Genomic DNA, 115343 nt, shown 5'->3' with positions numbered 1-115343 from the left:
TGGTTTGAACGTACTGGCCGCCCAAGCCTAAAAACTGAATCTGTTTGGCACCCGTAACGGCATCGCTATACGAAACGCTGACGGATGCATTGGTCTCGAAACTTTCGGACAGGTTGCAGCAGGCCGCTTTAGCCAGTGTTCGCTGGTTGATAAACTCGGTTTGGATAGGGTTGATACGGTCGATCTGTCCCGGTGCGCCGGATACCGTAACCTCCTGAAGCGTTCGCTCGGAGCGTAACGTTATGGTCAACTCTTCGGAAGGGTACGTAACCGTAAGGGTATCTGGCTGGTAGCCGACATAACTGACGATTAATTGCCTGGAAGCAGTTGAAAAAGGCACCTGAAATCGACCTTCAGCATCGGTTACCGTACCTGTTGTGGTACCAGCCCACAGCACAGTTGCCCCTACGAGTGGCACACGCTTATCATGGACGGTTTCGGCAACGCTACCCCGAACGGTTGGTTTTGGAAGTAGTGTTGAATCGGATTGTGCTACGACGGAGTCGCACAGAAACAGCCCACCTAAAAGCAGGACAATCCGTACAAAATGGAATTGCATAATGTTGTTGATTAGAGCAAGAAATCACTATACACCCGCATCGGGAAGACACGGGTAAACATGAACTCAATCAACAAATCAAATGAGGAGACTACGAACGAGGGTCACAATTTCGCGCCCGGAGAGGGAGGGCGGAGACGTAAAGGAAGCAACGGACGTACTGCGTTCGGCAAAAACAACGTCAATAACCCACACCAGAACGGCGGCAACACCAGCCACAACGGCTTCGGCAACAATTTTTACGAACTTGGCAACAAACTGGCTCAGCGACGACGAAACGTCGATGTTCTCGAACCGCTGATCATCCTGGCAGCACTCCGTTTTTTTGAGAACCGTTTGCTGCGACGGCATCGGTTGTTTGTCGATAGCGCAGCCGGGCTGGGTTTTCATCTCGCTAAACGCAACGACTACCGTCTTCTTCTTGCCACGCATCTGGCACGAATGTTCGACCAGACCAAAGCCGGTACTGCTGAGCAGTACGACACAGGCCATGAGGAGGTTGAACAATTGGAACAGCGTGCGTTTCATACAGTAGCAAATATCTATACCGGACAGATTCAACGCAAGTATTTGACGCTGAAAGTCAATAATTTCGCACAAAAAGAAGGCCATTCTGTAAAGAGTGGCCTTCTGTCGGGTATATTATACGGATTCGGGTTCGGGGCTTAGCACTTCGCTGAGCGGACGCAGATTCCGTTTCTCTTCCTCATTATACGGGAATATCTCCAGAATCTTCGTGGTGTTGACATCCGTGATCTCAAATGGATCAAGGGCCGACTTCAGGCTTTCCTCCACACGCTCGTAAGCCTGTTTGGGGTTTTCGCCGTTAACGAGCATCACGCTGGGCGTTTTCTTCTGCTTACCCGTTTTTTCATCGTCCGTAATAAACATGGCTTTCACCTTATACCAGACTTCGCCACCGTCTTCGATGTGAAAAACATCGGCCAGTTTCATGCGCGAGATATTGGTAATTTCAAAGTCGGGCGTGTTGGCGGCAATCTCCTGATACAGCCTGCCTTCGGCATCCGTATAACTAACGGCATCCACCAGATAAGCCTCCGTTACCGTTTTTTGCTTGATAAACTCCTCATTTCGACTACCGACGTTCGAGTCGTCGATGGGCTGCTGATAGCGGATTTTCCCGAGAAACCAGTTAGGCATTTTAACGAATTTTAGTACAACCTTATAACTGAAAAATGGGCACAAAGGTGCCGAAAATCAGTGAAGAATGAAGCGAAAATTAATGAATAATGGAGAGTGAATAATGAATAATAGTAGGCTTGTCGAGTGTTTATCCGTCATTATGCATTCTTCATTATTCATTTCTTATTCACTCTTTTTACTCGCCCGATTGGCTTGTTTGATGGTTTGCTCAATCATGTCCCACTGGTCGGTCGTGACCTTTTCCAGGTGACTGAATTCACCCGCCATGAGCACTTCGCCCCCGTCAATCGTAATGCTTTCGCCGGTGATATAGCCCGAAAAATCCGACAACAGAAACGCAGCCAGATTCGCCAGTTCGCCATGTTCGCCAACTCGGTGGAGCGGAATGCGGCTGGTAGGGTCCATCATGCTAGCCAGTGGCTCGGGAAAGAGCCGGTCCCAGGCGCCTTTGGTAGGGAACGGACCGGGCGCAATGGCGTTCAGACGGATACCGTACTTACCCCACTCAGCGGCCAGCGATTTGGTCATGATGAGCGCACCGCCCTTGGCCACCGCCGACGGCACCACGTAACCTGAACCCGTAGTGGCGTAGGTCGTGGATATGTTCAGGACCGTACCGGGAATCTTGTTCTCGATCCAGTACTTACCCACGGCCAGCGTGAAGTAATAGGTACCGCGCAGCACAATGTCCACAATGGTATCGAACGCCTTATACGACAACCGCTCGGTAGGGCTGATAAAGTTACCGGCCGAGTTGTTGAGCAGCCCGTCGATCCGGCCAAACGTGTCAATTGTCCGGGCAATCACGTTCTCAATCTCGGTGGTGTTCCGCACGTCGCAGGCTACGGCCAGCACCTGACCGCCGGTCTCGGCCATCAACTCCTTCGCCGTCTCGTCAATCACGTTTTGACGCCGACTGCAAATGGTTACGTTGGCCCCCAACTGAAGCAGATACCGGCTGATGGATTTACCAAGGCCCGTACCGCCCCCGGTTACAATAATCGTCTTTCCTTTCAGCGCATCGTCGCGCAGCATCCCGCTTACATTCATGGTTTTGTGTTTGGTACTCACTAATACCCTTTGTTTATTTTCTTGTTAAACTCGGCCTTGCGCTTTTCTACTGTTGCCTGCATGGCTTCGCTGAAATCGCTGGACTGTAACTGGCTTGAATTCCAGACGGCTACGTATTGTAAACCGTCTTCAATAGATTTGTTCAGGCTGTAATTCAGCACTCGCTTGGCCCCCTGAACGGCGGTGGCCGGGTTATCGGCAATTTGCCGGGCCAGCGTGGCAGCCGCTTCGAAAAGCTGGTCGGGTGTGTCGTACACATGGTTGACAAGGCCAATGCGTTCGGCAAAAGCCGCGTCGTAATCGGCTCCGGTAAAGGCCATTTCGCGGGTGAACCCCTGCCCAATGATGGTCGGCAGGAATTGCAGACCGCCAATATCCGGCGTGATGGCGAGTTTGGCCTCCCGCAAACTAAACCGGGCGTCCCGTGAGCAAAGCCGAATGTCGGCAGCGGCAATCATGTTGACTCCACCCCCAATACACCAGCCGTGAACGGCCGCAATGACCGGTTTTGAGGATTCGTGCATTTTTTGGAAGCCCAGCTGCATCTGCCGGATTTGCGCCATCAGATCAACCCGTTGGTGGGCCAGTACCGTGCCCGTTGTCATGGAACCCAGTCGGGGCATCATTTGGGCAATATTGAGGCCGTAGCTGAAATGATCGCCACTCCCCCGAAAAACAATACACCGAACGTCGGACATCCGATTAATTTCATCCATCGCCAGGGGTAGTTCTTCCCAAAACTCCGGCCCCATCGCATTTCCTTTGCCGGGACCGAGCAGCGAAACGGTCATCACGCCATCGACCTGCTCGAATGATAAAGACTCATACGTTTTATTCATGGAGATTAGTATGCTTGCATACGATTTTCGTAAAGTAACGGAATTACTAAATGCAACGCAATCTGATTGACAGAAGGGTAAGCAACACGAAAAAATTAGGCACAGGAATCAGCCAGTCATCCGAATGGAATAAGGCCCGGTGAAGTTTAATTTACCGGCCAGCCGGATGTTCTTAACGGTAATCGTCCGGTCGACGGTGAGGGTGTGTCCTGCGTTTATTTTGACGTATTCAGAGGCCATTGGTACCCGCCCGATGGTCCACACGCTCCGATCCTGCCAGTTGCCCGACGCAATTGTTTCTATCGTGTTCGAAAACAACGATACGGTCGGAAACTCCCGGAAGAGCAGCGAACCCGTGGTGGTCCTATCCACCCCAAACCAATCCGTTAGTATGTCGCTATACACGCGCCGGAAGTCGATCTGCATCCCGATATCCTTGTTCCCGTACATCCCTGTCAGGTTGGACAAGTCTGGGTTGGTGCCAATTGTCTGGTGCTTAACGCCTGTTCCAAAGACAAACATAGGTGCGGCCACGCCATGATCGGTTCCCGCCGAAGCGTTGGCATTGGCCCTGCGCCCAAACTCCGAAAATGTCATACCAATAACCCGATTGGCCGTCTCCTGCATCTCCAGATCCCGCTGGAACGAAGCCAGCGCAGCCGACAGCTTACTCAGCAGAGTAGCGTGCTCACCCTTCGTGGTATCGGTGGGGTCTACCTGCGCCGAGTGCGTATCAAATCCATTCATGGATACATAATAGACCTTGGTTTTCAATCCGCCATGAATCAACCGGGCCACAATTTTCAGTTGTTCGGCCAGTGAATTACCCGCATTGGGTTCTGGATAAGCGGCCAGATTCTTCCCCGCATCGGCGGCCGCCTTGATTTTTTCGGCATAGCCAACGGCGAGATTCTGCTGTTTCCGGATAAACGAAAGCAGGGCTCCGGCATCCCCCGGCACGGTTTCCGGGGGCGAAACCGGATCATTGATACCAACCAGCGCGTAAAAGTTATCGGGGTCGTTGAGCGCAATGGCCATCGACTGCTGGCTGCCGAGCAAAGCGGTAGAGGTAACATACCCAATCTGAATAGCCAACGGATCGTCCATGAGCGGATTTGGGTAGCCGTTCGGATAATCCGGAAAGCGGTTGTCCAGGTACCGGCCCGCCCAGCCGGAGGTCGAGGTTTGGCTGGCGTCAACCCCCGTCATCCAGATATCCGTGGAGCGAGCATGCGACAAATCCGGGTTCGGGTACGAAACAGAATGCACGATCGTCAGTTTGCCCTCATTGTACAGGTTTCGCATCCCGCTCATGGCCGGATGAAAACCAGTGGCCGGGTTACCATCCAGCGCCAGAATCCGGTTTTGCGGAAGAGCGATGTTGCTTCTGAGCCCATTGTAAACCGACAGTTGATCGAGCGGAAGTACCGTATTCAACCCGTCGTTCCCGCCGTTGAGGTACACCATAACCAGCACACGGTCTGTACTCAGAGCCGACGTTTGCAGCAGTGACTGAACGAGAGCCGACTGCCGACTCATGGCTTTCAGGCCAAATCCATCGAGCATAACGGGAAGCATACTGGCCGATGCTGCCGAAAGAAAGTCCCTTCGATTCATTTGAAGCGGGGGTTAGTAACTGATTTTATCATACAACTGCCAGCGTCAGTTAAAAAACGTGGTACTCCGCCATGCGAAGCATGTACCGCATCAGATTCTGCAAGCGCCACAACACACCAAACCGACTCACGGCATCAGCTGGCTGTCGCCGGTAGGCGTTCCACTCGTAGAGCCAATCGGCGCGGGGCACTCCCTGCATCATGATGGTATCAATTAAAAAGCTGGTTTGAGCCGGGTTGAGATCAAACGAAAACAGGTTTTTCTGTAAACTGGCCAGTACATCCCCACAGGTGATGGCCGGCGTTCCGGTAACGTCAGAAAAATTGGGCTGTATAGCCGTTATCCAGGCCAGTAAGTCGATTCCCAGTGTGTATCCCGGCTTAATTTCCAGCCACCGCCAGACATAGGCATCGGTTAGGTTGCCCCGCAAACCAATGGTCGTGGTATTGATCCAGAGCCGGGTAAGGCCCGTTTGGTAATAGGCATCGTACCCCTGCACAGCTGGCTGATCGATAAGCCCCATTTGCATGTCGTTCATCTGATAAAACACAAATTCGAAGTATTTCCGAAATGCCACCGAGTCCGTCACCATGTCCGGAATCGGCTGGTTGAAAAACCGCATGCTCCCCAGGATCAGCTCGGCCGGTGATTTAACCAACGTGCCGATGTTGGCCGGATCAAAAAAGACCTGGCTCGTCAGCAGTTTCTCGACAACCGGCTGAATGGCAAAATTATTGGCCGGGCTGGCAAAGAAGTCGGCGAGGGGGCCGATGACGTTGGCTTCGACGGTGGGCGTGACGGTCGGGTTTACGTACCAGCGGTACAGTTTCCGGCAAATAAATCGGGGGCATTGCGGATGCCGCAGCAGCATGGTAACGAGGTCGTTCAGCTCGGCATCACCCGCCGACGCTGATGTTGTCCGGCCCCGTATCACAGTATTATTATAATGGGCCGAAAAGGTTTTGTCGGTTGCGTCGTGAAGACTGTTGGTAAACGTAGTCGAAATACCCGTTGAGCCGGTCGCATTTTGGTTGGTATGCCCCCAGCCCGTCAGCACTCTGGCAGTCGCTTTTACGTCATCTTCGCTATAATTCTTCGCTCCATTGGCATCTACGGTACCTACGGTAAACAGCTCCTGAAGTTCGCGGGCGTAGTTTTCATTGGGATTGCCAACCCGATTCTGGTCGCCGTTCAGGTACGCCAGCATAGCGGGCTCTTTGGTCATCCCGGTTACCAGCGCATGAAAATTGCCCAGGGCATTGGCCCGGATAAACTGAATATACTGGTAGATGAATCGGTAATCGCCCACGACGGTTCGGGTGATAACGAAATGATTTTGCCAGAACAGGGCCAGTTTTTCGAGCAAGCCCGGTGCTGTACCCGATGAAGTCATCAACGCCAGCCACCAGTATCGCACGCACTGGCCGAGTTCGTAATTACGGTCTGAATCAAAAGGCAATGCCATAAACGGCTGTCCGACCGTTGCTTTCGTTTCGTCGAGGTCAACTGGTGGCGGGGTGGCATAACGGCTATTCCCAATAAGACGTGCAACCGCTTCCTGGGCAGTTATTCCCGTAAAATTCCCTATTTCAGCCGGTGTTGGACCGAAGGTAGCCCGACGCAGCAGGTGGGCGGCTGTTGTGGCGGTAAGTACCGCCGTGTATGGGGATAGGAATGCCATTCCAGCCTGTTAATTCCAAGGGAGATGAAAAAGAAGAACACCGCAACGAACTATTTGAGTAACCTATGGCGTAATGGCCACAGGAACCATTGAATTTCCGTATACAAAAAATGGGCCGCTTTTCGGTTCTCCCCGCTTATGCACTTCGATACCCTTGCCCTCCGCGCCACGCATCAGTCCGACCCGGCAACCGGAGCAGTAGCTCCGTCGATCCATCTTTCAACCACGTTTGCCCGCAATGAGGCCAATGAGCTGGCGGGCGAGTACACTTACACCCGGCCGAATAACCCCACCCGCGAAGCACTGGAAAAAGCGGTGGCGCAACTCGAAGGCGGGGCGGTGGGTATGGCGTTTGGGTCCGGTCAGGCGGCTACCATGACGCTCTTCCAGGCACTTCGCCCCGGCGACCACGTACTGCTTTCAACCGATGCGTACTACGGCACGCCCGCCCTGCTCGAACAGGTGTTTCACCCCTGGGGACTGACTTACACCCGCGTCGACATGAGCGACCTCGATGCCGTTGAATCATCTATTCACGAAAATACCCGGATTGTGTGGTGCGAAACGCCTTCCAACCCGATGCTGACCATTACGGATTTGTTGACGGTGAGTCGGCTGGCTCACGAAGCGGGGGCGCTTTGCGTGTGCGATAACACCTGGGCAACGCCGGTACTCCAACGCCCCCTCGACCTCAACTGCGATATTGTGATGCACTCGACCACCAAGTATTTCAGTGGTCATTCCGACGTGCTGGGCGGGGCGCTGGTCTTCAAACGAAATGATGAATTTGCGCAGCGGGTGCGCCTGTTGCAGGGCCTTTCGGGGGCGGTTCCCTCACCGTTCGACTGCTGGCTGGTAAGCCGGGGACTCAAAACTTTAGGCGTTCGGGTCAGGGCACAAAGTCTGACGGCTCAGGCCGTAGCCGATTTTCTGGATGGGCACCCGGCGGTGGAGAAAGTCCATTATCCCGGCTTGCCCAACCATCCGGATCGGGCGCTGATTCAACAGCAGATGAACGGGCCGGGCGCTATGCTGTCCGTTCAGGTGAAGGGCGGAACCGATGAAGCCATTGCGTTCATTGGCAGGCTGAAACTATTCACCCGTGCCACCAGTCTCGGCGGTGTTGAAAGTTTGATTGAACACCGGGCCAGTGTGGAAGGGCCGACGTCTGCCACACCCAAAAATCTGCTCCGTCTTTCCATCGGCCTCGAACATCCTGAGGACTTGATTAACGATCTCGCGCAGGCGTTGTCGCATTAAAAGTCAGTTGGTTTGGAGGCTTGTCAAACGCCACATCCTGGAGATATGGCGTTTGACAAGCCTCCAAACCAACTGACTTTTCCAAAAGAAATGCCACTCCTCAATGCTTTTTCAGCAGGTCCGGCAGCAGCATTTTTTGCAATGAACCAGGTGGCTCAACCAGCCTATACGGCTGACCGAATGACCGAAGCATGGTGTAATAGGTGGACGAATCCGGTACTTTCACGGGCATGTTATCCAGTGTGGCGCGTACTAGGTTGGGCGGGTCTGTCGGATATCGATAAAATGAATTTCTTGGCCGGGTAGTAGGCATCATACCGGGCGAACGTCTGAATGGCGTATGAACCTCCGGCGGAAAAACCTTGTGAGACCCCACTTCTGGTAATGAGTCCAGCCGAATAGACGCCATCGGCGATTGCCCGTAGGCGAACCCGGCAAATAGTAACAGAACCGGCAATAATTTAATCATCGTACATGTTCGCTAAAGGTATGTATCAATAGACCCATTCTTCACGCTGTTCGTTGCAATGGCGTTCAGGTTTTATCGGCTGAAACTAAAGCCTTAACACATCGGTTTCCTATCAAATTGACTGAATTGAAAAAATGAAAATTACGCTGATTTCTACTTCATCACGCAAAAACAGCAACTCCCTGCGATTTGTCAGCTATATCCGGAATCTATTGATCAACGACGGGCAGCACGAGGTTTCGATTGTGTCGTTTGAAGAGTATGATATACCGTATGTTGGTCAGGGTTCGGTAAAAAAAGACGCCCTTACGCCCTTCCAGTCCGAACTCATCAGCGCCTGGGAATCGGCCGATCTGGTGCTGTTTGCCATGCCCGAATACAACTGGACGGCTCCCCCACAAGCCACCAATGCCATTCATCAGCTGGGCGGTCCGGGTTTCAAGCACCTGTTCGACAACAAAGTGTTTGCCATGGTGGGTATCTCCAACGGCCGGGGCGGTCGCCAGCCCGCGCTGGACATGAGCACGGTGGTGAATAAAATTATCAGCTTCACCAACAGCTACTCCATCATTTCGCCGAAGCTGTACGAGTCGCACGAGACGGACAAGAACATCGACGAAAACGGCCATTTCTACGGCCATGAAGTGTATGAGCGGACAGCGAAAGCGTTTTTAGAGTATACCCTGAACGTAGCACAGCGGTGGGTTGGCAGTGAGCAGCTAGCCGCCAAATAAAGAGCTGACGGACTGTACGATAACAAAAAGAGCACGGAGCGAAAACTCCGTGCTCTTTTTGCTTATTTACTTCTCTAAACCTCTCCTGCTCATGAAAACGATAAGCCTCTTTCTTTTCCTGATTTTAGGTTTCCTCTGTAGCTGCCAGCAGGTGGAACAGGCTACCCCGGCAACACTACCGCTTACACTCGTTGACGGCTATGGGCCGTTTAATCCGGGCTTTTCGAAATTAGGTAGTGAGCGTCGAAATAAGACCGATGACAGGGAGCCGTGGCGTAAAATGTGTTTGAACGTTACAGGAATTCCAGCGAACTGGACCAATGTCGACAAGGCAATGGTTTGGCTGAATACGAACCAACTCGTTTATCAGAATTTCAGTCAGGGAACGTTTACAAAATCGCAATATAACGAATTTCGGAAATATTGGAAATTGTCGGCGGATACTAGCCAACTTTCCCGTAAACCAATCAAGTGCTACGTCTACACGCTGAGAGGGTTCGATGAGCAGACCGGCAAATGGGCTGTAATGATTGACACGAATAATAATCTTGACTTCAGCGACGAAACAGCTTTCTATCCTGAAGTCATTCAGGGCAACAACCCATACGCCTATAAGAAGCCCACGATTATTAATTACGAAGTTTACCGAAAAGGGAAGATCCTAAAGGCATCACTACCTATGGTGGTGAAAACATTCGGAAGTAACTTCTTTTACAACTTCCCACAGTATGCTCAGGCTACACTTACGCGTGGTGGCAAGACCCATGAACTGGCGGTTAGTTTTGGTTTTACAAGGCCCGACTTTGACATCATTGACCTTGTTGACTTATCAGCTTTATCCAAAAACGAGCGGATTCCAGAAGACAAATTAATCGAGATCAGCGAAAATATACGCCTGGATGGAATTACGTACAAGAACAAAGGCGTTGACTTTTACAACAATGTGTTACGATTAGACCCCGTCGTTGACGGCAAGAAGGAGTACGCTCTACAGGTCGGCTATCCGTTCAAACCCTTTGCCGAGCAGGAGTTTACCTCCAAACGACCCATTGCTCTGGCAGATTATAAAGGTAAATACGTGTACGTCGATTTCTGGGGAACCTGGTGCCAGGGCTGCGTTGAGGATATTCCGAACTTAAAAAAGCTGTATGCGGGCCTTGACAAAAACCGGTTCGAGTTTATTGGCATTGTTCAGGACTCGCCGGAACGACTCACGAAGTTTATCCAAAAACGGGATGTACAATGGCCGCAAATCCTGTCCGACAAAGCCAACAAACTCGTTGAATCCTACCCATTTACAAGTTATCCTACATCGGTGCTGCTCGATAGGAACGGTATCGTTCTTGCCAGAGACCTGCGGGGAAATGAACTGAGAGACAAACTAAAGGAGTTGAGTACGCAGTAAACCGCTCTGTTAATTAGTATCTGTCTCATTCTCCATGAAACAACACATTGCCCATATTGCCCTGGTCGTTGACGATTACGACGAAGCCATCGAGTTTTATACCCAAAAGCTCAATTTTACCTTACTGGAAGACACCGTTTTGAGCAATACCAAACGGTGGGTACGGGTAGCCCCTCCCGGCTCCAGCGGCACGGGTCTGTTACTGGCGAAAGCCGCCGGTGATGAGCAAAAGAGCCGGGTAGGCAATCAGACGGGCGGGCGGGTTTTTCTGTTTCTCTACACCGACGATTTCTGGCGTGATCATGCCAACATGGTTGCCCAGAACATCCGCTTCGTGCGTGGCCCCGTCGAAGAAGCGTACGGCACGGTAGCGGTGTTCGAAGATTTGTACGGCAACCTGTGGGATTTTATCGAGCCCAAAGTGCATTGAACCGTTTGGCGCTACAAGCGAGTTTACCTGATCTATCCCCGCTCCTCGCTACCTTGCTGCTTCAATTGCTTCCTGTAAGCAGAATCAATAGTTAAAACGAATGACCAACGGTAGCCACAATCACCCGGACGCAACGCACCATCACGAACAACACCTCCACAGTTCAGACTTCATTTCAGACATAGTCATTGGTATGGCAGACGGCCTGACGGTGCCTTTTGCGCTGGCCGCCGGACTAAGCGGTGCAGTGGCCAGTTCCACGCTGGTCGTAACGGCGGGCATTGCCGAAATCGTGGCCGGTTCCATTGCCATGGGTCTGGGTGGGTATCTGGCGGGACGCACCGAAGCCGACCATTACGAATCGGAACGCCGACGTGAGGTACTCGAAGTGGAAACGGTGCCGGAGCGCGAAAAAGAGGAAGTGCGGGAGGTATTTGCCGACATGGGTTTACCACTCAACCTACAAATTGCCATTGCCGATGAGTTGTCGAAAGACAAAACAAAGTGGGTCGATTTCATGATGAAATACGAACTGGGCCTCGATGAACCCGATCCTAACCGAGCTACGAAAAGTGCTCTGACCATTGGGCTATCGTACGTAGTGGGCGGGCTGGTTCCCCTGGCTCCTTATTTTTTCAACAGCGTACCTCAGGAGGCTCTGCTATACTCCTGCGTGTTAACGTTGATTTGTTTGTTTGTCTTTGGTTACTTCAAAAGCAAAGTTACCGGACAGCCGCCCGTTGGCGGTGCGTTTAAAGTGATGTTTATCGGCGCACTGGCCGCAGCAGCCGCCTTTGGTGTAGCCAGGCTATTTTAGTTGAGTGGTTGAGTGGTGAAGCAAGAAATAGTGACTGGTCAGTGTTCTAATCCACTATTTCCTACTTCACCACTCAACCATTCCACCACTCCACTACTTAATATCCTTCATCCGTGACGAGGTAATAGCTTTCGTTTTGCGTCGACTGGTCTTTCTGTTCGACGATGACCGTCAGCCATTCCACATGCGTGTATTCGTTATAAGGGGAGCTTTGAGTATCCAGAACGGCCAATCCCTGGTCGGCGACCTGCTGGTTGATGTATGCAATGGCGTCTTCCCGCGACGAAAAAGTCCCCAGTAAATCCCCGAAGTCCAGGCTCGGTTCATCATCGGGAAGCTCCCCCGCTATGTTGGATACGGGCGAATCAGGATGTTCGGTCGGGTTGTTGGCGTTTAGGGCTTTATATAATTCGATGGTCATGAGTTGAGTTGGTTTGCATCAGGCATAGCGACCGTTCAGGCCGCACTCCTGTAGTCAATCAACTCAATAAATCCGTAAGTGTTCCTGAATCCGTAATACCAGCCGTTACGGACAGTGTTACTAAATTCGCTTGAAACTGATGGCTCGAATCACCTGTTGGCCACTAAGCGGAAATGAGTACTGATAGTTGAAGACGTTTTCTGCACTGCATGTCATCGTCAACTCATCATTCGTCCGTACCGGCGATAGCTTGATTCGATAAGCGACACAATTGTATTGAAATTCCTGATTCACCAAAGCGTTTCCGAGCGAGACACTGTCGCCGGGCTGTCCATTCGAAAAGGCCCGCAACGTGATGGCTACCGAATCGGCAGTAACCCGTTTCAGAGATAAACGAATCGTTTCGCCATTGACCAGAAAAGGTCCGAACAGCGATTTTGCTTCATAAACACCCTCCAGCGAGGTTGCCGGTTCGGGGAGGTTCAGCGTATTTTTGTGGCACGACACACCACCAATGGCAACGCTAAGAATACCGATTATACTGAGTAGTACACTACGTTTCATGACCGTTCGAGCATTTTTCACAGAACGATCAATCTTTCATTTGTAGTATAGCTGTATAGTAGGTAAAAAGCCAAAAAATAGAAGTAAGTAAGCGGGTAGCTGTCCGGTCAGGGACCGGATAACGCCAGGACATAGTCAAAGACTATGCCCAACGGCCAGCACCCGTCCCGAACGTTATTTCACCAGCTCTTTCTGATACAAGCCAACCAGCGTATCAACGGCGTAGTCGATCTCTTCGGCGGTGTTGTATTTCCCAAACGAGAACCGGACATAGCCCCGTTCGGAATCGAATCCGGGCAAAGCCGCCAGCACGTGCGAGCCTACGTTGGAGCCACTCGAACAGGCCGACCCGCCCGATGCTGAAATCCGGGCAATGTCGAGGCTGAACAACAACATGTCGCTCATGTCCGATGCAGGCAAGCTGACATTCAGCACGGTATACAAACTATTGTCTACATCGGCGGAGTCGCCGTTAAACCGTACATCGGGCATTTTGGCCTGGAGCTGGTCGATCATCCGGCGTTTCAGGGAGGTGATCTGCTGCCGGTGGGCGTCCATGTCGCGGTAGGCAATTTCGAGTGCTTTCGCCAGCCCCACAATGCCGTACACGTTTTCGGTACCGCCCCGCATGTTGCGTTCCTGAGCACCACCGTACACAAAGGGATGAATTTTTACCCGCTCGGCATTGGAGTACAGGAAGCCAACGCCTTTGGGACCATGAAATTTATGCCCGGCACCCACGATGAAATCGACCGGAAGTTGTTGCAGATTATGTCGAAAATGGCCCATGGTCTGCACCGTATCGGAATGAAAAATGGCGTCGTGCGCCCGGCAGATCTCCCCTACCCGATTCAGGTCCAGCAGATTACCAATTTCATTATTTCCGTGCATGAGCGACACCAGCGAACGCCCCTGATGCGCTTTCAGTAACTCGTCCAGATGCCCCAGGTCAACATGGCCTTTTTCATCGATAGTCACCAGACTTAACTTGATAGTCCCCTGTTTTGCCAGATGCTCCAGCGTGTGCAGCACGGCATGGTGTTCCAGGGGCGAGGTGATGGCGTGGGTAAGGCCATAGGTTTCGATACTGCTCCGAATGGCGGTATTGTCCGCTTCGGTACCGCCCGAGGTGAAGAAGATTTCGGCGGGCGATGTGTTGAGGAGCATGGCTACCGTTTTGCGTGCTTTTTCGATAGCCGTCCGCACCGTCCGCCCGTGACTATGGATGGACGATGGGTTGCCAAACTGCTCGGTCATGAGCGGTAGCATAGCGTCCAGGACTTCGGGGTCGAGCCGGGTCGTAGCGGCATTATCGAGGTAAATAGCAGCGGTCGGTTTCATTATTTTTCCATTAATATCGCCCACAAAGATACGGCGAAAGGCCCTGTCAATGAAACAGAATACAGGCTGGTGTCGTTCTACGGCTACGATTGTAACTTGGACTTTATGGATTTTTCTCAGGCACCGGGCCTTATTTACGCCGAAATCTCGCTTTGGTTACGCAACGCCATTCGTTATTTGCCCGAACTGGCGGTGGCAATTATCATCTTCGTCCTCTTCACCTTTGCGTCCCGATGGATAAGCCGGGGGTTTGTAAACGGGCTGAGAAGGGTTAGCAACAATGAGTCGGTCATCAACCTGACGGGGGCCGTTCTTCGGTTCGTGGTCGTCTCAATTGGTCTCTTTATTGCGCTGGGCATTTTAGGGCTCGACAAAACCGTTACGTCGCTGCTGGCGGGCGCGGGCGTCATTGCACTGGCCGTTGGGTTTGCCTTTCAGGATCTGACCGCCAACTTTATTTCGGGGACGATGATTGCGCTGGCCCGCCCCATTCAGGTGGGCGATACGGTCGAAACCAACGGTTACACGGGCAAAGTGCTCGACATTAAACTTCGGTCGATTGTAATCGACAACGGGCAGGGGCAAACCGTGGAGATTCCCAGTAAAGACGTTTTCCAGAAACCGATCACCAACTTCTCCCGCATTGGTCAGCGCCGGATCGAACTGGCTGCGGGGGTTTCGTACCTGGATGATTTAGCCACCGCCCAGAAAATTGCCAGGGCTGCCGTTTCCCAATTGCCGTTTGTCCTGAAAAACCACCCGGTCGATCTGCACTACCGTAATTTCGCCGATGCCAACATTCAATTTGTGCTCTGGTTCTGGATCAACCCAGCGGCAACCAATCCAAATCTTGCCCTCAGCGAAGCGATCATGGCGGTGAAACGGGCGTTCGATGCCCATCAAATACTGATCGTCTTCGCCGGACAAACGTTTGATCTGAAGCAAAAGCTTTTGAACGAGCCTGTGGTGAAAGACTAAATTAGTCTCTCACCACAGGCTCGTTTATTCTCGATAGCGCAAGGCTCTGGCCTTGTGTCTATTATTGAGCAATACAAATTACCTCACCTTGTAAAACTTAGCCCCAAACAGGAGGATAACTGCGTAGCAGATAATGGGCAGATAATAGGCGTTGGCCACATCTTTCTCAGCGGCCATACCCATCAGGAAAGGGAATATGGCCCCGCCAACGACACCCATCGAAATGAATGATGATGCCTGCTGCGTGTGCGAACCCAGGTTTTTCAGGCCCAGGCTGAAGATGGTCGGGAACATAATGCTAAAGAAGAAATTGAGCATCATCAACGCAATGAACGACGGCCAGCCGAAACTCTGCGTAATAATAAGACACATAAGAATATTACAGCCCGCAAAAATGGCCAGCAAGGTGTGCGGTGCAATTACGCGCATCAGGAAGGTGCCAACGAAACGTCCGGCCAGCATCAGGCCCATAAATAGCACCATGTAATTACCGGCTACCGCATCGGTGAAGCCCATTTTCTCGTGGCCGTAGTTGATAAAAAACGCCCAGGTTCCACCCTGCGCGGCCACGTTGAAGAACTGAGCAGCCACAGCCCATCGGAAATGTTTGTGGTCGAAGAGTGACTTGCCGGGGGCCACATCCACATTGGCCGCATCGGGATCGGCAACGCTGGCATGGGGATCGGTCAATGCGGGGACTTTCACAAACGAGAAAAGGATCGCTATCGTGGTAATAACACTGCCAATGACGATGTACAGGGTCTTTACCGAGGTAAGATCGGTGCTGCCCGGCGTGTTGTTGCGCAAGAGAAAATACGAGCCAATGGCAGGCCCGATAATGGCACCCAGCGCATTGAACGCCTGAGCGAAATTGATGCGCTGGTCGCTGGTGCGCTGGTCGCCGAGGGAGGCCACAAATGGGTGAGCAACCGTTTCGAGGGTGGAGATGCCGCAGCCTAAAATGAAGAGGGCAATGCCGAAGTAGGTAAACGAAGCAGCCGCAGCAGCCGGAACGAACAGAAACGAACCGGTAGCAAAAAGGCCCAGGCCCAACAAAACACCGTTTTTATAACCGAACCGTTTCATGAACAATCCCGCCGGAATACCCATTACAAAGTAAGCCCCGAAAATGGCAAACTGGACAAAGGCCGATTGCGTTTTGGTCAGGCTCAGCACATGCTGAAAGTGCTTGTTCAAGACATCGCCCATGGTAATGGCGACGCCCCAGAACATGAAAAGAGACGTAACGAAGACGAGGGTAATGAGGTACTTGTTTTCAGTAAAGGCAGCTTTTGACTGGCCTGCGATAGGGGTTGCCTGCATGGTTTAGGGTTTATTATACGCTGTTTACGGGTCGGCTGTATTAAACATTTCCTGCTCTACACGTCCATCCACGGTTGTAAAGTCTTTTGAAGGGCCAAATTACCGCTTTCCCACTTAAGTTGCTCTTTTTGGGGTGCTAAAGCTTATTGTTTTGGCACGGGTACATATTTACATATACAGGCTTTCCGGGTTGTTACATTCGTCTATCCATTTCGCCGGATTGTTTTCGATATAGGCCCGTATACGATTCAGTTCATTGTTATTACGAACAACACGGTCGTAGTACCGTGGTTGCCAGCCAAAATCGATCTTATGCATAGTAGCGTATTTTTTTACCCCTGCCTTAAATCCTCGCAGGATAGAGGCCAGATTCTGCCGCTGCGGTCCAAACCGGTTCGGTTGCCAGTTCGGCGTGTCGGTTTCAGGTTTGCAAATCCAAAGAACCCCATGAACATGATTTGGCATTAACTGAAACGCATCAAGTAGTACGAAAGGAAAAAAATCTGGAATAGACAACCAGCAATCCATAGCTACCTGCCCAATCAATGTAGGCTTGATTCGTGCCGTTTCGACATCAACATCGCCGAAAAAAAACTCTTTCTTTCGTGTACAAATTGTAACGAAATACATACCATTCGACCCATAGTCGTATTCTACCAGCCTGGCCGACGGTACGCGATAGTTGTTTTGGTACAGATCATCCATTGTATCTAAGGTATTCGTAGTACCCTTAGACGACAAAAGTGCGTCTGGTAATCAATCCAATATGTAGAGACGCAATACCTTGCGTCTCCTTTCGCGTCAGCCAGACGACCCAGCAGAAGGTGTAAAGGATAGCGGGAGACGCATAAAAAAGAATACGACGGCCCAAGACGCAAGGTATTAAGCCGCTTGACTAAGGTGCAGGTCCAAGACGCACGATATAAAACGCAAGACACTTGACTATAACGCGGGTCCGAGACGCAAGGTATAAAACGCAAGACACTTGACTATGACGCAGGTCCAAGACGCACGATATAAAGCGCAAGACGCTTGACTATAACGCGGGCCCGAGACGCAAGGTATTGCGTCTCTACTTGGGCAATTCGGTTAATCGGGCTAACTTGCTGGCTAAAATTTCGACACGTATAGCGCAAAAAAGACAAGTCATTCTTACATAAAGACATAGCGTTGCTAACAGTTTCTCCAGTCTGAAAACGGCCAATTTTTAAGCAGGAGGAAACAGTTAAGCAGGACGCGCTCGAAAGGGCGTGTTCTCTTGCTGTTTTCGTACTATCCTGCAATGGCATGGCCGTGCCTCAGACTGGTAACTACGAACAGCGGAGGCCGCCCGTTTTTTTTTGCCCTCTATTGAGCCTCGGGGCGTTCACCTGTATTATCCCGACGCTCATAATGCCCACACTTACCTGGATTGGGAAAGATAAAGTAGTCAATCATCACCACGACGTTCCGTTTCGGGTTCTCGACCAGCAATACACCTACGGACAAGCCGACTCCCGTGCGACGGACCGTCCAAACCGCATTATTCACGGCGACAATCTGGAAGCTCTGAAAGCCCTCCTGCCCTACTACGAAGGCCGGATCAAGTGCATTTACATTGACCCTCCCTACAACACCGGCAACGAAAACTGGGTATATAATGACAATGTCAGCGACCCGAAACTAAAACGGTGGCTCGGCAAAGTTGTAGGCAAAGAAAGCGAAGACCTTAGCCGCCACGACAAATGGCTATGCATGATGTACCCCCGGCTTCAACTGCTCCATCGGTTGCTGGCCGATGATGGTGCTATTTTCGTGTCCATCGACGATAATGAACAGGCCAGTTTGAAGCTGATGATGGATGAGATATGGGGCGACCGTAACTTTATCACTACCATTATTTGGCATAAAATGGACAGCCCCAAAAACACGGCAATTCATTTTAGTGAGGATCATGATTATATCGCCGTCTACGCAAAAGATAGTACGATTTGGCGTCCGAAAAAATTACCTAGAACGGATGCAATGAATGCGAGATATAAGAATCCAGACAACGACCCAAGAGGTCCCTGGCTTCTTAGCGATCTAGCAGCACGCAACTTTTATAGTCTTGGCCAGTATCCAATTACAACAAAAATTGGCCGCATAATTCAAGGCCCTCCTGCTGGTAGTTACTGGCGAATTAGTAGGGAAAAATTTGACCAACTAGATAAAGACAACAGAATATATTGGGGTAAAAACGGAGATAATAGGCCTGGTGTAAAAAGATTTCTTACAGAGGTTCAAGATGGTGTGGTACCACAAACACTATGGCATTGGAAAGACGTCGGAAGTACTCGAAACTCTAAGCAAGAATTAAGTAAGGTTATGTCTGCGACGAGTAATGAAGATCTATTTATTACTCCTAAGCCTTCTTTATTAATTGAGCGCATCCTCCAAATTGCTACCGGCCCAAACGACATCATTCTCGACTCCTTTGCTGGTTCGGGCACTACAGCCCATGCGGTGTTGAATTTAAACAAACAGGACGCGGGGAATCGGCAGTTTATTCTGGTGGAGATGGAAGACTATGCCGAAACCATCACGGCCGAACGCGTTCGGCGGGTGATCGACGGCTACGGCGATAAAGAAGGCACCGGGGGCAGCTTCACCTATTACGAACTCGGCCCGGCCCTGTTTACCGATGACGGCCAGCTCAACGAAGCCCTGCCGCCGGACCGCATCCGGGAGTATATCTGGTATTCCGAAACCCGAACCCCGTTTTCTGAATGCCCTTTCATTGTGACCGAAAGCCCGCACTTTCTGGGTAAGCTCTACGAAACAGCTTACTACTTCTATTTCGAACCCGACGACCTGACCACGCTGGATTACGACTTCCTGTCGACCATTCAGACCGTGGCCGAACAGTACGTTATCTACGCCGACAACTGCCTGGTCGGCCGCGAATGGCTCCAGCAACGGCACATCATTTTCAAGAAAATCCCACGGGACATAAGCCGGTTTTAGATGGAACTCAAACCCTACCAGGCGGGCGTTATCCGCGACCTTGACCGCTACCTGCATTACATTCAGCAGGAACACCGCTATGACGTGGCTTACAACCGCTATTGGCGGGATGAAGTGGGCGACTACGACCCACTGAATAACACCGGGATGCGGCCTTACCAGAACAACGTACCCGGCGCACCGCACGTTTGTGTGAAGGTACCCACGGCGGGCGGCAAAACGTTTATTGCCGTCAACGCCCTCCACACGCTGTTCGACGCCTTTGCGCTTGACAAACCTAAGGCGGTGGTCTGGCTGGTTCCCTGGAGCAACCTCCTCGACCAGACCGTGCGGAACCTGTCGAACCCGGCCCACCCCTACCGCCAGAAACTGAACAGCCTGTTTAACCACCGCGTGGCCGTTTACCAGAAAAAGGACCTGTTGCAGGGGGCTAATTTCAGTCCGGCCGTGGTACAGGAGCAACTCAGCATTTTTGTTCTGAGCTTTGGCAGCTTACGGGCCAAAAAGAAAGAAGACCGTAAGATTTTCGAGGAAAATGGCGCGTTGGCTACCTTCGCCAGTCAGTACGATTCCGACGATCACCTGCTGGCCGATACCGACCAAACGGCCCTGATCAACGTAATCCGTAGTCTGACGCCAGTCGTTGTCGTCGACGAAAGTCACAATGCCGAGAGCGACCTGAGCGTTGATATGCTTCGGGATCTGAACCCATCGTTCATCCTCGATCTGACGGCAACGCCCAAGAAAAATGCCAACATCGTCAGCTTTGTATCGGCCATCGAACTCAAGAAAGAGCAAATGGTGAAGCTGCCGGTCATTGCCTATAATCACAAGGAGAAATCGCAGGTGGTAGAGAGCGCGCTGAACCTCCAGCGGCAGTTGGAACAGCTGGCCAAAGCCGAGCAAAAAGCGGGCGGACGCTACATCAGGCCCATTGTACTGTTCCAGGCGCAACCCAAAACGGGAGACGATAACACCACGTTTGAGAAATTAAAACAGCAGTTGCTCAAACTCAAAATTCCGGAAGAGCAGATCAAGATCAAGACCGCCGACATCAACGAACTCAAAGACGTCGATCTGATGAGCCCCAAATGCCCGGTGCGCTACATCATTACGGTCAACGCGCTGAAAGAAGGCTGGGACTGTCCTTTTGCGTACATACTGGCATCGCTGGCCGACCGGTCGTCGGCGGTTGACATCGAGCAGATTCTTGGGCGGGTGTTACGGCAGCCCTACGTCATGCGCCACCAGAGCGACCTGCTCAACGTATCGTATGTGCTCACGGCCTCGGCCAAATTCAACGAAACCCTGCAAAGCATCATTCGGGGACTGGAATCGGCCGGGTTCAGCCGCAACGATTACCGTTCTACGGATGAGCAGAAAATTGAGGAACAGCCCACCACCAAAGCCCAGGCCTTGCAGGGCTTTCTGTTTCCTGAACGGGAAGACACCGCCAGCGACGAGATTGAGCCGGAAAAAATCCAGTTCGATCCAACTCTTACGTCCGACGAAGCACCCGCCGAACTACCGCCCGCGCTGACGGCCATCACCCAGATTGCGCTTGAGAAGAATCAGGAATTTGAAAAGCAACTCAATCAGCAGGGATCGGACAATTCATCGCCCCTGTTTCAGGAACTCGGCTCTACCGTGAAAAAGATCTCGCTCAATCAGGATTTTGCAGCCATTGCCCAGCAGCTCAGGTTGCCGCAGTTTTATTTAAACGTGCCGCAAACGGGGCTCTTTGGTCAGGGCGAACGCGTACTACTTAATCAGGAGGTGTTGTTGAAAGGCTTCCGACTGGCCGATGAAGATATAAAGATCGACTGGGATACGGTGGAAACCGACCTCTACAAAATCGACATCGAACGCACGCAGGGCAACCAGTACCGCCCGGTTTTTCTACAGATCGACAACTTACAGGTGAAAGAAGCCTTTGTGGATTATATCCTGACCAAGCCGAAAGCGGGCCAGGTAAAAGACCTCGCCCACCGGATGCTGCAATTAATCGGCAACATGTACCCCATTCCCGACCAGCAGATCAGGCTGTATCTGGAGCGCATTCTAAGCAGTTTCGACGCCGAACGCATCAAGGATCTGCTGGCGCGGGAATACACCTATCGCGACAAGATCAGGAAGAAAATTCGGGCGCTGGCGGATGTATATGCCGAAGACCAGTTTAAAAAACTGCTGGTTATCGGGAAGATTTCGGTGGAGCAGGGCTTCGTTTTTAAGAAAACTATTGTGCCGGGTTTGCTGGGAAAATCACTCGGCAAGTCGCTCTATGAACGGGAAGGCAGCATGAACGGCTTCGAGGAACGCGTAATTAGCGAACTGGCCGCGCTGCCTAACGTGCTGTTCTGGCACCGGAATTTGGGCCGGGGAAAAGGGTTCGCCATCAACGGCTATAAGTCAAACCACTACCCCGATTTTATCCTTTACACCCAAAACGGCACGTTGATTCTCCTCGAAACCAAAGGCGACGACCGCGACAACTCCGACAGTGCCGCCAAGAACCGGCTCGGGCAAAAATGGGCTCAGCAAGCCGGTCGGCAGTACACCTATTTTATGGTATTCGAGACGAACCGGCTGGTCGACACCTACACGATTGCGGAAGCAAAGGAGCTGATACGGCAGTTGTAAGGGTTGGATTGATAAGTAATTGAACAAAAATAGTTAACCACAGAGACGGTCCGCCGTTGCGGCACAGAGGGTACAGAGGTTCTAACGGGTTATAGTCTTCCCTGATAGGACTCTGTGCACTCCGTGCCGCAACGGCGGACCGTCTCTGTGGTTAAATAAATTTTGTATAAGTTTGATCGCTATCGCTATGCGGCTAGAACCCGCGATCAAGCCACGCCATTCTAACATGGGTTTTGAACAATGATCTTATCCGGGATTTCTTCAAGAACCGGTCATTGTCGTAGTGCCGACCGGGACGGTCGGGCGAGAAGCAATTAGATACACACCCGACCGGGACGGTCGGCACTACAGATTCTTCACTCCGCTACCAAACTCAATCCTCCCGTCCTTCTTTCCGGTTCGCGTCGGCCATGCGGACGATTTTGGGGGTGAATTTCGCCAGTACGTCCACCAGATCGTGCTGGGCTTCAATAACGGTGTCGATGTTTTTATAGGCCATTGGCGCTTCATCCAGATCGCCACCCACGAGTTGAACACCGGCTTCTACAAGGGCTTTGTTCCACTGCGAGCGGGTGATGCTGTTGAACGCCTTCGTTCTCGACATAAGCCGTCCGGCCCCGTGCGAGGCTGAGTTGATCGATTCGGCGTTGCCTCTCCCGCGTACCACAAAGCCCGGCTGCGTCATCGATCCCGGAATGATGCCCAGCACACCCGACCCGGCGGGGGTTGCGCCCTTTCGGTGCACAAGCACCTCCCGGCCATCGGCCAGTTGCTCTTTCCAGGCAAAATTATGGTGATTCTCAACCATGAGCAGCGGTTTCTCCCGTAACGCTTTGGCCAGTTTATTGTGAATCTCGTGGTGGTTGGCCGAGGCATACTCCCCCGCCAGATTCATCCCGATCCAGTACTCCTGCCCCTCCTGCGTATTCAGATCGAGCCAGGCGAGGTGAGCGGCCTCCCGGGGCAGTTTGGTTTTCTGCATCGCCAGTTTGGAATAGGTGTTGGCGATATTGGCCCCAAATCCGCGAGAACCCGAGTGAGACAACAGCGCAAGGTATTCGCCCGGTGGCAGATTCAAACCAGATTCTTTTGTCAGGCTATCCTCATGTACCTCCACAATGCCCCACTCCACGAAGTGATTCCCCGTTCCCGAGCTTCCCAGCTGGCGATACGCTTTGTCTTTCAGGTCGCGAATAACTTTAGTAGCCTGCCACTCGGGCAAGTCCATCACGCTCTCATCGAACTTCTCGCGGGTTTCGCCCCCCATGCCGAACTTGGTTTGCTCCATCAAAACCCTCTTCAATAAGTGTGGTTCGCGCGTTAGAAAGGTCGGGGGCAGGTCGAACACCGACAGGCACATCCGGCAGGCAATATCGACGCCCACTGCAAAGGGAATAACCCTATTTGCTTCCGTAGCCAGCACACCGCCAATGGGAAGCCCGTACCCCTGGTGCGCATCGGGCATGAGTGCCCCCGCCACCGAAATAGGCAGGCTGGCGGCCGTTTCCATCTGTTTCAGCGCCCCTTCTTCAATAAAATCACGACCGAAAACGGCATAGGGTAAAGGTCCCTCCCGCAGACCAATGGTTTGTTCGGCCTGTTTCTCTGAACTCGCCAAGGCATAAGGCGCGGGTTCGGCGGGCAAGTACTCAGCACCGGTTTCGCTGAGCGGAACGGCGATGCCCTGTTTGTTCAGACTATAAATCGCCTGCGCCAGATTCGTGACTTTGTTTTTCGAGAAAGCAAACTTCTTCGGGTTCTGGAGCATCTGCGCCAAAAGCGTCATCACTTTCTCTTTAGGATAGTTACCCCGTTGCATTAGCCCATTCGCCACCCGTAGAAATCCCGCCTGTAGCGACTCCGGAATGGGGCCTAATGTTAAAATATCGTCTAGTGAAATAAGTGTTTCCATTTGGTTTAGTTTTACAAGTATCGCGGGTGGAAACCCGTGTAGCCAAAGCCTAACTCTATCCTTTTTTTAGCCTTCGGCTACACGGGTTTCCACCCGCGATACGGCTGACCGTCAAACAGCGCCCATCAATTCCCGCGCCCTAAAATCTGCTTTAGCTGATCGACCATCGAGCCGTTGTTCGAGACGGAGATGGAGCTGATTTTATCCGCAATCTTCTCAACATACTCCATCTCTTTCAACTTCCACAGCATTTCATTGTCTTCCATCAGCTTGGCGGTGTTCAGCAAGCTCCGGGTCGACGCGGTTTCTTCCCGGCGCATGATGACGTTTGCCTGCGCTTTTTTCTCGGCCATCAACACCTGATTCATGATATCGCGCATGTCGCCGGGCAGGATAATGTCCCGAATACCACCCGTTCGAAGCTCGACACCAAGCTGGGCTGCTTTATCCGCTGTAGCTTTAACGACAAACGGGGCTATTTCTCCCTTCTTATCCAGCAATTCGTCGAGGGTAAATCCGCCAACGTATTCACGCAGTGCCAGTTGCACCAACACATACAGTTGTTTATCGAAGTCCTTATTCTCAACTAATGCTTTACTCACATCCAGAACCTGATACTGAACGTAGAAGCTCAGCCGCAGCGAGGCTTTGTCTTTAGTCAGAATTTCCTGCCCGGAGACTTCCAGTTGTTGCTGGCGCATGTCGGCTTTCAGGACATGGACGGGCGTCGTATTTTTCCACCAGTAGTACGTTCCGGGGGTTAACACCCGGTCGAATTTCCAGTCGATGAACAACACACCCTGCTCGTGAGCCTCTACCGTAAAGGCTCGCACATAGGTCGATAATGGCAGCGGCATCAGCGAAACCAGGTCGATTGTGGCCGGTATGTCCAACTGGCTCAGATCAGCCCGTATGTACTGATACTGCTTCACGCCCTTCCAGAACGCCCAGCGACCTTTGCGCAGAATCGTCTGAAAAAGACCATGCTCATATTGCAGCACAATTTCATTATCGGCTACCTCAACGACATCGAGCGCAGCGGCAACGTCCGGGTACTCAAGCAACATAGCCAGATCGTAAGGCGGGTTTTGCAATAGCTCGCCCTGATTATAGATATGCACCGTCTCGTTCGACCAAAGCCAGTACTGGCCCGCCGAGAGCAGTTGCTTAAAATCACCATGTTTAAAAACTAACCCGATTTGCAGGGCCTTAATGCGTACAGTTTTCATCATTGATACTTAGTTGTGGGCGTCGGTTTACAGATTTGGGGCTAAGTGCGCGCTACTCAGCACCATATATCCACTGCCAAAACCCGATTAACGATTAACAAAACCAGTAAGAAGCCTCCCGTTTGGGCATTGCGGAAGCGGGTGAGCAATTGCCCTGGTGCGATGGTTCAGAAAATTGGTTGACTACGTTTCGTCGGTGCCCCAAGGCACTTTCAGACAACCTATCCAACGTTCTGTTCTGTCACGACGCACACCCAACAACCGCGAAACCCGCTTGCTGGCGTTATCCAATCCGGTCGCCGAAACGACGGCTGCGTAGCCCTGACAGCCACACAACCGGATAACTCCTCACTGATTTTGACCTATGGTGACCTTTTTAGAAGTGGCCATCTTCCCAACCAACGGATCAACTTTTTTAGAGTTGATAGCAGGATTCGAACCTGCGTTTCCCTGCTGCTCTACCCACTGAGCTACCCCGCCGAAACAGGAGGAGGATTCGAACCTCCGACCGACAGATTAGAGACGAAATCAACCAGAACCAACAGCATAGCGCACACCAGCGGTGACGCTACTACGGGGCTATACAGAAACCCGCGTCAGGTTTGGTAATGGACCTTCCCGTCGCTACAAAGGTTTATCATCACTACGCAGTGTTTTTGCGCAGATGAAACTATTTTCTAACTTTTCAAAAAAATCAGTGTACCCACTCTATACTCATACATCTTATATCCTACATCATACATCCCTCTCCCCGTGCCCGCCAACCGAAACGCCCTTGTCCGATATAAAACGCTGGATGCCTGCCTGCGCAACCGCCAACGCAAATGGACGCTCGACGACCTGATGGCGAAAGTGTCCGAAGCCCTGTATGAGTACGAAGGACTGGACAAAGGCATCAGTCGCCGTACCGTTCAGGCCGACCTTCAGATGATGCGCAGTGATAAGCTGGGGTATTTTGCACCCATCATAGTTCTCGACAAAAAGTACTATACGTACGAAGACCCCGCTTACAGCATTACCAACATTCCCCTGTCGGATGGCGATCTGTCGCGGATGAACGAAGCGGTCGAAGTGCTCAAGCAGTTCAAGGGTTTCTCGCATTTTACAGCGCTGAATGAAGTAGTTCAGAAGCTGGAAGACCATGTGTATTCAACCGCCCGGAAGTCGGCCCCGGTCATTGACTTCGAAAAAAACGAGAACCTGAAAGGCCTTCACTTTCTGGATGAGCTGTATCAGGCAGTAATTCAGCAGCGGGTGCTTCGGATCGATTACCAGTCGTTTTCAGCGCGATTGCCCCAAACGTTCACCTTTCACGTTTGGTGGCTGAAAGAGTTCAAGAACCGCTGGTTTGCCGTGGGTGTATGCGATGGCAAACGCTATACCATGAACCTGGCTCTCGACCGCATGCTGGCTATCACACCAGCGCCCGACATTGACTACATCGCCAACCAGCACCTGGACCCCGACCGCTACTACCGCGATGTGATCGGTGTGTCGGTCAGCGAGCGGATGCGCCCCATCCGGGTCAGGCTGTTTGTCAGCCAGTTGCACGCACCTTATGTCGAAACTAAACCGCTTCACCAATCGCAGGAGGTGGTTGAACGAAGGCCGGATGGCATCGTTATCCAGCTTAGTGTTCAACACAATTTTGAGCTGGAAAAAGAAATTCTGGGCTTTGGCGATGGGATGCAGGTCCTTGAGCCGGAGCGCCTGCGCCGTGTCATTATCAGGCGCTTAAAGGCTGGCGTGGATGCCTATACCGAGCCCCAGGCAGACCCGCCAGCAACCGATTCAATTTGATGTTTATCAAAACCAGCGGTAGGTTTGATGTTATTTCCAAAACGGATTATATCCTTTACAACCGCCCATTAATGGATTTTTGCGACCAGCTTTTTGACCAGACAACAGACGAACCAGACCAGTGGTACCGCCATAGTTTTGAGCAATGCACGTTTAAAAACCTCGATCTGGCCAAAGTAGCGTTTGCCGGGACAAGCTTCGTCAACTGCCGCTTTGTCGACTGCAATCTGGGTATGGCGGTACTGGAGGGCACTAAGCTCGACGATGTGCTGTTTACCGACTGTAAACTGAACGGTGTCAACTTTGGTCAATGCAGCGCATTTGGCTTCCATGTCGACTTTCAGACGTGCCAGCTCGATTATGCTTCGTTTTTCAGCCGAAATCTGAAAAAGACCCGGTTTGTCGATTGTTCTCTGCGTGAAGCTCGTTTTCTGAACTGCGATCTGAGCGGGGCTTTGTTCAAAAATTGTAACCTCGAATTGACGGTTTTTGCCACCAACACCCTGACGCAAACTGACTTTTCGAGTTCGTACAACCTGAGCCTTGACCCCGACAACAACAAGATCCGAAAAACAAAGTTTTCGCTGCATAGTCTGCCCGGCCTATTGACCAAATACGACCTCATCATCACATAAAGCACTGATTATTAAATAAAAAATCATCATGGACGTAGAAATCTGGAGTGATATCATGTGCCCGTTCTGCTACATCGGCAAACGGAAATTTGAGCAGGCGCTCGACCAATTTGCCCACAAAGAGCAGATAAATATTATCTGGAAAAGTTTTCAGTTGAATCCGGACATGGAAACGCAACCCGGCAAGAGCATCAACCAATACCTGGCCGAAGTAAAAGGCTGGAGCCTGGCCGAAGCCCAGCGCATGAACGATCACGTGACCGGCATGGCCCGCGAAGTGGGGCTGTCTTACGACCTCAACAAGGCGGTGGTGGCGAACTCCCGGGATGCTCACCGGCTCATCCAACTAGCCAAACAACAGGGCCTGGGTGATGCCATTGAAGAACGATTGTTCAAGGCCTATTTCACCGAAGGCCGCGACACCTCCGACCAGGCCACCCTCCTGGAACTGGGCACCGAAATTGGCCTTGACGCCACTGCCGTTCAGCAACTGCTGGACAGCGATCAGTATGCCGAGGCTGTTAACCGGGATATCTACGAAGCGCAGCAGGTTGGTGCGCGGGGCGTTCCGTTCTTCGTACTAAACCGCCGGTATGCCGTGTCGGGTGCGCAACAGCCCGAAACCTTCCTGGGGGCACTCAACACCGCCTGGACTGAGTGGGAGAAAGCGAATCCCGTTCTTACCGAAGTACAGGCAGACGGCCCAGTTTGTACGCCCGGTGAAGTTTGCTAGGTAAACGTATCGTGGAAAGGCTTACCAGGGTGAGCCTTTCCACGATATAAGATTCAGAAACTACGCTTGTATTTCCTTAAAAACTTCAGCCGGTGGCTCACCTGCTGAATCCATTCGCGCGCCATCAGTTCATGAGCGAACACCGTTGGGTGAATACCATCCCACACCCAATAGTCAATGCTTTTACCAGAAATGGCTTTATCGAGGATGGCAGGGTAATCGACAACGACCGCGTTGAATTCGACCGACAGTTTCCGAATGGCCACCTGCCGACTTTGGGTATCACTCTGCCAGCGCTCCCAATTATCCTTCCGACTTCCTACCGGATACACAAATGGAATACCCAATACAAAAAGCGTGTCCGGATTGGCCCGTCGGCATTCATCAAGTAAACTCCGATAGATTATTTCGAACTGCTCCGGGGTTGTCGCTTCGGCGGGTTTATTGATGGCCGCAGCCGTATCGTTAATTCCAATCAGGATACTGAGCACGTCCGGTTTGAGGGCCAGCGTATCGGGTTGCCAGCGTTTCTGGAGGTCCGTAATTTTGTTGCCGCTAATACCCCGGTTGTAAAACGAAAACGCCAGATCCGGAAAATCGGCTCCAATTCGACTGGCGATGGAATACGCATAGCCGTGACCCATAATGTGGTTGGGATCGGTGTTTCGGCCCCGGTTACCATCAGTTATTGAGTCGCCCTGAAACAGGAAGACGAGACCGGTTTCTTTCTGTTTCAGGGCGAATAATGCATCAGCCCCGCTCGGTTCGGGAATTAAACCGGGGGCCAGCCCAACAAGAGCCGACGATTTGAGAAATATTCGCCGTGAGGTTTTTAAGGGCATAGTTTTCAATATACGTACAGGTACCTACTCACTTCAAAAGCGTATCAAGCCAATTTAGCCTTAAAGAAATCGATGGTGCGTTTCCAGGCCAGTTCGGCCGCTGCTTTGTCGTAACGAGGGGTAGTGTCGTTATGAAAGCCGTGGTTCGCGCTGGGATATACATAAGCGGTATATTCCTTTTTATTCTCTTTTAGAGCTGCTTCGTAGGCTGGCCAGCCCGCATTAACTCCTTTGTCCAGTTCGCCATAGTGCAACAGCAGGGGCGCTTTGATTTTGGCCACATCATCGCCCGTTGGCTGACCGCCATAAAATGGAACCGAAGCTGCCAAATCGGGAAGCCGCACCGCCATCATGTTGGCAATCCAACCCCCAAAGCAAAACCCAACAACGCCCACTTTCCCATTACAGTCTTTTTGGGTTTCCAGATAATCATTGGCCGCTATGAAATCTTCCAGCATTTCATTTCTGTCCCGTTTACTTTGCAGCGCACGACCGTCGTCATCATTACCCGGATAGCCACCTAAAGGGCTCAGCGCATCGGGGGCAATCGAAACAAAACCGGCTAGTGCCGCTCGGCGGGCTACATCGGCAATATGCGGATTTAGACCCCGGTTTTCGTGAACCACAACAATACCCCCAAGCTTACCTTTGGCATTGGCGGGTTTTGACAGTAACGCTTTGATCGGACCACCGCCTTTGGGAGACTGATAGGTGACGTACTCCGATGTTATGCGGGGGTCGTCTTCTTTAATTTGAATAGTGCCTTTATAGTCGGGCATGAGAAAACCCATCAACGAAGCTACCGTAATACCGCCTACGGCATACGTAGATAGCTTCTGCACAAAGTCACGCCGGTCGATGCGGTCGTGGGCGTAATCATCGTACAGGTCAAACACTTCCTGCTTGAGGTCTTCCTTCTTAATATCGCTCATGTTCGTCTGAATTCGTTTGCCCTTAAATTTAACAAATTTCCGATCAAACGATTAGTTTCCTACTCAAGCTACTGTCTACTATTGCAGCGTTTTTTCAGTAAGGTTGCTTACCTGATCAGGTGCAGATGCATTAATCCTGCGTAAGCCTAACCCCATTAGCCAACAAACACTCATTCGGGCAAGAAGGGCGCCTGTTTATTGGTTGTATGCGTGTGTTTAAATGACCGATTCATGCCAATTTTGCTGGCTGTTTATCTGTACGCTTATGCTTGAACTCACGGCCCTCACTGCTTTTATCGGGTATATCCTTTATTTACGCTACTATGCCGACCAACGGTCTAAAGCTGAAATCGAGGCCGACAGACTACGGGATGGAATTACGCTTTTCCAGAACGATCACTATTCCGAAGCGCTGGCCTATTTCAATGACGTGATTCGAACCAAGCCTGATTCGTCAGTAGCTTATCTGTACCGGGCTCGAATTTATCGGTCATTGGGCGATACGAAGGCGGCACTCGATGATCTCAGCCGGGGAAAAAGCTACGACGATACCCTCGCTGAGTTGCATTCCGAAAGTGGGCAGATCCACTACCAGGCTCATGACTATGTTACAGCTTTTCAGGATTTCGATAAAGCTATTTTTCACTCCCACGGTGAAGCCGCCGAGCCCTACCGCTGGCGTGGACTGACGCGTCAGCAATTGCGGCAGAACCTGGACGCTCAGCAGGACCTCGACAAAGCCAGCCAACTCGAAGCAGAAGGCCGTAGCAGGGCCTTGATTCAGCCACCCGGCAAACGCGCATTCATTGATCGGCAACTTGTGCTGAATGCTGGCGTAACGTTTATGAGCGGATTGATCCTGCTTTACATCATAAAAAAGAGTCCGGTTATTCACTGGCCCTATCTGTGGGCTGCGGCTTCGGCGGTTGGCCTTGGCTTTCTTGAGCCGCGAAAAGGATGGATGCTTGCCTTACTACAGGCGTTTGTTATTCTGGCAGGATATTATGGACTGGTCGGGCCAGACCCGGTCAGTACCCATCAGGAGGTTGAAGTATTCAGCCTGTTCGGTTCGGTGGGGCTCACCTTTGCCGGTAGCCTGATTGGCAGCGTACTTCGAAAAGCATATGCCGCCTAAACCATGCATTACGCAGGCTTAAGCGGCATATTGAGTAGGTAATGGTTGATAGATACCGGGCTTCCGTTACTTCATGATGAGTATATAGCTTTTTCCGGCTTGGGTAGCAAAGTCGTACACCTGTCCGATTTGAGGTTTTGCCAGAATAAGTTGCGCCTGGGGCGAAACAATCGCTTCTTTAACAACAACCGGCTGATAAAATGGATTCGTGTTCGTCGCTGCGTTCAGAACGGTTTTGAAACCTTTTGCCTGTAATTCATTGGGTACGCGAATCCGGCAGTTGCCGCCCAGCGTCGATTTGATGGTTACGCTGGCCACCTTGCCCTCTTTCCAGTTGAGCGAAACGATTTCAAAACCACCCCGCGCCCGAAGGCCGCTGATGGTCCCCGCAGGCCAGCGGTCGGGCAAGGCAGGCAGCAAGTGAATGGCTTCGTCATGACTTTGCATGAGCATTTCGGCGATTCCCGCCGTGCAGCCAAAATTCCCATCGATCTGAAATGGCGGATGGGCATCGAACAGGTTGTTATACGTACCGCCAACCCCTGTTCCACCCGGCCGGTTTCTGCCCGCTTCACTAACGGGCGATAGCTGATTGGTAATGAGCCGATAGGCCCGGTTTCCATCCAACAGCCGCGCCCACCAGTTTACTTTCCAGCCCATCGACCAGCCCGTCGACGCGTCGCCCCGTTGTTCTAACGTATTGCGGGCGGCCCGGAATAACTGCGGTGTGCGGAAAGCCGAAAACTGCGCCGATGGATAGAGGCCGTAGAGGTGCGAAATATGCCGGTGCTTATCGTCCGGACTATCCAGGTCATCAATCCACTCCTGCAACTGGCCGTGTTTACCAACCTGCATGGGAGGTAACTGCGCCAGTTTCGAGGCCACAATTTTCACAAACTCAGCATCGACATTAAGGGCTTTCGCGGCCCGGATGGTATTGGTAAAAATATCGAAAACAAGCTGATTATCCATCGTGACACCCGCATCGATGGATATACCGGGCCGGGTGGACGGCGCGTTCTCGGGCGACATTCCGGGACAGACGACCAGATAATGATGATTTGGGTCTTCAACGAGGTAATCGACAAAAAACTCGGCGGCTCCTTTCATGGCCGGATAGACCGATTTCAGGTAGGCTTTATCGCCCGAATACTGGTATTTCTCCCACAAATGCTGGCTCAGCCACGCCCCACCCATTGGCCACATCGAGTAAAAAATGGCATCGACGGTGCCGGTAATGCGCCAGAGGTCGGTGTTGTGGTGCGCCACCCACCCTTTGGCACCGTACATGACGTTGGCCGTTTCCTTACCCGCCTGCGAAAGTTCCTTCACCATCTGTACCAAAGGCTCATGCAGCTCCGTGAGGTTGGTCACTTCGGCGGGCCAGTAGTTCATTTCGGTGTTGATGTTGATGGTGTATTTACTATCCCAGGGTGGGTCCATCCGGTCATTCCAGAGCCCCTGTAGGGTAGCCGGTTGCCCTACAACTCCGTTGCGGACAGGCTGCGAAGCCGAAATCAGCAGGTAACGCCCGAACTGAAAATAGAGCGACACCAATTGTGGATCATCCCCCGAGGCAAACTGCCGGATACGCTCATCCGTGGGCAGTTTGGCGGCTTCCGATGTGCCCAGATTCAGAGCAACCCGCCTGAAATAGCGCTGATAGGCCGCCACATGGGCCGCCAGAACAGCGCTGAACGGACGTTTTTCCACACGGGTCAAATACGAATCGGCCAGCGTTTTGGGGTTGGCGGTGAGGGTTTTGTAATCCACAACGTTGGTTGCCATCGAGACGTACAGCGTAGCGGCATTGGCCCCGCTGATCACCACCGATGTATCCGTTTTGGTGGTTTGCCCGCCCTCCGGCACTACCCGAACGTGGGCGTTGAAATTCACCTGTCCCTTCACGCCCTCATGATCGCTGGTGGTACCGGTCATCACCAGTTTACCAGTTCCGTCGATACTCCGCTGAACCTTCTGGGGGCTGTTGAGGAATGTCGTAAATGACAATTTACCCGGCTTATCAGCCGTCAGTCGAACGGCAATCACCTGATCGGGAGCCGACGCGATAACCTGACGCGTGTACCGAACCCCATCGACCGTATACATCGTTGTGGCGACGGCCTTTTCAATATCGAGGTCGCGGTAGTAATCCGTGAATGATTCATGCCCCGGAAACGACAACAGCAGGTTACCCACCGGCTGGTATTTCATGCCGTTGTTTTTCTTCGACTCAATCTTGGCAGCGGCCAGCTTCTGGGCTTCGGCCTGTTTACCGGAAAAGATCAACCGCCGAATTTCGGGCAGGGCAGCCAGCGCATCGGGGTTTTCGTTCCGGTTCGGCCCACCCGACCAAACGGTTATTTCATTCAATTTAATAATTTCCTGCTCCGGATTGCCGTACACCATGCCCCCAAGCCGACCATTGCCAACGGGCAGCGCATTGGTCCAGGTTTTTCCGGCCGGTTGTTTGTACCATAGTTTCAGGGCAGTGGGTTGCTGGGCTTGAACGCCAGCCGCCAGCAGGCATAAAAAGAAGGTCTTTTGAAAGTTTTTCACGCAGGATAAAAAGGAATAGATTCAACTAGACTATCATAAGTAAAACGGACTCGATTTATCACCATATGCGACTTGAAATTAGGTTGATCAGAACGTTTACAATAAACGCAAGACCAAAAGAGGCCGCAACCGAAAACTCCCTGAGTAGAAAGGCTTGCAGGAACAGAAAAGTGGTAAATCCCAGTAGCCCGATGACCAGCCCACGAAGCGTTGAAATCGTTGCCGTACTCCCCTGAAGCGTATGCGAGAAAATAGCCAGAATGGTCGTCATGATGGGAAATGGGGTTAAAATACCACTCCATTGCGGACCTAATAGCCCCGCTAATCCGGTGACTGCCAGCACAAACAACGTTGCTACGACCATCCGGATGGGAATATCGAACGGCAAACGGCGGGTGCTGACGGGTGGTCCGTTGGGCACCGGGTAAAACCGTAAACTCAGCAGGACGCTGACGATAACGAGGGCATAGCTTACATACAAATTCAGCTGGAGGTAATTGAATACCACTGCCGTAAGGGTGTACAACGAATAGGAAAGCAATAGTGTGGGAAACCACTTTAACCGGCGAGAAAATGCCGAGTAGCTTACGCAGAAACTAATTAAAGCTAGAATCCCAATCATTGATCCCTGAATGGAGTAAATGCCGAACGGCTTGCCCTGTTCCAGAATAAAAAAGAACAGAATCGGTCCGGCTACCCAGGGCATACTCCCGATCAGACCCCCTATTTTACCACCCCATTTTCGAATTGCCAGGGTAATCAGGGCAATGACGGAGGGCATTAGTGTTACTTTGAGCAGGAGTACATTCATGCGAGAAACTTCATTTGCGGCCTATTTGCCCGCGAAGTTACAAGCTTTCCCGTCTGGCAATTGCTTCAGTCGCAATAAGGCTTTACGTTTTTTTGGCTAATATTGACAAGTGATCGAACAACCTGCCTGCCAATTGTTACGTCTGAATACCCGTCACCGGCTTAAGAAACACAGTTGAGCATTTTTTTCCATTTAGAATGAAAAATACACCCGTAACGATTAAAGACATTGCCCGTTCTCTGAATATCTCCATCTCAACGGTATCGCGGGCGTTACGGGGGTTACCGGAGATTCATCCGGATACCAGAGCAGCTGTTGTGAAACTCGCCGAAGAGCTTGATTACCAACCCAACCAACTCGCCAAAAACCTGGCCAAGAGCCGTACAAAAACGATTGGGGTCATTGTACCCAACCTGAGTTATCACTACTTCTCGGCCATGCTGAACAGTATTGAGGAAGCTGCCCTGCAAGCAGGCTACAGTGTGCTGGTTTGCCAGACAAATGAATCGTACCTGCGCGAAATCACGAACATTCAGAACCTGCTTCGCAGTCAGGTAGAGGGGTTTATCATCTCCCTCTCCCGCGATACCGACAACTACGAGCATGTGGAGCGGTTGGCCCGGAAGAATATTCCACTGGTACTGTTCGACCGGTATGTGGAAAGTATCGACGTGTCGAAAGTCATCGTCGACAATGAAGCGGCTGCCTTCAAAGCGACTGAGCACCTGATCGAAAACGGCTGTCGACGGATTGGGTTTCTAGCGGGACCCGCTCAGCTTTTACTGAGCAATCAACGCGTAAAAGGCTATCGGGCGGCTCTGGAGAAGCACAGTCTGCCCGTGAGCGATCAATATGTACTGCATTGCGACTACACCCAGGAGAACACCATCCTGCAAACGCTGGTCCTGATGAGCCAGCCGCAACCGCCGGATGGGGTAGTTACGATCAGTGACCGGGTAGCGTACCCGGCTATCTATGCCATGAAGCAGAAAGGCCTTCGTATTCCGGAAGATGTGGCCATTGTGAGCTTTAATAATGAACCGGTATCGGCGTTTTTTTCGCCCGGCATCAGCAGCATCAGCCAGCCAATTCAGGAGATGGGGACAGAAACCGTTCGGCTATTACTCAAACAACTGGACTCAACCCATACCCTGGTTCCCAGAGAAACGAAAGTACTGGAAACCCAACTGATCGTGCGGGCATCCTCCCTGCGCCCACGCTCCTAAACGCACTATCCCAGGCCAGTTATAGTCGGTAACTACGAATGTATTCACCGGGTGGCATGCCAACGATCTCTTTGAACTGACGGTTGAAGTTCGACAGGTTTGTAAACCCGCAATTCAGGGCAATCTGGCTGATGTTCTCCTGCGATTCGCGCAGATCCCGGCAGGCATGTTCGATGCGGACTTCGTTGAGCAACTGCGAGAACGTTTTTCGCGTGTGCTGCCGGAAAAACCGGCAAAATGCACCGGGTGTCAGGTTAGCCACATTTGCTACATCATCCAGCGAAATTGGAGACGCGTACCGCTGAAGAATGTACGAGAAAACCTGCTCCAGCCGACGCTGATCGTCGGGGCGCTGCGGCTGGGCATAAGCCGTGGCCGACAGTACCTCCCGCTCAGAATTAGCCGCCAGATTATCCAGCACCTGCAACAAACTAAGCAATTGTTCGAACGGACGTTTTTCCGGAATCTCCTCCAATAGTTGCGTAAGGGCATTCCCCGTCCCGCACCGCAGCCGAACGCCATGCTGTGCTTCCTGCAAAAGCGTTGTCAGATGCCGGGTTTCGGGGAGGTTGAGCATCGTCTTTTCCAAATGCTCAGGCTTGAACAATACGGAAACGGAGGTAGCCCGGCGGGTGGAGTCAGGCTGATAGTAATCGGTATCGCTACGCAAAACATGAGGCAGGTTAGCGCCCAGTAACAAGACGTCATACGGATCGAACCGATCAATCTTATCCCCCACAATCAGCGTCCCCTCCCCCTGCTGAATAAGTGTCAACTGAATTTCGGGGTGGAAATGCAATTGACCATAAAAGTGAGGAGCGTTATCCTGCTCAATTCGAAATGAGCGATCATCAACGGCAGGAACACGGAAAAGAAGTGCCTTCATCAATACATACTTTACCTATTTTTTTGCAATAATCGCGATAATGAGTGAAAATAGTATCAGTATCCATGAATTATTCGTAAAGCCATTGGCAAACTATTGCAGAACTTTGATTGACTTAAATGAATAGCTACTACGCCAATGAATGTTTCTGTAAAATGGGACGGTGTTTACCCCGCCCTGCTGACTCCGTTTACCGCCGACGACCAGCTTGATCTGCCGCTTTTCGAAAAAAACCTGCACGCTCAACTCGACGCGGGTATTCATGGCTTCATCATTGGCGGCTCGCTGGGCGAAGCCAGTACACTGCTCAACGACGAGAAAATCGCCCTGCTCGAAACGGCCCTTGGCGTCTGCGAGGGGCGCGTACCCGTACTGGTAAACATTGCCGAACAGGGCACCAAACAAGCCATTGCGCGCGCCCACGAAGCAGAAAGCAACGGAGCCGATGGGCTGATGCTGCTTCCGCCCATGCGCTACCCCGCCGACGCCCGCGAAACGGTCACCTTCTTCAAGGCCGTTGCCCAGGAAACATCGCTGCCCGTCATGATCTACAACAATCCCTACGATTACAAGATCATGACGACCGTGGCCATGTTTGAGGAACTGGCCGAACTATCCAACATTCAGGCGGTTAAAGAATCGACCCGCGACCTGACCAATATTACCCGGATGCGGAACGCCTTCGGCGATCGTTTTAAGCTGATGGGTGGTGTTGATACGCTCGCGCTTGAAGCGTTGTTACTGGGCTGCGATGGTTGGGTTGGTGGCCTTGTTGATGCCTTCCCGCAGGAAACAATGGCTATTTATGAACTGACAAAAGCCGGTCAGGTGGCCGAAGCACTGGCTATTTACCGCTGGTTTATGCCCCTGCTGGAGCTGGATATTCATCCCAAACTTGTTCAGTACATCAAGCTGGCCGCCACGGCAACGGGTATTGGCTCAGAGTACGTTCGGGCTCCCCGGCTTACGCTCGTTGGTGCTGAACGCGAGCAGGTACTTCAGGTTATTCAAACGGCGCTGGTCAATCGGCCGGTGCTAACGACGGTTCACTAGATCATGGCCGAATTTCATTTTTTCTGTATCGACGCTCATACCTGCGGCAATCCGGTTCGGGTGGTTACGGGCGGCAGCATTCCCTTCCTGCAAGGTGACTCCATGAGCGAAAAACGGCAGCATTTTCTGCGTGAGTTCGACTGGATTCGGAAGGGGTTGATGTTTGAGCCACGGGGTCACGACATGATGTCGGGCAGTATTCTCTACCCGCCTACCGACCCCGCCAATGATGCGGGCGTACTGTTCATCGAAACATCCGGCTGTTTGCCCATGTGCGGTCATGGTACCATTGGCACGGTTACGGTGGCTATCGAGCAAAACCTTATCCGGCCTAAAACGCCGGGTGTACTCAATCTGGAAGTACCCGCCGGACTGGTTCGGGCCGAATACCGGCAGGAAGGCAAAAAGGTAACGTCGGTGAAGATCACGAATATCAAGTCGTATCTCGCGGCCGAAAAGCTCACCGTCGACTGCCCGGATTTAGGGTTACTGACGGTCGATGTAGCTTACGGCGGTAATTTCTACGCCATCGTTGACCCCCAGCCCAACTTCCCCGGCCTGGAGCACTACAAAGCCGAGCAACTCATTGCCTGGGCGCGGGTTATGCGCGAACGCATGAATGAACAGTATACCTTCGTTCATCCCGAAAACCCGACCATCAATGGCCTGAGTCACATTCTGTGGACCGGCAAGCCGATCAAGGAAACATCGACGGCCCGAAACGCTGTTTTTTACGGCGACAAGGCCATTGACCGTTCGCCCTGCGGCACCGGTACATCGGCCAGAATGGCGCAATGGTACGCGCAGGGACGCCTGAAACCGGGCGAAACCTTTGTGCATGAGAGCATTATCGGGTCAATTTTTAACGGGCGTATCGAAGCCGAAACGGAGCTGGCCAATCAACCGGCCATCGTTCCGAGCATTGAAGGCTGGGCCAGAATTCATGGCTACAATCACCTTATTCTGGATGAAGAGGACCCTTACGTATTTGGTTTTCAGGTAATATGATAAATGTCGGTATTGTTGGCGGAGGCATCATTGGGTTAAGTTCAGCCTATTACCTGCACAAGGCGGGCCACAAGGTCACACTCTTTGATCAGAACCCCATTTCAGACGGTTGCTCGTTCGGTAATGCCGGCATGATTGTGCCCAGCCACATCATTCCGCTGGCTCAGCCGGGCATGATTGCCAAAGGTATGCGCTGGATGCTCAACTCGACCAGCCCGTTCTACGTCAAACCAAGATTGAATCTGGAACTGGCCCGCTGGGGCTGGCTCTTTTTCAGAAACTCAACCCCCGAGCACGTTGAGCGGTCGATTCCGGTCCTGCGCGACATTAGCCTGCTCAGCAAGGCGCTGTATCAGGATTTGGCCGCCAATGGCGATCTGGACTTCGAATGGCAGGAACGGGGGCTCATGATGCTCTACAAAACGGCATCGGCCGAGCACGAAATGGCAGAAGAAGCCGATGTTGCCAACCGGGCGGGTATCGAAGCCCGGATACTGAATAGCCAGCAGGTTCAGGACCTGGAGCCCAAAGCCCGTGTCGATGTTCGGGGAGCGGTATTGTACCCCGGCGATGCCCATCTCAATCCCGGCGAGCTGGTTCGTTCGCTGGTGACCTACCTGCGAAAACAAGGCGTTACCATTCTCGAAAGTCAGGCGGTTACGGGTTTTGGCAAGACGGGTTCTCGCATACAATCCGTTCAGACAGCCCAGGGCGACTATCCCGTTGACCAGCTTGTGGTGGCGGGTGGTGCCTGGTCGCCCGCGCTGGCCCGTATGCTGGACCTGAGCTTGTCCATGCAGGGCGGAAAAGGGTACAGCTTTGTCCTTCGAAACCTGACGAACAACGTGCGTATTCCGGCCATCATGCTCGAAGCACGCGCGACGGCAACGCCCATGGGCAGCGACCTGCGTTTTGCCGGTACGCTTGAAGTGGCGGGCACCGACATGACAGTAAACATGAACCGGGTACGCGGCATTGTCCAGTCGATCAACCAGTACTACCCCGACATTCCGGTTACCATGCCCGAAGTCGATGTGGTCTGGCGCGGTTTACGACCCTGCTCACCCGATGGTCTGCCCTATATTGGTCGGCCACGACGGTACGAAAACGTGGTTTTGGCCACCGGACACGGCATGATGGGCCTGAGTCTTGGTCCGGGCACGGGCAAACTGGTCAGCGAAGAAATCAGCGGTAAAGCGACCAGTATGGACATATCCGCTTTTAGCCCGGATCGGTTTTCGTAAGGTTGCTACTCTATTTATATTAACGGGATACGGTTGAGAGCACTTGTTTCAACTCGTCAAAAGCGCTTCCTCCTTCCAGAGAAGCCGCTACATTTCCCTTCTTGTCGATGACAATAATTGTCGGAATCGAGGTGATGTGGTATTTCCCATGAAAACCGTGCCCATTAAGAATGGGCATAAACGGCAATGTACTACCATTGGGAACTTCCGCTTCATCCGCCATGACGCCTAATACGATAGGTCCGTTTTCTGACTGGTAAGGCCGCAAAGCATCAGTCAGTTTTGCCGCATCTTTATCACCCCAAAAGGGCCTGTTAAGGTTCACCAAAAAACTTAGAACAATTACGTTTCCAACCAAATCAACTGAGCGATAAACTTTCTTATCCATACCTGTCATCACAAAGGGCGCGATCGGTTTTCCAACTTTAGGCTGCTTGTTCGGGTCACGGTCACGAAATCCGCGTATTTCCCTCTCCTCGACCGTAGCTTTTCGTATCGTATAGGCCTTGGGTTGTCCAGATTCATTATAATCAGGAATCAAATGGTAACCATATGGGTCTACGCTGGTCAATTCTTTGAATTCCTTCAACGTTGCCGGCTTGCCGGTCTCAGCATTGGTGATGGGAATAGTATCGTCAATTCGTACGGTATGACGGATACCAGTTTGTTGGGTAATTATCTGACCCCAACTCAATTGACTACCCAATAGTATAAAGGTGCTCAGAAAGTATAGCGTGCTGTTTTTCATACGTTTGATATAAGGCGATCTTTACTAAAAATATCCCCAAATAAACAAACACATTACAACTTAACCATACGTCTTGCCTGTACTAATGTTAATAAAACCAGGCTCTACTCAAAACGATACTTATGCGTTACTTACCAACAAAAAGAGCTGCCCGGATAGGCAGCTCTTTTTATTGATACACTATGGTTAACCTAGTCTTTTTTGTACTGCTGGATGATTTTATACAGCGCTTTCTGCTTCTCCAGTTCGGGGAAGAACTCGAACAGCTGAACGTGTGCGTCGTAATCCAGCGAAAGAGCGGCTTCCAACTGAATCAGTGATTCGCGGTAATGACCGGCATGAATCAGATAAACGGCTGAGCGGTAATATAGATCCGCTTCAGCGGGCATGTCGTTGATACCCGACTGAATGATGTCGTTGGCCCGCAGGAAATCGCCCTGATCGAAGGGAACGAGTGACCAGGTTAGGTACACATCGGGATTTTCAGCATCTACTTCGGCAGCTTTCTCGAAAGCCTCGACACTCGACAGCACATTCCCGATCTTATACTCCGTTTCGGCCACTGCCAGGTAGTACTCTCCGTTCTGGTCGCTAAGTTTGACGGCTTTCTGCAAAAATGGCAGCGCTTCGTACCACTTGCCCGATTCGCTCAGACAAACACCGATACCATACCAGGCTTCGTCCCACATGGCATCCAGTTTAATGGCTTCCCGGTATTCCTTGATGGCTTCCGTGATGCGGTCCTGCTTTTCCAGACTGGCACCCAGATGGCAGTATGTATCGGCAGTTGCTTCTTCGTACTTCAGCGTTTCACGGTAACAGCTCTCTGCTTTCTCGAACAACCCCAGGTTCATATAGGTGTTGCCCAGATTGAAGTGTGCCGACGCAAAATCCCCTTTGATGATTACAGCATAATCGTAGGCTTCAGCGGCTTCGGCGTAACGCCCAAGTTTGCTGTAAGCGATACCAATGTTATACCAGGCGTTGTACGAATATGGATCGGAATCAATGAGTTGCTGGTAATACGCCAGACTATTTTCCAGTTCACCCGTTACATCCAGACAGAATGCGAGTTCATAAAGCGCATTTTCGTTATTAATATTCAGCGCAATTGACTTTTTATACTGCGTGATAGCCTCGTCGTACTTACCCCAGTTCTGATAGCTCTGCCCTAACTGGAACAGAATATCATCCTTTTCTTCAGCCCGGTCGAGCAGTTCTTCCAGCACCCGGATTGATTCTTCGTACCGACCGGCCATATTCAGGACGGAGCCCTGCATAAAGGGAACATCGAGATCGCCGGGGTTAAATAGTGAAGCCCGTTCCAGCAAATCCAACGACTCATCGAACCGTTGAAAGTTAGCCATAATCTGGGCTTTGTCGAGCATAAGTTCCAGCGCATACGGGAAGTTTTCCAGACCGGATTCGGCGGCTTTAAGTGCCTTGTCTAAATCACCCTGATTGAGGTAATGCTCAACCATTTGTTCATAGACGTCCAGGTCGAAAAACTGGCTTTGCTGCTGATCCAGCATTTGCTCAAAACGCCGGATTGATTCTTTAATATCGCCTTCTCGTTCTTCGAACTCTTGCTCCATGCTATTGCCTTCAAAATGTGGGCGGATAGGGGCCGCACCAACGGTGCGATTTATCCTTTGGCAGTGAAATATAAACTCAAAAAAGCAGAACTCCAACCTGGGAACGGAAAATTTACATACCGTTCGATGGCCGTCCAAAAGCGTTTGCCACACGCTCCAGCGTCTCACTTAATGGCCGATACTGAGTATCAAGTACCTGCCCGATTTTACGTCCGTCGTACTGATACAACGAACTTGCCGACCGGGCTGTTTCACGAGTTATTAACGGGGCCTTGCCGGTCAACCGTGCCCGGATAGCCTCTAAAGGCCAAAGCAGGCGTGTCAACGTGGCCGGAACCCGCCAACCGGGAGGACGTTTACCCAGTACGGCCGCTATCTGTTCTAACAAGGAACGATACGGAATGGTGCCCCCATTTACGATGAACCGCTGCGCCATGATGTCGGACTGCATTAGATCGACGAGACTATCGGCCACGTCGAGCACATCTACGTAATTGACGAGCCCCGCCGGGTAAAAGGGTTTTTCAGACTGAACGTAGTTTATGAGTTGCAGGCTGCTTTTGTTCCAGTCGCCCACGCCCAAAACCAGAGACGGGTTGACGATCACGGCATTTAACCCTTCGGCAACGCCCCGCCAGACTTCCAATTCTGCCCAGTACTTCGTTTTGGCGTACATAGAGTTATTCGGCGATTCTTCCCATTTCTGCTCTTCGTCGATCACAATTGGTGTATTAGACTTCCCTCCTTTAGTTACCGGTCGGCCAAGAGCAGCCACGGAGCTTACATAGCCCAGCTTCCGTACGCCCGCTTTCAGACAGACGTTGACGATATTGGCTGTCCCTTCCACATTGATACGTTCCATCCGGTCGCGATCTTTCGGGACGAATGAAACAACGGCAGCCGCATGAATAACGTCCACCGAAGTGTCGGACTGTGCTGCCCCAATAGCCGCTTCGAGCGATGGAATGTCCATAACATCGCCTTCGCACCAGGTAAGCTGACTGGCTACATCGGTCAGCAGTCCATACCCATTGGCCGGGCGGTGGAGTACCGTAACGGCATAACCATCAGCCAGGTAACGTCGGGCAATGTGCGAACCGACGAAGCCGGTAGCACCCGTGATAAAAACCGATTTAGGTAGTGATGATGTCAATTGAAGTTTTTGATTTCGACCCGGTTGAGGAAATTATTTGTATTCGGCGTGGTGTTCTCCATAGCGGCCCGTCTTTTTATTCATTCAGCGCAGGGCGTTTTGCGCCATCTGTTTGCGTAAACATAACAACGTTCGGCCCTGAATTGCTAATTTTGCGGCCAATTAGTGGGTAGTATGTCGTCGCATGGGTCAAACTCCTGACGCCTACACGAACCACCAACCCCTGATTACTAACCACTGACTATGTTAGAGAATCCACAACGCTATACCGTTACGGCGGCCCTGATCTACGCCAACGGCCCGATTCACATCGGTCATATTGCCGGATGCTACCTGCCCGCCGATATTTATGTTCGTTACCTTCGCTCAACGGGTAAGGATGTCGCCTTTATCAGCGGCACCGACGAACACGGCGTGCCGATTACCATCAAGGCAAAAAAAGAAGGCATTACTCCGCAGGAAGTCGTCGATAAATACTACGGGCAGATCAAGCAGGCTTTCAGCGACTTTGGTATCTCCTTCGATATCTATTCCCGTACGTCGAACCAGATTCACCACGAAACGTCGCAGGAGTTTTTCACCAATCTCTACGAAAAGGGCGATTTCGATGAAGAAGTAACGGAGCAATATTATGATGAAGTAGCCGGGCAGTTCCTGGCCGACCGCTACATTGTGGGAACCTGTCCCGTATGTGGCAATCCCAACGCTTATGGCGACCAGTGCGAACGCTGCGGTACCGCCCTGAGCCCTACTGAACTTATTGAGCCGCATTCCACCCTCTCCGGCTCGAAACCGGTGCTGCGTTCGACCAAAAACTGGTTCCTGCCGCTGGATCGGATGCAGCCCAAAATTGAAGAATACGTCAACAGCCATCCCGAGTGGAAAACGAACGTATCCGGACAATGTCAGTCGTGGCTGAAGGAAGGCTTGCGCCCCCGTGCCATGACCCGCGACCTCGACTGGGGCATTAAAGTCCCCCTACCCGATGCCGACGGTAAAGTTTTGTACGTCTGGTTCGACGCGCCCATCGGCTATATTTCCATGACCAAGGAATGGGCGGCTGAACAGGGCCGGGATTGGGAACTGTACTGGCGCGATGAGCACACCAAGCTGGTCCATTTTATCGGGAAGGACAACATCGTTTTCCATTGCATTATCTTCCCCGCCATGCTTATGGCCGAGGGCAGCTTTATCCTGGCCGATAATGTGCCCGCCAATGAGTTTATGAACCTGGAAGGGGATAAAATCAGTACGTCGCGCAACTGGGCGGTCTGGCTCCATGAGTATCTGGAGGAATTACCCGGCAAGCAGGATGTATTACGGTATGTATTGGCAGCTAATGCCCCCGAAACCAAAGACAGCGAGTTTACCTGGAAGGATTTCCAGACGCGGAACAACGCCGAACTCGTCGGCATATTCGGCAACTTCGTGAACCGGGCGGTGGTGCTGACGCAAAAATTCTGCGATGGAAAAGTACCGGCCATTAGTGGCGAGTTGACCGCTTACGACCAACAGGTACTGGACGAACTGGCTCTCTTTCCCGATCGAATCGGGCAGTCAATTGGTGCGTATAAATTCCGGGAAGCACTGGGCCATCTGATGGATTTGGCCCGACTGGGTAATAAATACCTGGCCGAAACAGAACCCTGGAAGGTGGTAAAAACCGATCCGATCCGCGCCAACACGATCCTGAACATTGCCCTGCAAATCTCGGCCAACCTGAGTATCGTGTGCGAACCGTTTCTGCCCTTCACAACGCAGAAATTACGCAGCCAGTTAAACATTACCGAGCATTTCAACTGGACCAACGCGGGCCGGGCTGATTTGCTGGTTACGGGTACCGAATTAGGCAAAGGCGAGTTACTGTTCGCTAAAATAGAAGACGACGAGATCAATACCCAGATTCAGAAATTATTAAATGCGAAACGCATGAATGAGTTAGAAACAAAGACCGTTCCGGCCCTACGGGACGAAATTACCTACGATGATTTCGCCAAAATGGACATCCGCATCGGTACCATCACCGAAGCCGAGCGGGTTCCTAAAAGCGATAAACTGCTCAAATTAAAAGTAGATGATGGCCTGGGCGGCCGACAAATTCTGAGTGGTATCGCCAAGCACTTTTCGCCCGAGGAAATCATTGGCAAACAGGTTACCTTTCTGGCCAATTTGGCTCCGCGCAAGATGATGGGCTTCGAATCGCAGGGGATGATCCTGATGGCCGAAGACCGCGACGGCAAACTAGCCCTCATCGCCCCCGGCGACGCAGTCTGGAATGGCGGAACCGTGAGTTAAGCCATTCATAAACAATATACTGAAAGCCGGAGACACACGTTTCCGGCTTTTGCATAGGAGGAGAACCTATTTTTAAATTTTCCTAAAATAGGTTGAATGAAGGGTGGCATCGCGACTGTAGTACCGACCGTCCCGGTCGGGCGAGAAAGATGAATGCACACCCGACCGGGACGGTCGGTACTACGTCGCGAAGCCATACTTTTCAATAATTCACCCCTTTATCGCATGGTCGGTTTGCACATTTTGACCCGACCATATTTTCTTCGCCGTCCAGTCGGTGGAGGGACTCGACCAGAACGGGTCGATTGCCGATAAACCCAGCGGCAGAAACGCGACCGAACACAGATACAGGCTACCCGTCGAAATGTAGGTTTCGCCGATGCCAGGCTGATGACCGCACAAGCCAATCTGAAGCCAGCCTTTGGCATCGAAAGTACCGGCCATATCCATTGTCCGGTGAATGACCGCCGTCAGCGCGGAGCGTACCTGACCGGGCGACAACTCCGGCGGTAGATTCCTCTGCAACGCCACCTGCGCCAGTAACTGAAACCCCCCGCATCGGTAGGCCAGCGACCGGCCAAAAGCGGCAAACGAGCCGTCGGGCGCAATCAACCGCTCCTGAATGATGGCGTACCGCTGAGCACGGGCCAGCAGCGTTTCATATAAGCCCTTCTCAGCTTTTCCGGCGTCAGCAAGGGTCTTGACAATGTCCAGCAGCATAGGCTGAATGACGTAGCTATTGTAATAATCCCAGTGAAAATCGGGGCCGTCGCCGTAAGCGCCATCACCTTTGTACCAGGCCTGGTGCTGTTTTATGGCATAATCCATACGAAGTTCATCGCCAGCACCGCCGTATTTCAACAAGGCAGCTTCCACCATGCCGCTGAACAACAGCCAATTATTATAACCCGGTTTAATAACCCGGCTGGCCTGTAGGGCCTTCACTACGTTAGCCTGTTCGGTGGTACTTAGGGCATGCCATAATTTTGGAGAACGAACCAGGCCGTGCGCCAGAAAAGCGGCATCTACTAATGGCTGACCACCTTTAGTAAAATTCAGATAATCGGGCGATTTGGGATTCACACCGTTGGCAATTGCCTGTCGGGCCAGGTCGAGGTAGCGCTGGCGGAGCAGGCTTTCCCGCACATCGTCGTCGGCACTGAGTTCGAGCCAGGGAGCCAGTCCGGCCATGGTCCGTCCCAGTGCTTCGAGGTGCGATACCACCAGGCGACCCGGCTGTTGCCCCGGCGCCGATTCTACGGGCATGGTTGCTTTCAACCGATTCTGCGCCAGGGCCGCTAGCACCGGGTCGACAACTTTAAGTAAGGTTTGCAACCAGTAGGCCCGGTCTTCATTGGCAACATTGGCAGCCGGTACCAGTTGTGAAAAACTATCGTTTGCCTTTACTTGACTAATTCCCAGACTAACCGGCAGGGCGGTAACCAGCCGGGTGAACATACGCCGTTTCATAAATCGTTTCTACATCAGGTCTTTCGCAAATAAAGCGACTGTAGTCCGTTTTTACTGCTACCTGATTCCAATCTACGCCAAGTCAAATCCTATTTCGGCTGAAACGTTCGGGCTGAAAACGCTGTTACAATTCTGAACTTGCCCTTTCTGGTTGCCCCGTGAACGAAGAACAAAAGTCAGGTCGGATTTTCGACTTAGCCATCCTCCGACGATTATACGCGTTTATAAAACCCTATCAGACCCGTTTTTACGCGCTGATCGGCATCATTATGCTGGCGGCCTGCCTGGCTCCGCTGACGCCCCTGCTTATTCGCTATACCATAGATAACGTGATCGCCGTGGGCGATTATCCACAACTGACAACCATGCTGGTCATTATGATTGGCGTGCTGGTTGCACAGGCGCTTATTCAGTTTCTTAACACCTATCTGTCCGGGTGGCTGGGGCAATACGTTATCCGCGATATTCGGGTGCAGTTGTACCAGAAAATTCTTCGTCTGCGTCTCAAGTTCTTCGACAACACACCCATTGGTCGGTTAGTGACCCGTTCTATTTCGGACGTTGAAACCCTGGCCGATGTGTTCAGCGAAGGCATGGCAGCCATTGCGGGCGATATTCTGCAACTGGTTCTGATCATCGGCGTGATGTTTTACACCGACTGGCGGCTAGCAGCCATCAGTTTATCGACCATCCCGCTGATGCTGTTCAGCACCTATGTATTCAAAGAAAAGATTAAGAAATCGTTCAATGAAGTCCGGACGGCGGTGGCCAATCTGAACTCCTTCGTTCAGGAGCATATCACCGGCATGAACATCGTCCAGATTTTCGGCAGTGAGAAAATTGAAGCCGAAAAATTCCGGGTTATCAACGATGAGCACCGCGCGGCCAACATCCGTTCTATCTGGTACTACTCGGTATATTACCCCGTTGCTGATATTATTTCGGCGGTGGCCGTTGGTCTGGTGGTCTGGTACGGTGCTCAGCAGATCATTAGTTCGGATGTTACGTTCGGGACGGTTACGGCCTTCGTGATGTTTATCAATCTGTTCTTTCGCCCGATCCGGATGCTGGCCGACCGCTTCAACACCCTTCAGATGGGCATTGTCAGTACCGACCGTATTCTTAAATTACTGGACAGCGATGAGTTCACGGCCAACAACGGAACCTACGCACCCACGGCCATCCGCGGTGATGTCGAGTTTAACCATGTCTGGTTTGCCTACAATAATGAAGACTGGGTACTCAGGGATATTTCGTTTCGGGTCAGCTCCGGCGAAACGGTGGCATTTGTGGGTGCTACGGGCGCAGGCAAATCATCCATCATCAACCTACTGAGCCGCTTTTATGACATTAATAAAGGCGAAATTAAGGTCGACGATGTCGATGTACACGAATACGAATTAGGCCACCTCCGGCGGAATATCGGCGTTGTGCTTCAGGATGTTTTCCTGTTTTCCGACACCATCGAGAATAACATTACGCTGGGCGACAAGCGAATCAGCCGGGAGAAAATAGTTGAGGCAGCCAAACTGGTTGGTGTTCATGACTTTATCGAACGATTGCCCGGCGGATATGAGTACAACGTCATGGAACGTGGCTCGACCCTGTCTGTAGGGCAACGCCAGTTGATTTCGTTCGTTCGGGCCATGGTTCAAGACCCGAAAATCATTGTTCTTGACGAAGCGACCTCATCAGTCGATACGGAAACCGAGGAAATGATTCAGGATGCTATCGGGAAACTGATGAAGGGCCGTACGGCCATCGTTATTGCCCACCGTTTGTCTACAATTCAGAAAGCGAACAATATTATCGTTGTGGACAAAGGCCGCATTGTTGAGCAGGGTAATCACGAAGAGCTGCTTCAGCAGGAGGGCTTCTACGCGAACCTCTACCGGATGCAGTATAAAGAAGTGGTGTAGATTTACTTACGCGCGTAACGCATCTTCTTCGTCCTCTGGCCCGGCACCCGTAATTCCTTCAGAAATCACCTTATGACCCGATACATTCGGTTTGTCATTGGTTGGACCGGGGCCACTGCCATCGAGGGCGTAGGCGATCGAAGCAGCTAAATCGTCCGGGGCTATTTTCGCTGGTTTTTCAACGGGTTTCGGATAAACTTCCCGTGCGGACAAATCACCTTCCTGCTGGTTAATTACTTCTTCATCAGCATTCGGATCGTTTTCCATACCGGTCGGAACACGACTGGATGTGCTACCGGTCAACTCATTGGCATCGGGGCTGAAGTGTCGCATGAGTATTGATGAATTTGTTTTCATCTATAACTCATTTTCTTACTGGTTGTTTACTCTTCTACCAGCTTCTTAACCAGAATTTTATCGATTCGGCTTTTATCCATGTCGATAATCTCAAACCGGTAGTTTTGCCAGACAAAAGTTTCGCCCGCTTTGGGAATGTCCTTAAGAATATGGAGTGCAAAACCGCCGAGGGTATCAAATCCCGTCAGTTCACGACGAGCCTGCGCATTTATATTGATTGTAAAGTAGGATAGAAAATCCTCGAAAGGCAATTGAGCGTCAATCAGGAAGGTTCCATCCTCGCGCTCCCGGATTTCGTAATCGGAATTTACATCGTCGTTGATATCGCCCACCAGTACGTCCAGAATGTCGTTCAGGGTTATTATGCCTAACACGCCACCGTATTCGTCAACAATAACTCCAACGTATTGTCGGCGCTCCCGAAACCGCTCCAGCACCTGATAGGCTTTGTTGTTTTCAGGAATAAAGAGCGCATCCCGCTTCATGTCGGTCAGGTGTAGGAGTTCATTATCCAGATCTCTACCCAAAAAATCTTTCGTATAAATTAACCCAACCACCTCGTCGACTCCCCCGTTACAGAGCGGATACACCGAGTGTTTGTGCTCCAGAATACGCGCTTTATTTTCGGCGGGTTCATCTTCCATGTCCAGGAAAACAATTTCCTGCCGGTTGGTCATGAGTGATGTGATCTTACGATCGCCGAGTTGAAAAACATTCTGAACAATTTCCTGTTCAATTTCTTCGATAGCCCCACCGGAGGTTCCTTCCTGAATCAGACTTTTTATTTCTTCTTCCGTTACCGCACTCTCGTTTGGCCTAATGTTCAGTATTTTAAGCAGTAAATCGCTCGATACCGTTAGGAGCGCAATAAAGGGGGATGTTAATCGGGAGAGAAAAATCATGGGGGCTGCCATGGTTTTGGCAATCCCTTCGGGATTTGAGAGACCAATTCGTTTGGGCACTAACTCACCAAAGACCAGCGAAAGGTAGGTCAGCAGCAACAGCACCAATACCACAGCTACGGAGTGTGCGTACGGCCGGATAACGTCAACCTGAGCCACAAACGCCTGAACATCGGTAGTGAGTTTGTCGCCCGAGAAAATACCCAGTAATATACCAATCAGGGTAATACCAATCTGTACGGTCGACAGAAAGCGGTTGGGGGAGTTCGATAAATCGAGGGCAACCTGCGCCTGTCGATCCCCATTTTTAGCGGCTGTTTCCAGTTTTGACCGACGGGAGGATACCAGGGCAATTTCTGACATCGAAAACACACCATTTAGCAGTGTCAGAAGAAAAATAATTAGAAGTTCCACAAAGAGGATGATTGACCTGTTGCAAAAATATAGAAATGGAACTGGTTTGCAACAGATATAACCGTATGATAGACCATCTGTTTTAGTACTTTTACAGTTCGAACCGCTTATCTTCTAATGATTGTTTTCATAAACGACCGCCCAGTCCGGCTCGTTGGCCCCAAAGCCGCTACCCAACTGACCAATCCAGCATTGGCAAATCACCCGACATTCGTGGATTACGATCTAATCGTCGATGCTCGTTTGGAACTGCTGAAACAAGATTCCTTAAACGGTCACTTGCTGGTATTGAACGCTACCCCGGCCACGGTCAGCAAGCTGTTAACCCTATTGCAGAAAAGCGATGCCGATCAGTTGCTTTCCATTACGCTGGGTTGCCTGGATAAAGAAGCCTGCGAGGAAGCCATAAAAAAACCATTCAAGATCATCAAAGCTGGTGGTGGAGTCGTCTTCAAAGGCGATAAAATGCTGTTGATGTTCCGCCGGGGTGTATGGGACTTACCGAAAGGGAAACTGGATGATGGCGAATCCTCCCGGCAGGGAGCCGTTCGGGAAGTGAAAGAAGAAACGGGGGTTCGGGTAGCTATCGGCGAACGCATTTGTACAACCTGGCACACCTACACCCTTAATGGTAGTCGTATCCTGAAGCGTACTAAATGGTACCGCATGAAGGCCCTCGATGATAGCCGTATGGCCCCACAGGTAGAAGAAGATATTGAGAAGCTCGTCTGGTTCGACCAGCGCGAAACCAAGCTGGCCCTGGCGAATTCCTTCAGTTCGATTCGGTACGTTATCGATGAAGTCAACAAGCTCGTGAACGGCAAGGTTTAATCAGTATAAGTAACTGCTCTGCCGTCAGTTACTTTTCGTTTGCCAACTTTTCTAACTGATAAGGCAAAAACGCGTCGACGTCCTGCCCATACCGGTGTAGATCGCGAATGATGCTGGAACTGATTGGGGCCAGATGTGGCGAGGTGATCAGGAACACCGTTTCGACGTCTTCATATACATAGCGGTTAACCTGCGAAATTCCGTTTTCGTATTCGAAGTCGGTGGTATTTCGTAGCCCTCGCAAAAGAAATCGGGCACCCACCTTTCGGGCCACATTAGCGGTCAGATCGTCGTAACTAATAACCCGAACGGCTGGTGTAGAGCGGAAAGCTTCCTCAATTAATCCGGTCATCTGTTCGAGCGGGAAATACCGCTCTTTTCGGGCATTTCGTCCGATACCAATGATAACTTCGTCGAATAACTGCAATCCGCGCAGAACGATGTCTTCGTGACCACGTGTAAATGGGTCGAATGAACCGGGGAATAGGGCAATACGCTTCATATAGAGAGAATGAGTGAATTGAGTCAATGAGAGTCTACATATCGTACTCTTTATTCACTCAGTAAGCCTAACCCATACAGACTCAGGTATCGATGGTTGGGCAGGTCGTCAAATGCCGGGGATAATCGTAAGCCGGGCGGTATCTGCCCGAACGTCAGATTCGGCATAAATCGGCTTAATTCGGCGTAAGCCTCGGCAAAAGGGGTGATTTCCCCGTATAAAAAGATGGGCGTTGACTCCGGTGCCAGAGTTTGTTCTTCAAAGACGTACAGAATATAGTAGGCCAGATCCTGCACGTTTTTATACCCAAACCGATTGCAGAAACTTACTTTACGTGCGTTTCGGCAGATGATGGTAACGAATTCGTCCTCGAAGAATAAATAAACGTTAGCCGACGTCAACGCGTGCCGATCCAGATCGGCCGTTGCCTGGATCAATGTACCAACCTGGTGGATGTAGACCAGCGGCTGAAGCGGGTAAATTTCAGAAAAGAAATCGGCCAAAGGATGCTCCATATTGAATACAGATAAAAACCCTTCGGCTGCATGGGTGTAGGACTGGGCAAACTCATGGGCCGGTAATGCACTGCCGCGCATGAGTGCCAAGTAGCTTCCGGCGTATTCTTTACGAAAGAGCGGAGCCGGAATCAACGTAAACGAAGGGGAGTTGACCCCAATGCGAATTTCCTGCCAGGGCCCTGCCGATAATACCGGGTGCTCGCGAAACACATCAGGCAGCACACCCGTTACCGAGCGCTCGGTAAGCAGAGATGGAAACGTATAATCTTCCAGATATAAACCCTGTCCACGACTATCCTGTACCATAAACCGAAACCTTTCGCGGCCCACTTCCAGACTCAATACAGATTTACTGGCAAGCCCAGCGTCGAACGAATCGGCACTAATTTGTACGGTCGGAGATAGGGTAACAGCGATTTGCACGGTATCGGGGCAAGCAGGTTTTAGTTGATGTTGAACAGTAAATCTACAAAAAGCTGACCATTTATGGCGACGGGTTTATTTCAGGTACCCTTTGAGTTGAAACACCTCGTCGAGTGAGTTACAATACCGAAACAGATCGTGTACCTCCTCGGGGGGGTAGCTCTTTATTTCGGCAAACGTCATTAAGCGTACCTCTTCTATAATTTGACCATCGATACTCATTTCAGGATCTGTTCCCTGATGGAGCTGACCACCCGTTACGGTAACGGTAAAGAACAATTCCATAGCGTGCAGAGGGGGCAGCATGAATTCATTCACGAACAAGAGCTCACCTGGTTCGATCTCCAGCCCTGTTTCTTCCAGAAACTCGCGGGTGAGTGCTGCCGGTGCTTTTTCACCAAACTGGGCTCCCCCGCCCGGTGGACACCAAAATGTATTGGTCGGACTAATTCCCCGGTGGCGAACCATCAATAACTGATCACCTTCCCGATATAATCCACAAACTCGAAGCCGGAGCCGGTTACCATACAATTTAAGTACTTCTTCCCGTGGCAAATCGACATCGTCGGCCAATTTGTCACTCCCGTGAGTAACCTTATCTACCCGCTTTGGCTTATCCGCTACTTCTGTCACAATATTTAACGTATTTGGGGACGCAAAGGTAACAGATTTTGAGGATTAGTAGGTACTGAGGTAGTAGTAGGAGTTAGGAGCGAGGAGTGAGGAGTCAGGAGTTGCTGACGCGTTCTTTGTTTGCTGACGTCAGCAACTCCTCACTCCTCGCTCCTAACTCCTATCTACTAATCCTCAATACGGGCTTCCCGATATATAGCTTTCAAGTGAGTCGATACGCGTTTTCTGATCTCGGATGATGGCGGTAACGATGTCGTTGATTGAAATGATTCCGATTAACTCGCCTTTGTCCACAACTGGTAAGTGGCGAATATGCCGGTCAGACATGATTACCATACTCTCTTCCAGTGTCTGGTCTGGTCCGATGGTAATTACACTGGCCGTCATAACATCAGCAATCCGCGTATCATCGGAATGCCTGTCTTTCAGAATTACTTTTCGTGCGTAATCCCGTTCTGAAAATATGCCCGTTAGTTCCCCGTTATCAACCACGAGTAAAGCGCCGATATTTTTTTCGGCCATGACCTTAAGTCCATCAAGTACCGTTTGGTCTGAGGAGACACTATAAAGCGCGTTAATGCGCTTTCCCTGAAGTATTTGGCGTATGTTCATGTAGGAGGGTAATTAGTATAGGGTGAAGATAAGAAAAAGGATGAAGGCAGGAAAGGTGAGATAAAAAAAGGATTAAAAAAACAAAAAACTGACTCATCCTCGCCTGTTTTTTTACTTTTCACTTTGCTCCTTTTTTCGTAAATTAGACCCATGAACGAAACCCAAACGGCCGCTCATTTGCTGGCCAAACGTTTCCCTTTTAAGCCTACTCCGGGCCAGGAGCAGTTTTTCGAACAGATTGGCCAGTTCATCTCCCAGGAAGAAGTTGCCCATTACCGAGATTGTTTTTTACTGCGCGGCTATGCCGGTACCGGCAAAACCACCCTCGTAGGTACCCTCATAAAAGTGCTTCCCCGTTTCGGCTATAAGTCGGTGTTGCTGGCCCCCACGGGTCGGGCGGCAAAAGTCATGACCAACTATGCCAAGAAACCAGCCCAGACGATCCACCGAAAAATATACCGACAGGTAGCTGACCCAGGATCGGGTAGTCTGGCTTTTCAACGACAGAAAAATTATCACGAAGACACACTGTTCATTGTCGATGAGGCTTCGATGATTTCCGATGAAGCCGACTTTGGGGGGAAAGGCTTGCTGACCGACCTGATCGATTACGTGTTTGAAGGGCCTGGCAATAAACTTATGCTTGTAGGCGACACCGCCCAGTTACCCCCCGTTGGCCGGGAGTTAAGCCCCGCCCTCGACCGGGGCTTTCTGGCCAGTGCCTTTGATATGACCGTATACGAACAGGAACTAACCGAAGTTATGCGGCAGGACGAAGAGTCGGGTATTTTGTACAATGCAACGGGCCTTAGGATGCTGCTCGATGGCACCTCTCCTACCCCTAAGGCGGTTGGTTTCGATGCCCTGCTTGATGACGACTCCTCTGCCGGTACCGGCGAAATACCGCCCATTCAGCTCAACGTTCGTTCGTTCAATGATATCTATAAAATGCCGTTGACCAAGCTGGAAGATGGCATTCGGTATGCGTACGACAAATATGGTAGGGAGAATACAGCGATCATCTGCCGTTCTAACAAATCGGCGGTGCAGTACAACCAGTTTGTTCGACGGATGATTGACCAGTGCGAGGAAGAACTCGATGCCGGGGATATGCTCATGATTGCCCGAAACAATTACACGGTGCTTGAGGAAGACTCTCCGGCGGGTTTTCTGGCCAATGGTGAATTTGCGGAAGTGCAAAAAATCCGCAACAAGGAGGAGATGCATGGTTTTCGCTTCGCCACGGTTACACTGCGATTGATTGACTACGAGGAGCAACCTGATTTTGATGCTAAAATCATGCTCGACACGCTTCACACGCCAGTACCCTCACTAACGGCCGATCAATACAAGGCGTTGTACGAAAGTGTTGCCAAAGACTACTTTTACATTAAAAGCAAGAAAGAGCGTTCGGAAGCGATTCGCCGTGACCCCTACCTCAACGCATTACAGGTAAAGTTTGCGTATGCCCTCACCTGTCATAAGGCGCAGGGCGGGCAATGGAGTGCCGTTTTTGTTGATCAGGGATTTCTGCCCGAAGGCCAGGTAAACGACGAATTCGTTCGCTGGTTGTACACGGCCTTAACCCGCGCCACCGACGAAGCCTTCCTGATGAATTTCAATTCTCAGTTTTTCGGATAAAACAATCGGTTCGGGTTTATGGTAGTTGGTTTACGGTTACTGACCCACTGGCATGCCGTAAACCAACTACCATAATCTGTAAATAATATGTCTCTCGAATGGATAATGAGCGCCTGCGTTGGCGTCGGTCTGGCGGCCTGCTGTGGCTTTCGGGTGTTTGTGCCGCTATTGATTGCCAGTCTGGCCACTAAATTGGGCTTTATCAATACAATGACCGGCTTCGAGTGGCTCAGCGGCTGGCCCGCCCTCCTGGGGCTAAGCGTGGCTACCATCTTTGAGCTTGGTGCCTATTACATTCCCTGGCTCGATAATGTGCTCGACACCATTGCCACCCCCACTGCCATTATTGCCGGCACCCTGTTGAGTACATCTTTTCTTCAAATCGATAATCCGTTGCTCCACTGGGGACTTGGCTTAATGCTGGGCGGCAGCACAGCGGGAATCATACAGGCCGGAACGAGTTTACTGCGGCTCGGTTCCACCGCTACCACAGGCGGACTTGCCAATCCTGTTGTGGCTACGGGCGAAAATGTGGCCTCTATAGGGCTCTCCATTTTCAGCATTTTTTTACCACTGGTAGCAGCCGTCGTTATCTTCCTGGTGTTGATTTTCATAATCGGCCGACTGGTCGCCCGCCGAAAAGTCTGGTTTACCCGCGCCGATAAGTCGCCTAGACTTAGCCCATAGCACTTTTGAACCAGCGTTGCCCGAGTTGTGCTTACCGGACTTCCAGTTAATTAAATAAAACGGGGCTGAAGCGATTTCATTGGTTTGAAATCACTTCAGCCCCGTTTACTTACTAAAGACTGACTATTAAGCTAATCCAGCTACCGTCCGTTTCACAAAGGCGGTTAAGTCGGCACCGGTCAGCATGTTCTGCGAAAGTAGTGCCAGATCATACACCTGCTTCACCAGCGCCTTCTGTACATCGGCATCTGACTCGGCCAGTACTTTGCCGATGAGTGGGTGGTTTGCGTTGACAACCACATTGTAGGTGACCGGCAGATTACCGTAGAACGACTGCTCACCCGAGAGAGCGGACATGTCTTTCATTCGACGCATAAACTCAGGCATCGTTATGGTAACGGGCAGTTCGTCGGTTGGCTGGGCCTCTACACTCACCTGTAGCATTTTGTTATCCAGTACCTGCTCAAACACCTCTTTCAGTTTCGTCTGGTCGGCTTCTGATAAAACGCTTTCGTTATTCAGCCCTTTGTCGATCAATTTATCGAGCGTATCGGCGTCGACACGCTGGAAATGGACTTTCTCCAGTTTCTGTTCCAGGGCGTTGATAAAGTGTGCGTCAATGACATTATCCATCAGGAGCACATCGTAACCCCGGCGCCGGGCCGACTCAATATAAGCGTCCTGCTGCTTACGGTCGGAGGTGTAGAGCATAACCAGCGTTTCGTTTTTATCGGTCTGGTTAGCCTGCACTTTCTCCCGGTATTCATCAAGCGTGGTGAACACGCCTTCGGTGTTCTTCAGCAACACGAAGTTTTTGGCTTTCTCCCAGAATTTATCGTCGCTCAGGATACCGTACTTGATGAATAGACCAATATCGTCGAACTTCTCTTCGAACCCTTTGCGGTCGGCGTTGAACAGCTCGTTCAATTTGTCAGCTACCTTCCGGGTGATATAGCCATTGATCTTTTTAACATTACTATCGGCTTGCAGGAAACTCCGCGATACGTTGAGCGGAATATCGGGCGAGTCGATAACGCCGTGCAGCATCATGAGGAAATCGGGAACCACGTCCTTCACCTCATCGGTAATGAACACCTGGCGGCTATAGAGTTGAATTTTTTCGCGCTGGAACCGCAGCTCGTTCTTGATGCGCGGGAAATACAGAATACCGGTCAGATTGAAGGGGTAATCCACGTTCAGGTGAATCCAGAACAGCGGCTCCTCCCCCATTGGGTACAGTTCCCGGTAGAAATTCTTGTAATCTTCGTCGGTCAGATCGGCCGGTGATTTCGTCCAGATCGGGTTCGTGTTATTGACAACTTTCTCATCAAATTCAACGGCAACGGGAAGGAAGCGAGCATATTTATCAAGAATCCCCTGCAACCGGCTCTTGCTTAAAAACTCCTCCGAATCGGGTGCAATGTGCAGAATTATATCCGTTCCACGGTCAGCGCGCTCGGCGGGCGTTAACTCAAACTCCGTAGAACCATCGCAGCTCCAGCGCACGCCTTCGGCCCCATCCCGGTACGATTTGGTAACGATATCAACTTTCTCGGCCACCATAAACGCCGAGTAAAAACCTAAGCCAAAGTGACCGATGATCTGACCCTTATCGTCCGTTTTGTCCTTGTATTTCTCCAGAAAATCGGTGGCACCGGAGAAGGCGATCTGGTTAATGTATTTTTTGATCTCATCGGCGGTCATGCCGATGCCATTATCGCTGATGGTGATGGTTTTGGCTTCTTCATCCAGCGAAACCGTCACTTTCAGGTCACCCAACTCACCCCCAAATTCGCCGAACGAAGCCAGTTGGCGCAGTTTCTGGGTAGCATCGACTGCGTTTGACACTAACTCACGCAGAAAAATCTCGTGGTCGGAATACAGGAATTTCTTGATGATCGGAAAAATATTCTCGGTATGGATTGAGATTTTCCCTTTTTCAGTTTGTACAGCTTCCATAATTTATGTTAGTAAGATTATGAGTCTGTCTTGAGGTCGTCAAATCCTGTTCCAGCCTGTGCATTTCTGACAGATTGACAGAGTTTAGCTTTATAAATCCCGCTCAAAAGGCTTCAGGAACCTATCAGGCCGGTATAGCTCAGGAACACCCGGTCCCAAAAGGCTGTTACCTCTATGTATGACCACACACACGTTCACGGACATCACACTTCCCGAACTCGAAAGATTACGGCATCAACCGGATACGGCTGTTGTCGACGTGCGTGATGAATGGGAGTTTGAGGAGTTCAACATAGGTGGCCTGAATATACCCTTGCCCGATATCCGAGCCCGCAAGGCAGAACTTCTACCCTATTCTAGCTTGCTTGTCATTTGCACCAACGGCGTTCGAAGCCGGGTAGCGGCCAAAGATTTACTCCGCCAGCCCGACTTACAGACCAAAGCCATTTATCACCTGCACGGCGGCATCATCGAAGCCGTCGATTGATCTTAAGTCACAATCGTGAAACCCGGCTTCGCGGCCTGTTTTTCGACATGGGGTAAATAAATCTGCAAAATGTCGTGGACATTTACCCGAATTAACTGACTTAACTGATTCAGGGGCAAATCATTACGCTCAAGCCCAAATGGTTCTTCAATTTCCTCGCCAATCATTTCGAGCCCGACGAGTATGTAAGACGTGATTATAACAGCCGGAATAGTGAGGTACCCAAACGCAGTCACGATAGTAAAGGGTAAAAGCGTCACATAGAGCATGATGAAGAGTTTAATGAACAGCGTATAAGAGAAAGGAATTGGCGTGCTCTTAATCCGTTCACAAATACCGCACACGTCCATCAACGTAGTTAAATACTGATTCAGGTTGATGTGCTGTGATTCTGAAATTTGTCCCTCCCGGTAAAGGATTTCTGTTTTTACCCACAGTTGATTTGATACGCCAGCCGGTTTGTGGTCAAAATGGCTCAGGTCACGCCGTTCACCTTCTTCCACTAAATCCAGTTCATCCATTTTATTGGCATCCCGCAGGTGATTTTTTAGTGCAAAGGGAAAGTTGGAAATCGCTTTAGCATAAAACTCCCGGCTTAAGACATCTCCTTCCGGTAAAACGGCATTAAAATAAATAGCCAGATTCCGGCAGTTATTGACCAGTACGCCCCACGCCTGACGCCCCTCATAAAACCGGTCATAAGCCGTGTTGGTCCGAAAAATAAGCAGTAGGCTAAGCAGAATACCCATTGCACCCAGGAATGAAGGCGGAGTATCCTTCAGGCGCAGATCGGTGTAATGCATTTCGGCAAATGTAACGATGGTCACATAAACGGCAACGACCACCAATCGACCTAACAGTGCTTTAGCGGTTGGGCCGGTGTGAAAATGCCAAATAGATGGCAGCAATCCTTTATTCTTATAAATAATCATTTTACTGTATTAGTGCTGGCAACTTAATTAACTGCCCAATGCACTAAACAGTTATGGTTCCGGCAAAAACACGATTGGCAGGACCAATGAGGTGAATGGAATCGAAGCTGCTTTCGGCCTGCTGATTAAAAGACACTTGAAGGTTGCCGCCGATGGTTCGAATGAAGACGGGAGCAGACATACCCAGTTGCTGGTGAGCGACTAAGGCTACAGCCGTTACACCCGTACCACAGGAATAGGTTTCATCTTCTACGCCCCGTTCGTAGGTTCTGACAAACATGGTATTTGCATCAGTTACCTGGGCAAAATTAACGTTTGTACCACCCGGCCGAAAGGGTTCGCTGTACCGAATAGCTCGTCCTTCGGCTACAACATCAAACGACTCCAGGTCATCGACAAAGCACACAACGTGGGGCGAACCCGTGTTCAGATAAGTTAGCCCCTGCCGGTCGTCGATGCCAGAGACATTACTCATTTTCAACGAAATACGTTCGTCAGAAACCATCGCCAGATGTTCGCCGTCTACGGCGACAAAACGGGTTTCACTGTCAAACAGGCCTAAGTCGTGCGCAAACCGGACAATACACCGGCCACCATTGCCGCACATGCTGCCTTCGGCACCGTCGGCATTGAAATACACCATCCGAAAATCATAATCCGGATCGTTTTGGAGGAGAATCAACCCATCAGCCCCAATGCCGAAACGCCGGTGGCATAACCGTTCAATGAAGGCCTGATCGGCTGCGGGAAAAGTTTTGGCCCGGTCGTCGATCAGGATGAAATCGTTACCGGTGCCCTGGTATTTAAAGAAGTCCATAGTATTGACCGCAACAGGCTCCGGCTGTTGCTGGTTCACGGGTTACGGCAACAGCCGGAGCCTGTTGCGGTCAATACAAAAAAAGCCGTCTTTACAGACAGCTTTTCAGAATTGACTAACAATTGTGGCAATTAAGCGGCAACAACTGCTTTAGGCTTGCGCTCTTTAACCCGAGCAGCTTTACCCTGACGACCACGTAGGTAGAACAACCGTGCCCGGCGAACTTTACCCAGACGAACAACCTCAATTTTGTCGATGTTAGGCGACAGAATTGGGAAGATACGCTCTACGCCAACGCCATTTGATACTTTGCGGACCGTGAAAGTCTCGCCGGCGGAACTTGGGTTCCGGCGTTGGATAACCGTTCCCGTGAATACCTGAATCCGTTCCTTATTTCCTTCGCGGATTTTGACGTGTACGTTTACCGTATCACCCGCCCGGAATGTGGGCAACTCGGTGCGACGCTGCGCGTTGTCTGCCTCCACTAATTTGATTAACTCGCTCATGACCGTATATAAATCGCCAGATAAGTATTTGCGAAATGAGCCGCAAAGATAGTAAATTTATCAGTAGGAGAAAATACTTTTGTGAAATTACGCTCCAACGTCATCCATTAGCTTATGAAAATACTGAACGTTGATCAAATCCGTTCCCTTGACCAACATACAATTCAACATGAACCAATAGCACCCATTAATTTGATGGAGCGAGCCGCCCTTACGTTTGTCGAGTGGTTTGCTGATCGTTTCAACAATAAAACGTCAACTAAAATTTTCTGCGGCCTGGGTAATAATGGAGGGGATGGACTGGCCATTGCCCGGTTGTTACTAGAGCGAGCCTACCCAATTGAGGTGTATGTTGTTCGTTACGCGCCACGGGAATCTGACGATTTTATGCACAACCATCGCCGGTTAAAACTCCTGACGGATACTGTTCATTACATCGAATCAGCTACCGATATTCCCACCATTCGTCATAATGAAATTGTACTCGATGCCATTTTAGGGTCGGGTTTATCCCGTCCTACCGAAGGCATCGTCAAAGCGTCTATCGAAGCAATTAACCGGGCACCCGCCACTGTAATAGCCGTCGATATTGCCAGCGGCTTATACACCGACCAGCCAAACGGCCCCTCCGACGTAATTATCCAACCCGACTACACGGTTTCGTTTCAGCTGCCTAAACTAGCTTTTGTACTGCCCAAAAACGGCCCTTTTGTTGGTGAATGGCACATTCTGGATATTGGACTGCATAAACGATTCATTGATCAGGCTCCTACACCTTATTATTTTACCCAACCTAAAGAAGCCCGTCTACTGCTCCATAAACGCGATCGTTTTTCGAATAAAGGGACCTTTGGCCATGCTTTGTTACTGGTTGGCAGTTATGGGAAGATCGGTGCCGCTATACTGGCCGCCCGCGCCTGTTTACGATCGGGGGTGGGGTTATTGACGGTTCAGGTACCCCAATGCGGCTATGTAGCCTTACAAACGATGGTACCGGAAGCGATGTGCCGCCCGGACCGAAATCAGCATGTATTGTCCGGAAGCAGCCAACTGGACGATGTACCCGACCCAACAGATTATTCAACCATTGGTCTGGGGCCCGGCATTGGCAAAGCCCCCGAAACGCTGGCGATGCTGAAAGAGCTACTGCCCATGTTAAAAAAGCCCATCGTTGTCGATGCTGATGCGTTGAACCTACTTTCTGAAAATCGCGAGTTGCTGAAATATCTTCCTAAAAACAGCATTCTTACACCCCACCCAAAAGAGTTTGAGCGACTCACTAAAAAGTGGGATAATGACTACGAGAAGCTTGACCTTCTGCGGGAATTTACCCGAAAGTATAGCGTAGTCGTTGTTTTAAAAGGGGCTTATTCGGCCATTGCAACACCCGAGGGCGATATACATTTCAATTCAACAGGTAATCCCGGCCTGAGTACCGGCGGCACCGGCGATGTACTAACGGGTATTCTAACAGCTCTGCTGGCTCAGAGTTATGAATCTGTTGAAGCTGCTGTCCTGGGTGTTTTTGCGCATGGCCTGGCTGGCGATGCAGTTGCCCGAAAAAGAGGGCCGATTGGCATGATCGCTTCGGACGTAATTGATGCGTTAAGTTGGGAATAATTTTCCCGAAAAATGTAGAATTTACTCTACACAACTGTCATTATGAATACGTTTAGCCTAAAACAGACACAACCGTTTTGAGTAGAATTATAATCAATTCACGGTTATGAAAACAGGTAGTTATACCTATTGAGTAAATTCAGGGTTTTTGCGCTAGCGTGGATATAAATAAGGCCTGAAATTTGTGTATAGTAAACTACAAGTTCTTAGTAAGGCACACCATGAAAAATACAACCCACAGAGATTGGCGTTTAAGCCGCCCCGCCCGCAGAAATCGTTTTACTGTAGATCAAACGACTGCTCTGGGCGGTTTAACATTGGCGCTATTTGCCTATATACTTTGCTATTTTATTTACCCGATGCTCACCAAAGGACTTCTTTGGTAAAGCCCTTTGCGTTTTACTTAAGGAGCTGATAGGTAGCAAAAGCAGTTACGTAGGCCAGTGCCATCATGTACACCAATTGAACGGCTGGCCATTTCCAGGTCTTGGTTTCGCGTTGGGTAGCAGCGAGTGTACTCATGCACATCATCGCAAATACGTAGAAAATCAACAGCGACCAGGCCAGCGCGGGTGTATACATAGCCTCGCCCGTTTCTGGATTTCGCTCCTGCCGAAGCCGTTCCCGAATGGTTACGCCTTCCTCATCGGCGCCACTCCCGATGCTGTAGATTGTTGACATTGTACCAACAAATACTTCGCGGGCGGCAAATGAACTAAGCAACGCAATACCGATCTTCCAGTCGTAGCCCAATGGGCGAATGACGGGTTCAATAAAATGGCCAAAGTTTCCGGCGTAGGATGCCTCCAGCCGTTCGGAAGCAATTCGGTCCTGTAGCGCATCGGATGCAGCCGTCGGGTTTTGCTGCTTCACTCGTGCTTCGGCTTCTTCCATGTCGTTGCCGGGGCCATAACTCGCCACAACCCATAAGACGATGGAAATGGCCAGGATAACCCGCCCTGCTTCCCATACAAACGACCGGACACTCTCCCAAACCGTTAGCCCGACATGGTTCCAGCGGGGCAGTTTGAAGGTTGGCAGTTCCATAATGAAGTAACCCCGCTCTTTGGTCCGGAGCAGGACCTTCAGGACATAAGCAGCCAGCAAGGCACTTACCAGCCCCAGTAAATACAAGCCCATTAAGGCTAACCCCTGAAGGTTGAATACCCCTAGTATGCGTGTACTTGGCACAACCAGCGCAATAAGTATGGTATAAATGGGCAATCGGGCAGAGCAACTCATCAGCGGAGTTACCAGTATGGTAATGAGTCGGTCGCGCCGGGTGCCAATGCTACGGGTGGCCATAATAGCGGGAACTGCACAGGCCACACCAGAAATAAGCGGCACCACACTCCGACCATTCAGGCCGAACTTGCGCATGATACGGTCCATAATGACCATCACCCTCGACATATATCCCGACTCCTCCAGTAGAGCAATCAGAAGGAACAGAAAGGCGATTTGCGGAATAAAGACCAGAATACCCCCCAGACCAGCCAATACGCCATCGGTGAGCAAATCGGTGAGCGGGCCAGCGGGCAGACTTTCTTTTAGTTGACCATTTAGCCAGGCAACACCGGAGTCGATGGCGTCCATAAAGGGTTGTGCCCAGGCAAAAATGGCCTGAAAGATCAAGAGTAGAACGAAGCCAAAAATAGCGTAGCCCCAGACAGGGTGCAGCAGTACCCGATCCAGTTTCTGGCTCCAGGTTGGTTGATTTGCCGGACGCTGATCACTTACAACTTCCGTAACAATGGCCGCAATTCGCTTATAACGGGTAATGGTTTCGCCCGCCTGAAAAGTGGTCTCACTAAACTGATGTTTTTGGATAATCACATCCAGAGCTTTCCGCTGAGGTTGATTGAGGAATGAGAACCCGTCGTGCTGGATGATGTACTGTAAGGCGAGGTAATTATTGGTAAGCTTGTACTGCGTTTTAGTGTCAGCAATCAATCCAGACGCTTCATCTGCCGGGTCAAAGAAAAGCTTTCCGGGGAGGACCGGTTCCTGAATCTGACCAAGAACAGCTTTCTTCAGCAGATCGACACCTTCGCCCGTCCGGGCATTGATGCGAACAACGGGTACCCCCAGGCTCATAGCCAGACGCACCGAATTAACCACCTTACTTTGTTGGTGCGCAACATCGAGCATGTTGAGGGCCAGTACCGTTGGCACACCCAGATCAGCTACCTGCGTAAATAAAAGTAAATTTCGATGAAGGTTGGAGGCATCGACTACCACGACCGACACGTCCGGGTAATCCGGATGAGCGGGGTTAGCCAGAATATCCGTTACAATCTGTTCGTCCAGCGACTTTGGATAGATGGAGTAAACCCCGGGCAGGTCAATTACGGTTGCCGTATATTGGGCATCAATCGGCCACGTTCCGGATTTTTTATCCATCGTGACACCGGGAAAGTTTCCCGTTTTCTGACGCAGACCGGTTAACTGATTAAATAAGGAAGATTTACCGGCATTGGGATTGCCAACGAGGGCAATGGTGGGAGACGATTTCAAGGCAGTTCACGGTTTACAGTAGAGTGATCACGGTCGTGAACCACACCCTATAAACGTTTAATTATCGATCAGAATCGTAGCGGCTTCAGACTTACGCATAGCCAGACAATACCCGGCCACGTTTAGACAAATGGGATCCCCAAGCGGTGCTTTACTGTGAAGGCAAACCTCCGCGCCGGGCAAACAACCCATTTCGAGCAGTTTGAGCGACATCAATTGATTATTAAACGATTCGATGGTGGCTCGTTCTCCAATTTTCAGGTCCGCTACGCTACGCTTGCTCATGGTGTCTGTGAGTCTAATCTTTATTTAGATTCAGTTTAATTAACGCAAGTTTACGACGGAAAGTTTGTTGATGCAAATCTACTTTATCAAATCCCACGCAAATCGGAGTATAGTGGCGGCAATCAAGACCAGAAAGAACACCCGGATAAAGCGATTACCCTTCAAAATAGCCAGCCGCGCCCCAAAAAAAGCTCCTGACAAATTTGCCAAGGCCATCGGCAAGGCAAAGATAAAAAGAATCCGGCCCTCATAAAAAAAGAATAGGGCGCTCGCCAGGTTCGTCGATGCATTAACCAACTTAGCATGGGCATTGGCTTTCAGGAAGTCGAAGCCGATCAGGGTGATGAACCCGAGCACCAGAAAGCTGCCGGTTCCCGGACCGAAAAATCCATCGTAGAAACCAATCCCGGCACCCATTAGCCACATGCGTATTCGCTGCTGTCGGGCGGTAACGACCCGATGGGACACCTGCCCGAAATCTTTTTTGGTAAGGGTATAAATAAACACACCTATTAGAATACCCAGCGCGAGGGGTTTCATAAAACTATTCGGTACCCGCGTGAGCGTCCATGACCCAAGCCAGGAAGCCGCAAACGCGATCACCATCATCGGCCCAATGAACCGACCTACCACCGCCACCCGTCGGCTATACTGAAAGGCACCCATCAGGCTGCCTGCTAAAGAGGGTATTTTGGTGGTGCCAATAAGGGTAGGAATTGGATACTGTGGCAGACTGAACAAAATAGCCGGTGTTTGAATTAACCCACCTCCACCAATGATCGCATCGACAAACCCAGCCACGAATGAAAATCCGCAGAGAATAAGAACCGTAGAAAAATCCATTAAAAACGTACTCCTTTCATTACTAAACAGGGGGTTTCAGGTTACCCCTAGTCGGAAATCTATCCGGATCCAACCTAAATCAGCCAACCTGCCACGTTGATCTATTAAGGATAAAAACAGTCGCTTCGTTCACCAAACCGGCTTTTCGGCTGATTAATTGGGCATTATCATTCCATAAATCCACTCCGTCAGTAATGGCACAAAACGTCTGGATGCAGAACCACAAACTATTTCTTTTTCGCATCAGCATTGCGCCGTAAATTTGCCGCATTAATAGACAAAGTATGGCAGAATCGGTACGACAGCTGAGTGCACTGATGCGGAAGGAGTTTCTGCTGGAGTGGCGTCAGCGGTATGCGCTTAACGGCATGTTGCTGTACATGGTGGGAGCCGTGTTTGTTTGTTACCTGAGCTTTAATGCACGACGTGGTCAGCTAACGCCCATTGTCTGGAATACGTTGTTCTGGATTATTCTGCTGTTCACGGCCATCAATGCCATTGCCAAGAGCTTTGTGCAGGAACGGGCAGGACGCCAGTTGTATTATTACACACTCGCCAGTCCGCAACAGATTATCCTCTCGAAAATCCTCTACAACACGGCCTTGATGCTGGTACTGGCCTTCTTGGGTTTCAGCGTGTATGCCTTTGTACTGGGAAACCAGGCCAACGATGTGCCGCTTTACCTGCTGACTCTGGTGCTGGGGGCAGTTGGCTTTGCTTCATCCTTAACTCTTGTATCGGGTATTGCCAGTAAAGCCGAGAATCCGGCTACGCTGATGGCCGTGCTAAGTTTTCCGGTCATTCTGCCACTCCTGCTGATGTTGCTCAAGGTATCGAAAAATGCACTTGATGGCCTCGACAGAAGTGTAAGCTGGAGCGAAATAGGTACCATACTGGCAATTGACGCCATTGTTCTGACACTTTCCTGGTTATTGTTTCCGTTTTTATGGCGGAGTTGAGTTATGGCGGGCAGTCCGCCGTTGCGGGGTTACCCGCGCTGTTAGACTAGAATGCGGGATTCTCCCGCGCTACTTATATGAAAAAGAATTGGTGGAAGGCCCTGGCGGTCATCATCCTTACGTACGTCATTCTTCAGGGGTTGCTGGGTGTAGTGCCCCGACAGCCGATTTTGAACGAAAGTATCCGGAACGTGTATTTCCACGTTCCCCTTTGGTTCAGCATGATTGCCCTCTTGCTAACTTCAGCGGTTTACTCCATCCGGTACCTTCGCAGCGGTCGGCTGGACGATGACCTGGTTGCCGTCGAGTTTGCCAATACAGCCATTCTGTTCGGGTTGCTGGGTTGCCTGACAGGGTCAATATGGGCTAACTTCACCTGGGGCGAGCCCTGGCCCAACGACCCCAAACTGAACAGCGTTGCCATTGGTATGCTGATGTATCTGGCCTACCTCGTCCTGCGGGGTTCGTTCGATGATGAACAACGACGGGGGCGAATCTCGGCCGTTTATAACATCTTTGCCTTTGCAGTCTTTATTCCTCTCATTTTTATTGTTCCGCGCCTAACGGATTCCCTGCACCCCGGCAATGGTGGAAATCCGGCTTTTGGTAAGTATGACATGGACAACCGGATGCGTATGGTCTTTTACCCGGCGGTTATCGGGTTTATCCTGCTGGGTGTCTGGGTCACGGAATTACGTGTTCGATTCAGACGGTTGAAAGCGGCTTTGGATGACTAAAGTCATGTACCGTTTTCGGAATGATTACCCTTATTTTTGTGTTATTTTATTAACAACCCGTACAACAATGCGACTGTTTTCCCGCTTCATCTGTCTCTTAGCGACTTTCCTCCTATTTAGCCAGCATTTACTCGCCCAACAACCCGTTACCAACGGCGTAGAGATGGCCGATCAACTGCGGGCTGATGGTAAAATCTGGGTCGTGGTGGCCGTCATTGCGGCTGTGTTCACGGGCATTATTGTTTACCTGGTCCGGCTCGACCGTCAGATCGGGAAATTGGAGGAAGAAGCAAAGGATAAAAAAAAGCAGTTTAGTTTATAGTTCGTTGTCTGTGGTCGAATGCCCGAAAGCATACCACCCGCTAACCAGTTAACCAAAATGAAAATCTCTCACATAATCGGTATTATTATTATTGCAGTAGCCATTGGTGTCATTGCCAGCACAGCGGGTGATGCCAGCGTTTACACGACTTTCACCAAAGCGGAGCAGATGAAGAAGGATGGCGACGACAAGATGATTCACGTTGTCGGTAAAGTTCAGAAAGATGCCCAGGGTCGTATAACTGACATGCTATATAACCCCGCTATTGATCCAAACCACTTCGAGTTCACGCTGATCGACAACGAAAACCGGGCGCAGAAGGTCGTCTTTAACAGCCCAAAGCCCCAGGATTTCGAGCGGTCGGAACAGATTGTGATCATTGGCGCTATGCAGGACGATCATTTTCAGTGCAACAAGATTCTGCTGAAATGCCCATCGAAGTACCAGGATGGTAAGTTGGAAACAACGGAACACGAAGCCAAAACGGCACAGTTGTAATTGGCTGCATGATTGAATGACCGTGCCGCCAAGGCGGTGAATCAGTGCATTCTCTCATTCATTCACTCAACGATTCATTCATTCTATTCATGATACATACCACAGTCGGGCAACTCGGCCACTTTTTCGTTATTCTCTCGTTCGTTACGGCGCTTGTAGCAACGGCAGCGTATTTTATTTCGGCACTTGGCCTGGGTCGTTCCCTACAGGCGGAAGCCGTCGAAGAACCTCAACTTGCGTATGCCGGTGAAGCTAACTTTGGCAACAAAAAGGCGAAGCATTCGGCTAAATCCGTCGCAAAGGCAGCCATGCCGCCTGCCCGAGACGATTGGCGGTCACTGGCCCGCTGGGCTTTTTACCTGCATGGTCTGGCTGTGGTTGGCGTAGCGGCTTCGCTTTTCTACATCATCTTCAACCATTACTTTGAGTACCACTACGCCTGGAGCCACTCGTCGAAGGCGTTGCCGGTCCAATACATGATTGCCTGTTTCTGGGAAAGTCAGGAGGGTTCATTCCTGCTTTGGCTATTCTGGAATGCCCTTTTAGGAGCTATTTTGATTCAAAAAGCGGGTACCAAATGGGAAGCGCCCATGATGGCAATTTTTGCGTTGGTACAGGCGTTCCTGGCGTCAATGATTCTGGGCGTCGTTTTTGGCGACTCGTTTAAGATTGGCTCTTCGCCCTTCCTGCTGCTGAGTGAAGCCATGCCGGAAGCGCCCATTTTCGCTGCCGATCCTAACTTTGTACCCAAAGACGGTAAAGGACTGAATCCACTGCTTCAGAACTACTGGATGGTCATTCACCCCCCTACCCTGTTCCTTGGTTTTGCCTTAACGCTGGTGCCGTTTGCCTACTGCATTGCCGGTCTGTGGCGCAACCAACCGCTCGAATGGATTCGTCCTGCTCTCCCCTGGACTCTCTTTGGTGCCATGATTCTGGGTATCGGTATCATGATGGGTGGCTACTGGGCCTATGAAACGCTTAACTTCGGCGGGTATTGGAACTGGGACCCTGTCGAGAATGCGGTGTATGTTCCCTGGCTCGTTATGGTGGCGGCTTTGCACACCATGCTCATTGCTAAACGCTCATCGACGGGCCTAAAAACGGCTATCATTCTGAGCATCAGCACATTCCTACTTATCCTCTACGCTACCTTCCTGACCCGTAGCGGTATTCTGGGTAATGCCTCCGTACACTCATTTACCGATTTGGGGCTCTCCGGTCAGCTGCTGATCTATCTGCTGGTCTTTGTGGCGTTGTCTGTACTGCTGGCGGCCCGCAAATGGAAACAAATTCCGTCGGATGCCGAAGAGGCTTCGGTTTATACCAAAGAGTTCTGGGTGTTTATCGGCGCTACTGTCCTGTGTCTGGCCTCGTTTCAGGTAATTGCCACAACGTCTATCCCGGTTTATAACAAGATTCTGGAAGCATTCGGAAAGATATCCAACCTTGCCTTACCTGCCGACCAGATCGCTCACTACAACAAATTTCAGGTTTGGTTCTTTGTGGTTATTGCCATAATCACGGGCATTGGTCAGTTTATGTGGTGGCGTAAAATCGAGGGCAAGAAATTCGAAGCACTCATTACGCCGGGTATTCTGACCTTACTGATCAGTGCCGCGCTCATCGCCTTTGGCGAGATGAAAAACCCGGTATATATGGCGCTGCTTGTTGCTTCTGTGTTCGCACTAATGACCAACGGCACTATTCTATTGGGTGTTATCCGTGGTAATTACCGGTTATCGGGTGGTGCCATTGCGCACATTGGTATGGCACTGATGCTGATCGGGGTGCTGTATTCTGCCGGTTTCTCGAAGGTCATTTCCATCAATAATACAGGTCTACTGATTTCGAAGCAGGACGAGTTCACCAAGAACGACAACAAGGAAAATAAGGAAAACACACTGCTGTGGTTAAACCAGCCCGAGAAGATGGGCCCTTATCAGCTAACCTACCGTGGCCAGCGAATTGAAGCCCGCGATATGCCGGGTTATATTTCCCGTAATGATGTTGAAGTGATTGAAGGTGACTTCCACGGAATTGCCCTCCGCGACCTTGAGCAAAATGGTAAGCTCTACCACAAAAAAGGCGATACGCTGGCTTTATATCCGGAGAACACCTATTATGAAGTTGAGTACCGCGAACCCAACGGCCAGATTTTTAACCTGTATCCACGTGCTCAGGTAAACGAGCGGATGGGCCTGCTGGCTTCACCCGATATTCGGCACAAAGCGGATCGCGATATGTATACCTTCGTATCGTCGGTGCCTGACCCAACGGCCGAGAATAAGTGGGAGAAAACGGAGACGTATTCTGTTGCCATTAAAGACACGTTTTTCCTGAACGACTACGTAGCTATTCTGGACGATGTTGCTCGAACCAATGAAGTCGATGGCGTAGAAATTGGCGCTTCTGATGCCGCTGTACGGGCCAGAGTTCGGGTGCTCGACAAAAATGGCGAACACATTCTAAACCCGGCCTTTGTTATTAAGGACCGTATGGTGGCGCACCCTGCCGAGATGAGCGATGAACTGGGCGTTCGTATCCAATTGAATGAAATTGATCCACGCACCGGCAAATTTACGTTTGCCGTTAACCGGACCCAACGCGATTACATCGTAATGAAAGCCCTGGAGAAGCCGCTTATTAATCTTCTCTGGATTGGGACTCTCGTCGTGGTGCTTGGCTTCCTGATTGCTACCATTCGTCGGTATCGGGAATTCAGCAAGATGAAAGGTAAACTGGAGGCCTAACAAAATGAAACTTTCAGAAATACTTCTCTTAGCTGTTGCAGCCGGCTTTCTGGTCATCTGGATTGCCGAGTACCAACGAACCAGCTTTGGCAATAGTTACTGGCTATTGATGTTATTTTTAGGCTTTCTGCTGGCTTTTCAGTACGTTCGAACCAAACGGCTCGAACGTGAAAAAGTGGTCTCGCCAACCATTAAACAAATGGTTGAAGACCGGAAGAAAAAAAAGAAATGATGACCGGGTTGCCGGTGCGATGATGAATATTGAATGCTTTGCACAGGCACAATATTCATCATCGCACCGGCGACCCGGTCATCATTTATCATCGCACCGGTGACCCGGTCATTAGTAAACAATGGAACCCTACGCTCTTTTATTCGGTGCCTTACTTGCCCTGGTACTGGCTGGTTTTTTCTCGGCCGTCGAAATGGCCTATGTATCGGTTAACCGATTATACTTCGAGCTTCATAGCAAACAAGGGCCGCTTAGTGAGAAACTGGTGTCCGGTTTTCTGAAAAACCCCATTCTCTTTGTTGGCACAACCCTAACGGGTAATACACTTTTTCTGGTTCTATACACTGTTCTGGGCGTAACCGTTCTCAATCCGCTTCTGACAGCCTACTTACCCGCCACCTGGACCGGTCATGAGTTTGTCGTTATTGGAATCGAAACGCTGATTCTAACCGTAATTTTCCTGCCTCTGGCCGATTATATTCCAAAAAGTCTGGCCCTTATTCACCCCGACCGGTTTTTGGAAGCCTTAGCGGTGCCCCTCTGGATTATTTATAAGACCATTGCGCCCGTTGTGCGGGTACTGGTTGGCACGGCGCGGTTCTTTATTCGGTACGTATTACGTAAAAAGAATCCGGAAATCCGGCCTGTTTTCGGTCTGACAGACCTGAACCACTATCTTCAGCAGCTCAATCAAAAAGCAGACGCTGAAAAGGAAGTAGAGGTAGACACACAGATCTTTAACAACGCCATCGAATTTCGGGATGTACGCGTGCGCGATTGTTTAGTGCCCCGCACAGAAATTACTGCCGTTGCCGTCGATGATACCGTCGAAGAGCTTCGGCAGGCATTTCAGGACAGTGGCCACTCCAAAATTGTTGTCTACCGCGACACCATCGACGACGTGATTGGGTATTGCCACGCGCTGGCTTTGTTCAAAAAACCCGCCACTGTCGAGGAAATCATTACGCCCATTATTACCGTTCCTGAAACCATGCCTGCTCAGGATTTACTGTTGCGCTTTTTGTCGGAACGCAAAAGCCTGGCACTGGTTGTCGATGAGTTTGGGGGTACGGCCGGTATCGTAAGCGTGGAAGATATGGTCGAACAGATTTTCGGTGAGATTCAGGATGAATATGATACGAACGAAGACTGGGTTGAACAACAACTCGATGAAGCGAACTGGCTGTTGAGTGCTCGCCATGAAATCGAAGATCTGAACAAAACCTACGACTGGCATATACCCGAATCACCCCAGTACGATACCCTCGGCGGATTAATCCTGGCCACCCACGAGGACGTGCCCCGGGTTGGCGAGATTATTGAGTTTTCGCCTTTTACGTTTACCATTGTTTCGATGGACGGTACTCGAATCGACACGGTAAAGGTCCATCTGAACAAAGAGTAGTCCACCATTGCTTTTATTTATTTACTACTAACTCGTGAGTCAATCGTCCATTCAAAGAACAGTAGCGCGGCATCTGCTGGCGGTACAGGCTGTCCGGCTTAAGCCAAACGAACCCTTCACCTGGAGCTCAGGCTGGAAATCTCCCATTTATTGCGACAACCGGGTTACGCTGGCGTATCCTGACGTACGTACCTACATCAAAAATGCACTGGCTGATGCCATTCGAAAACGTTTTCCGTCGGTTGAAGTCATTGCGGGTGTTGCCACGGCGGGTATTCCGCAGGGAGCATTAGTGGCCGATGTGTTAGGCATCCCATACTGCTACGTTCGGCCGGAGCCCAAGTCGCACGGTATGGGTAAGCAGATCGAAGGCCATCTGACCAATGGTCAACGTGTGGTTGTTATTGAGGACTTGATCTCCACGGGTGGCAGTTCATTGAAAGTCGTCAACGCCCTTCAGGCAGCGGGTGCCGAAGTGTTGGGCATGGCGGCTATTTTCACCTATGGATTTTCGGTAGCCGACCAGAACTTCGCCAACAAAAACATTCCGCTGGTTTGTCTGAGCAATTATGATGCGCTCTTGCTTGAAGCGCAGGAGCTGGATTATATTCCGGCCGAAGCCATGGCGTCGCTGGCAGCATGGCGTCAGAATCCGGCGCAGTGGGGGCAGTAGTTGGTTATTGGTTTGCTGGTTATTAAGTTAGTGGTTAATGACTGCCAATAGACAGTGTTTAATGGATAAGTTTGGTATGAATAACCAATGACCAGTAACTTAATAACCACAACAACATGGCCCTGATTACCGCCCGCATCGAGCGAACCCCGTATGAAACGCACCTATCGACCGCTTCACAAGTCATTGTTGCTGATGAGCCGATCGAGGTTGGTGGTCAGGACAGGGGCATGGGACCGGGCGAGCTACTGGCTGGTTCACTAGCCTCGTGTACTGTTATGACCGTACGGATGTACGCCGATCGGAAAGGATGGCCCCTCGACTCGGCCGTTGCCCACGTTGAGTACACGAATGATTCAATTGCCCAACGGTCGCTATTTACGATGAAACTCATTTTGAATGGTGATCTCACCGACGAGCAACGAACCCGACTTGCCGAAATAGCCGACCGCTGTCCCGTTCATCGAACCTTACAGAATCCGATTGATTTTGAAACGGTTCTCATCGAAGATAGCCACACTGCGCATTAAGTACTTACTTGCCACTGATTTCGTTCGAAGCGTTACGACATCACAACACAAATACGCACTACTGCTTATGGCCGACTTAACGCCACCCCCCGATATCACCAAAACGTATACGAACGGCGAAATTACCGTTATCTGGAAACCTGCCGTTTGTATTCACTCCAAACTCTGCTGGACCCAATTGACTGACGTATTTAACCCCAGAGAACGTCCATGGGTAAAGATGGACGGTGCCAGCACCGAACGCATTGTGGAACAGGTTGACCGTTGTCCTTCGAGAGCGTTGAGCTATTACCGAAATGAACAAAACCTGCAACCCGAAAATATACAGGCTGAGAGCATTGTGGAGCCACTACCCAATGGCCCCTTACTGGTATATGGCAATTTGACTGTAAAGAGTGCCGACGGACAGGAAACGAAGAAGAACAAAGTTACCGCGTTTTGCCGCTGTGGTGCCAGCAGCAACAAACCTTATTGCGACGGATCGCATGTGAAGGTAAATTTTGTGGGTTGAGTAATAGACCGTTGTTACATACATGACAACGTCTGTTGACAAAGGGAGTTACGCCCTTGGCTTTTCGAATAAAGTTAATGACTTATTGATTTCTATTTCGCGAATACCTTTTTCGGTGCAAGCTCCTCGTATATACAGGCCAACGGTATGATTCGCCAGTTCGAAAGGACTTGATTCGAATAACTCATACGTGTTCGACCGGGTCAGTAGCCGATACACCGCATTTAGGGCTACGGCAAATATTTCCGTCGGTACATTGGCCTGTATGTAGCCTTGCTTTTTCCCGGCTTCTATTATTTTGAAGAAGAACGGGCCAAATCTTTTGATTTCGTTGTCAAGTACTTTATCCTGCAATTCAGGATAGTACCGATTCAAGTCGGAATAAAACACGGGATTGATCGCAAAATCCAGACTCATAAGCTTTTGATAGAGCTGAAAAAGCAACAGAACAGGATTAGTAACCCGACCTTCGATCTCTTGATATTGTTGAAACAGCCGCTCATATTGAACTAACAAACACGCTTCCACCAGATCTTCTTTACTGGCGAAATATTTGTATACGGCATGTGTCGATAAGCCCAATGGATATATTATCTGCTGTATCGTTACTTTTCGAACCCCAAAGCGCAAAAACTGTTCAAGTGCACTAATTATAATTTTCTCTTTCATTACTTCACGGCTGTAAATACTCAAATCTTTAGTAATTACACCTAAGCAAAAGTATACAAGTAAACAGACATTTATGACACGAAATAAGCTTATTTACGGAATAGATAGTATGCTGCTAATTCCGTTTTTCAATCCTCAGGCAACATCGAACTCAAGTCCGACCCATGCGTAGGGTAAGCCAATAACGTATTTCTCAGGTCTTTTGCGGTGATTTGATGTTTAATTGCCAGCGTAAATAAGTTGATGACTTCCTCGCTGCCAGTCCCCAGTAAATGCGCCCCAAGAATCTGATCGGTTTGCGCATCGACTATCGTTTTGAATGCGGTAAACGACTCATTGATGCGTCGGCTGCTGTACCAGTCACTGGTTTCCTGAAACGTTACTTTAATCTTGAGTCCTTTCTCTTTGGCCTGTTCCTCAGTCAGGCCAACCGAGGCCAAAGTCGGGATAGTAAAAACCGCCGTTGGCACAGGAGTATCTTCATACACCCGGTTATTCCCATTCAGGATGTTCCCGGCTACAATACGTCCTTCATACGAAGCCAGGGGTGTGAGGGGTAACCCCTTATCGGCCACATCGCCACAGGCATACACACCAGGGTTCGATACACTTTGAAGGTATTCATTTACAGTTACACCTTTCTTCCCAACGCGAATACCGGCTTTTTCCAGATTAAGTTCAGCGACATCGGCTATACGTCCGGCAGCATGAACGACTACGTTTGCTAAGACAGTATGTTCTTTTTCGTTCTGTTCATACCAAACAGTCTGCTTATCTGGATTACCTTGCACAGCTATTACTTTAGCGCCCAGAACAACGTGAATCCCAATGGATTCCATGGCCTTTACAAGCAACTTAACCAGATCGGCATCGAAGCCCTCCAGCGGGCGCTGGCCCTGATGGAGAATAGTAACATTCGCTCCGGCGCGGGCAGCAATATGAGCAAACTCAAAAGCGATATAGCCTCCACCCACCATAACGATATTGGCCGGTAGTTCAGGAAGTTCCAGAAACCCGGTACTATCGATCAGTAACTCCTCTCCGGGAATGTTGAGCAACTGTGGCCGCAGACCCGTTGCTAGCACAATGTGCTTAGCGGTCAGTTCGTCCTCACCAACCCGGATTGTACTGGCCGATAAAAATGAAGCACTTCCGTGAAAGGTCTGAATACCCAGGTCAGAAAATTTCGTTTGTGTACGTTCCGGGATCGGACTGGTGAACGTCTTCTTGAACCGCATTAGGTCGGCCCAGTTGACCGTAGTGGGTTTCGTAATGCCTTTATCTGTTAGCTGCTCCGAGCGGGCTACGATTTCGGCCGCCCCTACCAATACTTTTTTAGGATCACACCCCCGCTGCGAGCAGGTTCCGCCAAAGGGTAATTTATCAATAATGGCGACAGATTTACCGGCTTCCCGGGCCGTTTGGGCAACCGTTGCACCGGCCGAGCCAGTACCAACTACAATTAAGTCAAACGTAAGCATACAAATGAAGACAGTGAATGGTCATACGTATAACGCAAAAACCACCCTCACCGGCTAAAAAAAGTGGCTGATCCGTCTGAATCAGCCACTTCACTAAAATCAATTTATGAATTAACCTACTACGCCACAGCCTCATACAACTCCTCACGCTGCGCTTTAACGCGCTCGTCGGTGAGGTATTCATCGTAGGTCATCAGTTTGTCCAGAATACCCGCCGGTGTAATTTCGATAATGCGGTTAGCCACTGTCTGCACAAACTGGTGATCGTGTGAGGTAAACAGAATTGGCCCCTTAAAGTCGATCAGGCCGTTGTTCAGCGACTCGATGGATTCGAGGTCAAGGTGGTTGGTTGGCTCGTCGAGCATCAGCAGGTTAGCCCCCGACAGCATCATCTTCGACAACATACACCGCACTTTTTCACCCCCGCTCAACACGGTTGCCTTTTTCAGCGATTCTTCGCCGGAGAACAGCATCCGTCCCAGGAATCCCCGGATAAAGCTTTCGTCTTTCTCCACCGAATACTGCCGCAGCCAGTCAACCAGGTTAAGATCGGTCTGAAAGAATTTCTCTTTTTCGGCATCGGTTGGAAAATAAGCCATCGTAATTGTAATCCCCCAACGGAATGTACCTGAATCTGCCTTACGATCGCCCGCCAGAATATCCAGCAAGGCCGAAACAGCCAGTCCATCGCGGCTAAACAGGAATATCTTATCCTGCTTATTCATCGTGAACGACAGGTTTTCAAACAGCTTCGTTCCGTCTTCGGCCGTATAGGTCAGGTTTTCGACCGTCAGTATCTGGTCGCCGGGTTCACGCTCTGCTTTGAAGTTCACGTAAGGGTACTTACGCGAGGAGGGCTGAATATCTTCGAGGGTCAGCTTTTCGAGCAATTTGCCCCGGCTGGTAGCCTGCTTGGATTTCGACGCGTTGGCCGAGAAGCGACGAATGAACTCTTCGAGTTCTTTACGTTTATCTTCCGTTTTCTTATTCTGATCCTGCCGCTGCTTCAACGCGAGCTGGCTCGACTCATACCAGAATGAATAGTTACCCGCGAAGAGCTTGACCTTGCTGAAATCAACGTCGACAATCTGCGTACAAACCTGATCCAGAAAGTGCCGGTCGTGGGAAACGACGATAACCGTATTTTTGAAGTTCGCCAGGAAGTTTTCGAGCCACAATACCGATTCCACATCGAGGTTGTTAGTCGGCTCGTCAAGCAGGAGTACATCGGGGCTACCAAAAAGTGCCTGCGCCAGCAACACCCGGACCTTCTCGGACCCGTTGATGTCGCTCATCAGCGTGTAGTGCATATCCTCTTTGATGCCCAGGCCCGACAGTAAACTAGCGGCATCAGACTCGGCATCCCAGCCGTTCATCTCCGCAAATTCCGATTCGAGTTCAGCGGCCTTTTCGCCATCGGCATCCGTAAACTCTTCCTTTGCGTAAAGTATATCTTTTTCCTGCATAATGTCATACAGGCGTTTGTTGCCCATAATCACAGTTTGCAGCACGGGAAATTCGTCGTAAGCCGACTGATTCTGGCTTAACACCGACATCCGTTCGCCGGGTGTTATAATAACCGAGCCCGTTTGCGGCTCAATTTCGCCCGACAATATTTTCAGAAACGTTGATTTTCCCGCCCCGTTAGCGCCAATAACGCCATAACAGTTGCCGGATGTAAACTTTATAGTTACGTCGTCGAAAAGCACCCGCTTACCATAGCGAAGTGAGACGTTTTGTACCGATACCATGATGTGATTCCCTTTTCAGATTGAACGGCAAAGATACGAATTTTTAGTCGGATTCGGGACGTCTTACTTCAGGTAGTCCATAAGCCAAGTTTTCTTTTTCAACCGGATTCATTTGTCTCGTACACACCGAAATCCCAGGTTATTGCTTCCGCTGCTAACTTCGCCCTTCCCCCGGCTTCCGGCTTTGTAACGAACACAATACTGGTCGCTGCAAAGGAATGAACCGCCCCGCTGTACACGTTTCACCGCACCGGGTTCCTCAGGATCATAACTGTCTGAAGGCCCTTGTGGATCCATTTTCGGCGATTTCATGTAGTAATCCGGTCGGTAAAAATCCTGACACCATTCCCACACATTACCATCCATGTCATAAAGCCCGTATGGATTAGCGGAGAACGACTTAACGGGGGCCACACCGGCAAAGCCGTCTTCGGTGGTGTTCTTCGACGGAAAATCGCCCTGGTAGATATTGGCTATCCATTTGCCGGATGGCTTTAGTTCTTCGCCCCAGTAATACGTTCTGTTTCCTTTTCCGCCCTGAGCGGCAAACTCCCATTCGGCTTCGGTTGGCAGACGCTTTCCGGCCCATTTTGCATAGGCAACGGCATCTTCGTAACTAACATGGATGACCGGCTCATTCTCGTGCCCTTTTATACTGCTTTTCGGGCCGTTGGGATGATTCCAGCTAGCGCCTTTCACGTACTCCCACCACTGCAATGGATTAGCCAGCGAAACCTTTTGCACTGGTGGTGTAAAAACGGCCGACCCCGGCACCAATTGCTCGGGGGGCACACCTGGGTAATCGGCCGGGTTCAGCGGACGCTCGGCCACCGTCTTGTAGCCGGTAGCAGCCACGAACCGGGTAAATTCAGCATTGGTTACTTCGTGCGTGTCCATCCAGAACGCTTTCACAGTAACCGAATGCACCGGGCGGGCGTCGGGAAATTCATCGGCTCCCATCAGGAAGGTACCGCCGGGAAGCAGAACCATGTCGGCTGTACTACCAGTACCGACTGCTGTACCCGACGATGCGTTCCGGATCGCGGCCGACCGGGATGGCATTCCCTTAGCCACACAGGCAGCCGCCGAATCTGCCGCCTGGGCTTGTTCATTCGTTGATTCGTTCGTCGTGTTACAGGCTACCAAGCCCGCGAGCAGCGTAAACCCGAAACAGGTCTTCAACATAGTACTGTAGTTTACTTTCCCTGATTTTGAGGGCTTCATCGTCTTTATAATGGATTGTCTCTTTTCTCAGTTGCGCGGTAAGGGCAGCCATACGGGTAAACCTATTGCCTTTTCAACCCCAGGCTTTAGCCAACTCCTGCCACGAAATCAGCGCGATAGCTACCACGGCCAGCCCAAGACCAACCTTATTAGCGGTTGACAATTGTTCCCGAAAAAACAAAGCCGCTACCACCGCAGCCAGCAGTATAACGCCAATGTTGTATAACGGATAAACAAACGCACCGTTACTACCAAACGCCGAAAGTGCCAGCAACAGGGTATAAAAACTCAGAAAATTGGGTACGCCAAGGGTCACGGCACCCACCAGACTCCGAAGTTGAATTTGCTCTTTTCCCTGAATAATGCGTACAGTCAACATCACTAATCCGGCAACAATAGCTCCTAAAACCATTGTGAGCGTCACCTGAACGGTTTTATCAGTAGATGGGATATAACGCAGATTCATGTAATTGATCATGGTGTTTGTTGCGCCATAAAACACAAAGACGGCCACCGGCAAAAGGGCACTTACCCCAAGTCGGCTGATCTTTGGAGAGGTCTCCCCTATCTGCTTTTCAACGATCGTTTCTTTTTTGTAGGTGCTCAGACCAACCGCTACCAAAGCTAGTACCAACCCGAGGTAGTTTAGCACATCGAACGCAGCGGCACCGCCCCCCGCCCGAAAGGCGAACAGGCTAAAACAGACGGGTATAACCAACGACAGATTATTGGCGAGCGACGTGGCCGTAATACCCATCCGCTGGGTGGACGCCCCCGACAGCAAAAACGTCAGGATAAACCCCACGCCAAGCCCCAGAGCGAGCCAGGTCCAGGTTTGCGAGAAGTCGATGGAAAAGGTTTGACCGGCAGGCAACAACAGAAATCCCGTAATGAAGCAGACCGGATAGTTAAACACAATGGCCTGAAACGTATTGATCTCGTAGCGCGGGAATAACCGAAAATTCAGCAGTAGCAGTACAGAAAGCAGAATACTAAGGCTTAAAAAAAGCATGGGCGCAGGGTGGCGGGTTAGTAAATTTTGGGCTAAGTTAATTCACGCTTCGGTTGTACGCTTATCTTTAATCGACCGTCCTCAAAAATGGCATCTACGTTATGAGCCGAAACCTTCTCTTTCTGTTAACGCTCGTCTGGTTACCAACGGCCCTGTGCATGGGCCAGCGAAAACTGTCCATTTCGGCGACCGTTACTCCTACCCTTTCCCATACGAATTACATACATCGGTACTACTATCCAAACAGCGACGGCCAAATTGTGGAACCGGTCTACGTAAATGGAATCCGCTGGGCTACTGGGTATTCAGCGGGCGTATCTGTCCTTTACGAGTATGTACCCGGCTGGTCTGTTTCGTCCGGCATTATGTTTCAGCAGTTAACCACCCGTCAGGCTCGGCCAACGACTGCCGGAGACGGTACCACGAGCATTCACAACCGGGCCATTCGTGTTCCGTTACTCCTGAACTACGCATCATCGACAAAGCCGTTGTCGCCTTACTTTTCGTTCGGTCTGCTGACAGACGTTCCCCTGCCCTCGCGCGTTGTGGTTAACCGGACGGGGCAATCGACGCAGTATCTGAAACTGGAAACGAGCACCCGCCCTATTCTCCACCTCCTTTTGGGCGTCGGCGGACAATACCAGATCAACAAGCGGTATACGGTGATGGCCCAACCCATATGGACGTATAAATTCGGGCAACTTGGTGGAGCCAGTGCCTATAATTCTTCCTTTGAGGTGAGCCTGTTGACACAGTTAGCCTACACGTTTTAATGTAGTGCTTACCATTCCGGTCGGGTGTTTAGCCAGACAGTTTTCGCCCGACCGGGACGGTTCGACGCATCGACGGTCGGTACTACATAGTAGTGTTTAAAAACACGCTTTTACAACAAGCAAACCGTTTTAAGTGTAGCTTTGCGCCCTTTTATTCAGTAAACGGCCTGCCTATCGGTTACTTTATGTCTTTTCAGACTATTAAAAACCCAACGCGCGTCGATAATTAAGGCAGCTACGAATGACAAACATTTCTTGCGGAATAGACTTTGGCACGTCCAATTCAAGTATTGCCATTACCAACGACGGCAACATCAGCCTGGTGCCGGTTGAGCAGGCGCAGGTTACCATACCCAGCGCAATTTTCTTTAAGCGTGTCGATAATAAAGCGGTTTATGGCCGGTTAGCCATCAACATGTTCCTCGATCGGCAGGACGGCCGGTTTATGCGGAGTTTGAAGCGGGTATTGGGAACACCGCTCATGAAGCAGGGAACGCTGGTCAATGGCGCATCCATGAACTTCTCCACCATCATTACTTCTTTTCTAAAGCACATAAAGGACAAAGCCGATGCGGTCACTGATCAGGAAATCGAGAATGTTGTGATGGGCCGCCCCGTTCACTTTGTCGATAATAACCCACAAGCCGACATACAGGCGCAAGCCGAACTACACGCCATTGCGCAACGCATTGGATTCAAAAACATCGAATTTCAGTTTGAGCCTATTGCAGCCGCTTTTGCCCACGAAGCCCAACTTACCAGCGAAAAACTGGCCATAGTCGCCGATTTGGGGGGTGGAACGTCGGATTTTACGGTTATAAAGCTGTCAAACAAATACATCCACAAAGCCGACCGCTCGCAGGATATTCTGGCCAATACCGGAATTCGGGTGGGGGGCAATGACTTTGACAAAGAGTTGAGTCTGGCAGCTCTCATGCCCGAAATAGGCTACCGAAGCACCTACGGCGACAAGCGTCTGGAGGTTCCTCTAAAACCCTTCCATGACCTGGCAGAATGGAGTAAGGTTAACTTTCTGTACACGCCGAAAGTTATCCAGCAGGTTCGGCAGTTGCTCCACCAGTCGCACGATAAAACACGGTATCGGCGGCTGCTGCAAGTGCTCGAAGACGAAACCGGCCATACCTTACTGTCGGCCGCCGAAGGGACCAAGATTGCCCTCACAGCCGAGCATGAGCATAAAGCCCCTTTAGATTTTATTGAGAGCGGCTTCGTTATACCGGTTCAGCGTTCTTTATTTGAAGACGCCATTGCCGACGAGGTAGAGAAAATATCCCTTTCGGCCAGAGAATGTATTCAACTGGCGGGTGTCAACAATGATGACATCAATTTGGTCATTTTGACGGGTGGTTCCACCGAAGTGAAGTCAATCCAGACCGAATTCAGACGGCTCTTTCCCAAAGCGGCCATCGCCGACGAAAACAAACTTTCCAGCGTTGGTCTGGGTCTGGCCTACGACAGCCAGTACAAATTTGGAAACAGTGCTCAATCAAAGCTGGTAACACGTTAATTGTGACGTCCGCATGGACAAAATGCCAGGGCTGGAAAGAGGATAATACCAGAACGGTTGATAAATAAGCTCGACCTGATTAGCTTTATGCAACAGGTTTAGCCAATCTGCCTCTTTTCCTGAAACGCATTGCCATGACATGTCTGTTACATTCTCTTCATTGCCTTTGGCTGGTCGTTATTTGGCTGATCACGCTCTCCGCCAGCGCACAACGGGTACCGGCCGATGAATCGAACCGCGAGATTGACCAGTTTGTCAGACGACTTATGGATAGCGCGCACGTGCCGGGGTTATCCATTGCCATCATACGGAACGGTGCCCTTCACTATCGCCAGGGATACGGACTTACCAAGTCAGACTCAACCCAGCGGGTCACCTCCGAAACCATTTTCGATGCGGCTTCTCTCAGCAAACCGGTGTTCGCGTACGCCGTATTACAGTTGGTGGAACAGGAGTTACTTGACCTCGACAAACCCCTGTTCGAGTACCTGCCCTACCCGGATGTTGCCAGCGATGACCGGTATAAAAAAATAACTGCCCGACTGGTGCTAAGCCATCGAACAGGTTTTCCCAACTGGCGCAAAAACCGAAGGTCACCCAAACTGGCAATGGTAGCGCCCCCCGGCGAACGATTTGGCTACTCGGGCGAAGGGTATGTGTACCTGCAAAAAGTTGTGGAGAAAATTACGGGCAAACCGCTGAATACACTTATGACAGAACTGGTGTTCAAGCCCCTGCAAATGACCCGGAGCAGCTACATCTGGAACCCAGCTTTCGACGCTAACTTCTCCCTGCCGCATAATCAGGATGGAGAGCCCGAACCAAAATACAAATCCAGCCTGGCAAATGCCGCTTATTCACTGCAAACCACTGCCGACGATTACGCCCGATTCATACTTGCCATTCTAACCTCGAAGGGAGTCAAAATCAGTACCATCGACCAGATGCTGACCTCGCAGGGACAACTGCCAACCAGATTTTCGGGTGGCGAAACGTTGTCGCCAACCCTCAGTTGGGGGTTGGGGGTTGGGCTTGAGCGCACACCTGCCGCCGATTATTTCTGGCATTGGGGCGACAATGACACGTACAAATGCTATATGGTAGCCAATCGCAAGCGCCGGGAGGCCGTTGTCTACTTCACTAATTCGACCAACGGCTTAAGCCTGATCGATACGATGACCCGGCAATTCATGGGATTCAGTACATCGACGGTAGGTTTCCTAGGGTATAAGTAGTATAAAAAGGCTCGAAAAAAGTGAGAACTCAGAAAAGTGATCATACTTCTTCACACCTCAGTTTTCCGGCACATACCAGAACGGAATGGTCATCAGTTCTTCGGGTTTGGCGAGGGAGTCGGCCTGTATGGTGATTCGAAGGGTGTTCTTGCCCATTTTAAGATTAGTCGGAATGAGTACCGTTTGCCAGCCACGCTGTTCCTGAGAGCCGCGTCGCGTAAAGAGCAGGTCCGGGTTAGCGTATAGGGAGTCATTGACCGAAATACGCATCAGTCGGTTGGTCTGCTGGCAGCTCCACTCGGCGATAAGTCGACGTTTTTCGGTTCGGAGTAGAGTGTCGTTCCAGGTGGGTTCGGGAGCCAGTCGGGTCAGTAACGTATCCAACGCTTTTGGATAGGCGATATACAGCCGGATGAAAGGCTCCCGGATCACATCAGCCTGAATAGCGGCTACATCGACATAGGCACCTTCGGCAAGTTGGTTATCGTAGGCGGTCGGGTTGACAAATAGACTATCGACACGGGCCGTGTAGAGATGGCGTCGGTTGAAGGTCGACACCCGCCGATCGGTACGGGCAAGGTCAGACGAATACTCAACCAAAAGCAACCCAATGAAGACAACCATCATTACCAGTACCGTACGCAGTATTTTTTGATACGGCAGATGGCTGTAAAAGGTATTGATAATAAAGAGAAAGGGTTTGTGCATCCCCCAGTACATCAGTTTACTGACGGTCACGAGCCGGTAATGCCAGACAATGCCGCTTGGATTTGCCCTCACTTTTGGCAGACTTAACACAATGCCGGCCAGCACATAGAGGCCAAACAGTACACCGGCTCCAATCTTGACCTGTTGCCAGACTTCGGACGACAGGAAAGGCCGTAGTACCGAATAAACCAGCAGGATGAGCAGATACGAGAACGCTACAACAATCAGAATTAATACAAACAGAAACGCTACCGCAAAAACGATGTTGCACCGCTGATCGAGTCGCAGAATATAGCGGTCGAGCGGCCCCATGTCATCGGCCATTTTCTTTTGTGCGAAAGGCGTTGTAAACGGGATTCGGTCGTAGTGGATACCGGATGGGTACACGGCCAGCAAACCCACCAGCCCCACCCAGAACGCCCGCATTACGAAGTTGGTCAGGAACGCCATAAACAGTACGTAGCCGATTGCCTTCATCATACTGTAAGCCAACGAGGGCAAAATGGCCTGCAAACCCGTCGTCTGGCTCATGAAGTTAAACCGTAAATAATCGAAAACCTGATCGAGCAGCTCGGGCAGTTGCAGGATGGCAAACAAGGCGGCCCCCGAAATAACCAGTTCAAGATTCCAGCTCTGGGTGGTCAGTTCACGTAACTTTTCCTCCTGGTCAGGCAGGAACGACGGCTCAGGAGTAGGCGATTCGATCACGAACGTTGAGATAAGTTGAGATGGTTATCGTTCAAAAATAGCAAAAAAGGCGAAGCCCTATACCTCAGGCCTACTATTTCAACTGAGTCCCGTTATTCATCACGGAAGAACGCACGATTCCTATCTCCTTCGTGAATCATTTCGGGAATTTGGTGTTTTTTAGGTACAAATTTCACGAACTCATGATTGAAAGACCCCTTACAGACTGGTTGCCTCTGACGATGAAAGAAGTCGAGAAAAGAGGCTGGGATGAAGTCGACATCGTGCTTGTATCAGGCGATGCCTACGTCGATCACCCAGCTTTCGGCACCGCTGTGATCGGCCGCATTATGGAGAGCGAAGGATTTCGTGTTGCCATTATTGCTCAGCCCAACTGGAAAGACGACCTGCGCGACTTCAAGAAGTTTGGTAAGCCGAAGTATTTCTTTGGTGTGACGGCCGGTTGCATGGACTCCATGGTCAATCACTACACGGCCAACAAACGTCTGCGCTCCAATGATTCGTACACCCCCGGTGGTGAAGCGGGCTTCCGGCCCGACTATGCCACCATCGTGTATACCAAAATCCTGAAAGAACTGTATCCAGATGTACCCGTGCTGCTGGGCGGTATTGAAGCTTCGCTGCGCCGGGTTACGCACTACGACTATTGGCAGGATCGGCTGATGCCGTCCATTCTGGTCGATGCCGGAGCAGATATGCTGGTGTACGGTATGGGCGAACAACCCCTGCGTGAAATACTGAGACTGGCCCGGCAGAATGTGCCATTCTCGTCGATGCGCAACATCAACCAGGTGGCATTCATGCACGACGCCAATACGGAACTACGCGAGTACAACGAATGGAGTTCCGTCGAACTGGCGAGTCACGAAGTATGCCTGGAAGATAAAATCAAATACGCGGCCAACTTCAAGATTGTAGAAGTTGAGTCGAACAAATGGCAGGCCAACCGGATTCTGCAACGTGTGGGCGATCAGATACTGGTCATCAACCCGCCGTTCAAAACGATGGAAGAGGCCGAAATCGATAAATCCTTCGATTTGCCGTACACACGTCTCCCCCACCCGAAATACAAAAAGCGTGGGCCGATTCCGGCTTATGATATGATCAAGTTCTCGGTCAATATGCACCGGGGCTGTTTCGGCGGGTGTAGTTTCTGTACCATTTCCGCCCACCAGGGCAAGTTCGTTGCCTCGCGGAGCGAAGCGTCGGTATTGAAAGAGGTCGACGAAATCACGAAGCACCCTGAATTTAAAGGGTACATTTCGGATTTAGGCGGACCATCGGCCAACATGTACAAAATGAAGGGCAAAGATGAGTCGATCTGCGCCCGTTGCCAGAGCCCGAGTTGTATTCACCCGGTCATCTGCTCGAACCTCGATACATCGCACAAACCCATGACGGAGTTGTATCGCAAAGTAGACGCCAACCCCAAAATAAAGAAAGCTTTTGTGGGTTCAGGCGTACGGTACGATTTGCTGGTCGATGATTTCAATAAAAACAACAGCGACGGCAACCACGATGAATACATGGAGCAGTTAGTCACGCGCCACGTATCGGGTCGATTGAAAGTGGCACCCGAACACACGGCCGACGATACGCTTCGGGTGATGCGGAAGCCGTCATTCAAGTATTTTAAGCTGTTCAAACAGAAATACGATAAGATTCAGGAGAAGTACAACCTTAAACAACCCCTGATTCCATACTTTATTTCGTCGCATCCCGGCTGTGAGGAGCAGGACATGGCCAATCTGGCGGCTGAGACAAAAGACCTGGGTTTCCAGCTCGAACAGGTTCAGGACTTCACGCCAACCCCCATGACGGTAGCTGAGGTAATCTACTACTCTGGTGTCCATCCCTATACCCTTAAGCCGGTTAAAACGGCCAAGACCCGGGAGGAAAAACAGGCACAGAACAACTATTTTTTCTGGTACAAACCCGAATACAAAAACTGGATTCGGAATCGGCTTAACCAGCTCAAACGTCCGGATTTGGCGGAACGTTTACTGGGTAGTCCCAAAAAAGAAAGCTCCGGCGTTCCGAAGTTTACGGGTAATTATAAGGGCAAGAAACGATAAGAATTCGTTGAACACAGAGACGCGGAGAACACAGAGTTTTTTTTACTATTTACCTTCTGTGTTCTCTGCGTCTCTGTGTTCAATACATTTATTTACCCCCGACCGAGACGGTCGGGTTTACTCATCAACCGCATCCGGTACGCATTCATGGCCGTCCGGCCAAGTTGGTTCATAAGCCGATAGTTGACTACAATACCCACGGCGGCTCCAATGCCAGGTATCAACTGCGCCATCTTGGCGAGGTCAATATAATCCCGGTACTCCTGCTGGAAGGTGAGCCAGTCGAACTGATTGATATCTTCGGGTAACTCACGGCTGTGCTGCTCCCAGTTGGCGATGTGCTGATAAACCAACTGCCGACGTTCCTGACTGGAAAATGCTAGTTGAAAGACGTACAGAATAAATACCCGCTCCCGATAATCACTCACCGAAAAGCCGTATAAACTGGCTACTTCAAACAGCATTTTCATTTTCAGGCTAAGTAATATCGGGAAGTCCGCCAGCCCAAGCAGAATACCACCCGCACCCGTTACCCCGCCCTCGGCCGCACTTGTCTTCTTGTAAAACTCAATCCGTCGAGCCACAGCGGCATCGCGTTGGGTCAGGGTTTGCCCCTGCACCGGTGCCCGATTCAGGAATTCCGCCCCAAACAAAACGGCCCGTGTCATCTGCTTTATTGTGGCTGTTATAATCGCATGGATCCGGTCGGGGATAATTCGATTTATACGGCGTTGTAAGGACGTTGAGAGCCTCCCAAATGTTGTAGGGGGCTTCTGCATAGCCTGTTGCCAGCGAATCAATTCTGTTTCGACGGCTTGTTCATAAGGATTCATGTTACCTATATTTGGCAAAAAGTGGTATCTTCATCGAATCAAAACTGCCATAAGCTTGTTGAATCTGTATGCGTTCTCATAAATCCCGACATCGTAAGTTTGTAGGTATGATGAGTGTCCTTTTGGTCATGGTTGTACTGGTATTCGTTTATTTTGCTGGCACCGGACTCAAAAGCATACCGAACCCTCCCGCCAAGGCAACGCCAGTTGCAGACGCTAAAGGTGGCAAATCAATAGCTCACCTCGACGTGTACGACCAGCTAAATCTAAGCAAAGTCGGCTTAAAGAAAAGCGTTTTTGAATATGCGCTGCGGGGTTGGCAAAAAATAGACACAGCAAAATCCATGCTGACGATTGTTGACTTGAGTCAGCCGTCGACTCACAAACGTCTGTATGTTGTCGACTTGTTCAATAAGAAACTACTTTTTAACACGTACGTTTCCCACGGACGCAACTCAGGGGAGCTGATGGCAAACCGGTTTTCCAACACCGAGTCTTCTTTCCAGAGCAGTCTTGGCTTTTACCAGACGCTCAATACGTACATGGGTAAACATGGCCTTTCGCTTCAATTGAAAGGACTGGAAAAGGGCTTTAACGACAATGTCTACAACCGAAACATCGTGCTCCACGGGGCCGATTATGTCTGTGAGGATATCATCCGTAAAACAGGCCGGTTGGGCCGCAGCCAGGGTTGTCCGGCTGTGCCCTACGCGGAATCAAAAGGTATTATTCAGGCCGTTAAAGGTGGCTCCTGCCTGTTCGTTTACTCCCCGAATCCCGACTACCTGAAGCAGTCGGCTTATTTATCCAACGAGTACACATCATTATAAAAACGTAGCTTGCCGGCAGCATCTACATCAGCCACGTTATAGGCGATGAATACCGGAAATTTCTTCGTTGGCAACGTCGTTGGCTTCTGGTCGATCAGGCACTTGTTCATAAAGTCAGCATCGAAAGTTTTGGTACCTAATATCAGATTTGCCAGTTCGACCGGTTTTTGAACCCGAACACAGCCGTGACTCCGCCAATGATCTTTGGTGCTTTTGAATAAGTCGCGACTGTTGGTGTCGTGCAGGTAAATAGCCAACGGGTTGGCCAGATTGAACTTCAGCAACCCAAGCGAGTTCTCGCAACCGGACGCCTGCCGAACGCGGTAGGGAAAGTTTGTTTCGGATAGCGCATCCCAGTCAATTTCTTCCGGGTCGACTTCCTTATTTTTAGCGTCCAGAATTTGCAGGTTCTGGTTGTAGATATAGGACAGATCCCGTTTCATACGGGGCAACATCTCATCCAGTGCGATATTCTGAGGCACATTCCAGTACGGGTACATCACAATATCCTGAATATAAGTGACCATGCAAGGGGTCATTTTGTCGGGTTTACCGGAAATCACCTGCATAGGCAACAGCCGTTTACCCGTTCGGTCAAATACGTTCAATTCACCCGCCGGAATGTTAACCAGCACAAACTGGTCTGGGTCGAAGCGGTTAATGTACCGGTAAAAGTTGAGCGTTTGCCGAATCAGCCGTAATGAATCGGCCATGCCCGGATTATTTGTCGCCCCCGATTTCTGTAACCGGCTGTAATGTGCCGCCAATTGTTTGTACGGCCCGAAAGTCGCCAATGTAGTTAGTTCACTTGGATTGGCTTTGGTTGCCCAGAGTGAATCGACGGACTCCTTTAAGCCGTTGAACTCCAGGCGGGAAGGCTTTTTACCATACCGTAACTCAAGGAGCATATTTGTCAGTTTGGCTTTATTCTGATCAGCATCCGCAACGGTTGCATACCGACTGGTGTCAATACCAACGGAAGCCGCATATATACAGGCCTCATGCAGCGATTGAGCCAGCTGCCGGGTTTCTTTTTCGGATAAATCTTCTTTTTCTTTCTCGATTTTAGCCTGGTTCGACTTTTCGGTTTTGTTCGTGATAAAATAACGCCCAACAAAGAAAAGAATGACCAGACCCGCTACCACTGCTACGATAATTCCAATCTTTCTTCCTCGTGTATCCATGTTTATTTGTTCAGTGTGTTTACCCTATATAACACCGTAAACGCATTGATGGTTGTAAATATATCCGCCAGGCTCGATTTTCACCTGACTGACTACCTGCCGAAAACAGGTACTGAAATTAAACGAAACGCGGTGCCCCGGCTTTAGGTCAGGGCACCGCGTTTCGTGATTAGAGGCTGGTGTTATTTACTGCCAGCAATTTGCTTACTGTCCTGCCGGGGTCGGCATCAGGATCGTATCGATTGAATGAACAATACCGTTGGTCGCTTCAACATCCGCCTGATTGATTGTGGCCGTATTGCCTCCCCCATCGGTAATGGTTATGCTATCGCCTTGTTTACCCACCGTTAAGGTACCACCCGTTACGGTTTTGAGTTTCTGCCCATCCTGCAATTGATCGGCGGTGAATTTTCCTTTTACAACATGGTAGGCCAGTAATTTTGTCAGCTTCGACTTGCCAGCTGGCTTCCAGAACTCGTCCATCGTACCAGCCGGTAACTTTTCAAAGGCTTCATTAGTTGGCGCGAACACCGTGTATGGCCCTTTTCCACTGGCTTGCTCCGTAAGTCCTGATACGCGCAGAGCACGGAATAGAATGGTATGATTGGCTGATTTAGCGGCACTGATCGCCAGATCTTTGCCGGTTGAGTTACCTGACTTTATTGTCGTGGTCGTTGTGTTTGTTTGTGCTGCCGCATTCTGGCTCTGCGCCAGAACAGGTACATAGGTACCCGCAAAAAAGGCAGCGGCCATCGCCCAGCCAAAATATGATTTCCTGTTCATCTGGATTTAGTTGAAAAATGAAACAACCGACTCGTTTAACCAACAAGCCCGAGGCAAACGCCCCGATTTGTTGATTAAACGGTCAATACGCCAGCTAAAATTGTCCAGAGAGTCAACAAACTGAGCGAAAGGGACAAAATCAATTAATGAATTACGGTTAACTGCCCCCTGTATGTATTGGCTAAGGGTCCCGATCCCGTCCGGATTTGGTAGGTGTATGTACCAGTTTTCACGATTTCCTCCTGGTACGTACCATCCCACGGTTGTTCGTACCCTTTCGAATAAAAAATTAACTCACCCCAGCGATTGTAAATAAATACTTCGGCTTGCGGAAAGGAGTTAATGTTGGGAATTATCCAGCGGTCATTTATCCCATCGGCGTTGGGCGAAAAAGCGGATGGAATATAAAGCGGTTCAATTACTTCAACAAGGGTGGCGAATGTAGCCACGCACCCTCCCTCACCAACTACTGTTAACTGATATGGTGTCGTCTCGACCGGGCTGGCTTCCGGGCTGGCTATATCGGTTCGGCTTAGTGCCGTTGGGGGTTCCCACCGGTATTGTCTGATGGGTTGATCACTCTGCGTCAACAGCTGAACCGTGGCCCCTTTTGCAATGCCATACCTGGAAGCACCCGAAATACCGGGAGCTGCCGTTACAACGGCCCACCGATTAGCGGAGGCCTTGCACCCGTCAAGAGATGTAATGGTATAGGAAAGTTTGTGCCTGCCCACCCCCGCAACAGTCGGATCGAAACGATTTCCCTGAACACCAACACCCACATAAACACCCCCGGCGGGTTGTCCCTGTAGCGGAAGAGCCGTTGCGGTGGTGAAGCAGACCGGTGGCAGCGAATCAAGTTGAACCGTCGGCCGGTCAAACTGACCTATTGAAATCGCGTTGGATAGGGTAGTACAACCCATTGGCGACGTGACGGTAACCTGGTACAGGCCTGCCTGACGTGCCTGTAGTAAACGCGACGTATCCGGTAAAGTAGCTCCGTTTTGCTGCCAGATATACCGATATCCATCTGAACTGGTAGCCGTTAACTGAACGGAGGAGTCCGGGCAGAGTTTTGGTGACGATGCGTTTATCTGGGCGGTAGGCCGTGCATTTATCGTCACCTTTATACTATCCAGACCATCACAGGCTGCTGTCGTCGATTTGGTCATTACCTGATAGGTACCTGATTCATAAACCCTTAGTGCTGGCTTAGCCCCCGTTACCGACTTACCATCCCGACGCCACTGGTACTGAATGCCGGGTTGTTCCTCCGCTTGTATGGTCAATGTGTCTCCTGCGCAATAGGGAGCTGGGGACGTTATGGTTAACTTGATCGGTGAGGTTTTAGTGAGTGTGACCTTTACTGCCTGCGACATTGTATCATTTGCACACACTTTCGCCTGGCTCTTTACCACAGTATACACCCCCGATTCGGTTATCCTAAGGGTATCCATCGTTGCACCCCGCAGATTGGCACCATCTTTTTGCCATTGATACGCCCAGGTGGTATTCTTTTCGACAGTGAGTACCAGCGGTTTTGTAGCGCACCAGCTTAAGTCGGTTGCGGGAGCCCCATTTGCCATGACAACGGCCGGAGGGGGCGTATTTTTTGAGCAGTCAACTACCGGCAGTTGAAAATCCCGACGAATAACGCCAATAAGCACACCATTACGGTACTCTTCGCACTGAACCGCAAATAGATAAAGTCCTTCCTGATTAGCCCGCACCGTTAACTGACCCGTGGTCGGATTGATGTTCAAAGGCGGATTACCCGGAATGATATTGGTTAAGCTATACCCTGTTCGCCAGGGTATAGTTGGATAACTGGCCCTCGGCGACTCATCATAACTTATGGGTATGTCACGGGTTGTATAGCCATTCAGTGGGGTAACGAGCGAGTATTTTAGTTGATCACCATCGGCATCGGTAGCGCCTGCATCAAACGTAAAGGGTTTGTTGATACAGATATAATCCCCATTAGGCACCCGAAAATCCGGTGCCGAGTTCGTAAATCTCACACCATTTTTCGTCATGGGCGGAAATTCCAGGTAAAAGACCATCGCAACGCCCGCCAACACACCGCTGTTCACATTGGTGAGGTTATCGTTCCGGCAACACCGCTCCCACACCATATAATAACCATCTGGATCAGTATACTTCGTTACATCGAACTGATAGGTAATGTAATACTTGGCTTGTGTAAAACTCAGTTGACGCAGTGCAGCGCAGGCCGCATTGTTAAATGTAAGGGGAATCGTTTCCTGAAGTCGGAGCGTAATTCGCTCGATAAGAATTGGGTTTCGCTTGCGATAAATCAGCAGCGTAACTGACTGATCCCGATTGCCGGAGCTTGTTTTGGTCTCGTCCCAATACTGATTTAACTGAATCCTGAAAAGGCCGGGTGTAGTACCCATTGCCCGCATACTTACGTCTCCGCCAATGATGTGTGTAGCCCGAACGCCAATGGACGCCAGTAGCAAAACGCAACCGGCCAACACGATTCCCGTTGGTAACCAACGTGGACTGCCCTTTCTACCCACCTGCATAACGCCAGTAAAAGTTTGTCAGATATATTCAGTCTATATACTATGATACTGAATATACAACGCGTTACTGACATTTTGCGTGAGGCCACCTAATTCTATTTATTGAATGGTTTTAAGCGAAACAAGAGTTATAAAAACGAAACAATTAGTTAACGCTCTATTTAGATAATACACCTTTTGCAATAAGGTATGGAATCAGCAGCCATAAGAGTCCTTTGATGAGGAAGAAAAAGAACCCACCCCAGCCAAGACGTTTGAGCCAAAATTTAAATCGCTCGTTCATAAAGTAAAGTTAGTAATTTCTATGGCCCATCAACCACTTGAACTTGAGCGGATAAATTAGGGCAAAAAAAGAGGATTATTACATTTATTAGCGTCTAATAAAGCAACTTTGCCCCTTCGTTTGTTATCAAAGAAAAACTAACATACGGCAAAACCAATCATGAATATTACAAAAGACAAAGTAGCCGCTATCCATTATACTCTGCGTGATAGCAACGGTACTATACTGGATTCGAGCGAGGGGCGCGACCCATTGTATTATCTCCACGGAGCTAACAACCTGATTCCCGGCATGGAAGAAGGGCTGGAAGGCCGCGTAACCGGCGATAAACTGAAATTGGATGTTGCTCCGGAAAAAGGATACGGCAAACGTGATCCTCAACTGGTAGAAGAAGTTCCTCTTCGGGCGTTTGGCGGGCAGCCTATTGAAGTGGGCATGCAGTTTGAAGCAAACGACGGGCAGGTCATTACCGTGACCAATGTTGGCCCGGAAACCGTTACGGTTGATGCCAACCACCCATTAGCCGATCAGAGCCTTCATTTCGATGTTGAAGTTGTTGAAGTTCGTGACGCTACCCAGGACGAACTGTCGCACGGACACGTGCACGGTCCCGGCGGGCATCATTAATCTCTGATGTAAGAGAAATCCCACGTAGCTAAATCAATTGTTTTAAGGCTGCGCGGGATTTCTCCCGCGCTATAATTTCTACCTATCTTTGCGCCACGAAATCATGGCACAAATAGGAACTGACAGGGGCAAAGCGAAGGAATTTCTTGAAGCGGGAAATGTGGTAGGAATTCCTACCGAAACGGTTTACGGATTAGCGGGTAACGCCCTCAATACGGACGCTGTTTTACGAATATTTCAGGTTAAGAACCGCCCGTCTTTCGATCCGCTCATTGTTCATACAGATTCAATTAGTAAGCTTAGTCGGTTCGTTACTGACATCCCCGCGCTAGCCCAAAAACTAGCCGAAGCATTCTGGCCTGGTCCGTTAACTCTGCTTTTGCCAAAACAGAGCCTTATTCCGGACCTCGTCACGTCTGGCCTTTCTACGGTTGCCGTTCGCATTCCGAATCATCCCCTTACCCTCGATCTTCTGCGTTCGCTTGATTTTCCACTGGCGGCACCAAGTGCCAACCCCTTTGGCTACATAAGCCCCACTACGGCCCAGCACGTAGCCGATCAGTTAGGCGATCAGGTGCCGTATATTCTGGATGGCGGACCAGCGGGAGTCGGTATTGAGTCGACAATTATTGGGTTTGAGGAAAACATACCTACCGTGTTTCGGCTGGGTGGTATGGCACTGGACCAGATTGAGGCCGTTATCGGTTCCGTTTCGGTACGTACGCACTCAACATCGAACCCACAGGCACCGGGCATGCTGAGCAGCCATTATGCCCCCCGAAAACCACTCATACTTTTAGCACCGGGAACGAGCCCCCAACCGGGCGAACGCGTCGGGGCTCTGGCGTTTCGGGAGCCGTTTGGCGGTATTCAGGCTAGAAATCAACGTGTTCTTTCATCTACAGGTGATCTTAACGAAGCAGCAAAAAACCTCTTTGCTTATCTACGGGAATTAGATACCCTCGCCATTGATGTCATCTATGCTGAACCCCTGCCTAATGCTGGCTTAGGCTGGGCAATGAATGACCGACTGCGCCGGGCCAGTGTACCGGCCACTACAGCAACCCCGTTTCAATAGACGTTTCGGCCTTTGTTGCCAGTTCAATAATCATGGGTAACAGGTGGCCAAAACGCGCATCCTGACTATGTCCCTGTTTCCAGCGAGCGTAAATCTGCTGAGCAATCACGGCATTTTTATAAAGCCCGAATACGTAATAAAAAAGAATATTGCTCAAATCGCGGCCGCTTTTCCCGGCGTATCGACGCACCACTTCCTGGCGGGTTAGATTACCCGGAAGCCAGGTCAGGTTGAAATTTTTGTAGGCCGGGCTATCTCCCGCTTCCGACCAGTAGGCCAGGGTAGCGCCCAAATCCATGAGTGGATCGCCAATGGTTGCCATCTCCCAGTCCAACACGCCTTTAATAACCGGCAACGGTTCTCCCGTGGCTTCATCGGCAGCGAAGAGGACGTTGTCGAATTTGTAATCGTTGTGTAAAAAGGCCGGGGCCTGTTCGGTGGGGTAGTTTTGAAGAAGCCAGTTACCCGTACTGTCCATCGCCGGAATTTTATCGGTTTCGGCGTTTTGGTATCGCTTTATCCATCCTTCTACCTGTCGTTGCACGTAGCCTTCAGGCTTTCCCAGCTGGCTTAGGCCGGTGGTGTTTATGTCAAGAGCATGGATGGCGACGAGGTTATCAACCAGCGCTTCGGATAGTTGCCCCATGCGCTCGGGAGCCAGATTGAGCGTTGGGGCCATCGACGCCCGCAAAATCACTCCAGTTATCCGGGTCATTATATAGAACGGTGCGCCCAGCACGTCGGCGGTTTCGTCATAAATCACGGGGCGGGGTATTTTACTGTAATGACCCTGCAAAAGCGACAAGACCCGAAACTCCCGCCCCATGTCGTGTCCCCCTTTAATAGTAGCCCCAAATGGTGGCCGACGCAGCACAAATTCCTGACTTTCGGTTTGGAGTAAGTACGTCAGATTAGAGAATCCACCCGAAAACTGGCGGATGTCAAGCACGGCGCTCACTTCCGGCGCATTGGCCTGAAGAAACGCGTTCAACTTTGGCAAATCAAGTTCTTCACCCGAACGAATCGAACGGGGCAAATCAGGGCTGATCATCTACGGTTAAGTAACTAAAGTTCTCTTAAAAATATATACCCTCCTTCCAAAATCACACATCAGAATGCATTCGCTCAGCTTCCATCATCTGCCGAAACTGGCGCAGTTCACGGGCTTTCTTTTTAACATCCAGACCATAGGTTTTCAGGATGTTGATGGCCAGATTCTGCTTATGCACCTCATCGGCCCCGTCCCAGATCCGGGCACCCCGCTCGTGCCGATACATAGCCGACAGCACGGTATCGTCCGTAACGCCAAGAGCCCCATGTACCTGAATGGCCCGGTCAAGTACCCGCAGAAACGCGTTCGCCACGTAGAACTTGATGGCTGACACAGCATCACGCACATTACTTACGCCTACTGTATCAATCATATGCGCTGTGTTGAGCACATACAGGCGACTGGCGTCAATTTCGGCCCGGCTTTCAGCGATAAAATCCTGAATGAACTGCTTTTCGCCGAGCATTACCCCGTCCTCTATTTCGCGAGTAACGGCCCGTTTGCATAGCAGGTCAAGGGCTTTTTCGGCATTTCCGATCCAGCGCATGCAGTGGTGAACACGCCCCGGTCCCAGCCGCTCCTGTGCCAGTCGAAAACCCATTCCTTCGCCCGCAATGACGTTTGACAGCGGCACCCGGCAATTCGTGTACGTGACTTCGGCATGACTGAACCAGCCTTCGCCCGCTTCGCCAAAAACGGGAATGTTCCGCTCGATGTTGAAACCCGGTGTGTCTGTCGGAACAATGATCATGCTAGCCCGCTGGTGAGGGGCGGCATCGGGATTTGTGACCGCCATCACCACAGCAAAAGCCGCTCCATCGGCCGACGACGTAAACCATTTCCGCCCGTTAATGACGTACTCGTCGCCCTCCCGCACGGCCAGGGTTGCCATACGCGTAGGATTTGAGCCCGCAAATTCGGGTTCGGTCATGGAGAAACAGGAACGGATCTCACCCGCCATCAATGGCTTCAGATAACGTTCTTTCAGTTCGTCGGATGCGAATTTGTGCAGCAATTCCGTGTTGCCGATGTCGGGTGCCTGACAGCCAAACACGTAATGCCCGAAGAACGGCGCATGGGCGAGGGCTTCGCTGATCTGTCCAAACTCACAAAGGGTCAGCCCGTGTCCGCCCTCCTCTTTAGACAAATGCAATCCCCATAAACCGGCAGCTTTCACCTGTTGCCGTTTCTGGTCGAGAACGGGCAGAATAGCACCGAGGTTCTGGTGCGAAAAGCCGTCTTCGAGGGGAACAAGCTCGGTTTCGACAAAGTCGCGTACCCGAACCAGCAAGGATCTGACGCGCTCCGTAGTGAAAATAGTATCCATAGTTGGTTTTGCCTTCGGGCAAATTATGGTATTAATAATTGCTAAAGTAGCACTTCTTTCAACTGATAGCGATTGTCAATTACTTCTCTCGCTGCTTTGCCCCAAATCCAGTTCGCTACTCCTGCCCTGCAAACCACCGGTATGAACCGCCACGACGGAGGCTCCTTCGGGAAAATAGCCTTGCCGGGCGAGGTCATAAATCCCGTAAAGCATCTTGCCGGTATAAACCTGCTCCAGACGTATGCCTGTTTTTTGCTCGAAAGTTCTGATGAAATTCAACAGTTCAGGGGTTGTCTTTGCGTATCCACCGAAGTGATAATCAGGTACCCGACAGCCTCTGGCTGTCGGTGGAAACAACTCCGACAGCCAGAGGCTATCGGGTACTTTTAATACCATAAACCCTAACACACTTGTCTCTTCGGGAGCGGATCTTACCAGTCCGGCTACCGTTCCGCCCGTACCCACCGGGCAGCAGACAAAATCGGGCACGTAACCGAGCTCGTTTATAATTTCGGGGATGATTTCTGCGGTTCCCTGAATGGCCAGGTCATTCGTTCCACCTTCGGGCAACAGGTAAAGGGGGCCAAATCTGGCTTTTAGCTCATCCTGAAAATCAGCGTCTTCCTTACGTCGGTAGTCATTCCGGCTAACGAAATGAAGCTGCATGCCGCATGTATGGCAAAAAGCCAGGGTAGTATTTAATGGTTTCCCGGCGAGTTCGTCGCCCCGCACAACACCAATTGTTCGGAAACCAAATACCTGTCCGGCGGCCGCCGTCGCGTAGAGATGGTTGGAATACGCCCCGCCAAACGTCAGCAACGTATCCAACTGCTGTTTGCGGGCCGCCAGCAGGTTGTACTTGAGCTTACGCCACTTATTCCCCGATACCAGTGGATGCAACAGGTCATCCCGCTTTAGGAATAAGCAGATGGGTACCGGTTCGGGAAAAGGGTCTTCAATTAATTTAAGTGGCGAGTTACCTGCCAAATTGGCTAGTTTCCGGGCAAGTTCGTCCATATTCCGTATTTTTGACGATTCATTACAAACCTATGGCCTTTTTAAGAGGGAACAGGTTTTTTTAGTTATAAAGATGGTGGCGGAAACGGAAGACGAATTACCAGAAGACGACGAATTATACGAGCATCACCGTATTGTGGTGGATAAAGGCCAGAGCCTGTTGCGCATTGACCGCTTCCTGATGGATCGGCTGCAGAATGCCACGCGCACGAAAATTCAGGCCGGTATAGATGCCGAATCGGTTCGGGTAAATGACAAGCCGACGAAAGCCAGCTATAAAATCAAGCCCCTGGATATTATTACCGTTTCGCTGCCGCACCCGCCCCGCGAAACGGAGCTCAAGCCCGAAAACATTCCCATCAACATTGTTTTTGAGGACGATGACCTGCTGGTAATCAACAAACCGGCGGGCATGGTTGTCCACCCGGCGCATGGCAACTGGGATGGCACACTGGTGAACGCCCTGGTCTACCATTTCCAGAATCTACCCACGTCCCGGCACGGAGAAGTCAGGCCGGGTCTGGTTCACCGAATTGACAAAGACACCTCGGGCCTGATGGTGATTGCCAAGACCGAATTTGCCATGACTTATCTGGCGCGTCAGTTCTTTGAGCACACCATCGAGCGCACCTACAACGCCCTGACCTGGGGGGTTCCGAATCCACAAATTGGCACTATCACGGGATTCATCGGCCGGTCGATCAAAGACCGGAAAGTACAGGCCATTTACGACGATGAATCGAAGGGGAAGTGGGCTGTTACGCACTACACCACCCTGGAAGACCTGGGCTACGTGGCCCTGGTTGAGTGTAAGCTGGAAACCGGGCGCACGCACCAGATCCGGGCGCATTTTAAACACATTGGCAATCCGCTGTTCAACGATGCTATGTATGGTGGCGACCGGGTTTTGCGGGGCATACCCGTTGGCAGTTACAAAGCCTTCGTCGAAAATGCCTTTAAACTACTGCCCCGGCAGGCCCTTCACGCCAAATCGCTGGGTTTCAAACACCCGCGCACCAAAGAATGGCTTCAGTTCGACTCTGATCTTCCCGACGATTTTCAGGCTGCTCTCAACAAGTGGAAAAACCGACGGGAAGGCCAGGCGCTTGATGCCGATAATTAATTTTATCCATTTCAACGAGTTCCTCAACGTCCCGCCCTATCACCTACACAATTACCCAACCCATTCCCATGATTTCTATTCGTCCCGGCACACGTGCCGACATCCCACAAGCGTTTGACTTAGTTATGGAGTTAGCCGTTTATGAACTGGCTGGCGATCAGGTTTCCAACACCGTTGAACAAATGGCCGAAGACGGCTTTGGTCCTAATCCACTATTCGGGATGATCATGGCCGAAGACTCCGATAGTCAAAAAATTGTTGGGATGGCCTTGTACTTTTACCGCTATTCCACTTGGAAAGGCAAACGGCTTTATCTGGAAGATATCATTGTAACCGAAGCTTTTCGCGGCTATGGCATCGGGAAACTGCTGCTGGATGCAACCATCGAAATGGCCCGCGAAACAAAATGCACCGGTATGATGTGGCAGGTTCTGGACTGGAACGAGCCCGCGATCGGCTTCTACAAACAATTTGGCACCCGCTTCGACGACGGCTGGACAAATTGCCATTTGGACTTTTAAGATAGTAATAGGATCGAGGAGTGAGGAGCGAGGAGTTGCTGACGCGAGAATACTGCTGGCGTCAGCCCTCCCAACTCCTCACTACCAACTCCTAACTCCTATTCCCATAAATACCCTATCTTTGCACTTCCGAGCATAGACACAAAGCATGACGTATCGTCAACGTAAAGCCCTCCAGATTGCAGGTTGGGTATTTTTAAGTATATTTTTGCTGGCCCTGGTCGGCGCTGGCATTGCGTACACCAAACGTGAAGCCTTGTTAAAAACAGCCCTCGAACGGGGTATTCGCAAAGCCAAACGCGATTATAACCTTGACGTTCGCATTGGGTCGGCAAAATTCACCGGATTAAGCTCATTAGCGTTTACTGATATTTCTGTCGTTCCGGAACAGGGCGATAGCCTGGCCCGTGTGCAGCGGGTCGAACTGGCGGTTCGGTTCTGGCCCTTGCTGGCCGGTAAAATTGGCTTATCGGGCATGACACTCGAAAATGGCCTTATTCAGGTTATCAAGCGTGATTCGTTGACCAATATTGACTTCCTGCTTCACAAGAAACGAGATTCTACAGCAACCGACCCGGCACCAGCAGAAACCAGACGCCGGACTAATCTGGCGGATGTATCGGAGAATCTGATCGATAACATACTCTCCAAAATACCCGATGACCTGCATGTCAATAACCTGGAATTTCGGGGTATTGACGTCGGTAACGATACCCTTAGCCTGTTAACACAAACGGCGGTGATCGAGAACGAAGCCGTTTCATCAACCATTAAATTGAATGGGAATCAGGCAACTTGGCACGTAGCCGGTACGGCCGACCCCGGCGACCGCGAGTACAACCTGGCCTTATATGCAGAAGGTCAAAACGGTCGTTCAGTCCCCATTGAGTTGCCTTACATTCAGAAGAAATATAACCTTAAAGTACAAGCCGATACCCTACGGGCCGAGCTCCGCGATGTAGACCGGTCGCGGGGTGAGTTTCGGCTTGAAGGAGCCGGTTCGGTTCGAAATCTGCGCATTAATCACCCATCCATTGCCCGAACGGATGTCCTCATCAGCCGGGCCGCTATGGATGCCAACCTTTTTTTTGGTGAGAATTACGTGGGAGTCGACAGTTCGTCCACGTTGTATCTGGGTGAAGTGAGCGCCCATCCGTTCCTAAAATACACCTTGCCTGATGTGGCGTCTTCCGAAAGTTCAGCGCCGGGTAAAATTTTCGACGTGCAGTTGAATACAGGCCCGCTGGATGCTCAGGCCCTTTTCAATTCGTTCCCGCAGGGTTTGTTCGAGTCGCTGGAGGGTATGCAGGTAGACGGTAAGCTAAACTATAACTTAGCCTTTCACTTCGATACCGCTTTACCGGATTCGGTCAAGTTCAACTCCAGCCTGACGCAGGATAACTTTCGGATTATTAAGATGGGGCAAACCGATTTCAGCGCCATCAACCGGCCCTTCGTCTATACACCCTATGAGAAAGGCAAACCCGTTCGGGACATTATCGTCGGTCCTACCAATCCAGACTATACCCCGCTGAATCAAATTTCGCCCGACTTACGAAACGCGCTGTTAACATCGGAAGATTACAATTTTTTTACCCATAATGGCTTCAATGAGAAGGCATTCCGGGTTTCCATTGCGACCAATTTCAAGGAGAAATCGTTTAAACGGGGCGCCAGTACCATCTCCATGCAGTTGGTAAAGAATGCTTTTCTGAACCGCAATAAAACTATTTCCCGTAAAATTGAAGAGATTTTGATCGTCTGGCTGATCGAAAACGAGCACATCGTTTCGAAAGAGCGGATGTACGAAGTGTACCTGAACATTATTGAGTGGGGTAAAAATATTTACGGCATCAGCGAAGCCGCCCGCTATTACTTCGCCAAAAGCCCGGCTGACCTTAATTTAGGAGAAAGTATCTTCCTGGCCTTTGTGGTGCCGCGCCCCAAAGCCGCGTTGAACTGGTTTGTACCCGATGGTACGTTACAGGTTCGAAATGTGCGCGGTTATTTCAGACTCATCGGCCGGATTATGGCCCGGCGGGGCCTTACCGCACCCGACTCCGGTGCGTATGGCTTTTATAACGTTCGACTACGCGAAGGCCTGCGTCGGCAAGTCGCACCCGTCGACTCGCTCTTTCAGGGCGATAGTCTGATGACCGACCCGGCTGAAATGGACATTAATGAGGAAGATGGCGGAACAGGTGGTATTGGCACGTTCTTCCGTCGGCTTTTTAAAGGCAAGAAAGGCGACGATACCCGCACCAACGACGAACAGCCAGCGGTCCAACCCGAACGTACGGAAAATCTTCCCGCTGAAGTAGCGCCAGCCGATACAGTAAAGACCCGAAAACAACTGCGGCAGGAACGACGCGAACGAAAGCGTCGTGAAAAAGAAGCCCAGCAGGCGCTGGAAAACAATAACCCATAAGCACGTTCTCAACGAATGAAAGCCCTTGTCAGATTGCTTCTCTTTGTACTCGTCGTAGGCGGTATTGGCCTTTTCGTCCTGTCCAAATACAACCATACGTCACTCAAACCGCAAACCATTGATTTAACTGTCGACTGTTCCGATCTGGACAACATACTGGTTACGAAAGCCGTTAATGTGACCGTCAAAAACCTGTCTTCACGGTCGCATAAGGATGTACACGTAAAAATTGTCGCCTTCGATGCTGCGGGTAAAGTGGTACAGGAAAAATTTACCACGTTCTCACGAACACTCCCCGCTCACAGCCTTTACGATAAGCCGGTTACACTACCTACGACAACAAAACGCTGCGATTGTACCATTGTAGACTCCCATCCGGAGTAATCGCCTGACTAACATTACCGGCCTGTAATCGTTACGGCTTTATGCAGATTTGCATTGCTCTCCAGTTGATCGAGTAAGAAAGCGGCCACATCGGCGCGACTGATTCGGGGCATCGAAAATAACGGAAATGGTAGGTGTTCACCAAGCCGATAGTGCTTTGTAACCGGTCCATCGGTTAAACGAGTGGGGCGGACAATAAGCCAGTCGAGATCACTTTCCCGTACCGCCTTCTCCTGCTTTTCTTTTTCGGCAATTGGGCCGCTGAGAAACGTTTTTATGAACAGCTTGCTGGGTAGCGGAGCTTCTTCATAACTTGTTCCAACCCCTAACGAAGACACAACGAAAAGTCGCTTTATACCCGCCTGATGCATGGCGGCTATCAGATTCTTGGTTCCTTCAGCTACAGCCTGGTCCGACTGACCGGGTCGTCCACCCAATGAGCAAATAACCGCATCCTGCCGACGAACGGCGGGCAGTATCGTTTCTGGCTTGAGCACATCGCCAATAACCACGGTCAGGTTGGGGTGTTGTACAGGGAGCCTGGCTGGATCACGCACCAAAGCCGTTACAAAATGACCCTGATCGAGCGCCTGCTCAACTACCTGGCGGCCTGTTCCGCCCGTGGCCCCAACGACTAATAACTGCATAAAAAAACTGGTTTCGAGTAGATAGATAACTCAAAACCAGCCAATCAGTTCATTTACTTACAGCGGTACTCAGGAGTCCAGCAGATCGGGCCGTCTTATTCTCGTTCGTTCCAGTGCCTGTTCGTGACGCCATTCGTCAATCTTAGCTTCATGACCCGACAGTAGAATGTCTGGAATCCGGTGTCCTTCAAACTCTGCCGGGCGTGTATAAACGGGCGGGGCAAGCAGATTATCCTGAAACGAGTCGGTCAGGGCCGAGGTTTCATCGTTCAGCACGCCCGGCAATAAGCGAATAATGGCATCAGACAACACACAGGCGGCCAATTCTCCGCCCGACAGTACATAATCGCCGATGCTTATTTCTTTGGTAATGAACAACTCCCGAACGCGCTCATCCACGCCTTTGTAATGGCCGCAAAGAATAATCAGGTTTTGCCGTAACGAAAGTGTATTGGTTGTCCGTTGATTCAGTCGTTCACCATCCGGCGTCATATAAATGACTTCATCGTACGCCCGGTCGGCTTGCAGGGATCGAATGCAGCGGGCAATGGGTTCAATCTGCATAACCATGCCAGCTCCGCCACCAAACGCATAATCGTCTACCCGCCGGTGTTTATCGGCCGTATAATCGCGCAGGTCGTGAACAACTACCTCTACGTAGCCCCCCTGCTGCGCCCGTTGGAGAATAGAGTGGGCGAAGAAACTGTCCAGCAACCGGGGCAGACAGGTAATAATATCAATCCTCATCGGTATTGTCCTAGTCGCCGTTTACTTGTTCGTCATCACCGGGTTTGGCATTGTCTTCCATATAGATTTCCAGCAAGCCATCAGGCAAGGCCACATTCAGCTTCTGGTTGGCGCGATCCACCGTCCGAACGATGTCGCTGTTAATCGGAATCAAGACTTCTTTCCCCTGATAATCCATCATAATCAAGTCCTGCGCATTCATGGCGTAAACGCCCTGCACAACACCTAGTTCACCGGCTTCGGCATCGACAACCTGAAATCCGACAATTTCATGAAAATAGAAGCGGGTTTCGTCTGTAATGGGTTCCAGTTCGTCCAGCGGCAGAAAAGCCCCGCAGTTAATGAGTCGCTCAGCCTGTTCGATGGTATCCACATCTTCGAAGGCGATAATAGCCCGACTCCCTTTTACGATAGCGATGGACTCGATAAAATACGGAATCAGTTCGCCTTTAACTTCCAGCAGTATCGATTCGAGGTCGGCGTATTCGGCTGCGTTGTCAACGTCCAAATAAAGCACTAGTTCACCACTAACGCCGTGCGTTTTGGTAATATGTCCGAGCTGATAACAATCGTCTTTAGTCATAATGTAATGCAGCTGATAAGCCGCTTAGCGTGCGACGTTCACCGGTGTATCGGTTGGCCGCTTTACGTATAGAAAGAGCCTGTCCAACAACGAACAGGCTCTTTCATAACAGTTTCCGTCGAAAAATTATTCAGCAGCCGGAGCCTCCGTTGTCGGAGTTTCTTCAGCAACAGGCGCTTCAGCAACAGGCGCTTCAGCAACGGGTGCTTCTTCAGCAGCCGGCGCTTCTACTACAGGTTCTTCAACTTTGTTTTTCTTAGCGATAGCTTCCGCACGCGCTTCGTTCACCTTTTTCTCTGCATCCAGACGAGCAGCACGAGCCTCCTCTTTGGTTTGCGACTTGGTGTCGGCAGCACCGGCTTTCCGGTTCTCTTTTTCACCTTTCCAGCTGGCGAATTTCTCATCAGCCTGGTCTTGCGAGATAGCGCCTTTGTTTACACCTACCTGCAGGTGCTTGCGGTACATGATGCCTTCATGCGACAATACCGAACGTGCGGTATCAGTCGGTTGAGCACCAACCATAAGCCAATAAACGGCCCGTTCCGACTTCAATACGACCGTCGAAGGGTCGGTGTTGGGGTTGTATGAACCGATTTTCTCGATAAACCGGCCATCGCGAGGAGAGGTTGACTCTGCTACTACGATGTCATACATCGCCATTTTCTTGCGTCCGCGACGCGCTAAACGAATTTTAACAGCCATTTGTGCTTGTTTGTTTTTGACGGGAGACGCATCCCCCTTGTAAAACGTGGCCGCAAAGGTAGAAAAAAAGTTTGAGGTTTGTTAGTAAAAGTTTGACGATTTTTATATCGACACAAAACCTTTACCAACAAACCTCAAGCAGAATCAATAAAACCCAATCAATCCGAGTCTATAAGCCGGGTTCTGTCCTCCGAATGAACCTGACGGTCCATCCGAATGGCTTATCATTTATCTGGGATGGTCGTCACCGGCCACCTCGTTCGACCTACCCGCGTCGGTATCCGGATTGCTCCAGAACGGAGACGGGCCGCCCCACGTCCGACGCATATTTGGTCTTTCAGCCCCTAAGGTTTATCCTGCCCCGCCGGTCGCCCGGCGAGCGGTAGGCTCTTACCCCACCTTTTCACCCTTACCCGCTTTTCAATGAGTGAATGAGTGAGTATGTCAATGAATGAACAAAAGGTTGGTCAACTATTTACGCATTCACGCATTCTATCATTCACTCATTGAAAAGTGGGCGGTATATTTTCTGTGACACTGGCTGTCGAACGGTCGTTCCCAACCGCCCGCCTTCCCGTTAGGAAGTAGGGTGCCCTGCGCTGCCCGGACTTTCCTCGCCTAATTACTCAGACGCGATAAGCCAACTCGTATTGATTAGGGAGCGCAAAGGTAGGGATAAGTGGCGGCTTTAGGAAGTAGTGGAGTGAGTACTACAACCCTTCTACTTTCACTTCAACGCGACCACGGGCGTTTACGACGGCCAGCATGGCGGTAGGCGTCAGGTAAACCTGATCGGGCTTGATCTCGTCGAGCCGGCCGTTGATGACCACCCCTTTTATAACCTGATTATTTTTCAGCTGCTCCTGTATCTGCTTCTGCATATCGGCCAGTTGGCTCCCTACCGGAATGGTCAGTTGCTTTTCGAGCGTTCGCGCGAAGGTTCCTTTCAGCAGCCAGCTTGCCGATTGCTGCAAGATGTTTCGGGTGTCCAGATCGTACTTTAAGTCTTTCAGCGAGATGGTCTGATCCTTAGGATCGTAATAAGGCCGACCGCTTAGATAAATATCCCCGCTGATGGTTCCTTTCAGGCCTGCTTTGATAATAAGGTTATCATTCTGGCCGTACATATCCATGCTCGTAACAGTAATCGAGTAGCGGTTCTCACTGAACGAAAACGATTTCCCGACGAACTCATCGGCAGCCAGTTTAGCCGCTTCCTGATAAGTGGCTTCACTGAGCAAACCAATCTGAAAATCGTCTTTCACCTGCGAAACCACCGTTAGGTCAGGTAACGACACGGCGGGTTTTATAGCCGGTTTTGCCCCGGTGGTGGTTAGGGCGTAGCCTTCAATCCCGATTGTCGAACGAATAACCCGGCCTTCGAAACGCAGGGGCGTAATGAGCACGCGTTTGGGCACCACCTGCAAATACGTGCGGTATTTATCGGAGAGCAGATACGGCTCCCGCAATAAATTCCAGGCTTTTAGAACGGGCGTTCGGAGGTCGACATTCCGGCGAACCTGCTGGTCGAGCGTTTTGGTGATGCTGCCCAGGTTTTTATCAATCATCCGCGCTACCAGATTCGTAATGGGGATATTCAGACCCACAAAACTAATCGTTGGCCGCTTTACCCACCCATAGCCATCCGCTTCGGTATGCGTGTTGACCGACCAGTCGCGGTCGAGGTCAAACTTCGTCTTGAATCGAAGGTCGATCTCGAATTCCGTCTCTTTATACTGCGTGAACCCCAGCACCGACCCCCCCGCTTTAACCCAGATACGCAGCGGTACGGTGAAATGAAAAAGGCTATCCTGCGCATTGACCAGAATGGTCCCGCGCTTCCAGACCTTTGTCATAAACTGGTCATGGTTATTATCGTCCAGACTGTTGTCTTCGTAAATCAGCCCGCTAACCTGTGCATTGATCTGGTGTTCAATATCATTCAGGGTAATCGAAACAGGTACGTGAACCGTCGACAAAAACCGTTCGTTCTGGACTTCCATTTTGGTAGTGTTATAGACTTCTTTAGGCGCTTTGGGATTCAGTCGATTACTCGATGGCTGGCAAGATATTAAAATTAGACACAGAGAGACACAGAGAAGACACAGAGAGACACCAAGGTATCGCTGGGATAGCAAAAAGCCGGAGCCCTGCGCCATCCCAGCGATACCAACATCACTCCGTGTATCTCCGTGCGTCTCCGTGTATCTCCGTGGCAAAACAACCTTACTTAATCGTAACCTTCGTGGCACCATAGCCGAATTTCTGTTTCTGGGCATCTTCAAAAAAACGAACGTTCGGGTGTTTGCCCAGGCGTTTGTGCAATTCTGTCCGCAGGGAGCCACTTCCAAGTCCGTGAATAAAGGTAATCTCATTCATACCACTGGCAATGGCATTTTCGAGCATTTTCTCAAACGTATCCAGCTGAAGTTTGAGCAACTCGGCTGGGTTTCGGTTGGCCGTCCCGTTTGGCAGAAGTTTCTCAACGTGCAGATCCACCACGGCGGATGGCCGCTCAAATGAAACCCCTTCCATCTCCGATTTAGGCTTGAGCATTTCGGCCTTTAATTCTTCGGGACTGATGCGTTTGGGCTGGGGTTGCGCGGTCCGATTACTATTCGGCGCGGAGGCTTGCGACTGATCACTTTCCGCATCCAACTGGGTTAGAAAACCCGGCAGGTTCAGCACCGGCACCGTTGTTTTTGTCTTGAAAAACGTTGTTGTCCGGGCTTTGAACCGTTTGATCAGTGGTGCCCGTAACGAGGTCTTTCCGGCCCGGAACCACAAACCCTGCACCACAAACGTTGGCCAGTCTTCGAACGAAGCGTGGACATAGTGGTCGTTCATTTTCTGCTGCGACTTCGGTTTGAGCAAGCCACTGTGGAGACCCCTAAACTGCACACCACCCGTAGCTCCTGCCGATTCCTCACCGAGCACATACGCAAACTCCCAATCGGTGTTATTGATAAGATGAAGGGTATATTCCCGGTCGTTAACGGCCAGAAATGCCAGATAAATACCCTGGTTTGACAAAATGGCCGGAGCTGACGGGGTCACCGTTTTCTGGGGCGCATAACTCGTGGTTTTAAGCAGTCGTTCGGCCTCCAATGGCGAAACCGGCACCAGTTCCGAGCGCATGACCGGAATCCGGAATCCATCTTCAATTTCAATTTCAATCATTCCGTCGGGCAAAAAGCGCGACACTACACCCTGTTCTTTCGCCCGGAGTAACCGGACTTTATCCCCTATATTCATGATGATCGTTGGTCAAGCGTCATTTATGGCTGCTTTTCTGTGCCACAATGACGTGTCAAAAGTATAACGGATATAACCAAAAATCCCTCCCATGGATTTATAAATCAATTGACCGAAGGTTACCGACACTAATTTCTTACCAACTTTATGTCGGTAGTTGTGGGTAAACGGTGCTGGCTCCAAGCTCATTATTATCCTTCAGAGCCACACCGGTGAGCTGCATACGAAAGGCGGTCTGGATGAGGTACATGAGCTTGTCCACGGCCAGTTCGGGCGGTAATCCCTGCTCCCGAATGTTTGACATACAGTTCCGGCGCTCGTCGGTCAATCCCGGCTGAGGGGCGTAGGTAATGTACGCGCCCATGCTGTCGAAGGAGCTGAGTCCCGGCCGTTCGCCAATAAAAATAATGGCCAGCCGGGGGCGCAGCCACTCCCCTACGGCATCGGTAATGGCCACCCGCCCCTGTTCAATGATGAGTAACGGTGCCAGCGAAAAACCCGCCTGCTTCACCTTATCAACGAGCAACTGAACGACCGGCCCCGCATTTTTCATAATAGCCGTTGCCGACAGTCCATCGGCGATAATAAGACAAACATCAGCAGGCGGACTGTTCAATTTTTGAAGTGTTTCGGCGGAAGAGGGATTTAGCAAACGACCGAAATCAGGCCGCTGGAGGTATATATCCCGGTTCTCAGCCGCGCTTTTAAGGCAATAAACCGGCAAACCCGTCTTTTCGAGAATTGCCTGAAGTTCCGGCACATTCAACTGAGAGTAGACGGCATCTTTGGCGTGGGCGTGGGCCAGCCTGAATTGAAGTGATTCGTTCAGCGGAATGGAGACACCGGTTTTCCCCAGGGCAATACGGGCATTGGTAAACGCTTTTAGCGGCTCCCAGTCGTCGGTTTCGGTGCTGTTTCTCTTTGATTCGTTCATGCAGTGGGCGGAGGGGTATGGGCAAAGGGCGTTGGGCAGAGGGTAATGGGTATGGGGTATGGGGTATAGGCATTGGGGTTAGGTTACCAGGGCGGCATATAATTGCTTTTGGGTGTTGCCGGACAAGCGGTTGCCCCGATGATCCATGATTCCCTGCCGAAGCAGCCACTCCTCAAACTCGGGAGCCGGTCGCAGACCAAGTACCCGACGCAGGTAGAGGGCATCATGAAACGAGGTCGACTGGTAGTTCAGCATAATATCGTCGGCGCCCGGTATGCCCATAATAAAGTTTATACCCGCCACGCCGAGCAGAGTCAGCAAGGTGTCCATATCGTCCTGGTCGGCCTGGGCGTGGTTGGTGTAGCAAATGTCCATGCCCATTGGCAACCCGAGCAACTTCCCGCAGAAATGGTCTTCCAGTCCCGCCCGGATAATCTGCTTGCCGTCGAACAGGTATTCAGGACCGATAAACCCAACGACCGAATTCACTAAAAACGGATTAAAGGCCCGCGCTACCGCATAGGCCCGCGCTTCGCAGGTTTGCTGATCGACGTTATGATGCCCATTCGACGAAAGAGCACTTCCCTGCCCGGTTTCGAAGTACATCAGGTTGTTGCCAAGGGTGCCCCGTTTGAGCGACAGACCTGCTTCATGAGCCTCCCGCAACAGTGACAGCGACACGCCAAAACTCGCATTGGCTTTTTCGGTACCGGCAATGGACTGAAAGATCAGATCGACCGGCACCCGCTCCTCCACCAGTTGCATTGTGGTGGTAATGTGACTCAGCACACAGTTCTGGGTGGGCATATCGAACCGTTCCCGCAGGCCATCGAGCATGTACAGCAAACGAGCCGTAGCCGCCGGGCTGTCGGTAGCGGGGTTGATCCCGATCATGGCATCGCCACTGCCATAGAGCAGTCCGTCAATAATGCTGGCGGCAATGCCTTTGGTGTCGTCCGTTGGATGATTGGGTTGCAGCCGAACGGACAAATGACCGGATAATCCCTGCGTATTTCTGAATCGGGTGACGACCTCGCATTTCTTCGCCACCAGGATCAGGTCCTGATTGCGCATCAGTTTAGACACGGCGGCAACCATTTCCGGCGTCAGGCCGGGAGCTATCTGCCGAAGCATGACGGTATCGGCTTCGTCTCCCAGCAGCCAGTCGCGCAGGTCGCCCACGGTAAAGTGGCTGATGGGTGTAAAGGCCTGTTTATCGTGAGAGTCAATGATCAGGCGGGTTACCTCGTCGGTTTCGTAGGGAATGACGGCCTCCGTCAGGAAAGTAATCAGCGGCAAGTCGGCCAGGGCCATTTGAGCGGCTACCCGCTCCTCGTAACTATCGGCCGCCAGCCCCGCCAGCCTATCGCCGGAACGCAGCGGACTGGCCTTCGCCAGCAACTCTTTCAGGTCGGCAAAGTGATAGGTGAATGAACCGATAGTAAATGGATACGGCATAGTTTGAGCGTATTGATCGTTTAGTCAACTACCTTTTCGACGACTTCAGGCCACTCCTGCCTGATTTTTCGATAGCGACCGGATACGACAAAGATGCCCGTTACAGCAATCAGCCCACCGAAAAACAGCAGACTCAGCCAACTATAAAAGTAGATCATAGCCCCGAGGGTGACAACCGCCAGCAACAGTGCAATGGCCGGAAAGAATGGGTACAATGGTGCTTTGAACGACCGGGGCAAGTCCGGCTGAGTCTGCCGAAGCCGGAACAGCGACAACATACTGATGATGTAAACGACCACCGCCCCGATGGTCGACAGAATGACCAGCTTGCTCGTATCCAGCGAAATGAGGGCAACAATCCCGAAAATAGCCCCGGCGATCAACGCCCAGACAGGCACTTTCCGGGTTTTGCTAACCTGCGCTAATCCGTGTGGTAAATAGCCACTTCGTGCCAGCGCAAAAATCTGGCGCGAATAGCTGATGATAATGCCATGAAACGACGCAATCAGGCCAAAAAGGCCCACACTGGCGAAGAACTGCGTGAGCGGATTTTGCCGACCGAGCACAATGGCAATCGCTTCGGGCATGGGATAATCGAGTTTATCCAGATTCTCCCAGTTGGTGATGCCGCCCACGCTAATCATGACCGTCAGGGCCAGAAACGTCAGCGTCAGCACGGCGGATATATACCCTTTGGCGATGGTATTCTTGCCATCTTTCACCTCTTCGGCCACCATCGCAATGCCTTCCAGACATACGAACAACCATATGGCGAATGGCAAAGCCGCAAACACCCCTGGCCAGCCAAACGGCATCGGGTTATGCAAAAAGGTGTCGATCCGGGTGTATGGATACACGACGCCAATGAACAGCAACAGCTCGCCAATGGCAATAATGGTCATGATCAGCGAAAACCAGGCTGCTTCTTTGATACCCAGCAAATTGATGACGGTAAAGACCGCGAATGAACCAATCGAACACCATACAACCGGCACGGCGGGATACAGGAAATGAACATAGCTACCGAGGGCCAGCGCAATGGCAGGCGTGGCAAACAGGAACTCAATGAGTGTGGCGTAACCGGCCAGCAATGCCCCCAGCGGCCCGAACGCCTGCAAGGCATACGCAAATGGGCCACCGGCATTGGGTATTGCGGTAGTGAGTTCGGTAAAGCTGAAAATGAAGGTAAGATAAAGCAGGGTGATGAACAGGGTGGCAATTAACAGCCCTACCGTTCCGGCCACTCCCCAGCCGTAATTCCAGCCAAAATACTCGCCCGATATAACGAGTCCAACGCCAATAGCCCATAAGTGAACGGGAGTCAGTGCTTTTTTGAGAGTTGGGGTTTCGCTGGACATGGGGCAGGTTTACGGTTGTAGCGTGATGGTGAGCGTGCTGTCGGATTCTCAAACCCGATACCACGCTCACCATCACGCTACAACTTACGAATTTATCCGTTACCGGCTAGCCAGCACGGGCACCTTTCCCATCAATGGATCGCTGAAACCCGCTTTTCCAGTCTCCACCCGGCCGGCATAGCGTTGTTCGAAGGCATCGAAGCCGGACACTTTTACGCTGACATCATACCAGTTGTAACTCTCTTTCAGGGAAAGCACCAGCGACTTCTGCGCCCCGGCGGTGCCTGATTTGGCCAGAATAAGCTGTTGGGGTTTTGTCTGATAGCCATTGTCGGCAAGCTGAACGGTGAGGGCACGGTCCGAATCGTTGTTTTTCAGACGTAACAGTACATTGCCCGTAAACTTCTTCCTGGCGTCTTTTTCATACGCACAGACAATCTCAATGGCCGGATTGACAGCACTGCCTTTAAACTCCCGGAAAAATCCATTGGGGCCTTGCACGCAGATATCGAAAGCGCCATCCAAAGGCAGCACATCCCGCAATTCATCCCCCGCAGCAACGGTATACGCCCGGATCGACACATCGTCCGGTTTGCGTTGGTAGACCTGAAACGGTGCTCCGAGGGACTGCTTTCCGAAAGCCTCATTTTTGGCCGACAGCCGAAGTGAAAGCTGGTTATCCATCACCTGTCCGTCAACGTACAATTCATACGGCAGGGCGCAGGATTTACGGATACCTTCTTCCTGAGTCGGCAGGTAGGGCGATGCCGGATGGGTGTTGCACTGCCGGATCTCCTCGTCGGTCAGGCGTTTGTAGTTCGTGGGTACATCCTTGAACTGGGCTTTATGGATACCCTCGATAAACGCTTCCTTATCCACCGATTTCGG

106 protein-coding genes and 1 other RNA gene (2 of these 107 only partly in view) are annotated in these 115343 nt (G+C 50.8%); 45 read left to right on the top strand and 62 right to left on the bottom strand.

Annotation, left to right across the window (positions count from 1 at the left end; translation table 11 throughout):
* The 7 genes from CRO74_RS06000 to CRO74_RS05970 all read right to left on the bottom strand — a co-directional run.
* Positions 1-559 carry the 5' end (the start) of a TonB-dependent receptor gene (locus CRO74_RS06000; RefSeq protein WP_097125077.1) on the bottom strand. Its footprint begins 1760 nt before the window's first position, so the window shows 559 of its 2319 coding nt (coding positions 1-559); it begins with the start codon at positions 557-559; the stop codon falls past the left edge of the window.
* Positions 560-637: 78 nt separating this feature from the next.
* Positions 638-1087, bottom strand: coding sequence for an HYC_CC_PP family protein (locus CRO74_RS05995; RefSeq protein ID WP_179830130.1), 450 nt, complete (start codon positions 1085-1087; stop codon positions 638-640).
* A gap of 114 nt (positions 1088-1201) precedes the next feature.
* Entirely contained in the window at positions 1202-1720 is a 519-nt protein-coding gene (locus tag CRO74_RS05990) for a DUF4494 domain-containing protein (protein WP_012926110.1), read from the bottom strand.
* Positions 1721-1885: 165 nt separating this feature from the next.
* The gene (locus tag CRO74_RS05985) at positions 1886-2758 is read right to left on the bottom strand and encodes an SDR family oxidoreductase (protein WP_097126031.1); all 873 of its coding nucleotides are present in this window, start codon (positions 2756-2758) and stop codon (positions 1886-1888) included.
* Between the two features lie 35 nt (positions 2759-2793).
* Complete coding sequence (locus CRO74_RS05980; RefSeq protein ID WP_097125075.1) at positions 2794-3633, bottom strand: crotonase/enoyl-CoA hydratase family protein; 840 nt, start codon at positions 3631-3633, stop codon at positions 2794-2796.
* 108 nt (positions 3634-3741) lie between these two features.
* Positions 3742-5250 carry a DUF1501 domain-containing protein gene (locus tag CRO74_RS05975; protein WP_097125074.1) on the bottom strand — a complete coding sequence of 503 codons (1509 nt, stop codon included), beginning with the start codon at positions 5248-5250 and terminating at the stop codon, positions 3742-3744.
* A 49-nt stretch (positions 5251-5299) separates the two neighbouring features.
* Positions 5300-6931: a DUF1800 domain-containing protein gene (locus CRO74_RS05970; RefSeq protein ID WP_097125073.1), complete on the bottom strand. Its 1632-nt coding sequence runs from the start codon at positions 6929-6931 to the stop codon at positions 5300-5302.
* Positions 6932-7069: 138 nt separating this feature from the next.
* On the opposite strand from CRO74_RS05970, the gene CRO74_RS05965 reads away from it, so the two are divergent.
* Positions 7070-8191 carry a trans-sulfuration enzyme family protein gene (locus CRO74_RS05965; protein ID WP_097125072.1) on the top strand — a complete coding sequence of 374 codons (1122 nt, stop codon included), beginning with the start codon at positions 7070-7072 and terminating at the stop codon, positions 8189-8191.
* Between the two features lie 100 nt (positions 8192-8291).
* Here CRO74_RS05965 and CRO74_RS05960 read toward each other — a convergent pair whose 3' ends face one another.
* Positions 8292-8660 carry a hypothetical protein gene (locus CRO74_RS05960; RefSeq protein WP_097125071.1) on the bottom strand — a complete coding sequence of 123 codons (369 nt, stop codon included), beginning with the start codon at positions 8658-8660 and terminating at the stop codon, positions 8292-8294.
* Positions 8661-8794: 134 nt separating this feature from the next.
* On the opposite strand from CRO74_RS05960, the gene CRO74_RS05955 reads away from it, so the two are divergent.
* The 4 genes from CRO74_RS05955 to CRO74_RS05940 all read left to right on the top strand — a co-directional run bounded on the left by CRO74_RS05955 (position 8795) and on the right by CRO74_RS05940 (position 12046).
* On the top strand, positions 8795-9394 hold the full coding sequence (locus tag CRO74_RS05955) for an NAD(P)H-dependent oxidoreductase (RefSeq protein WP_097125070.1): 600 nt from the start codon (positions 8795-8797) through the stop codon (positions 9392-9394).
* 91 nt (positions 9395-9485) lie between these two features.
* Complete coding sequence (locus CRO74_RS05950; protein ID WP_097125069.1) at positions 9486-10799, top strand: peroxiredoxin family protein; 1314 nt, start codon at positions 9486-9488, stop codon at positions 10797-10799.
* Positions 10800-10833: 34 nt separating this feature from the next.
* Positions 10834-11229: a VOC family protein gene (locus tag CRO74_RS05945; RefSeq protein WP_097125068.1), complete on the top strand. Its 396-nt coding sequence runs from the start codon at positions 10834-10836 to the stop codon at positions 11227-11229.
* A 100-nt stretch (positions 11230-11329) separates the two neighbouring features.
* Positions 11330-12046, top strand: a complete 717-nt coding sequence (locus CRO74_RS05940; protein WP_097125067.1) for a VIT1/CCC1 transporter family protein — start codon at positions 11330-11332, stop codon at positions 12044-12046.
* Positions 12047-12143: 97 nt separating this feature from the next.
* Here the strand turns inward: CRO74_RS05940 and CRO74_RS05935 are convergent, their stop codons facing one another.
* The 3 genes from CRO74_RS05935 to CRO74_RS05925 all read right to left on the bottom strand — a co-directional run bounded on the left by CRO74_RS05935 (position 12144) and on the right by CRO74_RS05925 (position 14372).
* On the bottom strand, positions 12144-12467 hold the full coding sequence (locus CRO74_RS05935) for a hypothetical protein (protein WP_097125066.1): 324 nt from the start codon (positions 12465-12467) through the stop codon (positions 12144-12146).
* Positions 12468-12587: 120 nt separating this feature from the next.
* Entirely contained in the window at positions 12588-13031 is a 444-nt protein-coding gene (locus CRO74_RS05930; protein WP_097125065.1) for a hypothetical protein, read from the bottom strand.
* Between the two features lie 174 nt (positions 13032-13205).
* The gene (locus CRO74_RS05925) at positions 13206-14372 is read right to left on the bottom strand and encodes a cysteine desulfurase family protein (RefSeq protein WP_097125064.1); all 1167 of its coding nucleotides are present in this window, start codon (positions 14370-14372) and stop codon (positions 13206-13208) included.
* A 105-nt stretch (positions 14373-14477) separates the two neighbouring features.
* On the opposite strand from CRO74_RS05925, the gene CRO74_RS05920 reads away from it, so the two are divergent.
* Entirely contained in the window at positions 14478-15350 is an 873-nt protein-coding gene (locus CRO74_RS05920) for a mechanosensitive ion channel family protein (protein ID WP_097125063.1), read from the top strand.
* Between the two features lie 78 nt (positions 15351-15428).
* Here the strand turns inward: CRO74_RS05920 and fucP are convergent, their stop codons facing one another.
* Together fucP and CRO74_RS05910 are read right to left on the bottom strand one after the other, a co-directional pair.
* Complete coding sequence (gene fucP, locus CRO74_RS05915) at positions 15429-16673, bottom strand: L-fucose:H+ symporter permease (protein WP_097125062.1); 1245 nt, start codon at positions 16671-16673, stop codon at positions 15429-15431.
* A gap of 168 nt (positions 16674-16841) precedes the next feature.
* Positions 16842-17378: a transposase gene (locus CRO74_RS05910; RefSeq protein WP_179830129.1), complete on the bottom strand. Its 537-nt coding sequence runs from the start codon at positions 17376-17378 to the stop codon at positions 16842-16844.
* Between the two features lie 687 nt (positions 17379-18065).
* Between CRO74_RS05910 and CRO74_RS05905 the strand changes: the two genes are divergently transcribed.
* Both CRO74_RS05905 and CRO74_RS05900 read left to right on the top strand, forming a co-directional pair.
* Positions 18066-19658: a site-specific DNA-methyltransferase gene (locus tag CRO74_RS05905; RefSeq protein WP_097125061.1), complete on the top strand. Its 1593-nt coding sequence runs from the start codon at positions 18066-18068 to the stop codon at positions 19656-19658.
* Positions 19659-22298, top strand: coding sequence for a DEAD/DEAH box helicase (locus CRO74_RS05900; protein ID WP_097125060.1), 2640 nt, complete (start codon positions 19659-19661; stop codon positions 22296-22298). It abuts the gene before it with no gap.
* A gap of 373 nt (positions 22299-22671) precedes the next feature.
* Here CRO74_RS05900 and CRO74_RS05895 read toward each other — a convergent pair whose 3' ends face one another.
* Positions 22672-24210: an RtcB family protein gene (locus CRO74_RS05895; RefSeq protein ID WP_097125059.1), complete on the bottom strand. Its 1539-nt coding sequence runs from the start codon at positions 24208-24210 to the stop codon at positions 22672-22674.
* A gap of 125 nt (positions 24211-24335) precedes the next feature.
* Complete coding sequence (locus tag CRO74_RS05890) at positions 24336-25442, bottom strand: slipin family protein (protein ID WP_245877769.1); 1107 nt, start codon at positions 25440-25442, stop codon at positions 24336-24338.
* Between the two features lie 750 nt (positions 25443-26192).
* Here CRO74_RS05890 and CRO74_RS05885 point away from each other — a divergent pair.
* The 3 genes from CRO74_RS05885 to CRO74_RS05875 are packed head-to-tail and all read left to right on the top strand — an operon-like array spanning position 26193 to position 28607.
* Positions 26193-27239, top strand: a complete 1047-nt coding sequence (locus CRO74_RS05885) for a helix-turn-helix transcriptional regulator (RefSeq protein WP_097125058.1) — start codon at positions 26193-26195, stop codon at positions 27237-27239.
* Positions 27239-27874 carry a pentapeptide repeat-containing protein gene (locus CRO74_RS05880; RefSeq protein WP_245877768.1) on the top strand — a complete coding sequence of 212 codons (636 nt, stop codon included), beginning with the start codon at positions 27239-27241 and terminating at the stop codon, positions 27872-27874. The genes CRO74_RS05885 and CRO74_RS05880 overlap by 1 nt, the downstream gene beginning before the upstream one ends.
* Before the next feature lie 28 nt (positions 27875-27902).
* Complete coding sequence (locus CRO74_RS05875) at positions 27903-28607, top strand: DsbA family oxidoreductase (RefSeq protein ID WP_097125057.1); 705 nt, start codon at positions 27903-27905, stop codon at positions 28605-28607.
* A gap of 53 nt (positions 28608-28660) precedes the next feature.
* Here the strand turns inward: CRO74_RS05875 and CRO74_RS05870 are convergent, their stop codons facing one another.
* Positions 28661-29449, bottom strand: coding sequence for an SGNH/GDSL hydrolase family protein (locus tag CRO74_RS05870; protein WP_097125056.1), 789 nt, complete (start codon positions 29447-29449; stop codon positions 28661-28663).
* Between the two features lie 44 nt (positions 29450-29493).
* Positions 29494-30381 carry a dienelactone hydrolase family protein gene (locus tag CRO74_RS05865; RefSeq protein WP_097125055.1) on the bottom strand — a complete coding sequence of 296 codons (888 nt, stop codon included), beginning with the start codon at positions 30379-30381 and terminating at the stop codon, positions 29494-29496.
* Positions 30382-30646: 265 nt separating this feature from the next.
* Here CRO74_RS05865 and CRO74_RS05860 point away from each other — a divergent pair, with 265 nt between their 5' ends.
* Positions 30647-31516: a tetratricopeptide repeat protein gene (locus tag CRO74_RS05860; protein WP_097126028.1), complete on the top strand. Its 870-nt coding sequence runs from the start codon at positions 30647-30649 to the stop codon at positions 31514-31516.
* A 66-nt stretch (positions 31517-31582) separates the two neighbouring features.
* On the opposite strand, the gene CRO74_RS05855 is transcribed toward CRO74_RS05860, so the two are convergent.
* Together CRO74_RS05855 and CRO74_RS05850 are read right to left on the bottom strand one after the other, a co-directional pair.
* Positions 31583-34075 carry a glycoside hydrolase family 95 protein gene (locus tag CRO74_RS05855; protein ID WP_097125054.1) on the bottom strand — a complete coding sequence of 831 codons (2493 nt, stop codon included), beginning with the start codon at positions 34073-34075 and terminating at the stop codon, positions 31583-31585.
* Positions 34076-34133: 58 nt separating this feature from the next.
* Positions 34134-34886 carry a hypothetical protein gene (locus CRO74_RS05850; protein WP_097125053.1) on the bottom strand — a complete coding sequence of 251 codons (753 nt, stop codon included), beginning with the start codon at positions 34884-34886 and terminating at the stop codon, positions 34134-34136.
* Between the two features lie 197 nt (positions 34887-35083).
* Between CRO74_RS05850 and CRO74_RS05845 the strand changes: the two genes are divergently transcribed.
* On the top strand, positions 35084-36112 hold the full coding sequence (locus CRO74_RS05845) for a LacI family DNA-binding transcriptional regulator (protein WP_097125052.1): 1029 nt from the start codon (positions 35084-35086) through the stop codon (positions 36110-36112).
* A 19-nt stretch (positions 36113-36131) separates the two neighbouring features.
* Here the strand turns inward: CRO74_RS05845 and CRO74_RS05840 are convergent, their stop codons facing one another.
* Positions 36132-36998, bottom strand: a complete 867-nt coding sequence (locus tag CRO74_RS05840; RefSeq protein WP_097125051.1) for an AraC family transcriptional regulator — start codon at positions 36996-36998, stop codon at positions 36132-36134.
* Positions 36999-37136: 138 nt separating this feature from the next.
* Between CRO74_RS05840 and CRO74_RS05835 the strand changes: the two genes are divergently transcribed.
* From CRO74_RS05835 to CRO74_RS05825, 3 genes are read left to right on the top strand one after another with little or no spacing between them, the layout of a single operon-like run.
* Positions 37137-38051: a dihydrodipicolinate synthase family protein gene (locus CRO74_RS05835; RefSeq protein ID WP_097125050.1), complete on the top strand. Its 915-nt coding sequence runs from the start codon at positions 37137-37139 to the stop codon at positions 38049-38051.
* 3 nt (positions 38052-38054) lie between these two features.
* Positions 38055-39059: a 4-hydroxyproline epimerase gene (locus CRO74_RS05830; protein ID WP_097125049.1), complete on the top strand. Its 1005-nt coding sequence runs from the start codon at positions 38055-38057 to the stop codon at positions 39057-39059.
* Positions 39056-40303 carry an NAD(P)/FAD-dependent oxidoreductase gene (locus CRO74_RS05825; RefSeq protein WP_179830128.1) on the top strand — a complete coding sequence of 416 codons (1248 nt, stop codon included), beginning with the start codon at positions 39056-39058 and terminating at the stop codon, positions 40301-40303. Before CRO74_RS05830 ends, CRO74_RS05825 begins: the two co-directional genes overlap by 4 nt.
* Before the next feature lie 19 nt (positions 40304-40322).
* Here CRO74_RS05825 and CRO74_RS05820 read toward each other — a convergent pair whose 3' ends face one another.
* The 3 genes from CRO74_RS05820 to CRO74_RS05810 form a co-directional block, all read right to left on the bottom strand.
* A complete protein-coding gene (locus CRO74_RS05820; RefSeq protein ID WP_097125048.1) occupies positions 40323-41051 on the bottom strand; it encodes a TlpA family protein disulfide reductase in 729 nt (242 codons plus the stop codon).
* 191 nt (positions 41052-41242) lie between these two features.
* The gene (locus CRO74_RS05815; protein ID WP_097125047.1) at positions 41243-42646 is read right to left on the bottom strand and encodes a tetratricopeptide repeat protein; all 1404 of its coding nucleotides are present in this window, start codon (positions 42644-42646) and stop codon (positions 41243-41245) included.
* A gap of 112 nt (positions 42647-42758) precedes the next feature.
* Positions 42759-43799, bottom strand: coding sequence for an SDR family NAD(P)-dependent oxidoreductase (locus CRO74_RS05810; RefSeq protein WP_097125046.1), 1041 nt, complete (start codon positions 43797-43799; stop codon positions 42759-42761).
* Positions 43800-44042: 243 nt separating this feature from the next.
* On the opposite strand from CRO74_RS05810, the gene metG reads away from it, so the two are divergent.
* Positions 44043-46094 (top strand): methionine--tRNA ligase, encoded by a 2052-nt coding sequence (metG, locus tag CRO74_RS05805; protein WP_097125045.1) that lies wholly within the window; start codon positions 44043-44045, stop codon positions 46092-46094.
* Between the two features lie 210 nt (positions 46095-46304).
* Here the strand turns inward: metG and CRO74_RS05800 are convergent, their stop codons facing one another.
* Positions 46305-47564, bottom strand: a complete 1260-nt coding sequence (locus CRO74_RS05800) for a DUF2264 domain-containing protein (protein WP_097125044.1) — start codon at positions 47562-47564, stop codon at positions 46305-46307.
* A 158-nt stretch (positions 47565-47722) separates the two neighbouring features.
* Between CRO74_RS05800 and CRO74_RS05795 the strand changes: the two genes are divergently transcribed.
* Positions 47723-49483: an ABC transporter ATP-binding protein gene (locus tag CRO74_RS05795; protein ID WP_097125043.1), complete on the top strand. Its 1761-nt coding sequence runs from the start codon at positions 47723-47725 to the stop codon at positions 49481-49483.
* Between the two features lie 6 nt (positions 49484-49489).
* Here CRO74_RS05795 and CRO74_RS05790 read toward each other — a convergent pair whose 3' ends face one another.
* Together CRO74_RS05790 and CRO74_RS05785 are read right to left on the bottom strand one after the other, a co-directional pair.
* A complete protein-coding gene (locus CRO74_RS05790) occupies positions 49490-49816 on the bottom strand; it encodes a hypothetical protein (RefSeq protein ID WP_179830127.1) in 327 nt (108 codons plus the stop codon).
* 50 nt (positions 49817-49866) lie between these two features.
* Positions 49867-51156: a hemolysin family protein gene (locus CRO74_RS05785; protein ID WP_097125041.1), complete on the bottom strand. Its 1290-nt coding sequence runs from the start codon at positions 51154-51156 to the stop codon at positions 49867-49869.
* A gap of 117 nt (positions 51157-51273) precedes the next feature.
* Between CRO74_RS05785 and CRO74_RS05780 the strand changes: the two genes are divergently transcribed.
* Positions 51274-51987, top strand: a complete 714-nt coding sequence (locus CRO74_RS05780; RefSeq protein WP_097125040.1) for an NUDIX hydrolase — start codon at positions 51274-51276, stop codon at positions 51985-51987.
* Positions 51988-52015: 28 nt separating this feature from the next.
* On the opposite strand, the gene coaD is transcribed toward CRO74_RS05780, so the two are convergent.
* From coaD to CRO74_RS05760, 4 genes are all read right to left on the bottom strand, one after another.
* Positions 52016-52489, bottom strand: coding sequence for a pantetheine-phosphate adenylyltransferase (gene coaD / locus CRO74_RS05775; RefSeq protein ID WP_097125039.1), 474 nt, complete (start codon positions 52487-52489; stop codon positions 52016-52018).
* 50 nt (positions 52490-52539) lie between these two features.
* Positions 52540-53430, bottom strand: a complete 891-nt coding sequence (locus tag CRO74_RS05770) for a DUF3822 family protein (RefSeq protein WP_097125038.1) — start codon at positions 53428-53430, stop codon at positions 52540-52542.
* A 75-nt stretch (positions 53431-53505) separates the two neighbouring features.
* Entirely contained in the window at positions 53506-54003 is a 498-nt protein-coding gene (locus CRO74_RS05765; protein ID WP_097125037.1) for an NUDIX domain-containing protein, read from the bottom strand.
* A gap of 234 nt (positions 54004-54237) precedes the next feature.
* Complete coding sequence (locus CRO74_RS05760) at positions 54238-54675, bottom strand: CBS domain-containing protein (protein WP_097125036.1); 438 nt, start codon at positions 54673-54675, stop codon at positions 54238-54240.
* A 150-nt stretch (positions 54676-54825) separates the two neighbouring features.
* On the opposite strand from CRO74_RS05760, the gene CRO74_RS05755 reads away from it, so the two are divergent.
* Complete coding sequence (locus CRO74_RS05755) at positions 54826-56316, top strand: ATP-dependent DNA helicase (protein WP_097125035.1); 1491 nt, start codon at positions 54826-54828, stop codon at positions 56314-56316.
* Positions 56317-56403: 87 nt separating this feature from the next.
* Positions 56404-57003 carry a DUF4126 domain-containing protein gene (locus CRO74_RS05750; RefSeq protein ID WP_097125034.1) on the top strand — a complete coding sequence of 200 codons (600 nt, stop codon included), beginning with the start codon at positions 56404-56406 and terminating at the stop codon, positions 57001-57003.
* A gap of 126 nt (positions 57004-57129) precedes the next feature.
* Here CRO74_RS05750 and htpG read toward each other — a convergent pair whose 3' ends face one another.
* The gene (gene htpG, locus CRO74_RS05745) at positions 57130-58962 is read right to left on the bottom strand and encodes a molecular chaperone HtpG (RefSeq protein ID WP_097125033.1); all 1833 of its coding nucleotides are present in this window, start codon (positions 58960-58962) and stop codon (positions 57130-57132) included.
* Positions 58963-59140: 178 nt separating this feature from the next.
* Between htpG and CRO74_RS05740 the strand changes: the two genes are divergently transcribed.
* Positions 59141-59449, top strand: coding sequence for a rhodanese-like domain-containing protein (locus CRO74_RS05740; RefSeq protein WP_097125032.1), 309 nt, complete (start codon positions 59141-59143; stop codon positions 59447-59449).
* 2 nt (positions 59450-59451) lie between these two features.
* On the opposite strand, the gene CRO74_RS05735 is transcribed toward CRO74_RS05740, so the two are convergent.
* The 3 genes from CRO74_RS05735 to rplS all read right to left on the bottom strand — a co-directional run bounded on the left by CRO74_RS05735 (position 59452) and on the right by rplS (position 61704).
* A complete protein-coding gene (locus CRO74_RS05735) occupies positions 59452-60381 on the bottom strand; it encodes a bestrophin family protein (protein ID WP_097125031.1) in 930 nt (309 codons plus the stop codon).
* 43 nt (positions 60382-60424) lie between these two features.
* Positions 60425-61198 (bottom strand): diaminopimelate epimerase, encoded by a 774-nt coding sequence (dapF, locus tag CRO74_RS05730; RefSeq protein WP_097125030.1) that lies wholly within the window; start codon positions 61196-61198, stop codon positions 60425-60427.
* Between the two features lie 131 nt (positions 61199-61329).
* On the bottom strand, positions 61330-61704 hold the full coding sequence (gene rplS, locus CRO74_RS05725) for a 50S ribosomal protein L19 (RefSeq protein ID WP_012926055.1): 375 nt from the start codon (positions 61702-61704) through the stop codon (positions 61330-61332).
* 114 nt (positions 61705-61818) lie between these two features.
* On the opposite strand from rplS, the gene CRO74_RS05720 reads away from it, so the two are divergent.
* Positions 61819-63324 (top strand): NAD(P)H-hydrate dehydratase, encoded by a 1506-nt coding sequence (locus tag CRO74_RS05720; RefSeq protein WP_097125029.1) that lies wholly within the window; start codon positions 61819-61821, stop codon positions 63322-63324.
* A gap of 221 nt (positions 63325-63545) precedes the next feature.
* A complete protein-coding gene (locus CRO74_RS31475; protein ID WP_179830126.1) occupies positions 63546-63710 on the top strand; it encodes a hypothetical protein in 165 nt (54 codons plus the stop codon).
* 13 nt (positions 63711-63723) lie between these two features.
* Here the strand turns inward: CRO74_RS31475 and feoB are convergent, their stop codons facing one another.
* From feoB to CRO74_RS05705, 3 genes are all read right to left on the bottom strand, one after another.
* Entirely contained in the window at positions 63724-65841 is a 2118-nt protein-coding gene (gene feoB, locus CRO74_RS05715; protein ID WP_097125028.1) for a ferrous iron transport protein B, read from the bottom strand.
* Positions 65842-65898: 57 nt separating this feature from the next.
* Positions 65899-66126 (bottom strand): FeoA family protein, encoded by a 228-nt coding sequence (locus CRO74_RS05710; RefSeq protein WP_012926051.1) that lies wholly within the window; start codon positions 66124-66126, stop codon positions 65899-65901.
* A 78-nt stretch (positions 66127-66204) separates the two neighbouring features.
* The gene (locus CRO74_RS05705; RefSeq protein ID WP_097125027.1) at positions 66205-66969 is read right to left on the bottom strand and encodes a sulfite exporter TauE/SafE family protein; all 765 of its coding nucleotides are present in this window, start codon (positions 66967-66969) and stop codon (positions 66205-66207) included.
* A 284-nt stretch (positions 66970-67253) separates the two neighbouring features.
* Here CRO74_RS05705 and CRO74_RS05700 point away from each other — a divergent pair, with 284 nt between their 5' ends.
* The 10 genes from CRO74_RS05700 to CRO74_RS05655 all read left to right on the top strand — a co-directional run bounded on the left by CRO74_RS05700 (position 67254) and on the right by CRO74_RS05655 (position 75589).
* The gene (locus tag CRO74_RS05700) at positions 67254-67928 is read left to right on the top strand and encodes a heme exporter protein CcmB (protein WP_097125026.1); all 675 of its coding nucleotides are present in this window, start codon (positions 67254-67256) and stop codon (positions 67926-67928) included.
* Positions 67929-68005: 77 nt separating this feature from the next.
* A complete protein-coding gene (ccsA, locus tag CRO74_RS05695; RefSeq protein ID WP_097125025.1) occupies positions 68006-68665 on the top strand; it encodes a cytochrome c biogenesis protein CcsA in 660 nt (219 codons plus the stop codon).
* Between the two features lie 67 nt (positions 68666-68732).
* Positions 68733-68987: a CcmD family protein gene (locus tag CRO74_RS05690; protein WP_097126026.1), complete on the top strand. Its 255-nt coding sequence runs from the start codon at positions 68733-68735 to the stop codon at positions 68985-68987.
* 57 nt (positions 68988-69044) lie between these two features.
* On the top strand, positions 69045-69485 hold the full coding sequence (locus tag CRO74_RS05685; RefSeq protein ID WP_097126025.1) for a cytochrome c maturation protein CcmE domain-containing protein: 441 nt from the start codon (positions 69045-69047) through the stop codon (positions 69483-69485).
* Between the two features lie 89 nt (positions 69486-69574).
* Positions 69575-72238 carry a cytochrome c biogenesis protein CcsA gene (gene ccsA / locus CRO74_RS05680; protein ID WP_097125024.1) on the top strand — a complete coding sequence of 888 codons (2664 nt, stop codon included), beginning with the start codon at positions 69575-69577 and terminating at the stop codon, positions 72236-72238.
* Positions 72239-72242: 4 nt separating this feature from the next.
* Complete coding sequence (locus tag CRO74_RS05675) at positions 72243-72470, top strand: hypothetical protein (RefSeq protein ID WP_097125023.1); 228 nt, start codon at positions 72243-72245, stop codon at positions 72468-72470.
* 121 nt (positions 72471-72591) lie between these two features.
* Positions 72592-73875 (top strand): hemolysin family protein, encoded by a 1284-nt coding sequence (locus CRO74_RS05670; protein ID WP_097125022.1) that lies wholly within the window; start codon positions 72592-72594, stop codon positions 73873-73875.
* Between the two features lie 34 nt (positions 73876-73909).
* Positions 73910-74548: an orotate phosphoribosyltransferase gene (pyrE, locus tag CRO74_RS05665; protein WP_097125021.1), complete on the top strand. Its 639-nt coding sequence runs from the start codon at positions 73910-73912 to the stop codon at positions 74546-74548.
* Positions 74549-74664: 116 nt separating this feature from the next.
* Positions 74665-75078 carry an OsmC family protein gene (locus CRO74_RS05660; RefSeq protein WP_097125020.1) on the top strand — a complete coding sequence of 138 codons (414 nt, stop codon included), beginning with the start codon at positions 74665-74667 and terminating at the stop codon, positions 75076-75078.
* A 67-nt stretch (positions 75079-75145) separates the two neighbouring features.
* Positions 75146-75589, top strand: coding sequence for a (4Fe-4S)-binding protein (locus tag CRO74_RS05655; protein ID WP_097125019.1), 444 nt, complete (start codon positions 75146-75148; stop codon positions 75587-75589).
* 48 nt (positions 75590-75637) lie between these two features.
* Here the strand turns inward: CRO74_RS05655 and CRO74_RS05650 are convergent, their stop codons facing one another.
* The 5 genes from CRO74_RS05650 to CRO74_RS05630 form a co-directional block, all read right to left on the bottom strand.
* Positions 75638-76258 (bottom strand): TetR/AcrR family transcriptional regulator, encoded by a 621-nt coding sequence (locus CRO74_RS05650; RefSeq protein WP_097125018.1) that lies wholly within the window; start codon positions 76256-76258, stop codon positions 75638-75640.
* 128 nt (positions 76259-76386) lie between these two features.
* The gene (locus CRO74_RS05645) at positions 76387-77739 is read right to left on the bottom strand and encodes a dihydrolipoyl dehydrogenase family protein (protein ID WP_097125017.1); all 1353 of its coding nucleotides are present in this window, start codon (positions 77737-77739) and stop codon (positions 76387-76389) included.
* 119 nt (positions 77740-77858) lie between these two features.
* Positions 77859-79490 carry an ABC-F family ATP-binding cassette domain-containing protein gene (locus CRO74_RS05640; protein ID WP_097125016.1) on the bottom strand — a complete coding sequence of 544 codons (1632 nt, stop codon included), beginning with the start codon at positions 79488-79490 and terminating at the stop codon, positions 77859-77861.
* 108 nt (positions 79491-79598) lie between these two features.
* Entirely contained in the window at positions 79599-80675 is a 1077-nt protein-coding gene (locus CRO74_RS05635) for a formylglycine-generating enzyme family protein (RefSeq protein WP_097125015.1), read from the bottom strand.
* Between the two features lie 112 nt (positions 80676-80787).
* On the bottom strand, positions 80788-81726 hold the full coding sequence (locus CRO74_RS05630; protein ID WP_097125014.1) for a hypothetical protein: 939 nt from the start codon (positions 81724-81726) through the stop codon (positions 80788-80790).
* Between the two features lie 101 nt (positions 81727-81827).
* On the opposite strand from CRO74_RS05630, the gene CRO74_RS05625 reads away from it, so the two are divergent.
* The 3 genes from CRO74_RS05625 (at position 81828) to CRO74_RS05615 (ending at position 85262) form a co-directional block, all read left to right on the top strand.
* Positions 81828-82499, top strand: coding sequence for a porin family protein (locus CRO74_RS05625; RefSeq protein WP_097125013.1), 672 nt, complete (start codon positions 81828-81830; stop codon positions 82497-82499).
* A 241-nt stretch (positions 82500-82740) separates the two neighbouring features.
* Entirely contained in the window at positions 82741-84027 is a 1287-nt protein-coding gene (locus CRO74_RS05620; RefSeq protein ID WP_097125012.1) for an Hsp70 family protein, read from the top strand.
* A gap of 134 nt (positions 84028-84161) precedes the next feature.
* Positions 84162-85262 carry a serine hydrolase domain-containing protein gene (locus CRO74_RS05615; RefSeq protein WP_097125011.1) on the top strand — a complete coding sequence of 367 codons (1101 nt, stop codon included), beginning with the start codon at positions 84162-84164 and terminating at the stop codon, positions 85260-85262.
* Positions 85263-85319: 57 nt separating this feature from the next.
* On the opposite strand, the gene CRO74_RS05610 is transcribed toward CRO74_RS05615, so the two are convergent.
* Positions 85320-86678 (bottom strand): carbohydrate-binding protein, encoded by a 1359-nt coding sequence (locus CRO74_RS05610; RefSeq protein ID WP_097125010.1) that lies wholly within the window; start codon positions 86676-86678, stop codon positions 85320-85322.
* Positions 86679-86860: 182 nt separating this feature from the next.
* On the opposite strand from CRO74_RS05610, the gene CRO74_RS05605 reads away from it, so the two are divergent.
* Positions 86861-88753: a YgiQ family radical SAM protein gene (locus CRO74_RS05605; protein ID WP_097125009.1), complete on the top strand. Its 1893-nt coding sequence runs from the start codon at positions 86861-86863 to the stop codon at positions 88751-88753.
* A 92-nt stretch (positions 88754-88845) separates the two neighbouring features.
* Here the strand turns inward: CRO74_RS05605 and CRO74_RS05600 are convergent, their stop codons facing one another.
* Complete coding sequence (locus CRO74_RS05600; RefSeq protein WP_097125008.1) at positions 88846-89586, bottom strand: EcsC family protein; 741 nt, start codon at positions 89584-89586, stop codon at positions 88846-88848.
* Between the two features lie 68 nt (positions 89587-89654).
* Here CRO74_RS05600 and CRO74_RS05595 point away from each other — a divergent pair, with 68 nt between their 5' ends.
* Positions 89655-90416 (top strand): murein L,D-transpeptidase catalytic domain family protein, encoded by a 762-nt coding sequence (locus CRO74_RS05595; protein WP_394341879.1) that lies wholly within the window; start codon positions 89655-89657, stop codon positions 90414-90416.
* Here the strand turns inward: CRO74_RS05595 and CRO74_RS05590 are convergent.
* The 4 genes from CRO74_RS05590 to CRO74_RS32190 all read right to left on the bottom strand — a co-directional run bounded on the left by CRO74_RS05590 (position 90386) and on the right by CRO74_RS32190 (position 95215).
* On the bottom strand, positions 90386-91600 hold the full coding sequence (locus CRO74_RS05590; RefSeq protein WP_097125006.1) for a L,D-transpeptidase family protein: 1215 nt from the start codon (positions 91598-91600) through the stop codon (positions 90386-90388). The genes CRO74_RS05595 and CRO74_RS05590 overlap by 31 nt on opposite strands.
* 204 nt (positions 91601-91804) lie before the next feature.
* On the bottom strand, positions 91805-92383 hold the full coding sequence (locus CRO74_RS05585; RefSeq protein WP_097125005.1) for a fasciclin domain-containing protein: 579 nt from the start codon (positions 92381-92383) through the stop codon (positions 91805-91807).
* 143 nt (positions 92384-92526) lie between these two features.
* Positions 92527-94932, bottom strand: coding sequence for a T9SS type B sorting domain-containing protein (locus CRO74_RS05580; RefSeq protein ID WP_097125004.1), 2406 nt, complete (start codon positions 94930-94932; stop codon positions 92527-92529).
* Positions 94933-95089: 157 nt separating this feature from the next.
* Entirely contained in the window at positions 95090-95215 is a 126-nt protein-coding gene (locus tag CRO74_RS32190) for a hypothetical protein (RefSeq protein WP_262508204.1), read from the bottom strand.
* Between the two features lie 159 nt (positions 95216-95374).
* Here CRO74_RS32190 and CRO74_RS05575 point away from each other — a divergent pair, with 159 nt between their 5' ends.
* Together CRO74_RS05575 and CRO74_RS05570 are read left to right on the top strand one after the other, a co-directional pair.
* The gene (locus CRO74_RS05575; RefSeq protein ID WP_097125003.1) at positions 95375-95842 is read left to right on the top strand and encodes an FKBP-type peptidyl-prolyl cis-trans isomerase; all 468 of its coding nucleotides are present in this window, start codon (positions 95375-95377) and stop codon (positions 95840-95842) included.
* A gap of 103 nt (positions 95843-95945) precedes the next feature.
* Positions 95946-96920 carry an L-threonylcarbamoyladenylate synthase gene (locus CRO74_RS05570; RefSeq protein WP_097125002.1) on the top strand — a complete coding sequence of 325 codons (975 nt, stop codon included), beginning with the start codon at positions 95946-95948 and terminating at the stop codon, positions 96918-96920.
* Here the strand turns inward: CRO74_RS05570 and CRO74_RS05565 are convergent.
* The 3 genes from CRO74_RS05565 to CRO74_RS05555 form a co-directional block, all read right to left on the bottom strand.
* Positions 96898-97971, bottom strand: coding sequence for a phosphotransferase family protein (locus tag CRO74_RS05565; RefSeq protein WP_097125001.1), 1074 nt, complete (start codon positions 97969-97971; stop codon positions 96898-96900). The genes CRO74_RS05570 and CRO74_RS05565 overlap by 23 nt on opposite strands.
* A gap of 52 nt (positions 97972-98023) precedes the next feature.
* Entirely contained in the window at positions 98024-99298 is a 1275-nt protein-coding gene (locus CRO74_RS05560) for an acyl-CoA dehydrogenase family protein (protein ID WP_097125000.1), read from the bottom strand.
* A gap of 75 nt (positions 99299-99373) precedes the next feature.
* The gene (locus CRO74_RS05555; protein ID WP_097124999.1) at positions 99374-100315 is read right to left on the bottom strand and encodes a 1-aminocyclopropane-1-carboxylate deaminase/D-cysteine desulfhydrase; all 942 of its coding nucleotides are present in this window, start codon (positions 100313-100315) and stop codon (positions 99374-99376) included.
* 73 nt (positions 100316-100388) lie between these two features.
* On the opposite strand from CRO74_RS05555, the gene CRO74_RS05550 reads away from it, so the two are divergent.
* The 4 genes from CRO74_RS05550 to CRO74_RS05535 all read left to right on the top strand — a co-directional run bounded on the left by CRO74_RS05550 (position 100389) and on the right by CRO74_RS05535 (position 104771).
* On the top strand, positions 100389-101438 hold the full coding sequence (locus tag CRO74_RS05550) for an RluA family pseudouridine synthase (RefSeq protein ID WP_097124998.1): 1050 nt from the start codon (positions 100389-100391) through the stop codon (positions 101436-101438).
* A gap of 68 nt (positions 101439-101506) precedes the next feature.
* Positions 101507-101959, top strand: a complete 453-nt coding sequence (locus CRO74_RS05545) for a GNAT family N-acetyltransferase (protein WP_097124997.1) — start codon at positions 101507-101509, stop codon at positions 101957-101959.
* 148 nt (positions 101960-102107) lie between these two features.
* Positions 102108-104387, top strand: a complete 2280-nt coding sequence (locus tag CRO74_RS05540; RefSeq protein WP_097124996.1) for a transglycosylase domain-containing protein — start codon at positions 102108-102110, stop codon at positions 104385-104387.
* A 15-nt stretch (positions 104388-104402) separates the two neighbouring features.
* Positions 104403-104771, top strand: coding sequence for a hypothetical protein (locus CRO74_RS05535; RefSeq protein ID WP_097124995.1), 369 nt, complete (start codon positions 104403-104405; stop codon positions 104769-104771).
* A 14-nt stretch (positions 104772-104785) separates the two neighbouring features.
* On the opposite strand, the gene CRO74_RS05530 is transcribed toward CRO74_RS05535, so the two are convergent.
* The 11 genes from CRO74_RS05530 to CRO74_RS05480 all read right to left on the bottom strand — a co-directional run.
* The gene (locus CRO74_RS05530; RefSeq protein ID WP_097124994.1) at positions 104786-105418 is read right to left on the bottom strand and encodes an NAD(P)-dependent oxidoreductase; all 633 of its coding nucleotides are present in this window, start codon (positions 105416-105418) and stop codon (positions 104786-104788) included.
* Between the two features lie 69 nt (positions 105419-105487).
* A complete protein-coding gene (trmD, locus tag CRO74_RS05525; protein ID WP_097124993.1) occupies positions 105488-106165 on the bottom strand; it encodes a tRNA (guanosine(37)-N1)-methyltransferase TrmD in 678 nt (225 codons plus the stop codon).
* A 10-nt stretch (positions 106166-106175) separates the two neighbouring features.
* The gene (gene rimM, locus CRO74_RS05520; RefSeq protein WP_097124992.1) at positions 106176-106748 is read right to left on the bottom strand and encodes a ribosome maturation factor RimM; all 573 of its coding nucleotides are present in this window, start codon (positions 106746-106748) and stop codon (positions 106176-106178) included.
* A 126-nt stretch (positions 106749-106874) separates the two neighbouring features.
* Positions 106875-107450, bottom strand: a complete 576-nt coding sequence (locus CRO74_RS05515) for a 30S ribosomal protein S16 (protein WP_097124991.1) — start codon at positions 107448-107450, stop codon at positions 106875-106877.
* Positions 107451-107606: 156 nt separating this feature from the next.
* An RNA gene (gene rnpB / locus CRO74_RS05510) (RNase P RNA component class A) lies at positions 107607-108102 on the bottom strand.
* Between the two features lie 58 nt (positions 108103-108160).
* Positions 108161-109453 (bottom strand): DUF4403 family protein, encoded by a 1293-nt coding sequence (locus CRO74_RS05505; RefSeq protein ID WP_097124990.1) that lies wholly within the window; start codon positions 109451-109453, stop codon positions 108161-108163.
* Between the two features lie 223 nt (positions 109454-109676).
* Positions 109677-110705: a DUF8465 domain-containing protein gene (locus CRO74_RS05500; RefSeq protein ID WP_097124989.1), complete on the bottom strand. Its 1029-nt coding sequence runs from the start codon at positions 110703-110705 to the stop codon at positions 109677-109679.
* A 145-nt stretch (positions 110706-110850) separates the two neighbouring features.
* Positions 110851-111639: an ethanolamine ammonia-lyase subunit EutC gene (gene eutC / locus CRO74_RS05495; RefSeq protein ID WP_097124988.1), complete on the bottom strand. Its 789-nt coding sequence runs from the start codon at positions 111637-111639 to the stop codon at positions 110851-110853.
* Between the two features lie 78 nt (positions 111640-111717).
* Positions 111718-113097 (bottom strand): ethanolamine ammonia-lyase subunit EutB, encoded by a 1380-nt coding sequence (locus CRO74_RS05490; protein ID WP_097124987.1) that lies wholly within the window; start codon positions 113095-113097, stop codon positions 111718-111720.
* A 20-nt stretch (positions 113098-113117) separates the two neighbouring features.
* Positions 113118-114455 carry an ethanolamine permease gene (gene eat / locus CRO74_RS05485; RefSeq protein WP_097124986.1) on the bottom strand — a complete coding sequence of 446 codons (1338 nt, stop codon included), beginning with the start codon at positions 114453-114455 and terminating at the stop codon, positions 113118-113120.
* Between the two features lie 99 nt (positions 114456-114554).
* Positions 114555-115343, bottom strand: partial view of a phosphocholine-specific phospholipase C gene (locus CRO74_RS05480; RefSeq protein ID WP_097124985.1) — the end only. It continues 1728 nt past the right edge of the window; the window shows 789 of its 2517 coding nt (coding positions 1729-2517); the start codon falls outside the window, past its right edge; its stop codon occupies positions 114555-114557.

Source organism: Spirosoma fluviale (genome assembly GCF_900230225.1).
Classification (GTDB): domain Bacteria; phylum Bacteroidota; class Bacteroidia; order Cytophagales; family Spirosomataceae; genus Spirosoma; species Spirosoma fluviale.
The sequence above is the reverse complement of the archived record's forward strand: the minus strand, read 5'-3'. Positions and strand labels throughout refer to the sequence as shown.

Coding starts and splice junctions, on each gene's coding strand:
- CRO74_RS05830 (WP_097125049.1), top strand. CDS start 38,055: ATGGCCGAATTTCATTTTTTCTGTATCGACGCTCATACCTGCGGCAAT.
- CRO74_RS05675 (WP_097125023.1), top strand. CDS start 72,243: ATGAAACTTTCAGAAATACTTCTCTTAGCTGTTGCAGCCGGCTTTCTG.
- CRO74_RS05505 (WP_097124990.1), bottom strand. CDS start 109,453: ATGGAAGTCCAGAACGAACGGTTTTTGTCGACGGTTCACGTACCTGTT.
- CRO74_RS05815 (WP_097125047.1), bottom strand. CDS start 42,646: ATGGAGCAAGAGTTCGAAGAACGAGAAGGCGATATTAAAGAATCAATC.
- CRO74_RS05585 (WP_097125005.1), bottom strand. CDS start 92,383: ATGAACAGGAAATCATATTTTGGCTGGGCGATGGCCGCTGCCTTTTTT.
- CRO74_RS05875 (WP_097125057.1), top strand. CDS start 27,903: ATGGACGTAGAAATCTGGAGTGATATCATGTGCCCGTTCTGCTACATC.
- coaD (WP_097125039.1), bottom strand. CDS start 52,489: ATGAAGCGTATTGCCCTATTCCCCGGTTCATTCGACCCATTTACACGT.
- CRO74_RS05890 (WP_245877769.1), bottom strand. CDS start 25,442: ATGATGAAAACTGTACGCATTAAGGCCCTGCAAATCGGGTTAGTTTTT.
- CRO74_RS05780 (WP_097125040.1), top strand. CDS start 51,274: ATGATTGTTTTCATAAACGACCGCCCAGTCCGGCTCGTTGGCCCCAAA.
- CRO74_RS05955 (WP_097125070.1), top strand. CDS start 8,795: ATGAAAATTACGCTGATTTCTACTTCATCACGCAAAAACAGCAACTCC.
- CRO74_RS05500 (WP_097124989.1), bottom strand. CDS start 110,705: ATGAATATAGGGGATAAAGTCCGGTTACTCCGGGCGAAAGAACAGGGT.
- htpG (WP_097125033.1), bottom strand. CDS start 58,962: ATGGAAGCTGTACAAACTGAAAAAGGGAAAATCTCAATCCATACCGAG.
- CRO74_RS05580 (WP_097125004.1), bottom strand. CDS start 94,932: ATGCAGGTGGGTAGAAAGGGCAGTCCACGTTGGTTACCAACGGGAATC.
- CRO74_RS05550 (WP_097124998.1), top strand. CDS start 100,389: ATGGTGGCGGAAACGGAAGACGAATTACCAGAAGACGACGAATTATAC.
- fucP (WP_097125062.1), bottom strand. CDS start 16,673: ATGCAGGCAACCCCTATCGCAGGCCAGTCAAAAGCTGCCTTTACTGAA.
- CRO74_RS05945 (WP_097125068.1), top strand. CDS start 10,834: ATGAAACAACACATTGCCCATATTGCCCTGGTCGTTGACGATTACGAC.
- CRO74_RS05710 (WP_012926051.1), bottom strand. CDS start 66,126: ATGAGCAAGCGTAGCGTAGCGGACCTGAAAATTGGAGAACGAGCCACC.
- CRO74_RS05920 (WP_097125063.1), top strand. CDS start 14,478: ATGGATTTTTCTCAGGCACCGGGCCTTATTTACGCCGAAATCTCGCTT.
- eat (WP_097124986.1), bottom strand. CDS start 114,455: ATGTCCAGCGAAACCCCAACTCTCAAAAAAGCACTGACTCCCGTTCAC.
- rimM (WP_097124992.1), bottom strand. CDS start 106,748: ATGACTAAAGACGATTGTTATCAGCTCGGACATATTACCAAAACGCAC.
- CRO74_RS05600 (WP_097125008.1), bottom strand. CDS start 89,586: ATGAATCCTTATGAACAAGCCGTCGAAACAGAATTGATTCGCTGGCAA.
- CRO74_RS05825 (WP_179830128.1), top strand. CDS start 39,056: ATGATAAATGTCGGTATTGTTGGCGGAGGCATCATTGGGTTAAGTTCA.
- CRO74_RS05880 (WP_245877768.1), top strand. CDS start 27,239: ATGTTTATCAAAACCAGCGGTAGGTTTGATGTTATTTCCAAAACGGAT.
- CRO74_RS05900 (WP_097125060.1), top strand. CDS start 19,659: ATGGAACTCAAACCCTACCAGGCGGGCGTTATCCGCGACCTTGACCGC.
- CRO74_RS05570 (WP_097125002.1), top strand. CDS start 95,946: ATGGCACAAATAGGAACTGACAGGGGCAAAGCGAAGGAATTTCTTGAA.
- CRO74_RS05530 (WP_097124994.1), bottom strand. CDS start 105,418: ATGCAGTTATTAGTCGTTGGGGCCACGGGCGGAACAGGCCGCCAGGTA.
- CRO74_RS05655 (WP_097125019.1), top strand. CDS start 75,146: ATGGCCGACTTAACGCCACCCCCCGATATCACCAAAACGTATACGAAC.
- CRO74_RS05965 (WP_097125072.1), top strand. CDS start 7,070: ATGCACTTCGATACCCTTGCCCTCCGCGCCACGCATCAGTCCGACCCG.
- CRO74_RS05590 (WP_097125006.1), bottom strand. CDS start 91,600: ATGGATACACGAGGAAGAAAGATTGGAATTATCGTAGCAGTGGTAGCG.
- rplS (WP_012926055.1), bottom strand. CDS start 61,704: ATGAGCGAGTTAATCAAATTAGTGGAGGCAGACAACGCGCAGCGTCGC.
- CRO74_RS31475 (WP_179830126.1), top strand. CDS start 63,546: ATGAAAAATACAACCCACAGAGATTGGCGTTTAAGCCGCCCCGCCCGC.
- CRO74_RS32190 (WP_262508204.1), bottom strand. CDS start 95,215: ATGAACGAGCGATTTAAATTTTGGCTCAAACGTCTTGGCTGGGGTGGG.
- CRO74_RS05865 (WP_097125055.1), bottom strand. CDS start 30,381: ATGAGCGATATTAAGAAGGAAGACCTCAAGCAGGAAGTGTTTGACCTG.
- CRO74_RS05560 (WP_097125000.1), bottom strand. CDS start 99,298: ATGGATACTATTTTCACTACGGAGCGCGTCAGATCCTTGCTGGTTCGG.
- CRO74_RS05490 (WP_097124987.1), bottom strand. CDS start 113,097: ATGCCGTATCCATTTACTATCGGTTCATTCACCTATCACTTTGCCGAC.
- CRO74_RS05650 (WP_097125018.1), bottom strand. CDS start 76,258: ATGAAAGAGAAAATTATAATTAGTGCACTTGAACAGTTTTTGCGCTTT.
- CRO74_RS05985 (WP_097126031.1), bottom strand. CDS start 2,758: ATGCTGCGCGACGATGCGCTGAAAGGAAAGACGATTATTGTAACCGGG.
- CRO74_RS05620 (WP_097125012.1), top strand. CDS start 82,741: ATGACAAACATTTCTTGCGGAATAGACTTTGGCACGTCCAATTCAAGT.
- CRO74_RS05755 (WP_097125035.1), top strand. CDS start 54,826: ATGAACGAAACCCAAACGGCCGCTCATTTGCTGGCCAAACGTTTCCCT.
- CRO74_RS05975 (WP_097125074.1), bottom strand. CDS start 5,250: ATGAATCGAAGGGACTTTCTTTCGGCAGCATCGGCCAGTATGCTTCCC.
- CRO74_RS05790 (WP_179830127.1), bottom strand. CDS start 49,816: ATGCGACACTTCAGCCCCGATGCCAATGAGTTGACCGGTAGCACATCC.
- CRO74_RS05670 (WP_097125022.1), top strand. CDS start 72,592: ATGGAACCCTACGCTCTTTTATTCGGTGCCTTACTTGCCCTGGTACTG.
- CRO74_RS05980 (WP_097125075.1), bottom strand. CDS start 3,633: ATGAATAAAACGTATGAGTCTTTATCATTCGAGCAGGTCGATGGCGTG.
- CRO74_RS05720 (WP_097125029.1), top strand. CDS start 61,819: ATGAAAATACTGAACGTTGATCAAATCCGTTCCCTTGACCAACATACA.
- CRO74_RS05630 (WP_097125014.1), bottom strand. CDS start 81,726: ATGCTTTTTTTAAGCCTTAGTATTCTGCTTTCTGTACTGCTACTGCTG.
- CRO74_RS05605 (WP_097125009.1), top strand. CDS start 86,861: ATGATTGAAAGACCCCTTACAGACTGGTTGCCTCTGACGATGAAAGAA.
- CRO74_RS05870 (WP_097125056.1), bottom strand. CDS start 29,449: ATGCCCTTAAAAACCTCACGGCGAATATTTCTCAAATCGTCGGCTCTT.
- CRO74_RS05565 (WP_097125001.1), bottom strand. CDS start 97,971: ATGATCAGCCCTGATTTGCCCCGTTCGATTCGTTCGGGTGAAGAACTT.
- CRO74_RS05515 (WP_097124991.1), bottom strand. CDS start 107,450: ATGGCTGTTAAAATTCGTTTAGCGCGTCGCGGACGCAAGAAAATGGCG.
- CRO74_RS05845 (WP_097125052.1), top strand. CDS start 35,084: ATGAAAAATACACCCGTAACGATTAAAGACATTGCCCGTTCTCTGAAT.
- trmD (WP_097124993.1), bottom strand. CDS start 106,165: ATGAGGATTGATATTATTACCTGTCTGCCCCGGTTGCTGGACAGTTTC.
- CRO74_RS05750 (WP_097125034.1), top strand. CDS start 56,404: ATGTCTCTCGAATGGATAATGAGCGCCTGCGTTGGCGTCGGTCTGGCG.
- CRO74_RS05595 (WP_394341879.1), top strand. CDS start 89,655: ATGCGTTCTCATAAATCCCGACATCGTAAGTTTGTAGGTATGATGAGT.
- CRO74_RS05800 (WP_097125044.1), bottom strand. CDS start 47,564: ATGAAACGGCGTATGTTCACCCGGCTGGTTACCGCCCTGCCGGTTAGT.
- CRO74_RS05740 (WP_097125032.1), top strand. CDS start 59,141: ATGACCACACACACGTTCACGGACATCACACTTCCCGAACTCGAAAGA.
- CRO74_RS05950 (WP_097125069.1), top strand. CDS start 9,486: ATGAAAACGATAAGCCTCTTTCTTTTCCTGATTTTAGGTTTCCTCTGT.
- CRO74_RS05995 (WP_179830130.1), bottom strand. CDS start 1,087: ATGAAACGCACGCTGTTCCAATTGTTCAACCTCCTCATGGCCTGTGTC.
- CRO74_RS05700 (WP_097125026.1), top strand. CDS start 67,254: ATGGCAGAATCGGTACGACAGCTGAGTGCACTGATGCGGAAGGAGTTT.
- CRO74_RS05540 (WP_097124996.1), top strand. CDS start 102,108: ATGACGTATCGTCAACGTAAAGCCCTCCAGATTGCAGGTTGGGTATTT.
- metG (WP_097125045.1), top strand. CDS start 44,043: ATGTTAGAGAATCCACAACGCTATACCGTTACGGCGGCCCTGATCTAC.
- CRO74_RS05910 (WP_179830129.1), bottom strand. CDS start 17,378: ATGGATGATCTGTACCAAAACAACTATCGCGTACCGTCGGCCAGGCTG.
- CRO74_RS05925 (WP_097125064.1), bottom strand. CDS start 14,372: ATGAAACCGACCGCTGCTATTTACCTCGATAATGCCGCTACGACCCGG.
- CRO74_RS05575 (WP_097125003.1), top strand. CDS start 95,375: ATGAATATTACAAAAGACAAAGTAGCCGCTATCCATTATACTCTGCGT.
- CRO74_RS05615 (WP_097125011.1), top strand. CDS start 84,162: ATGACATGTCTGTTACATTCTCTTCATTGCCTTTGGCTGGTCGTTATT.
- CRO74_RS05635 (WP_097125015.1), bottom strand. CDS start 80,675: ATGTTGAAGACCTGTTTCGGGTTTACGCTGCTCGCGGGCTTGGTAGCC.
- CRO74_RS05840 (WP_097125051.1), bottom strand. CDS start 36,998: ATGAAGGCACTTCTTTTCCGTGTTCCTGCCGTTGATGATCGCTCATTT.
- CRO74_RS05535 (WP_097124995.1), top strand. CDS start 104,403: ATGAAAGCCCTTGTCAGATTGCTTCTCTTTGTACTCGTCGTAGGCGGT.
- CRO74_RS05990 (WP_012926110.1), bottom strand. CDS start 1,720: ATGCCTAACTGGTTTCTCGGGAAAATCCGCTATCAGCAGCCCATCGAC.
- CRO74_RS05685 (WP_097126025.1), top strand. CDS start 69,045: ATGAAAATCTCTCACATAATCGGTATTATTATTATTGCAGTAGCCATT.
- CRO74_RS05735 (WP_097125031.1), bottom strand. CDS start 60,381: ATGATTATTTATAAGAATAAAGGATTGCTGCCATCTATTTGGCATTTT.
- ccsA (WP_097125025.1), top strand. CDS start 68,006: ATGAAAAAGAATTGGTGGAAGGCCCTGGCGGTCATCATCCTTACGTAC.
- CRO74_RS05640 (WP_097125016.1), bottom strand. CDS start 79,490: ATGGTATCGGTACAAAACGTCTCACTTCGCTATGGTAAGCGGGTGCTT.
- dapF (WP_097125030.1), bottom strand. CDS start 61,198: ATGGACTTCTTTAAATACCAGGGCACCGGTAACGATTTCATCCTGATC.
- CRO74_RS05690 (WP_097126026.1), top strand. CDS start 68,733: ATGCGACTGTTTTCCCGCTTCATCTGTCTCTTAGCGACTTTCCTCCTA.
- eutC (WP_097124988.1), bottom strand. CDS start 111,639: ATGAACGAATCAAAGAGAAACAGCACCGAAACCGACGACTGGGAGCCG.
- CRO74_RS05895 (WP_097125059.1), bottom strand. CDS start 24,210: ATGGAAACACTTATTTCACTAGACGATATTTTAACATTAGGCCCCATT.
- CRO74_RS05625 (WP_097125013.1), top strand. CDS start 81,828: ATGAGCCGAAACCTTCTCTTTCTGTTAACGCTCGTCTGGTTACCAACG.
- CRO74_RS05545 (WP_097124997.1), top strand. CDS start 101,507: ATGATTTCTATTCGTCCCGGCACACGTGCCGACATCCCACAAGCGTTT.
- CRO74_RS05940 (WP_097125067.1), top strand. CDS start 11,330: ATGACCAACGGTAGCCACAATCACCCGGACGCAACGCACCATCACGAA.
- CRO74_RS05930 (WP_097125065.1), bottom strand. CDS start 13,031: ATGAAACGTAGTGTACTACTCAGTATAATCGGTATTCTTAGCGTTGCC.
- CRO74_RS05905 (WP_097125061.1), top strand. CDS start 18,066: ATGCCCACACTTACCTGGATTGGGAAAGATAAAGTAGTCAATCATCAC.
- CRO74_RS05555 (WP_097124999.1), bottom strand. CDS start 100,315: ATGGACGAACTTGCCCGGAAACTAGCCAATTTGGCAGGTAACTCGCCA.
- CRO74_RS05760 (WP_097125036.1), bottom strand. CDS start 54,675: ATGAACATACGCCAAATACTTCAGGGAAAGCGCATTAACGCGCTTTAT.
- CRO74_RS05705 (WP_097125027.1), bottom strand. CDS start 66,969: ATGGATTTTTCTACGGTTCTTATTCTCTGCGGATTTTCATTCGTGGCT.
- CRO74_RS05660 (WP_097125020.1), top strand. CDS start 74,665: ATGGCCCTGATTACCGCCCGCATCGAGCGAACCCCGTATGAAACGCAC.
- CRO74_RS05645 (WP_097125017.1), bottom strand. CDS start 77,739: ATGCTTACGTTTGACTTAATTGTAGTTGGTACTGGCTCGGCCGGTGCA.
- CRO74_RS05960 (WP_097125071.1), bottom strand. CDS start 8,660: ATGATTAAATTATTGCCGGTTCTGTTACTATTTGCCGGGTTCGCCTAC.
- CRO74_RS05850 (WP_097125053.1), bottom strand. CDS start 34,886: ATGAATGTACTCCTGCTCAAAGTAACACTAATGCCCTCCGTCATTGCC.
- CRO74_RS05970 (WP_097125073.1), bottom strand. CDS start 6,931: ATGGCATTCCTATCCCCATACACGGCGGTACTTACCGCCACAACAGCC.
- CRO74_RS05820 (WP_097125048.1), bottom strand. CDS start 41,051: ATGAAAAACAGCACGCTATACTTTCTGAGCACCTTTATACTATTGGGT.
- ccsA (WP_097125024.1), top strand. CDS start 69,575: ATGATACATACCACAGTCGGGCAACTCGGCCACTTTTTCGTTATTCTC.
- CRO74_RS05935 (WP_097125066.1), bottom strand. CDS start 12,467: ATGACCATCGAATTATATAAAGCCCTAAACGCCAACAACCCGACCGAA.
- CRO74_RS05860 (WP_097126028.1), top strand. CDS start 30,647: ATGCTTGAACTCACGGCCCTCACTGCTTTTATCGGGTATATCCTTTAT.
- CRO74_RS05835 (WP_097125050.1), top strand. CDS start 37,137: ATGAATGTTTCTGTAAAATGGGACGGTGTTTACCCCGCCCTGCTGACT.